Origin of the sequence: Xanthomonas euvesicatoria, assembly GCF_013112235.1 — a bacterium.
Lineage (GTDB): Bacteria > Pseudomonadota > Gammaproteobacteria > Xanthomonadales > Xanthomonadaceae > Xanthomonas > Xanthomonas euvesicatoria.
Map to the genome: position 1 here is coordinate 1,547,272 of NZ_JABFFS010000001.1, position 115,343 is coordinate 1,662,614.

A 115,343-nucleotide genomic window follows, 5' to 3' on the forward strand; every position below is an offset into this window, starting at 1 on the left:
ATGGCTGCCCACCTCGAAGCTACGCGCAGCGGTGCCGGGATCGAGCACGATTTCGCGCACGCCCGGGCAGGCGTCGGCAATGCTGACGACGCGGGCACGATGCCACTGGGTGTCTTTACGCATGGAGGGCTCCGGGCAATGAGGTCTGCCGGCCGGCGCCGGCTGTGACGGCGCCGCAATGCGGCGCTGTGAGCGATGAGATGGCTGGCCGCATGCGAAGTGCTTAGCCCACCATGCGCAGCGACAGATCCTGCGCGCGTTGTTCCTGTGCGATCAGGCGGTCGATCACGCGTCGCGCCCACATCCCGCCGGCATCGACGTTGAGGTTGTAGAAAGTGTGATCCGGATGCGCATCGATGGCGCGTTGCTGCGCTTCCAGCACTGCTTCGTCTTCGCCGAACACGCCTGTCACGCCGTCGCGGGTGAGCGTGGTCAGCGACTGGTCGTGCAGCGCGTAGTTGCGCATGAATGCCCAGAAGTAATGGCAGGTGGTGTCGGTTTCGGGCGTGATGGTGTTGAGCACGTAGCCGTTGACGCCCTGGCTGCGATCGCCTTCCGGCGCGCCGGTGCCGGCGATGGCCACGCCGACATCGATGGCGATGGTGGAGGGTGCCTCGAAACGGATGATCTGCCAACGATCGACCTTGCCGCGATAGTCCAGATGGCGGGCGATCTGGCTGGCCCAGAACGGCGGCGGGTCGATGTTGCGCATCCAGCGCGACACGATGACGCCGCGATCGCCGTGCACCACATCGAATGGCGCTTCGGCCACTTCGTCCTGGCCGATGCTGGAGCCGTGCACGAAGGTCTCGTGGGTCAGGTCCATCAGGTTGTCCAGCACCAGCCGATAGTCGCACTTGGCATGGATGGTGCGGCCATCGCCGGCCCAGGCCGGATCGTGCGACCAGTGCAGATCGGGAATCAGGCGCGTATCGGCCTTGGCCGGGTCGCCCGGCCAGATCCATACGTAGCGGTGTTTTTCGGCCACCGGAAAGCTGCGCACGCAGGCCGAGGGATTGATGGTGTCCTGCGAGGGCATGTGCACGCAGCGCCCCTGCGTGTTGTAGACCAGCCCGTGATAGCCGCAGACCACGTCGTCGCCGCGCAGCTTGCCCATCGACAAGGGCACCAGCCGATGCCAGCAGGCGTCTTCGAGCGCGACGACCGTACCGGCGGTGGTGCGGTAGACCACCACGTCCAGGTTGCAGAGCTTGCGCGGGCTGAGCACGTGCTTGATCTCATGGTCCCAGGCAACGGCGTACCACGCATTGAGGGGAAACAGCGGCTTGGACTGCGACATGACCGTGACTCCTGGGTGTGTAGGCAACCTGGATGCGACGCGGCGTGCGCCGGCCTGCAGCTAGTTGGCGCGCAATGCAACGCTGGCGTCTGCTTGCGCGCGAAGTTATGTATACACCGGAGACAATGTGGGCGCGTTACGGGTCTGCCGAAATTGTGCGAATATCGATTTGAATCACCGATTATCGGATTGACCACCCTGCCGGCTGCGCCTACCGTGAGCCCACGCTCGCTGTGCTGGAAGGGAACGCAATGGCCGAAATCGTCGCTCTCGCGGAAGCGGTGTCGCAGCTGATCGCCGATGGCGATTGCGTGGCGATGGAAGGCTTCACCCACCTGATTCCACATGCCGCCGGGCACGAGGTGATCCGTCAGCACAAGCGCGCGCTGCGGCTGGTGCGCATGACCCCCGACCTGATCTACGACCAGCTGATCGGCGCCGGTTGCGCGGCAGCGCTGCGGTTTTCCTGGGGCGGCAATCCCGGCGTCGGTTCGTTGCACCGGCTGCGCGATGCAGTGGAACACGCCTGGCCGCAGCCGCTGCAGATTCGCGAACACAGCCACGCCGATATGGCCAATGCCTATGTGGCCGGTTCGTCGGGGCTGCCGTTTGCAGTGCTGCGCGGGTATGTCGGTTCGGATCTGCCGCGCGTCAACGACAGCATCAAGTTCCTGCAGTGCCCGTATACCGGCCAAACGCTGGCCACCTCGCCGGCCGTCAACCCCGATGTCACGGTGATCCACGCCCAGCGGGCCGACCGCCGCGGCAACGTGTTGCTCTGGGGCATTCTGGGCGTGCAGAAGGAAGCGGTGCTGGCAGCGCGCAAGGTGATCGTGACGGTGGAAGAGATCGTCGACAGCCTGGACGCGCCGCCCAATGCCTGCATCCTGCCGCGTTGGGTTGTCGATGCGGTCTGCGTTGTCCCTGGTGGTGCGGCGCCCTCGTATGCGCATGGCTACTACGCGCGCGACAATCGGTTCTATCTGGCCTGGGATGCGATCGCGCGCGACCGTGCGACGTTCCAGGCCTGGATCCAGACGCATATTCTCGACACCGACGATTTCGCCGGTTTTCAGCGCGTGTATGCACAGTCCCAGCAGCAGGTGGCCGCATGAGCGCCTACAGCACCAACGAGATGATGACGGTGGCTGCCGCGCGCCGCCTGCCCGATGGCGCAGTGTGTTTTGTCGGCATCGGCTTGCCGTCCACTGCCGCCAACCTGGCTCGGCTTACGCATGCACCGGACGTCACCTTGATTTACGAATCGGGCCCGATCGGTGCGCGCCCGCAGGTGTTGCCACTCTCGATCGGCGACGGCGAACTGGCCGAAACCGCCGACACCGTGGTCTCCACGCCGGAGATCTTCCGCTACTGGCTGCAGGGCGGGCGCGTGGATGTGGGCTTTCTGGGGGCGGCGCAGATCGATCGGTACGCCAACCTCAACACCACCGTGATTGGCTCCTACGCTGCGCCGAAAACGCGCCTGCCCGGCGCCGGTGGCGCGCCGGAAATTGCCGCCAGCGCCAAGCAGGTGTTCATCATCATGCGCCAATCCGAACGCAGCTTCGTGTCGCGGTTGGACTTCATCACCACGGTCGGGCATCTGGACGGTGGCGATGCGCGCGCGCGGGCCGGCCTCCCCGGCGCCGGCCCGACCGTGGTCGTCACCGACCTGTGCGTGATGGAACCCGACCCCGTGACCCGCGAACTCACCGTGACCTCGCTGCATCCCGGCGCCACGCGCGAGCAGGTCAGCGCGGCGACCGGGTGGCCGATCCGGTTCGCCGCCGACCTTGCACAAACCACGCCGCCCAGTACCGCCGAACTGGATGCCTTGCGCGCGCTGCAGGCACGCACCGATGCAGCGCATGGTGTGCAGGCAATGGGAGCCCAGGCATGAGTGAGGTGTACCTGATCGATGGCATCCGCACGCCGATCGGCCGTTACGGTGGCGCCTTGTCCAGCGTGCGCGCCGACGATCTAGGCGCAGTGCCCATCGCCGCATTGCTGGCGCGGCAGTCGCAGCTGGAGCCGGCCGCAATCGACGATGTGTACCTGGGCTGCGCCAACCAGGCCGGCGAAGACAATCGCAATGTCGCGCGTATGAGCCTGTTGCTGGCCGGCCTGCCGTCTTCGGTGCCGGGCAGCACGCTCAATCGCCTGTGCGGCTCGGGCCTGGACGCGATCGGCACGGTAGCGCGCGGCATCCGTGCCGGCGAACTGGATCTTGCCATTGCCGGCGGCGTCGAATCGATGTCGCGCGCGCCGTGGGTGATGGGCAAGGCCGACAGCGCCTTCGCCCGCACCCAGCAGCTGGAAGACACCACCATGGGCTGGCGCTTCATCAATCCGCGCCTGCAGGCGGTCTATGGCACCGAACTGATGGGGGAAACGGCGGAAAACGTGGCGCAGCGGTACGCCATCGCGCGCGAAGACCAGGATGCGTTCGCACTGCGCAGCCAGCAACGCGTGGCGGCGGCGCAGGCAGCCGGTTTCTTCGATGCGGAAATCACCCCGGTGGCCGTGGCAGCGCGCAAGGGCGGCGATGCCTCCACGGTCGAACACGATGAAGCGCCGCGACCCAACACCACCGCCGACATGCTGGCCAAGCTCAAACCGGTGTTCCGCCAGCCCGGCACCGTGACGGCCGGCAATGCCTCCGGTCTCAACGATGGCGCCGCTGCCTTGCTGCTGGCCTCGGCGCAGGCCGTGCAGGCTCACCGGCTGACGCCGCGTGCGCGCGTGCTGGGGTTCGCCTCGGCGGGCGTGGAGCCGGCGTACATGGGCATCGGCCCGGTGCCGGCCACCCAGCGCCTGCTGGCGCGCTTGCACCTGCGCATCGCGCAGTTCGATGCGATCGAACTCAATGAAGCCTTCGCTGCGCAGGCGCTGGCCTGCACGCGTGCATTGGGCCTGGCCGACGATGCCGCACACGTCAATGCCAACGGTGGCGCCATTGCGCTCGGGCATCCGCTCGGCATGAGCGGTGCGCGGCTGGCGCTGACCTTGCTGCGGCAGCTGGAGGCGGGCAACGGGCGACTCGGGCTGGCCAGCATGTGCATCGGAGTGGGGCAGGGCGTGGCATTGGCGATCGAGCGCCTGTGAACCGGCTGTTGCAACCTCCCTCGTCCTTCCCTTGCACCCATGTCGTTCTGGTCGTCTTGTTGCCGACGGAGATTCAAGATGCGCGATCCCACCGCTGACCAACCTGCCATCGCCGACCCGCTGCTCGGCTACCGCCGCAGCCGGCCCGGTACACAGCCGGCGTACCTGCATCCGGCATACGCTTCCACCACATTGCGAGGGCCTACGCGTGATCCGATCGACCTGCCGGTCACGCTGTCGGAAGTCACCGGCCCGCGCCTGGATCGGCTCACGCTGGGCGCGCACGCGGCCGATCTCACTGCAGGGTTCAGTGGCGCGCCGCTGGGCGAGCGCATCATCGTCTCCGGCCGCGTGCTCGACGAAAACGGCAGGCCGGTCCGCAACAGCGTGGTGGAAGTGTGGCAATGCAACGCGGCTGGTCGCTACCAGCACGCTGGCGATCGGCACGATGCACCGCTGGACCCCAACTTCCGCGGCACCGGCCAGGTGCTGACCGATGAGCACGGCCGCTACAGTTTCAAGACCATCAAGCCGGGCGCGTATCCGTGGCGCAATCACTACAACGCCTGGCGGCCTGCGCACATCCATTTTTCGTTGCACGGCGATGGCATCGGGCAGCGGCTGGTCACCCAGATGTATTTCCCCGGCGACCCGCTGCTGGCGCACGACCCCATCTTCAACTGTGTCGACGATGCGCTGGCGCGCGAACGCATGGTGTCCAGTTTCGACTGGGAAAACGCGGTCAGCGAGTACGCGTTGGCCTACCGCTTCGACATCGTCTTGCGCGGTCGCAAGCAAACGGTCTGGGAGTGACACGATGAGCCTGCATGCAACGCCGTCGCAGACCGTCGGGCCGTATTACCGGCTGGGATTGGAGCCGCTGTATCGCCAACAGATCGCACCTGCGCAGGCCGCGGGCACGCATGTGCAGATCAGCGGTTGCATCTTCGATGGCGCCGGCGCGCCAGTGGCCGATGCGGTGCTGGAAGTGTGGCAAGCCGATGCTGCGGGCATCTATGCGCATGTGGCCGACGGTCGCTGCGAGGCCCACGACCCCAGCTTCGACGGCTGGGGCCGCGTGCCCACCGATGCCAACGGGCGTTTTACCTTCAGCACCATCAAGCCGGGCAGGGTGGCGGGCCCGGACGGCAAGCAGCAGGCGGCGCATCTGACGGTGCTGGTCTTCATGCGCGGCCTCTTGCGCGGGGTGTCGACGCGGCTGTATTTCGCCGACGACCCACACCTAGGCAGCGACCCGATCCTGGCGCTGGTGCCGGCCGAGCGGCGCGCCACCTTGCTGGCCCAGCCGCATCCAGGCGGTGCGTACACGTGGGACATCCACATGCAGGGCGACGCGGAAACGGTGTTCTTCCGCTATTGATCCGCATGCCGATGTTGAAACGCCGTATGCGTACAGGGGCAGCGCTGCATCCTGCCGGCACGCGGCCACGTCCACAGGGCCATAGGCGCCGCTGCACGAGCGCCTGCTGCCGAAACATCGCCAGGGTATCTCCGGCGACAAGCAATGCGCCGTGACGCCTCACGCACATGCATCCGGGGCAGCGCGCATCGTGGCAGGCAGGTGCACACGTGCACTCGCGTGCACGCAGCGCAAGCACGCATGGCCTCATCCACCTCATCCCGGCAGTGCCAGGCGCGCCCGATGCATTGCCCTTTGGTCTAGTTGGCACCTTGGTACATCGGTGCGATGCTGCCGGCTCGCCTAGAGATGCAATGCATGAGTGCGACATCTTCGTTGTTGGGATCCTTGTTCGGCGAGCCTGCGTGCGAGGCCTTGTTCGACGATGCCGCGCGCGTGCAGGCGATGCTGCAGTTCGAATCGGCGCTGGCGCGCGCCCAGGCGCAGTGCGGGGTGATTCCCGCGCAGGCCGCGCAGGCCATTGCCGCTGCCTGCGATGTGCAGCACTACGATCTGGCCGCGTTGGCGCAGGCCACGGCGCTGGCCGGCAATCCCGCCATTCCGCTGGTCAAGGCGCTGACCGCGCAGGTGGCCGCGCACGACAACGCCGCCGCGCGCTGGGTGCACTGGGGTGCCACCAGCCAGGACGTCATCGATACCGGCATGGTGCTGCAGCTGCGCGCCGCACTGGATCTGCTGCTGCCGCGTCTGCACGCCCTGTGCGCCGATCTGGCGGTGCTGGCCGAACGCGAGCGCAACACCGGCCTGCCCGGTCGCACCCTGCTGCAGCAGGCCGTGCCGGTCACCTTCGGGCTCAAGGTCGCCGGTTGGCTGGACGCCCTGCAGCGTGCGCAGCGGCGCCTGCACGCCTTGCGGCACGATGCCTTGGTGCTGCAGTTCGGCGGCGCGGCCGGCACCCTGGCCTCGTTGCAGGGCCGTGGCCTGGAAGTGGCGCAGGCGCTGGCGAGCGCCCTGGCGTTGCCGCTGCCCGCGCTGCCCTGGCATACCGCGCGCGACCGCATCGTCGAGGTCGGCTGCGCCTTCGGTCTGCTGGCCGGCACGCTGGGCAAGATCGGCGGCGATGTGGTGTTGCTGATGCAAACGGAGGTGGGCGAAGCGTTCGAGCCGGCCGCCGCCGGCAAAGGTGGCTCCTCGGCGATGCCGCACAAGCGCAATCCGGTCTCCAGCGTGGCAGCCGTGGCTGCGGCCACACGCGTACCGGGCCTGGTCGCCACCTTGTTCAGCGCCATGGCGCAGCCGCACGAGCGCGCAGCCGGGCAATGGCATGCCGAGTGGGACACCTTGCCGCAGATCGTCTGCCTCACCGCCGGTAGCCTGGCGCAGATGCAGCTGTGCCTGTCGGGTCTGGAACTGGATCGCCCACGCATGCAGGCGCATCTGGACAGCCACGGCGGGCTGCTCTACGCCGAGGCGGCCGTGTTCGCGCTTGCGCCACACCTGGGCAAGCCGCAGGCGCACGCCCTGGTGGAACAGGCCGCGCTGCGCGCGCAGGCGCAGCAACGGCATTTGCGCGAGGTGCTTGGCGAGCACGCGCAGGTGAGCGCGGTGCTCACGCACGCGCAACTGCAGGCAGTGTTCGATAGCGCAAGTTGGCGCGGCATGTCCTCGGTGTGGATCGACCGCGTGCTGGCTGGATCTTCTTCCTGTTGACGGTGCCTCGATGGCTTATCTCCAGTTGCCCACGCATCGCCTGCACTACCGCCTGGACGGCACCGAAGGACGCCCCTGGCTGACTTTCTGCAATTCGCTGGGCACCGATCTGCACATGTGGGACGTGCAGCTCGAAGCCTTCGCTCCGCACTACCGCATCCTGCGCTACGACCGCCGCGGCCATGGGTATTCGGAGACGCCGCCCGGCCCGTACAGCGTCGCCGACCTGGGTCAGGACGTGCTGGCACTGTGGGACGCCCTGGAGATCGCGCAAAGCGATTTCTGCGGCCTGTCGATCGGCGGGCTCACCGGCCAGTGGCTGGGCCTGCATGCACCGCAGCGCTTGCGCCGGCTGGTGGTGTGCGCCACCGCGCAGAAGATCGGCAGTGCCGCCGCCTGGGAAACCCGCATCGAACAGGTGCGCAGCGAAGGCCTTCCGACGCTGATCGATGCCACGCTGCAGCGCTGGTTTACCCCCGAATTTGCCATCAGCCATGCGCAGCGCCTGGACATGATCGCTGCTGCCTTCGTATCCACTTCGCCTGCCGGCTACATCGCCTGCTGCCAGGCGGTGGCCGATGCGGACTTCCGCGGCGCATTGGACGGGCTAAGCCTGCCGCTGCTGGCGCTGGCCGGCGACGACGACCCGGTGTGCCCGCCGCCTGACCTGCGCGAGATCGCCTATGCCGCGCCGGATGGGCATTACGCCCAGGTGCCCGGCCGCCACATCTGCAACCTGGAATCGCCGGCCGCGTTCAACCAGGCGGTGCTCGGCTTTCTTCAGGGCCAGTGAGCTTTCCCACCTTGCAAGGACACCCCATGCACGAAGACGAACGTTATCAAGCCGGCATGCGCGAACGCCGACGCGTCCTTGGCGATGCGCACGTCGACCGTGCGCTGGCCGCGCGTAGCGAATTCACCGAAGAATTTCAGGACCTGATCACCCGCTACGCCTGGGGCAGCATCTGGACCCGCGACGGCCTGCCGGCCCACACCCGTTCGCTGATCACCCTGTCGATGATGATCGCGCTAGGCCACGACGAAGAATTCAAGCTGCACGTGCGTGCGGCGCGCAACAACGGCGTCACGCCTGCGCAGATCAAGGAAGTGCTGCTGCAGGCGGCGATCTACTGCGGCGTGCCGGCCGCCAACCACGCGTTCGCGCTGGCCAGGCCGATCCTGGAAGAACAAGCGGCCGACGCCGGCGCAGCCTCGGCGGCGCAACCGCGGTAAGAGTGGTCTCCGGGCGGCGGGCAAACCGACTGCGCTCAGCGTCCGGCGCGCGTGTTCGGTACCCGGTGCGGCGGGGACCACTCGTACACTGCGGTGCCTGGCGCGCCGTCCAAAATCGCCTGCCGACTGCGCGCACACGCGTATTGGCGGCGCTCAGCCCACCGCAACCGGAGACATCGGATGCTGCATCGATTGGTCTGCCTGCTGGTGGTGTCATTGGCAACCGCGGCGCTGCACGCACAACCGCAGCCCGGCCCCGGCACCGTGTTGGCGCAGGTGCGTACCGACGATGGCCAGACGCTGGCGGTGTGGTCGCGCGTGCCCGCGCAGCCACGTGGCACGATCGTGCTGGTGCACGGCCGCACCTGGAGCGCATTGCCCAACTTCGATTTGCAGGTGCCTGGCGAGCCGCGTGACGCGCGCTCTGTCCTTGCAGCGCTCGCGCAAGCCGGGTTTGCCGCGTATGCGGTGGATCTGCGCGGCTACGGTGGCAGCCCACGCGACCGCACGGGCTGGAATACGCCCGCCCGTGCAGTGGCCGATGTCCGCAATGTGCTGGCCTGGGTCGCGCAGACCCATCCCGGCCTGCCGCCCCCGGCATTGCTGGGCTATTCCAACGGCGCGCGGGTGGCGTTGCTGCTCGCGCAGCAGCAACCGCAGGCGATGTCTGCCCTGGTGTTGTTTGGCTTCCCCGATGACGTGGATGCAGCGCCTGCGCCGGCGGTTCCGGCAGATCGGCCCTTGCGCGCACCCACCACGGCCGCTGCGGCCGGTGAGGACTTCATCACCGCCAATGCGGCACCACCGGGCGTGCGTGCGGCTTACGTCGCCCAGGCGCTGGCAGCGGATCCGGTGCGCACCGACTGGCGCGCCATGGAGCAGTTCGCCTTCCATCCCGAGCAAGTCGCGACGGTGCCGGTCTTGCTGTTGCGCGGCGTCGACGACCCGATCGCCACCCAGGCAGACAACGCGCATCTCTACGCACGCCTGCGCAGCGAAGATCGCAGCTGGGTGACCCTGCCGCACGCCGACCACGTGGCCCAGGTCGAAGACAGCCACGCAGCGTGGGTGGATGCGGTAGTGAGCTTTCTGCGCCGGCCGCGCTAGGAGCCGTCAACAAAAGACTGCGCGGCCGTCAGGCGGGCGTGGTCGGTGCCCGGTGCGGCATTGCAACCTCGTGCATTGCGGTTCCTGTGCGTCATCCGCATCCATCTGCCGACTGCTCGCTACGTCTTGTTTGCCGCCTGGGTCGGGACGCGTGCAACAGCAAGTGGCGATCAATTCGAACAGGCCTGGCCTGGCGCTTTGCGATGTGCAGCCTCGCATGCACGTCGGGCACGCCCGCAATGCGTGGACGCGATTGCTTTTGACCTCTGCCAGCCACCACTGCGCCACTAGCGCTTATGCAGCACAGGGGCAGGTCGGATGCCCCGCGAGCGACGCCCGCGCCAACGCAAGGTGCTGCACTAACTCAGCAAGGTTCCCAGCCGCTGCGCCGCCTGCTTCAGCGGTTCCAGCAACTGCGTTTGCATCGTCTGCAGGCTCACCCGCCCGGCCTGGGCGCCAATGTTGAGCGCGGCGATCACCTCGCCGCGCAGGTTGCGCACCGGCACGGCGATCGAGCGCAGGCCGATTTCCAGTTCCTGATCGGTCAGGCACATGCCTTCGCGGCGCGTGCGCGCCAGCACCTCCAGCAGCGCCGAGGCCTGGGTCACCGTGCGGTCGGTCCGCGGACGCAAGGTGGTGCGTTCCAGATACGCCTGCAAGGTGTCGCCGGGCAGGGCGGCCAGCAACACCCGCCCCATCGAGGTGCAGTAGGCCGGCAGCCGCGTCCCCGGGCGCAGCCCGATCGACATGATGCGCACCGTTTCCGAGCGCGCCACGTACAGCAGATCGTCGCCATCCAGCACGCCCAGCGAACACGATTCGTGCAGTTGGTCGCGCAGCCCGTCCAGGACCGGCTGTGCGGCCGCGGTCATCGATGAAGACGCCGCGTACGCGCCGCCGATGCCCAGCACGCGCGGCAGCAACACGTAGCCACGTCCTTGCTCGCCCACATAGCCCAGCTTGGCCAGCGTATGCAGCACGCGCCGGACGGCTGCGCGCGAGATGCCGGTTTCCAGGCTGATCTGCGACATCGTCACTTCGCGCGCATGCTGCGCGAACACGCTCAGCACCACCAGCCCGCGCCCCAGCGAGGTCATGAAGTCCGGATCGCCCTGGGCGGCGGCGATCTGCTGCATCAGCTCATGCGGCAGGCCGCGATCGCTGCCGGCCGCAACCACGGCGGCGGGACGTTTGCGGCGGCTGGAGGCGGGCTCGGGCATAGGAGTGCGGCAGCGGACAGGTCCGTGCATGGTAAGCGCTCGCGCCATGGCATGCCCCGGCTCACACTCTGTGCGTGGGCATGTAAGCGCTTCACCCTGCTTGCCGCATAATCGCCGCTGGTTTGTGACGGATCGGTGCGCTTAGTCCATGAAAACCCCCAACGGCCTGCAGCCGCTGATCGACGACGGCGTCATCGACGAAGTGTTGCGACCACTGAAGAGCGGCAAGGAAGCATCCGTCTACGTCGTGAGCGCAGGCGCCGAGATCCTGTGCGCCAAGGTCTACAAGGACATGGCGCAACGCAGTTTCCAGGCGCGCGTGCAGTACCAGGAAGGCCGCAAGGTGCGTGGCAGCCGTCAGGCCCGCGCGATGGGCAAGGCCACCAAGTTCGGCCGCAAGGAAGCTGAAACCGCCTGGAAGAACACCGAAGCCGACGCGCTCTATCAACTGGTGGATGCCGGGGTGCATGTGCCCAAACCGCGCGGTTACTTCCACGGCGTGCTGCTGATGGATCTGGTCACCGATGACGCCGGTCACAGCGCACCGCGGCTGGGCGAGGTGGACCTGGAACCCGAGCAGGCGCGCGCCTTCCACACCAGCCTGATCGGCGATGTGGTCAAGATGCTGTCGCTGGGCCTGGTGCACGGCGATCTGTCCGAATACAACGTGCTGGTTTCGCCCGATGGCCCGGTGGTGATCGACTTTCCGCAGGTGGTCAGTGCCGCTGGCAACAATGCCGCGCGCGACATGCTGCTGCGCGATGTGCACAACCTGCGCGACTGCCTGGGCCGTTTCGCGCCCGAGCTGCTGGACACCCATTACGGCGAAGAGATGTGGGCGCTGTTCGAAAAGGGCGAACTGCGCCCGGACAGCGTGCTCACCGGGCGGTTCAAATTCGACACCCGCCGCGCCGATGTACGCGCCGTCCGTGCCTCGATCGAAGATGCGCGCCAGGAAAACCTCATTCGCCAGCAAGGCCGCGAAGCGGCTGCCGAAGACAACGACTAGGAAGCGCCAACAGGCCGCAGCAGCAGCGCATTGGTTGCGATGCAGCGCAGCAAATTCAGCGCGCACGCTGCAGTCATTGCGACATCGCCGAGCGGCCAATCTGCGCGTGTGCGGCCATTTTTTCCAGCAATTTTGGGCTTTTTTGCGTACGTGCCCGGACCACCGGCCTTTTTGTCGGTACTGATTAACGATTTGAATAGTGATGGTTCATAACAATCTGGCAAGCTCGACCATCGCTTATCGGAGAGTTCGTCATGTCGTTTGATCCTGATGTCGTGCGTCTGTTCGCCCAGCTTCAAGAGGCGGCGCAGCCGCCCATGGAAACCCTGCCGATCGAAGGCGCGCGCGCGATGATGCGCGCGGTGGGCGCGCAGTTCGGTTTCCCGCGCATCGAGATGGCCGAGGTACGCGATCTGCAGGCCGAGGCCGCCACCGGTGCAGTGCCTTTGCGCTTGTATCGCCCCACGGGGGTCGCGGCCGGCCCGGCCCCGACCTGCCTGTTCGTGCACGGCGGCGGCGGTCTGGTGGGCGATCTGGAATCGCATGACGATGTGTGCCGGCAACTGGCGGCGCGTGCTGGCTGTCAGGTGTTGGCGATCCATTACCGTCTGGCCCCCGAGCATCCGGCGCCGGCCGGCGTGGAAGATGTCATCGCGACGTTGCATTGGTTGGTTGCGCACCCGGACACGGTCGGCGCCGATGTGCAGCGCCTTGCTGTCTGCGGCGACAGTATCGGCGGCGCCATGGCCGCGGTTGCCGCACTGGCCGCGCGCGATGCCGGCATCGCCTTGCGTTGCCAGCTGCTGGTCTATCCGCTGACCGACGCGCGCCAGGACAGCGGCGTGTATCCATCGCGCTCGCTCAATGCCGGCCTGCCACCGTTGACTGCGGCAGCGGTGGAATTCTTCAACCGCCATCTGCTGCCCGACATGGCGGTGGCCAACGACTGGCGTGTCTCGCCGATGCTGGCGCCGGATGTCGCCGGCGTTGCGCCTGCGCTGGTCGTGGTCTGCGACCGCGACATGCTGTACGACGAAGGCCGCGCCTATGCCGAGCGCCTGCGTGCGGCGGGAGTGGAGGTCACCCTGCATAGTTTCCCGGGCATGATCCACGGCTTCATCAACATGGGCAGCGTCTTGCGTGCCGCCGGTGAAACGCTGGACCTGGCGGCGTTGACGCTACGCCAGCGCCTGCTGCCCGCGATCGAACGCAGGGCCGCCTGACAGCCTGCGGCAGCCGTGCCGAGGCACGCGCTGCCGCACCTGTGGCGGTGTCACTGCAGCGTCGGGGCATGTGTCACCGCGTGCGGGCTCGCCTCGCAAAAAGAACACCTGGGTGCAGCCGTGCGCCGGCAGCTGTGTGGGCGCCAAGGGCGCTGTGCACCACGCGAACCGTCACGGTCGTCATCGGTGGCTCGTCGGCAACCCGCAGGTCCTATCGAAACCAGTCAGCATGGCGCCGGGGTCGATTGAACGCAGCGCTTTCAACTTCGCCCTGCATTGGCCCACGCGCACGTGATGCTCAAAAATTGAAGCGGAACGTGGTCATCAGGACGTGGTTTTCCCGATCCACCGTACGCGTGTTGACGAACTGATTCAGGTAACCGACATCGGCGTTGGCAATGGCATTGAATTTCCAGTTGATGCCGACAAACACCCGGTTCTGATCGAGACCGCGTTGTGCGCCCCATCGGGTCTGATCCAGATTGACGAACACTTCGTTGAACGCCACCCACGACAATTGCGGACTGAACCCGCTGGGGCGCACCGCGCGGATCATCTGCCGCACGCGATACCCTTCATCGCTGAAGCCTTCGCGGTGACGCTGTTCCAGGCGCGTGCGGCTGGTAACGGTGATCTCGGCGATCGGATCGAATTGATATTGAAATTGCCCCCACCAGCGATTCTCGCGGTTGGATGGCTGCCCGGCCGGATGGCTGATGATGGTGTCGTAACCCATCCAGACACTGGCCTTGGGATTGAGCCGATAGAACACGGCAGGGCGCAAGATCAGTTGATCGAACTGTTCGCCTTCCTCGCGCCAGCGCGGATGCACATCCATGCTCCAGTACAGGTTTTCGACCGGCAGCTTGCCTTGCGCGTAGACGCTCAGCCAGTAACGCCCGTCTTCTTCGGTCCTGGCATGCGCCGGCCAACTGCATGCCAGGGTCAACAGCAGCAGGGCGCAGGCGCTGCGAAACATCGCCGGCAATAACGTGCGAGATGCGTTCATGTGTCGAAATGTGTCGTCGTTGGCAAATCATAGCAATAACGCTTGAGTCCGCTTCGACCGTTCGGTCGGCTCAGGTCGCCTTTGCTCGCCCGCATGTTCGCTAATCGGCACACGCCATCGTTTCGCGATGACTGGCGCGCTCACGGCTGCCTTCAGAGGGATGGATGGCCCGGCGATCGCTGCCGACGGGCAGCGATCGTCGCGTCGATCACGCCACCTGGCTGCGTCGCGCGCGCTCCAGATGCACCAGCAGCAGCGAGATCGCCGCCGGCGTCATGCCGGGAATCCGTTGTGCCTGGCCGATGTGCTGGGGACGCACGCGTTCGAGTTTCTGTTGCACCTCGATCGACAGACCACGCACGCTGGCGTAATCGAAACCGTCCGGGATCGGCGTGGTTTCGTGACGTTGCTGACGCGCGATATCGTCGCGCTGGCGATCCAGATAACCGGCGTACTTGACGCTGATCTCGACCTGCTCGGCCACCTGCGCATCATCCACGCCCGGGCCCAGGGTCGGCACCCGCATCAAGGTGGCGTAGGTGAGCTCCGGGCGCTTGATCAGATCCAGCACGTTGGTTTCGCGGCTGACCGTCACGCCCAGCGCGTCTGCCACCTCGCGGCCCAGCGCATTGCCCGGTGTCGCCCAAAGCGCCGACAACCGCGTCGTTTCGCGTTGCACGGCCTCCTGCTTGGCCGCAAAGCGCGCCCAGCGCGCGTCGTCCACCAGGCCCATCGCACGCCCGACGCCGGTCAGCCGCGCATCGGCATTGTCCTCGCGAAGCTGCAAGCGGTATTCGGCGCGGCTGGTGAACATGCGATACGGCTCGGTGGTGCCGTGGGTAATGAGATCGTCCACCAGCACGCCCAGGTAGGCCTCGTCGCGGCGCGGCGACCACGCCGGCAGCCCCTGCACGTGGCGCGCTGCGTTGAGTCCGGCCAGCAGACCCTGGGCGGCCGCCTCTTCGTAACCGGTCGTGCCGTTGATCTGCCCGGCGAAGAACAGCCCGCCCACCGTCTTGGTCTCCAGCGAGGCCTTGAGCCCGCGCGGGTCGAAGAAGTCGTATTCGATGGCGTAGCCGGGGCGGGTGATGTGCGCGTTCGCAAAGCCGTGGATCGAGCGCACCAGCGCCAGCTGCACATCGAACGGCAGCGAGGTGGAAATACCGTTGGGATAGATCTCGGCCACCTCCAGCCCTTCGGGTTCGACGAAGATCTGGTGGCTGGTCTTCTCGGCAAAACGCACCACCTTGTCTTCGATCGACGGGCAGTAGCGCGGGCCGATGCCTTCGATCTGCCCCGAATACAGCGGCGAGCGGTGCAGCGCGTTGCGAATGATCTCGTGGGTCTGTTCGGTGGTCTGGGTGATCCAGCAGCTGACCTGGCGCGGATGGTCGCTGACCTGGCCCATGAACGACATCACCGGCAATGGGTCGTCGCCGGGTTGCTCGGCCATCACGCCGTAATCGAGGGTGCGCCCGTCGATCCGCGGCGGGGTGCCGGTCTTGAGCCGGTCGATCGCGAACGGGCGCTCGCGCAGGCGCGCGGCCAGCGTGGTGGCCGGCGGGTCGCCCATGCGCCCGGCCGCGTACTGGGTTTCGCCGACATGGATCTTGCCGGCCAGGAACGTACCGGCGGTCAGCACCACCGAAGGCGCTTGGAAACGCAGCCCGGTCTGGGTGATGACGCCGCGCACGCTGTCGGCTTCGGACGTGCCGTTGTGGATGATCAGGTCGTCCACTGCCGCCTGGAAGACGGTCAGGTTGGGCTGGGCCTCGACGATGCAGCGGATCGCAGTGCGGTACAGGTTGCGATCGGCCTGGCAGCGCGTGGCACGCACTGCCGGCCCCTTGGAGGCGTTGAGCGTGCGCCACTGGATGCCGGCCAGATCCGCGGCGCGTGCCATCGCCCCGCCGAGTGCGTCGATCTCCTTGACCAGGTGGCCCTTGCCGATCCCGCCGATGGCGGGGTTACAGCTCATCGCGCCCACCGTCTCGATGTTGTGGGTGAGCAACAAGGTGCGCGCCCCTGTGCGTGCAGACGCCAGGGCGGCCTCGGTGCCGGCATGACCGCCACCGATCACGATGACGTCGTAGCGATAGAAGGAGTCGGACATGGGCGTGGACCAGGAGCGGGAAAAGGAAAACGGCCGCGAAAGTATCGGCTGAAGGGCGGGCGAGGTCACTCGTTCGCTATAAATTGTGATGAAAATCACAATTTACGTACGTGACCCTCAAGTTGGCATGTTTCGTGCGGATATCTCTACTGCACCCGTCGTGGCATTGCGACATGGGCGCAAAGGCTGGAATTGGAACAGGGGCCAGCCGCGCGTGCGATGGGGTAGCGTAAGGGTCGGTAGTCGGGGGACTGCCGACCCTTATTTTTTTTAAGGTTTCTGCGAAATGGCGCACGCGCCCGTTCCGCTGCAGCCTGCTTGGCAACCGTCGAAACAAAAACAGAAAGCCCCGGCATGCCGGGGCTTTCTGTGTTGTAGGCGCCGATATCCGACAGGGCCGGAACAGGGGGGATCCAGATTTCCCTGTCGGACATCGACATAAGTCGTCAGTGGGGCTGGCCCGGTCAAAAAATGACGTGGCGGGTCACACAGAGCACCTAGCTTGCGGCCAATCGTCAGCTGAACGCAAGCCCCCAATGTCGCCAAGTGTGGGCCAGGTCGCAGTCAGCCTCTTACGGAATCTGTTCGCGTGTGTTGCGCGGCGCGGTTTGCCGCTGGATCTCGCGAATGACGCGCGGCGGCGCGCCGGTTGCCGGCGGGCGATTGGGTTGCTGCGGCCGCGAGCCGCCGGGGCGCTGCCCGTTGTTGAACGAGCCGTTCGGGCGCGGCGGACGGTACTGCGGACGGCGATCGTACTGCCGGTAGTAGTAGCCGCCACCACCGCGATAGACCGGATACACAGGGTAGTCGTACAGGCCGATCGACCCGGCGCCATACCCATATGGCAAACCATACGGATTGCCGTAGAAGTACGGGGAGTAGCCGGGCGGATAGCGATACTGCACGGCAGGCGCACCACGGTAATAGCCGCCCGACCCACCGCCGGTGTAGTCGTAGGTTGCGCAGCCGCCCAGGGCCAAGAGCCCGGCGGCGAAGATCAGACGGAATTTCATGGATGGTGCCCTCCTGCAACCATGATGCCACTGTCGAACCGATGCATTGAATCGGTCCTTAATTGTGCGGCATTGCGATGCTTTGTCATCGATCCAGCATGCGCGGCGGCACTGCGTGCGACCCGTGAAGAGGAGGCGATACGTTAATCTTGCAGGCATGATCGAGACGGTCCCCCTTGCCCATTCCGACGTCCTGCAGGCCGCTGCGCGGATTGCGCCGCACTGCGCGCCGACACCGTTGCTGACATCGCACAGTCTGGACGCGCTCAGCAGTGCGCAGTTGTTCTTCAAGGCCGAGCATTTGCAGCGCAGTGGCGCATTCAAGTTCCGCGGTGCCTGCAATGCCGTGTGGTCGCTGCCGGATGAGCTGGCTGCGCATGGTGTGGTCACGCATTCCTCCGGCAACCACGGCGCGGCGCTGGCGCTTGCCGCACGCACGCGCGGCATCGGCTGCCATGTGGTGGTGCCCGAGGGCGCGGTGGCGGCCAAGCTGGCCAATATCTCCCGGAACGGCGCCACGTTGTGGCGTTGCGCGCCGACCATCGCGGCGCGGGAACAGATGTGCGCCGAGGTGCAGGCCGGCAGCGGCGCCACGCTGGTGCACCCGTATACCGATCGTGCAGTGATCGCCGGGCAGGGCACCGCCACGCTGGAGCTGCTGCACCAAAGCGGCGGGCTGGATGTGCTGGTGGCGCCGGTCGGCGGTGGTGGGCTGGCGGCCGGCGCCGCACTGGCGCTGCAATCCTCGCCGGACTGCGAGCTGGTACTGGCCGAGCCGGCCGGCGCAGCCGACACCGCGCGTTCGCTGGCGGCCGGGCAGCGGCTGGTCGATTTCGTGCCGGACACCATTTGCGATGGCCTGCGCGGCACCTTGGGCGCGCCCAACTTCGCAGTGCTGCAGCGCGCCGGGGCACAGGTGATCACGGTGGACGATGCGGCGGTCGTCCAGGCGATGCGGCTGGTCTGGCAGTTGCTCAAGCAAGTGGTCGAGCCGTCTTCGGCGATCGCCCTGGCCGCGGTCCTGGCCCAGCCGGCACGGTTTGCCGGGCGGCGGGTGGGGCTGATCCTGTCCGGCGGCAATGTCGATCTGGATGCCTTGCCTTGGGCCGCGGCGTGAGCAGGCGCTCACGCGGGCTCGGCCTGTGGGGCTGGGGCTGGCGGTTGTGCATGCTGGCGCTGATCTGGCTGGTGGCCGTGGCAGGCTGGATCGTGTGGATCGGCGACCGCGATCAGGCCGCACCGGCCGATGTGATCATCGTGCTGGGTGCGGCCGCCTACGATGCGCGCCCTTCGCCGGTGTTCGAAGAACGCATCCGGCACGCATTGGACCTGTACGCGCAGGGCTATGCGCCGCGGCTGTTGTTCACCGGTGGCTTCGGCAACGGCGCACGCTTTGCCGAATCGCAGGTGGCTCGACGCTACGCGCTGCGCCACGGCATTCCGCCGGAAGCCATCGTGATCGAAACCACCTCGCGCACCACCCGGCAGAACCTGGAACAGGCGCGCACGCTGATGGAGCGGCACGGCCTGCATCGGGCGATCATCGTCAGCGACCCACTGCACATGGCGCGCGCGCTGCGGCTGAGCCAGGAACTGGGTATCGACGCGCTGGCTTCGTCCACGCCGAGCACGCGGTTTCGCAGCTTCCACACCAGCTGGCGCTTCCTGTTGCAGGAGGTGTACTACTTCCACCGCGATCTGGTGGTGCAAGGGCCGTGACCGCAGGCCTATGATGCGGCTTTCCCAGCGGGCAGGTTCGAGCATGAGCGAGACCCATCGGCAACACGCCATTGGCCTGGTGCAGGCCTACTACGCAGCATTCAACCGTGGCGATTGGGACGGCATGTTGGCGTTTCTGGCCGAGGACGTCGCCCACGACCTCAATCAAGGTCCGCGCGAAATCGGCCGCAACGCATTCGCCGCGTTCCTGCAGCGCATGAACGACAGCTACCGCGAGCAATTGCGCGATGTGGTCGTCATCGCCAACGACGATGGCACCCGGGTCGGTGCCGAGTACGTGGTGCATGGCGTCTATCACACCACCGACGAAGGCCTGCCGGAGGCCAACGGGCAGACCTATGTGCTGGTGGGCGGTGCGTTCTTCGACGTGCGCGGCGACAAGATCACCCGCGTGACCAACTACTACAACCTGCAGGAATGGATTGCGCAGGTATCGCGCTGAGCGCCTCGACCAGCGCTGCGTAACAGCGCACCTGGGTGCGATGAAGCGTTATCGACGACGACGCTCGCGCCCGGGTGCGCTTCTACGCGGGTAGGCGGGAATTACAGCAACACGATCCCGACCACCACCAGGATGAAGATGCTCCACTTGAGCACCTGGTACAGCGGGTTGTTGCGTTCCTTCAGCGCCTTGGCCTTGAGGCGGGCGGCGTAGAAATAGCGGAACACGCGATTGATGCCGCCGGTCTTGTCGCCTTCCTGATTGGGCGAGGCGCCGGCCGAGAGCAGGCTGCGGCCGACGAAGCGGTTCACCGCCGCCGCCCAGCGCCAACGCATCGGGCGTTCGATATCGCAGAACAGGATGATGCGGTCCTGGTCGGTGTCGTTGCGCGCGTAATGGATATAGGTCTCGTCGAACATGGTCCACTCGCCATCGCGCCAGCTGTGGCGCTGGCCGTCGACGTCGATGAAGCAACGGTCGTCGTTCGGTGTGGCCAGGCCCAGGTGCAGGCGCATGGAGCCGGCGAACGGGTCGCGGTGCGGGCGAAGTTCGCTGCCCGGCGGCAGCTCGGCGAACATCGCGGCCTTGACCGTGGGAATGGATTTCAGCAAGGCGGTGGTCTGCGGACACAATTCGGCGGCAGACGGATGCGCGGTGCCGTACCACTTCAGATAGAAGCGCTTCCAGCCACGCCGGAAGAACGAATTGAAGCCGATGTCGGTATAGCCTTCGGCAGCGCGGATCTTCTGCATCTGCTGCAACGCCACCGCTTCGTCGCGGATCAGTGGCCAGCTCGCGCGCAGCGGCGCCAGCTCGGGAAATTCCTTGCCCGGGTCGATGAACGGGGTGGTCGGCACCCGCGAACACAGGTACATCAGTGTGTTGATGGGGGCCATGAAGGTGGAATGGTCCAGCAACTGCCGGCTGAGCCGGTGCCGCACGCGACCGCGATAATGGATGTAGAGCGCCGATGCGATGAACAGCGCGATGAGGAGCCACTTCAACATGAGGGAGGCCGATTGGGGGCGGGGGGCCGCAAACGTGAGAGTGGCTGCCAAGAAACGCACGCAGCACTGCTGCGTCGTGTCGGTAGCCACCATCGAACAAGGTAAGCCGCAACGAAGGAAGTGCGGCCGGTCACTTCAGAATTCTAGCAAGTGTCACCGCCGAGCCTGACCGCTGAGCAGTGGCATGGGCGCAATACGCTGTGTCTCACCGGCAGTGGATGCGCGCGGACCGGCGTTCTGCACCGCCGTTCAGTCGATGCGGCGGCGGATCGGGATGGCGCTGACCGGCACGCTGGCGACCTCATGCCCGTGTTCGCGGATGGGCGCGCCCGGCGCCGGTGCCCAGGCATGGGCGTAGATCACTTCCCAGGAGCTGGGCAGGGTGCCGTCCGGTCGCCGCAGCGGTTCGTAGGCCGCGCTGGCGGCCGCGAAGCGACCGCGTCCGGTCAGGGTGGCGCGGCGGTTGCTGAGTGCATTGGTTGCCCCCATCGCACGCAGCTCACGCATCAGTGCGGGCAGGTCGTTGTAGGTCAGGGTGAACAGGTCGCGGTCCAGCACCGGGTCGCGGAACCCGGACATCAGCAGGGCATCGCCGAATTGGGCGATCGGCGGAAAGCGGCTGACGTGCGGGGCCGGGTCGGTCTGCGCAAAGGCCTCGCGCAATTCGATCAGCGTTTCCGGGCCGAAGGTGGAACACAGCAGCAACCCGCCCGGGCGCAGCGCGCGACGGAAACCGGCGAACACGGCCGGCAGGTCTTCCACCCACTGCAGGCACAGATTGCTGAAGATCACATCCACGCTGCCGTCGGCAACCGGTAGCGCGCGCGCATCGGCACACACCTGCGTGAACGGCTTCCACCAGCCTGCGGCCTTGCGCGCCTGGCGAAGCATCGGCATGGCCTGATCCAGCGCGATCACCTGTGCCTTGGGCCAGCGCTTCTTGATTGCAGCGCTGGCATGGCCGGGGCCGGCGCCGACATCCAGCACCACCTTGGGCACCTGCTCGCCCAGGTAGTCGAGGGATTCGAGCAGGCGGGCTTCCGCTTCGCTTTGAAGCGCGGCGGCGGCGGTATAGGTGCTGGCGGCACGCGCAAAGGCGCGCCGGACGTGGCGGGGATCGAAAGTACTGGTCATGGCAAGGCTATTGTCGCCCCTGGCAGGGGCGGAGGGAATCGATCGGGCGTGCAAGGCGCCGCGCTAGAACGTGCCGGGATAGCTGCCGCCATCGATCAACAGATTCTGTCCGGTGATATAGCCGGCCTGCGCGCTGCACAGAAAGGCGCAGGCCGCGCCGAACTCGTCCGGCTCGCCAAAACGCGCCGCCGGAATGCCCGCACGCTTGCGTTCGGCGACCTCGTCGGCGCTGCTGCCCTGTTGCTGCGCGATGGCGGCGAAGTTGCCGCGCAAGCGGTCGGTGACGAACTGCCCAGGCAGCAGGTTGTTGATGGTGACGTTGTCGGCCACGGTGCTGCGCGCGAGCCCGGCGACGAAACCGGTCAGGCCGGCGCGCGCGCCATTGGACAGGCCGAGGATGTCGATCGGCGCCTTCACCGCGCTGGAGGTGATGTTGACGATGCGGCCGAAGCGGCGTGCGCGCATGCCATCGACGGTGGCGCGGATCAGTTCGATCGGCGCCAGCATGTTGGCGTCCAGCGCGCGCAACCAGTCGGCGCGTTCCCACTGGCGGAAATCGCCCGGCGGCGGGCCGCCCGCGTTGTTGATCAGGATGTCGACCTGCGGACAGGCCGCAAGTGCGGCGCTGCGTCCTTCCGGCGTGGCGATATCGGCAACCACGCTGCGCACCTGGCCAGCGCCGGGCAGTGCGCGCAAGGCGTCGGCGGCGTGCTCCAGTGCCTCACGGCCGCGCGCGGCGATCACCACATTGGCGCCTTCGCCGGCCAATGCACGTGCGCAGCCCAAACCCAGCCCTTTGCTTGCGGCGCAGACCAACGCCCAGCGGCCAGCGATTCCCAGATCCATGCGAGATGTCCCTCGATCAGCGATGTCGCATGATCGACGATCGGCTCATGGCACGGACGCAACGAAGCGTTGCAGCGCCTCGCTCACCTGATCTGCATGACCCAGAAACGGCGCGTGACCACCGCCGGCAATGGTGAGCGCCTGCGCGTGTGGGCTGAGCGCGGCGGCGGCATGCATGCCGGCGGCAGGCACCAGGCGATCGCGTTGCCCGGCGATCCACAGGCTGGGGCGTGCGAGTTGCGGCACGGCGCGGCGCAGATCGGTGCGTTCGAGCAGGGCGAGCCCTTGCTGCAACGCCTCCGGTGCCGGTTCGCCACGCGCGGTGAGCGTCTCGCGCAGGCTGCGCAGTTCGCTGCGTGCATGCGCCGAGCCCAGCGTGTCCAGCGCAAGAAAACGCTCCAGCGTGCCGCGGTAGTCGCGCGACAACTCGATCCCGAATTGCACGAACACCTCGCGCTGGACGGCACTCGGCCAATCGTTGCCACGCACGAAACGCGGCGTGGCGGCAATCATCGCCAACCCACGCACCTGCGGCAGGGTGGCGGCCGCATGCAGCGCAAACAGCCCGCCCAGCGACCAGCCGAGCCAGACCGCCGGCGGTGTGGCGGCCGCAATTTCTGCAACCACATAGGGCAATGCCAGCGGCGTGCTGTCGTCGCGACTGAAGCCGTGCCCGGGCAGGTCGACCAGATGCAATTGATAGTGCGGCGCCAGGCGCTCCACCAGCGGTGCGAACACGCCGCCGTGCAGTGCCCAACCGTGCAGGAGAACCAGCGCAGGCCCGTGGCCGATGACATCGATATGCATGCGCGCATTGTCGCCGATTGTGGCGTGCCGGCACGCATGGTGGGATGCGCGCTGGTCATTGGAGGCACGCAGATCCGATGGTGGGTGCAGCGCCCAGGCGTCAATGCGTGGCGGCTGCACGCAGTGCGACGATCTTTGGAGCCAGCAGTGCCCATTGCGCGCGCGCATGGCCGCACCAGTGCCAGCGCGCCGGCCAGTGTCGGCGCCGTGCGCGCCGCGCCTGGATCGCCGCAGCCAGCCAGTCGGGATCGAAGCCGTCCCAGACGCCGGCCACGCTGCGCAGATTGCCGATCAGCACCGGGTGCACTTCGTACAACAACATCGTGCGCAACTGGTCCAGGGTGAAGGGCGAGGCAGCCAGGACGCGCGCGATGCCGTCGTCGTCGCAACTGTCGCTGTCCAGGTACAGCCGCGACAACGCTTCCCACACGCGACGTTGCGCCACCGTATCCGTGCCAGGTGTCGCCAGTGGCATGTCAGTGGCCGGGTGCGATTGGATGCAGGCGCGCACCGGTTGCACGGCGGGTCCAATTCAGGCGATCCATCCCGCAATGCACGGTCAGCGCGCCGTTGTCGCCTGCCATGCAGCTGCGTCGTGCAATCGCTGCATTGGCTGAGTGGCCAACGCGTGCTCGCATGCAGGCCAGCCACGCACTGCCGCGTGTCTCAGGCAGAGGCACGCAGCGGCTGCCGACTGACCACGTCGCGCGCCTGCACGATGGCCTCGATCAATGCCTGCACCTGCTGCGGCGTATGCAGCGCAGACAAGGTGACGCGCAAGCGCGCCTTGCCTTCGGGCACGGTGGGCGGACGAATGGCGCCAACCATGAAACCTGCGTGTTCGAGCGCAGCCGACATCGCCATCACGGTTGCTTCCTCGCCGCATAGCAGCGGCTGGATCGGCGTGTCGGAGGCCATCAGTTCGAAGCCGTGCTTGCGCGCGCCATCGCGGAACGCACCGATCAATTCGACCAGGCGCGTACGCCGCCAATCGTCGCGACGCGCCAGGCGCACGGCCGCCAGGGTGGCCGCCACTTGCGCCGGCGGCAGTGCAGTGGTGTAGATGTAGGGGCGCGCAGTTTCGGCCAGATGGCGCACCAACGCCTCTTCGCCCACCACCACCGCGCCGTAGCCACCGAGCGCCTTGCCCAGGGTGACCAACTGCAACGGCACTTCGGCCACGCCCAACCCGGCATCGGCCACGCAACCGCGCCCCTGCGGACCGAGCACGCCGACACCGTGCGCGTCGTCCACATAGAACAGCGCGTGCTGCATGCGTGCCACCAGGCTCAAGGCGCGCAGCGGCGCGACATCGCCATCCATGCTGAAAACGCCGTCGGTGGCCAGCATCGCCGCGCCTTCGGGCGCGCCCTTGAGCTGGCGCATCGCGCCTTCCACGTCCAGGTGCGGATAGCGCCGCAGCCGGCAACCGGCCAGCCGCGTGGCATCGAGCAGGCTGGCGTGATTGAGCCGGTCCTGCACGCAGACGTCGTCTTCTTCGCTGAGCAATGCCTGTTGCACGGCCAGATTGGCGATGAAGCCGCTGCCGAACAGCAACGCCGACGGATAGCCCAACCAGTCGGCGATTTCGCGTTCGAGCGTTTCGTGCGCGGTGTGGTGGCCGCAGATCAGATGCGAGGCGGTGGCGCCGGCACCATCGCGGGCAGCGGCATCCTGCAGCGCGGCGACCACTTCGAACTGTTGCGACAGACCCAGGTAGTCGTTGGAACAGAAACCGGTCAGCCAACGGCCATCGATCTCCAGCCGCACGCCATCGCGCCGCCCCACCTGTCGCCGCACCCGCACCCGTTCCTGGGCCACACGCAATTTACGCAGCGACGAAATCCGTTCGTGCAGATCGGGGCGAGCCATGGGGGCGTTCAACGGCAGGGAAGGCCCGCTAGCGTAGCGTGCCGGGCTCGGGGCGCCCAGCCGCCACCGACGACCGGCGCCCGGCGCCGGGTCAGGCGGCGTGCTCGCAGGCCGCGCTGCGGGTGATCTCCGCATGGACGGTGCCGGGATGATCGTGCTCGGCCGCATCCACGGTGATCTGCATCGGGCGCAGGCCCAGGCGCTTGAACAGGGCCTGGTCGCGCTCGGTGTCCGGGTTGCCGGTGGTGAGCAGTTTTTCGCCGTAGAAAATCGAGTTGGCACCGGCCAGGAAGCACAGTGCCTGCAGTTCGTCGCTCATCGCCTCGCGGCCGGCGGACAGGCGCACCATCGATTTCGGCATGGCGATCCGGGCGACGGCGATCATGCGCACGAACTCGAACGGATCCAGCTGCTGGGTGCCATGCAATGGAGTACCGGGGACCTGCACCAGTTGGTTGATCGGCACCGAATCCGGATGCGCCGGCAGCGTGGCCAGCGCCAGCAGCAGGCCGATGCGGTGTTCGCGGGTTTCGCCCATGCCGACGATGCCGCCGCAGCAGGTCTTCAGGCCGACATCGCGCACATGCTCCAGCGTGTTCAGGCGGTCCTGGTACTGGCGGGTGTGGATGATCGAGTCGTAATAATCCGGCGCGGTGTCCAGATTGTGGTTGTAGTAGTCCAGCCCGGCATCCTTGAGCGCACGCGCCTGGCCGGCGTCGAGCATGCCGAGCGTGGCGCAGGTTTCCAGGCCCATGGCCTTGACCTCGCGGATCATCGCCGCGACCTTGGGGATGTCGCGCTCCTTGGGCGAGCGCCAGGCCGCGCCCATGCAGAAGCGCGAGGCGCCGGCGGCCTTGGCCTGGCGCGCCTTGGCCACGACCTCTTCGGTCTCCATGAGCTTCTGCGCGCTCACGCCGGTGTCGTAACGCTGCGCCTGCGGGCAGTACGCACAGTCTTCCGGGCAACCGCCGGTCTTGACCGAGAGCAGGGTGGACACCTGCACTTGCGCCGGGTCGAAGTGCGCGCGATGCACGCTGGCCGCGCGGTGCAGCAGCTCCGGGAACGGCAAATCGAACAGCGCCTGCAGCTCTTTGCGATCCCAGTCATGGCGGACGACAACAGACATCGGAGTTTCCTGACAGTCAGCGGCTTGGAAGCCAGGCAGTCTGGTGAGCATGGAAGAGGCTGTCAACTTCAATCAGGTTCGATCGGTTTACAGATGGCCGCAGCGGGTGCTGCGGCTGTTGCTGCCGAGCCTGTGCCTGGTCTGCGCGGAGGCCGGCACGCCCGATGGCGATCTATGCCCCGCATGCCGCGCCGCCTTGCCCGATCACGGCCATGCCTGCCTGTGCTGCGCCACGCAACTGTTCGTCTCCGACGCGGTGGCGCTATGCGGGCAGTGCCTGCAGCACCCATCACCGCTGCAGCGGGTGCATGCCTGTTTTACCTATCGCTGGCCGGTGGATGGGCTGCTGCGGCGGTTCAAGTTCCATCAGGACCTGGCGGCAGGCCGCCTGCTCAGCGAACTGATGGCCCGGCACTGCGTGGGGCTGCCGCGCCCGCAGGCGTTGGTGCCGGTAAGCCTGCACCGGCAGCGCCTGCGCCAGCGCGGTTACGACCAGGCGCTGGAGCTGGCCCGACCGCTGGGCCGCGCGCTGCAGCTGCCGTGCCTGCCGTTGCTGCGACGCGTTCGCGCAACCGCACCGCAATCCGAACTGGACGCGGTCGAGCGGCAGCGCAATCTGCGCGATGCCTTCGAGGCCCGCGGCGCCTTGCCGGCGCATGTGGCCTTGGTGGACGACGTGATGACGACCGGCGCGACACTCCACGCCGCGGCGAAGGCCTTGCGCAAGGCGGGTGTTCAACGGGTGGATGCGTGGGTCTGCGCGCGGGTGCCGTGATCTGGCCTGCCGGCGTCAGGTGCGCGAGGCTTCGCCCTTACCCTCACCCCAACCCCCGCTCTGCGCCCCGGCCCACGCTTGCGGCGCGGGCGCTCCAAGACACGCGCGCCAGTGGCGCGCAAGCCGTGTCTTTTCGCCCCCGCAGGAGAGGGGCTCGCTGCCTGACAGGACAGCGCGGTGGATGGCGATGCGGCTTCGGTGGGTGGACGGCGGAGGACGAGACGAGGAGTAGAGCCGTCAAAGATGCGCGCATGCTTCGAACCCTCACCCGTCATCCCAACATCTGGTCTGTAATCGACGGATTCCCGATTCCCGATTCCCGATTCCCGATTCCCGAATCCCGAATCCCGAATCCCGAATCCCGAACCTAACGCCCCGCCACCGCCACGGCGATGCCGACGAAGATCGCCAGGCCGACCCAGTTGTTGTGCAGGAAGGCGCGGAAGCAGGGGCCACGCTCGCGGTGGCGGGCGATGCGGAATTCGTAGGCGACCAGCAGCGCCGCAACGGCCAGACCGGCCCAGTACGCCACACCGAGATCGGCGCGCAGGCCGACCAGCACCAGCGTCGCGGCCATCAGCGCATACAAGATGCCTTGTGCGATCAGATCGAATCTGCCGAACAGGATGGCGGTGGATTTGCTGCCCATGCGGATATCGTCGTCGCGGTCGACCATGGCGTACCAGGTGTCGTAGGCGGTGGCCCACAGGATGTTGGCGGCATACAGCAGCCAGCCCAGCAACGGCACGCGGCCTTGCACGGCGGCGAAGGCCATCGGGATGCCCCAGCCGAACGCCATGCCCAGATAGACCTGCGGCAGGTGGGTATGGCGCTTGAGATAGGGGTAGCTGGCGGCCAGGAACACGCCGGGCACGCTCAGCGCCACGGTGAGCCAGTTGAGCGTGAGCACCAGCGCGAAGGCCACCAGCATCAGCACCACGAAGACCCACAGCGCCTCGTGCCCGGAGACCGCGCCGGTGGCCAGCGGACGCGATTTGGTGCGCTCCACGTGCGGATCCAGCCAGCGGTCGGCGTAATCGTTGATCACGCAGCCGGCCGAGCGGGTCAGCCACACCCCGGCAGTGAACACGAACAACGTCCACAGCGGCGGCAGGCCATCGGCAGCCAGCCACAACGCCCACCAGGTGGGCCAGAGCAGCAGCAGGCTCCCGATCGGGCGGTCGCCACGGACCAGCTTCCAGTACTGGCCCAATCGCTGCGGCCACGTCAGCGCGCGCGCTGCGGGCAGTTGTTCGACACCATGCTTGCTCATGCGGCAAAGGGTAGCAGCGCGGCTCGGCCGTGGTCATGTGGGCGCGGGGTGGGCGCTGTGCGGGCGGCAATCCTGGCAATGCCCTGCCATCCATGATGGCCGGCTGTCATGGGGTGCGGCTGGCCGCAGCGATCAAGGTTGCGAGCGGCCAGGGCCGGGCGCTGGTGCGGGTGGGCTGCGGCAGGTGATACGGCCTGCCACGCAGGCTCGGCAGTGACCGCGCTCAGGCGCGTGCCCAAGCTGACGGTCAGGTGGGACGTTGAGCAGGCTGCCTCTGCGACGGCCGCTTGAGATGGCCACACCGCTGCACGTCTGGACCCTGTGCGCTTGAACCTGGGCGTCCGGTGCCGCCCGGCGACTGCCCGGGCCGAGAGGCCGGTGTCATCACATCTGGAGTGACGTAGTGGCTGGCCAGGTCGCGTGTCGCCCAGCCCCATCACGCGCACGCCGGCTGTTCTGGCATAATGCGCGGCCAGGCGCTCGTAGCTCAGCCGGATAGAGTAGTGGCTTCCGAAGCCATTGGTCGGGGGTTCGAATCCCTCCGGGCGCACCAGTTCAGTTCCAGAGCTTGTGCTGGGATTTAAAAAACCCTCGAGAGATCGGGGGTTTTTTGTTGCCTGTACAGCGAACGGTCCACCCGGAGCCATTGGCATCCAGGCTGATCGGGCATAGATGGGCGCACCTGCCCTCAACGCAGAAGATGGATGCCCCATGCAGTCAAGCGGCTTCATGGAACGCTGCAACGGCAGCGACCAACGCGGCGTCCTGGATATGCGTGGCTTCCGCAGTTTGAGCGACGCGAGCAAACAGACCGCTGCCGCTTGGCTGGTTGCACACAGCCGATAACGACTGCATGGACGCGGCGGGCAAACACCCGCCGGGTTCTGCGATCAACATCATCAGCATGCCTGTCCATTCTCAACTGCGGGAGTGGCATCGCCGGGCGCCAGGGTCTAATGGATGTGCCATTCCTGGAGCAGTACACGCGCCCGCCGCTCGATGAAGCGGTTCGCGTTGGCCTGCGCCTGCTCGGACTCCTGCTTGGCCTCCGCTTCCCCGATGACACCCTCATGCGCTTCGTCAAACTGAGCCATCGCCCACGTGATCGCCGCATCCTGCGCCGCTTTTCCTTCCACATCGTGCATGGAGATGTAGGCCTTCAGTGGCGGCCACATTTCCACACGCCCGGTGAGTTCATTCCTGCTGCGCAGCAGCGTCTCCCTGGACAGCCCCAGGTCGGAATTCCTCAGTGCTTCCAGCAGCAGGCCCAGTGCGGTCTGGTGGTCCTGCGTGTGCATGAGCTTGTGCTTGAGCATCTCGGCAAACGCGGTTTTGGCGTCTCCTCGCACGGCGGGCCCGCGCCCACCCACTTGCGTCATGCCATCCAGGTTGAGCGTCTTGATGGTGTGGTCGCTCAAGAATTGGCCGAAGCTGCTGCGGAATTCGGGTGACCGAATGGCCTCGGCTACCACCTGGTCCAGCAGGGGCATGTCGGCCGATGTGATGGATGCGCCGAAGATCCTGGCATTTTGCATCAGGCCTTGCGTCCATTTCTCAAAACGCTCGCCCAGGTCGGCATCGACACTGCGCAACACGCGCGTGAACTCGGGGACGCGGTTCCACGACGACCCGGCCTGTTGCGCCGCCGGCACGGGCGCGCGTCGTCTCCGCTCGGCCAGCCGCTGTGCCGCGCGCTGTGCCTGGCGCTGCGCGCGCTCCGGGTCGCGGATCTGCAGCAATCGGTCTGCCAGATGATCCGGCACCTTGATATCGCATTGAGCGGGCAGTCGTGCCAGCGACTGTGGAAGAGTCTGCAGGCCCGTGTCGCGCAGGTCCAGCAGTTGCAGCTGGGCCAGATCCCCCACGCTGTCCGGCAGCTGCTGCAGCGCAGCGCAACTTCTCAGCGACAGTTCCGTCAAGCCGCGCAGTTGCCCGATGTCCTCAGGCAAGTGCGCCAGCCGGCGGTTGGATGACAGGTCGAGTTTTTCCAGCAGATGCAGCTGCGTGAGGCTGCCTGGCAGCTGCTCCAGCTTGGAATTCGATGCCACCTCCAGTGACCTGAGCCCCTGCATGAGGCCGATGTTTTCAGGCAACTGGCGAAAATGCGACGAGTGCGACACGCGCAACTCGCTCAACCGGCTCAGTTCGACGATGCTGTCCGGCAGGCGCGCATAGTGCCCGCGGCCTAGCGCGAGGCCGCGCAGACCCTGCATGCGCCCAAGGTCTGCGGGTAATTCGTCTAACGGGACCATCGCCAATTGAAGGGTTCTGAGATTGGACAGGCGCGTCAACGAGGGCGGCAGCGTCTTCAGGTCCGGCGCGCCAGTGATCTGCAAATGGCGGAGCTGGCGCAGCTGCCCCAGGCTGTCTGGCAGCGACTGAAGCCCGGTATGGAGCAGCGTCAATTTCTGTAGCGCGTCGAGCCGGCCGATCGCGTCAGGTAGCGTCGTGGCAGGCAGGCAATCGACGACAAGTTCGGTGCTGCGGCGGCTCGCTGCACGGCGGATGGCGTCTGCGGCGTTTTGCAGTACTTCCCGCGACATATCTCTCGACCCGTCGTGCAGGTTGTAGCCCGTTCGAACCCGCTCTGCCATCGGTAGGCTTTGCGCAAGCCAATCATCGATGTCGTGCTCGATGCTGCGCGGTGGCGCAGAAGAGGCACCCGCAAGTGCAGCCGGCTGGCCCGACGGACGCAGAGGTGAACGGAAAGGGCTCCCGTGCACTGGGTTTCCAGGCGTCGACGTGCCGGCCGCTGACGTGCTTTCGCGCCGTCGCGGCCGCGCGAGCAGGGGGCTCAACAAGCCCTCTGCGTTCGAAGGTTGCCGTGAAGGACTGTCTTGCGCGGGCGCTTGATCGGCGTTGTCCGTTCGCGGGCGAGAGCGGAGTAGGCGATTGACATTGAACATGGAGATACACCCTGCTTGGTCGGCTGGCTGCGGCGTTCAAGCGTGCAGGCTACTGCGATGCGACTGCCATCGCCGCATCAACGCGAAGAGGCTGCATCGCCTGGCGAATCGGTTTTTGTAGAAGCGCGCCGGTGCTGCATCCCTGCTCACCGACAGCGGTGATTGTTCGGCATTCGATGTCATCGGCTGTCGGCGCGATGCACACGATGGCAACCGGCGATCGATCTGGTGACGCGCCGCATCGTTTGCGACGCAGTCTCCACGTGTATCGCCGGTCTTCATTGCCAGGATGTCGATGCTCGCGGGAGAGCTTCCGGTATCCCGCCACCTGTTCGCCAAGGCGCATGGCGCAGCGGCGCCGGAACGTGCCTCCAGGCACCTGGAGGCACGTTCATACGAAGGTCGCCGAGCGATACCGCAACGCATCAGCGCGATGCTGCCGCACGTCGTGGCCCATCGACCGGCGTTGCCTCAACGCCTGCCTTCGAGCACCAACGCCGGCGGCAAGACGCCGAAACGAAACCTCGCTGTGGCATGCGCATTATCTGCGACGGATCCGGATATTGCGCAGATTCTGCCGCAGGTCTCCCTCGAAGTTGTCGGCGATGCCTTTGGGGATAATCTGCTTACCCACCGGGACACCGCCGGCGTTTTCCAGCTTCTGGTGGATCTGTCCGTCCTTCTGCTTGTCCAGTTGATATTCTTCGTAGTGCAAGCCCGCCAGGACGGGCGTCTTGAGAATTTCAACCGATTTACTGATGGCGGTGCCGCCCACGTAGCCTTTTGCGAACTCAGCGGCGCTCGGCCGTTCGGCGGCGGTTTTACCGCCACCTTTGGCGACGCCCTTTGCCGTTCCCTTTGCAGTTCCCTTGGCCGCGCCCTCGGCTGCTCCCTTGGCCGCGGCTTCGGCCACTCCCTTGGCCACGCCCTTGGCCCCGATTCTGGCCGTGGGGCCGCCGACCGCTCCAACCACCGCCCCGGCCATATTGATGCCGGCCAGCTTCAAGGCCAGCGACATGTCGCCACCTTGAATCGCGGTGTCGACCACCTGCGCCGCCTGCGCCTCGCTCTCCAATGCAATCGACGCCGCATCGGCAATTTCGCCGATGATGGGGATCCCGTTCAATGCGCTGAGCCCCACGGACATCCAGTCCAGCATCTTGCTGTCCCACTTGAGGAACTCGTGCAGGCCCTGTTGGAACGTGCCGACATCCTTTTTGGGCTTCTTAATCGCCGGCGGATCGTCCTTGCCCACCAGCATGTCCGCGACAGCCTTTTGCTGATCGGGCGAGCTCGCCTCGTGCGTGGCCGGCGTGTCCACGGTCTTGTTGGCTGCACTCATGTGGTCATAGAACTGCCGGAAATCGTCCTGGCTGATCTTGCCCGAATCGACGACATGGCCGCCGCCGAAGAAGTGATGGGGCTTCTTGTAGCCGGTGATGGAGTTGTTCAACAAGCCGAACAGCAGCGGGTCGGCCAACAACTGCGTCGCGGCCTGCTTGACGGCCGGGTCGGCCTTGTCGTCCTTGGAGATCGCGTCGAGCTTGTCGCGCGTGATTTCCTTGCCGTCGCCGTAGAACGCGTCCTGATGACTGTTGATGGTGTCCAGCGTCTTCTGCTCGTCCGCGGTCAGGTGCATCTCGGAGGTGGATTTCTGCAGGAAGTCCGGCGTGCTCATCGAGCCCGAGTCCCCTGCAAATTCCTTCCACTCGTCCGGATGATCGCGAAAATATTGAGCAGCCGCGATCACCTGCGGCGGGCACTTGCCGGTCTTGCTGTCGCCATCGACGATCTTGGCGAATTCGTCCTCGCTCAGGTTGCCGGGCAGATAGTCGGAATAGCGATACAGCTCGCGCAGGGCATCGCTTTTGGTCATGACCGACGCCTTGGTTTTGTCGGGGCTATCGGATGCGATGTAGTTCTGCGTGTAGCTCTTTGCCTGCTTGTCGTTGTATTCGGCAATCTGCGGATGGTAGTACGAGAAGTCTGTGAGGTCCTGCGCCTTGATCTTGCCGCCGCACTTGCCGTCCTTCTGCGAGCCGATGGCAAAGAACAACCGCGGATCCTTCTGCAATCCTTGCAGCGCTTTCTTCAAGTCAGGCTGCGTCGACGGGTCGTTGATCTTGGCGTCCAGCTGATCGAAGGACAGCGAGTCGACCTGGTCCTTGTGCCGATCCAGAACCGAAACAATCTCCAGTTCGGATTGATTGAGCTGGCCCTCGTTCCAGGTGACCGTCGAGCCCTCCGCCGCCGGCGGCGGGTTGGACCCCTTGATGTTCTTGGGGTTGAACTCGTCGTTCTTCCCGCCCAGTTCCTTGACCTGCGGATGTGAATCAGAGAAATCCCAAAGATCCTGCGCGCTGATCTTGCCGCCGCACTTGCCGTCTCCCTGGGAACCGATCGCAAAGAACAAGCGCGGGTCCTGTTTCAGCCCCTGCAATGCAGCCTTCAGGTCGGCGGGCGTGGAAGGGTCGTTGATCTTGTCGTCGAGATTCTTGTACTCGAGCGGCATCTGGTCCTTGTGCGCATTCAGCGTCGAAACGATCTGAAGCTCCGACTTGGTCAGCGTGCCATCGTTCCAAGTCACCGTCGAACCTTCCAGCGCCGGCGGCGCATCCTTCCCCTTGATGTGCTTGGGATCGAAGTCGTAGCCCAGCGATGGCCAGGAGGTGCGCTTTTCGATCGGCTGGGTGGCCTGCCAGTCCGATGCGGACAGCTGGGTATCGGCATCGCCGCTTGCCGTATTGGCCGGCGCATTACCCGACGCGCTGTTTGGCGTGTTGGCCTGGAGGGCCTCCAGCAGCAGGTAGATTCGCTGAAAGATGTTATCCATCGTCGATGGCAAGTCGGAGCCATCCTTGGACGAATCCGACCCGAGCAGCTCCGATGAAGACGACTCGTTGAAAGAGGTGCCCAGCAGTTGGCTGGGGTTGCTCCCGGTAGAAAGCGTGTTGAGCGACATAGAGGCGGCCTCGCGAATGACAGAATTGGCAGAGCACCTTCGTATAAGTTGATTCTTATACGGCCGCACGGATGCGCCCATGCGGTGTAGACGTATGTTGCCAATCTGCGCAAGGTGCACCCTGGCCGACGAACTATTTTGGCGAAAAAAGCGCAAAAATCGGCCCGTCGATGCGTTGCCTGCCGGTGCTGCTTGGCGCCGATAGTTGAGCGGCGATTGTTCCTGCTGTGGGCCGGCGCACTCATGTACATCGATACGATACGTGCTTGGAGATGCAGATCATCGCGGTGTTCCGGCGGCGTGTGCAGCGATCACCAGCGTTCCGTCACGCGGCGGCCGAACCCCTCAGTATTGGAATTGTGAGGGCTGTTCTGACTGCAGCCCTGGATTTGCTGAGAAACCAGGGGATTTCATGGAGCCTGGTTGCATGACATTTCTTTTATTGCCCGGCCGGAGCCATGAATCACGGCCATGAAACGTGTTGGGATCATCTGGGTCGCCAAGTGGGGCTTGCACCGAATCAACGCGCTGGCCAACGCTGGAGCTGACACGGATGAAGTGCGCAGTTAGTTAATATCTCGGTAATTTGCTTGCGTCAGTAGACCGCCTGGACGCGAAATTGCCGGCGGTGCCTGCAGGTGCACTTATCAGTCTTGGTTCCTTCGCCAGGTCAGGGGCGCTTTCCTTCTGATTGTGTCCGTTTTATTAAGGTGTGGCGCAGGTTTTGGTTGGGCACTTTACCGGCACCCCACTTCGTGTATGGCGCAGGTGGTTCGCCCCGCTTCGCTTGGGCGCGCATTTGTGGGCAAGACAATGTGCCGCGCGCTGCTGGCGCGTAGCAACTCATCGAATTTCCTCACGGAGTACTTCAGATGACGTTGGAATCGCACAATCAACAAACAGCGAATACCGCTTTTACCGCTTTTTTTATCGACCTGAGCGCATGCCTTGGGTTACCTGGTGAGCTTGCGCAGCGGCTCGGCGAAGGCGAGACCATTCTGGGCCCTGCCGGCATGCTGTGCCGCGTCCACACGCAGGGGCAGCCAGACGCATTGATGGCCTTCCCGGAAGTGATCTTGCCCCTGGCGGCACGCGAGCTTGGAGGCGAGGAGGTGGTGATGCTGCTGTCGCTGCAGGAGCAACTGCTGACCGAGTATGGCTGGCGGCTCACGCTGTCGGATCTCGGCCTGCTCTGCGTCTGCCCGCTGTTGCTGGTGCGCATGCCTGAAGAGGTGGCCGCTGCACTGGACCGTGGGCAGGTGGTTGCCCGCGTCGTGCTGGATGCGCTGGCGACGCAGGTCGAGACGGCCAAGGAGGTGGCCTCATGAAACTCTCCTGCGATATCGGCACCGCTGCCAGTCGCGGCGCAGCCTCGCATCCTCCCGTCCAACCAACGCAGGCCGAAGACGTTGCTGCCCCGCGGGAAGAACGCGCACCCACTGGCCCGCTTACGGGCCTGGCCTCTTCCAGCGCGGCGCTGCGTGGTCGTCGCGCATCATTGGCCGGTCGCGCCAGTCCTCATGCAGATGAAGAGGGGGCCATGCTCGGCGGCTCGCATCGGTCCGACTCGTCGCAGTCGTCGCAAGCGTCGGACGCAACGTTTTACACCGCGCAGGTCGTGTCCCCTGCCCGGGAAATCGACACACCGGATGTGCCTGCCGCCGCGGCGACCTATGCCGAACGCAGCACGGCGGCGGCCGCCGAGGTGAAAGCGCAGCTGCGTGCCCGCCTGGACGCTCTGCCATTTGCTGCGCCCTCGGAAGAGCAGACGGCCCTGCAGGCCAGCTATCTGGAATGGGCTGACGCGCGCGTGCAGGAACGCATCACTGCCTTTGGGCCGGATGCCGGGTACCAGGCTGTCGGTGACATGAAGACGGCGGGCACGAAAGCGGCATTGCCGATTGCCTACGAATGCCTACGGGCGTTCATTATCGGTGCGATGCGCAATCCGGTCGGTCTTGCCACGGGTGCGGCCTATGCGTCCCGGCGCCCGGCCGACGCGGAGGAGCTGAGTACGGCGATGGTTGCAGGTGTCGCGGCGGGGTCTGCGTCCTATACCAGCGATACGTTGTTGATCCCGGCAATGGACCGGCGCGCGCGCGTTGCCAACCTGCCGAGGTTTCAGGCCATCGACCCCAAAATCCTGGTGCCCGATCCACCACCGGTCATTCTGGAAATCACTGCCGAGGGCAAGCGCTTCACGCGTCCGGGCGAGAACAATGCGCCGACGCTTGCCGACCTCAAGGCGCAGACCTACGACCGCCGCCTGGGCATCACGCAGCGCCAATCGACCCTGGATGACAAGTCACTGGATACCTTGTTGCTCAAGCCAGTGATCAACGCAGGGTTCAACGCCGCGCGCCGGACTGGTGGTGAACCGGGCTTACTGACGCCTGTCGGCCAGTGGGGGTTGAGCGCGCTGGCCATTGGCGGCGCCGGGGTCGTGCAAAAGGCACTGCTGGAAACAGGCAAAGCCGTGGCACGGACCGGCCAAATGCGTGTCCCGGATCTGGTTGGCGGAGAGCAACGGCTGAACCTGTTTGCCTTGGCGTTGCCCGACAAAGCGCGCCGGCCTGCACAATGGTCCGACGCCGTGCATTTCCCGCCTAGCTATTTGCTGGACACCGGAAAGGAAGCGTTGGCGTTGGCGTTGGCAAGGCAGGGCTTCAACAGCGCAAACGCCGTCGCCACCACGGCACGCGACCTGTTGACCCGCCACATGCTGAGCAACGTCATGGCCAGCTTCGGCTCGATGGGGGCCGGGCGCATCATCACAGCGCCGTTGCGTCGGGGGAGCCACATCGGTGTTGCTGGCGAAGCCGTCAATTCCACGGCTGTGGTCGTGCAGCAGGCCGTGCAAACCCTGTTCAACGATACGTTCTGGAATGCGCTCAAGGCCAAAAACGGCGCCAATACCTCCCAGGCGGCGCGCCTGGACAACGAACGTGCCGCGCTTGCAGCCGAGCATCAACGCACCATCGAACGAACCCTCGAGGCCCTGGCCGAGCCTGTGGACCAGGCGATCGCCAGGCTCTCGGGGCCGACACCTGCCGAGGCAGAACGTGCCATGGAGGAGGGGATGCGCGCCGCGCCTGGCCCTGGGCCGCTTGGCCAGACACTGCGTACTGCGCTGCAGACATTGCGTACGGAGATCGGCACGCAGTCCGTTTCGATCGCGACCATCGATGCGGTACGCACTGCACTACGCGAGGGGTGGAGTCAAACCTTTAGCGGCGTCCCCCGCGACGCGGCCACGCAGGCACTGGATGGCCAGCTGCAAACGCTCAAGCGTGCACTGCATGACAGCGAAGCACTTCGCCAGTGGCAGAGCGGGCGAGCATGAGCGCTCAGCTGCCGCGTTGATACTCAGGAGTGTTGTACACCGCCGCCACAGACGTCGCGTTCGTCGCGTCTGTGGCTTGGTGGTGTCTGGCAGCTTAGCCATTACCAGCAATCATGGAACACCACGGCCTCATGCCGCGATCTGCGCAGGTCGCTCACTGCACGAGGCAGGCATTGCATCTGCGACTCGATGGCGCCGTCGCTCCGGAACGCGTCGACCTTGACGCGCACGTCAAACACCGGAAAGAACTCGCCGGCAAAGTGGTCGTGTCCCTCGTCAGCGCCAACAGCACCGGTGCATCAGCTGCCGTCGCGGATGTGCACGGTGTAGACCATGCGTCTGCGCCTGCCTTTGTTCTGTGCAGTGTCGGCCATCGCGGTGAGCCGGCACGACAGACCTGCGATCTCCCGCCAAACCTATATCGGGGAGCAAGCCAGCGCAGATGCAGGCGTGTCAGGCTTCGACATGGCAAGTGGGTTTCACTCAGCGCCACCGGCGCCATCGGGCAGAGGAGTGCCAGGCCGGTGGAGTTGGCCGGCAAGCTAGGTTGCTGTGCCATGGCGAATGGGCGCCGCTGCGGCCGTGATTGAGGCTTCGGCAAGCTGCCAACAAGCCTGTATCAGGCGCGTAACCACAGATAGTTGCCCGTCGCGATTCCTTCGAACATCTCGTCGTGCGCCACGAAGATATTGTTGTTCCAGTAGCGGCCATGCTCGGCGTAGTGGGCAAGCAGATCGCAGATCCACGCCCCATCCACGTCGTCGTCCAGCGGTACCCGCACAATCAGCACGATAACGCCGTCATCGTTCAGTCCAAGCTGTGCCTGGTCCTGCGCATACACCGAGAGATTGGCTTCGAGCAGAAGCCTGAAAACGGTCAATGTCCGCCCGGCAGGTGGTAACCCGTAGGCGATGCGCAGATACAGTGCTTCTTCCTTTACGTCGTCTTCGGGCTGTGGGGTCGGCAGGTGCAGATAGACCTCAAAGCCCTCCACCCAAAGCACACGCCGATTCAGCACCGACTCCACATCCGGCAAGTCCAGTGCCTCGCACATCTGTCGAACGATGGTTTCGAATCGCGCGCTGCTCATCTGTGGTGAGACATGCACAGGACCCCCTACAAGCCCTGCGCATGCCCGAGCCCATTACTGGCCAACGAGCTGCTTAGCGTTGTCGCCCGCCTTGCCGATGAACTTGTTGAGTGCCACGTTGAAGTCCAGATCGTTTTTGAGCATCGTGATCTTGTTGTTCATGGACTTCTGAGCGTCGTCCGAGGCTGACATGTCGCCGAGTAGCGAATCCATCTGGCCGTTTGCACCAGAGAGTGCAGCAGCGCCGGAAATTCCATTGGACAAACCACCGGTGAAGCCATCCATGCATTGGCCAACACGGGACCTCCACGAGCTTACTTCAGGAAAAATTTGCATACCAGTACTCCTTCGTAGTGAGCATGTAATGGTGCGCCTATCGGCGCGTTTTACTTGGTCCGAGCGACCAAGAAATCGATTTACGGCATGCTTGCGATGTGCGCGACGATGTTGCGCGCGGCCGTGATGCCGTCATACAAGACGTTGAAGTCGTTGCGCGCGACCTGGTCGCTCGCTGCAGACCAGTGCACGCGAATCTGTTGCGCAGTGGCATCCAGCGCTGTCTCCACGTTGCGCAGCCGCTCGCCGGACAGATCCATCGCCTTGGCCTGCAGAATCTTGCTCATATCCTGAGTGACCGCATCGGTCATTGCATCGAACATGGTGTGATCTCTCATTGCGCCGCTTGCTGCGGCAGGGATGTCATATGCTTGGTGCCATCCGGCGTTTCGACATAGTGCAGGCCATCGGCGAGCAATGCCGCGTCGTAATTGTCCGGTGGTTTGATGGACGGGTCTTGCTGGCTGATCTCTACGTGCAGCGCGCGGACCTCCGGGCCCAGGTCGCTGCGGACGTCGGCAATCCGGCGGCTTGCGCGTTCTGCGTAGTCGCTGCTGCCGGAAACCGAGAAAACGCCATTGCCCTCGTAACGGACGGTGAGGGCGGGGTCGGCCAGGGTGTCGCGCAGCGTCGCCACGACCTCGTCCACCACCGCCACGTTGACGGCAACGCCTGGGTGATAGCGATGCACCTGTGCACGCAAGCGTGCGGCATCGGCGCTGCTGGGGACCAGGCCTTCGATCAGCACGCGCGTGCCGACCTGTTCTGCGTGCGCTTCGCGGAAGCCCAGCTGCTTCAATAAGGCTTTGGCCTGATTGAGGGTATTTTCCGGATGTTGCCGGGTGGCCGCATCGGACAGAAACGCCGGCTGCAACGAGGGGAGCAACGCTGCGGCGGCAAGCGCTAGCACGGCGCCCACCGCAGTACGCAAGACTTTGCGCCTGGACGCGCGCGGCGCCGGCGGCGGTGCTGGGGAAAGCAGCCGCTCCAGCAACGCCACATCGTCCGGCCACTCGGCAGCAGCATCGCCAACGCATAGCACCAGCGGGCCGAAGCGGACCGGCTGAAACGCAACAAAGAACGTTTCTTGCACCGTGTCGCTGCTATAGCGGATCTGACCATCTTGGTCTACCTCGATAATGAGTGAGCAACCAGGCCAATCGTCTATTCGGATATCGGTTTGGGGATCGCTCCCCAGGGTGTAGCGGCCTTGCGCCAAATCTAATCGTGCGCCTGCGTGGGTTCCTGTCAGTACGCGAAGCTGCATGGTCATGGGCGAACCTCCTGAGCCGCCTGTTGTGGTTGCTCAATCAGCAGTGTGTTCAGACGTGTGATGGCATGTGTACGGTCGATGCGTCTGCGCGGTTTTTCCGCATTCAGCAGGATCAGTGGAAGCAGGAGATGAAAATTGCGTAGCGCGGGCACCGGCTCCAACTCCGATGGCATCAACTCCAGCAATCGGGTCCGCAAGGCCAGCAGGTTTTCCGCCGCAGTGGCCTTGTCGTACGCGCGTAGATGCTCGCGCATCAACCTCCAGATCGTTGCGGTCAAGGGGGCGACGGCAGGATGCGAAACGCCGACGGCGCGCAGCTCGACAAGCGCAGCAGCCAGCGCGTGTCGCTTGGCCACTGGATCGGCGTCGCGCCTGGTCACGTAGCGATCGACAATCGCGTCGATGCACGTGCGGATGCTGTCGCTCAATTGCGCTGGAGCGGCGCTGTGCCACGGACCGGCCTGCGGATCGTCGGTATGCGTGCTGCGGTCACCGCCGTGCTGGTCGCCCTGGCCATGCTCCCGGCTCTGGGCCGGCGTGATCGCCACGCTCACCCGTCCGCGCAGTGCGCACTCGCGTTTGGCTTCGATCTCTTCCTGCTCGTTGGCGTCGAATTCATCCTCCTGGCCGTCCAGCGACCGGATCCCGCGGCGTCGCCTGCGCGGTGGAGCAGGGCGCAGACGCGGTGCTCGTGCCGCAATGTCGGTAGGCGACCCCGCGCTGGTGCCTGCCGCATCGGAATGATGATCGCCATGGTGATGCGAGCCGCCATGCTCGATGGAAACCGAGGGCCGCAAGGTGCCGGGCGAGATGCGACGGATCATGGGAACGCCGCCTGCATCAATGCCTGGCCGAACTGCATGATGGCCGAGGCGCCCCACGGCGCCGTCACGGCAATGGCGGCCACCACCACCACCAGCTTGAGCGCGAACGAGATCGATGCATCCTGCAGCGACATCACCGCCTGGACGAAGGCGATCAGCAGCCCGGCCAACGCAGCGACACCGACCACCGGCAAGGACACCTTGAGGCAGAGCAGCAAGGCTTCGGAGGTGAATCGCACTAGATCGTCATGGTCCATGGCGTCACCGATAGCTCAGAACCAGGCCGTGAATCAGCATCGACCAGCCGTCCATGGCGACAAACAACAGCAGCTTGAACGGGATTGCCACATTGGTCGGGGTGACCTGTGAAAGGCCCATCGCCATCAGCGCGTTGGCCACCACCAGGTCGATGACGATAAACACCAGATACAACAGAAACCCGATGCGGAAGGCTTCGGTCAATTCGCTGAGCGTGAATGCCGGTGCCAAGACCAGCAAGTCGTCCGACTTGAGCGTGGCGGCCTTGTCCTTGGGCCAGATCTGCTGTGCAGAACGCATGAAAAACGCCTTTTCGCGCTCGCGTGTGTGTTTGAGGAGGAATTGCCGAAACGGCTCCCGGCAGGCGTCGAGCAGCACCACCACGCGGCTGTTATCCGACCCGGCACCGTAGTTCTGTGCGGCCTTGAACGCCTCCATGCCCACCGGCGCCATCACAAAGCACGACACCAGCAATGCAACGCCATTGAGGACCATGTTGGGCGGCACCTGCTGTACCCCGATCGCATTGCGCAGCAGGCCGAGCACGACCACGATCTTGGTGTAGGAGGTGACCACCATCGCTGCGAAGGGCAGCAAGCCCAGCATGATGACCACCAGCAGCAGCGAGCCGACGTCAGGCATCTGCATGCGTGCTCTCCGACATGCTGAGGATCTGCACGCCCAGATGTTCGCCCACTGCCAGCAGCCTGCCGGTGCCGATGGTCTGGCCGTAAACGACCAGGCGGATGTCGGCTTGATCGACCGGCACCGACAACTCCAGGATCTGCCCGGGCTGTAAACCCGACAAGGTCGATAGAGACAGCGCAAGTTGATCCACTTCCAGCTGCACCGGCAGTTCCAGCTCTGCCACGTTGCTGGTGGACGGCGCGACTTCAGGCTCAAACGTATCGTGCTGCATGGTGGGGCTGGCCTCCAGAATCATCTGTTGCAGGTTCAAGCGCACTGGCGCGCGCAATACCACGCCTCCGGCGATACCCCAGAGCACATCGCCGCTGGTCACCGCAGCCGAGGCCGTGCAATGCAGCAAGACATCGCCAGGCCGCAGCGACTGCAGCAATGCCGCCGATGCGGTGCGCCCGCCGATGCGCAGGCGCGTGTTGACGCGCAGTGCAGCCAGCCAGGCTGGCTGCTGCGCGGGCGGCGCAAGTCCGCCGACTGCGGCCTGCAACGTGGCCAGCAGCGGCGCGCTCGCCGTCAGCGCAATGGCATCGAGATCGCCCAGTGTCATGCCGATGCCGTGGCAGTCGTCTGGCTCTGCATCGCGCTCGAAGGCGATCACCTCGGCAGCGCCCAGGCCGAGCGGCGCAAATGCGCCCAGGCGATCAGCCAGTAGCATTCCCGCGATCGAAACGCGTAGTGCGTCATCGTCCTCGTTCAATAGCAGCGCCAAGCCGTCGCGCGCGGCAATCCGCAACTCCATCTGGCCGGCATCCAGCTGCAGGCGCAGGCGGGCCGCATCATTGGGCCAGATGCGACGGCAATGCGTGGCAAAGCCGCATTGGCGTGCTGCGCGTGGGTCGCCGAACACTCTGCCAAGCTGGGCGCGCTCGGCCGCAACGCGCGTCAACGCCTGAGAGAGTGCACATGCCGGCGGAGTCTGGCTCTGCTCGGTTAGCAAGATGGAGTTCCTCCAAATGGCTTTCTGTCGCCAGTGCCGCGTTAGACAACCTCGATGCTGATCTGGAGCGTGCTACTCAGCGTGGACGTCAGTGCAGCCTCCAGGCGCTGCTTTCCGCACCAAAGTACCTCGCGCGCATCTGGCGAACTGGTATTGAAGCGAAGCGATAGCTGGTCCGGCGAAAGCCGCAAAAACAACGTCGTCTGTGCGACGACCTCTTGGTCGATAGCCAGCCACGCTTCCCAGCTCCCTGCGCTGCGCACCGGTTGGGCATTGCAGAACTCGGCCACCCGCAGCGCGATGTGGTCGATCGCCATGTGGGCGCGTTGCGTGCGTATCCACTCGGTCGCAATCTGTCGCCCCACTGCGCCATCGTCGTTGCCTTGGGACGGCTCTTGGTGTTTCGTCCCCTCGATACGTAAGGGTGGGTCGGTTTGCACGGGCACGCTGTCATGCGCCTCGGTGAAGCCCTCCTCGGCATCAGGCTCCGGCCGATCCTCGTCGCACTGCGGTGGCAACACCATGCAGGGAAGCGCGAGCTGTGCGCTGCGCAAGCGCTGGCGCAGTTGCAGGAAGCTGGAGCGCAGCGCCGACCGGGCCGGCGTGGCTGGAGCCGCCGGCCGCTGCAGTGCGCCGCTGACCGGCAGGATGCGCACATGGCGGAGGGGCGGCTTGCGCATCACACCACCACTCTACCGATCGGCTGCAGCTGCACCTCCGAACCCAGCTCCTGGAACGAATAGACCTGCAGCCAGGTCAGCCGTGCTTCGATCATGCGGCGCACATACCTGCGCACGTCCATCGACGCGACCACCGCCAGCGGATGCTGCGCATGGTCGCCGACGATGCGTTCCACCTGTTCGACAAGCTGGTTCGCCTGCTCGGGCGGAAGTGCCAGGAAATTGCCGGCCGCGGTCGCGCGAATCGATTGCCTGATCAGTTGTTCGACAGCATGGTCGAGCATCACTGCGGGCAGCTGCCCGGTGCCTGCGGTTGCGGTATGCGCCAGATAACGGCCCAGATCGCAGCGCACATACTCGGTCAACATCAGAAGATCCTTTTCCTTCGGCCCCCAGACCACCAGACTTTCCAGAATGCTCTTGATATTGCGCACCGGAATCCTTTCTTCCAGAAGGCGCCGCAACACATCGGCTATGCGCTGGGCGGGCATCGCCTTGTTGACTTCCGCAACCAGCCCGGGGTAGTCCACGGCCACCTGCTCCAGCATCCACTGCGTCTCCTGGATGCCGACGAACAAGTGCGCTCGTGCATGCAGGGGTGCGATGGCCTGCCGGGCCAGTGCGGCCTGCATGTCGTCGGTGTTCTCCAGTTCGGCGCGTGTCTCGGGGACATCATGAATCAACACTTCGTATTGCATGCCTTGCAGCGACTCGGTCTGCCATATCGCGATCCCGGGAAACGGCAAGCCCAGCAATTCGACCAATTGCCGCCGCTCGCTTTCGATCGCCTGATCCAGCCGCGCGGGGTCGAGCAGAGCGGCCAGCTGCGGCGACAGCCGCATCGATAAGGGTGAGGCGAAATCCGGGGCGTTTTTGCGAATATGTGGCGCCTCGCCTTTGGCACCTTTACGGCTCGCCGAAGGCAACTTGCGCTGATCGGTGCCGCTGATGTCGCGTTGCTTGCGCCAGATCGTATAGCCACCGGCGCCGACGACCGCTGCCAGCAGCAGGAACAGCACGGCGGGAAAGCCGGGGACGAACGCAAAGCAGGCCAGCAGCACGCTCGCTGCCATCAGGGCCCGCGCATTGCTGGTGAGCTGACGGCCGATATCGAGCCCGAGCGAGCTGAGCCTGGTCTCATTCTCGTTGGCCACGCGGGTGATCATGACGCCGGCGGCCACCGATATCAGCAGTGAGGCGATCTGCGACACCATCGCATCGCCCACCGACAGGATCGCAAAGCGGTTGGCGGCATCGCCGGCCGTCATGCCGTGGTAGGTCACGCCGACCACGATACCGGCCAGGATGTTGACCATGGTAATCACCAGGCCGGCGATCGCATCACCCTTGACGAATTTCATGGCGCCATCCATGCCGCCGTGCAGTTGGCTTTCCATGGCCAGCCGCGCGCGTTTGCGGCGTGCCTCATCTGCGGTCAGGTTGCCGCCACGCAGGTCGGCATCGATACTCATCTGCTTGCCGGGCATTGCGTCCAACGTGAAGCGCGCACCGACCTCGGCAACGCGTTCGGAGCCCTTTGCGATCACGATGAACTGCACGGTGGTGATGATCAAGAAAACCACCAGGCCCACCACCAGATTGCCGCCGACCACCAGCTCGCCGAAGCTCTCGATGATATGGCCCGCCTCGGCATGCAGCAGGATCGACTTCGTCGAGGCGATATTCAAGGACAGCCGCAGTAGCGTGGTGAACAGCAGCAGGGAAGGAAACGACGAGAGCGAGATCGAGTCGGGCACATACATCGTGACCATCAACAGCACCACGCTCAGGGTGATGTTGATGCCCAGCAACGTATCGATCATGGGCGTTGGCAGCGGCAGGATCATCAGCCCGATGACCGCCACTACCAGGGCGGCGATGGCTACTTCGCCGCTATAAGCGAAATACCTTGTCGCTCGCACGCGGTCTCCTAGCATGGCAGGGCTCCATCGCCGTCGCCGTGGTCGCGACCGAGTTCATCGACCCAGCGCAACACCACCGCAACCGTTTCGAACAGTGGCTCGGGGATTGCATCGCCCAATTCAACCTGATACAGCGCACGCGCCAGTGGCGGATTGGCAACGATCGGAATGCCCTGGTTATGCGCGAAGGCGCGCAGTTCCAGTGCGCCGTCGTCCACGCCCTTGGCAACGACCTGCGGCAAGCCGAAGTCGTCGGGCTCGTAGGCCAGCGCCACTGCGTAATGGGTCGGGTTGACCACCATCACCTTGGCCTTGGCCACGCGCTCGCGCGGGTCGCCGAAGACCAGCTCCTTGGCGAATTCCTTGCGCTTGTCCTTGATTTCGGGGTCGCCCTCGCTTTCCTTGACTTCGCGCTTCTGCTCGTCCTTGCTCATTCGCTTGTCGCGGATGAACAGCCAGCGCTGCACGCTCCAGTCTGCAGCGCCGACCAGGACGAACAGCAGCACGCCCAGTGCGAAGAGCATGCCCAGGGTGCGCCAGGCAATTTGCGCAACGTCAAGCGGTGTCTCGTAGGCAAGCCCAATGATCATCGGCATGAGGGCGCGGATACCGACCCACAGCACCACGCCAATCAAGATGGCCTTGATGATCAACTTCAGCAAGTTGATGAGGCTTCGCAACGAAAAGAGTTTCTTGACCCCGGTTGCGGGATTGAGGGAATCGAACTTGGGCGCCACCGGCTTGAGCGAGGCATTCAGGCCAGTCTGGAACGCACCGCCCGCCATACCGGCCACCAGGCAGGCAGCCAGGAACGGCAGCATCAACAGCAATCCCTGGATGCCGATATGGCCGAGTGCGCGGTTGATGGCCGCTGCATCGCGTGTATGTTCGGAAAAATCGAAGCCGATCGTCATCAATGCGCGCATGTGATCGGAGAAGTAATCGCCGGCCGATTTCATCACCAATAACGCGCCGAAGAGCACCGCCGCTGCAGTGACGTCCGGGCTGACCGGAACTTCCCCGTCCTTGCGCGCATCCCGCAGTTTCTTCTCGGTCGGCTTCTCGGTTTTTTCTTCCGACATTGCCTTCTCCTTCCGCGATCGCTGCGCCCCCGATTGTGGGCAGCTGTGGTGGAGCGATCCGTTTTCCAGGCGAATGTGTGGATGGCCTGGCGAAGCTGGAATGATTTGTTCGCCAGCGAATTCCGATATTCGCTTCCGAAAGGATCCGGCCGGCGTGGCGAGCGTAGCGTTCCCCACGTGTACGGTCCGCATGCCATTAAAAACGAGGTGCAGTGTGGAGAAGACTCAATGTCCCGGGTCGGTCGTGAGTGGGCTCATCGAACTGATCACGGTCGGACTCACCCATGAAAAGATTCAGGACGCTGCCGCTGTGCTGGCCGCAGTCCGCGTCCTGCGGCCAGAGCTGAAAGCGCTGGACACCTTCGATGCATGGATTTCGATCAAGCGCGGCAATTACGTGGAAGGTGCGCGCCTGTTGCGCGAACTGGAGAGCGACGCCGGCTCCAAGCCGCTGTGCAGGGCCTTGTACGCCTGCTGCCTGTTCGCGATGGGGGACCCGTCGTGGCATGGCGTTGCAGACGGGCTGATCGAAGAAGACGCCGATGCCGATGCGGTGGCCCTGGTCAAGGCGCTGTCCGGGCGAAGCACCCCAACGTCCGCGCCGGCGGAAGTACCGGTCGAATCTTCAGCACCGATGGAAGTTCCGAATTCGCAGTACCTGCGCGCCTGAGTGACGCCAGTCCCGACCCCATAGGAGTATGCGATGACGCTCATTCCTCCTGTCCAAGCGATTGCCGGCACCAGTGCTGCCGCGACCCAAGCGCTGTCGCCGGTGGCAACGCCCAACCAAGCGCTGGTGAATCGCTTTCAAGCGCTGATGCAATCCTCCAGCCCCTTGCCGCCCGCCATGCAGCGCGTAGGCAACCCGAGCATGATGAGCCGGGTGGTCGATGTGCAGAACGATGGCGTGCGCACCATCGCCGAGCATATCGATGCCTTCAGCATGCAGGCACCGACCATGGGGCTGCAGGAAATGGCAGCGCAGCAGATCAAGTTGATGCACGAGCTGACCATGGTCGGCTTCAACCTCAATGTCAGCGTGGGCGTGGCGCAATCGGGAAAGAACGCCGTGCAGACGCTGGTGAAGAACCAGTAGCATGCGCGCGCCGAGATGCCTGGTGGTGCTGCTGGTGGCGCTGCTGCTGTCTGCGTGCAGTCAGCAGCTGTACTCCGGGCTCACCGAAAATGATGCCAACGACATGCTCGAGGTGCTGCTGCATGCGGGCGTGGATGCGTCCAAGGTCACGCCAGACGACGGCAAGACCTGGGCGGTGAACGCACCGCACGATCAGGTGTCCTATTCGCTGGAGGTGCTGCGCGCGCATGGTTTGCCGCATGAGCGGCACGCCAATCTCGGCGAGATGTTCAAGAAGGACGGGCTGATCTCGACACCCACCGAAGAGCGCGTACGTTTCATCTATGGTGTGTCGCAGCAGCTATCGCAGACCTTGTCGAATATCGATGGGGTGATCTCGGCCGATGTGGAAATCGTGCTGCCCAACAACGACCCGCTGTCCACCTCGGTAAAGCCGTCCAGCGCTGCGGTGTTCATCAAGTTCCGCGTCGGTAGCGATCTGACCAGCCTGGTGCCCAACATCAAGACGTTGGTCATGCACAGCGTGGAGGGACTCACCTACGAAAACGTCAGTGTCACGCTGGTGCCGGGCGGAGCGGAGAGCGATGCGCAGTTCACCGCATCGGCACCGCCGAGACCTTCGCCATGGCCGTGGCTGGCCGGGTGTGCGTTGGCGTTGTGCCTGGCGGGCGCGGCGGCGCTGTATTGGTGGCCAAACCCGCAGGCGGGCCGTTGGGGCGGCTGGCAGCGCCTGCGCGAGTTGAAGAAAGGCAAAGCCGGGTGAGCGCCGAATGGACAACACGCGGATCGACAATGCGGCACGCTGTGTTCAGCGCTGGACGGACGCGTTGGCGCAACTGGCAGAATCCTTGGACGCCGCACGGGTGGCGCATTGGCTTGGCCCGGTGGCAGCGTCGGGCTGGGCAGCGGCGCCCGTCCACCGTCGTATGCGGGTAATCCAGGCGTGGTCTGGATGGTCGGAATTGTCGCCGTCTGCACTCGGCCTGCATGCGAACCAACTTGCCCTGCTGATGCCCGAGCGATTGGCCAAGGTCCTGATCGCGCGGGCGTTGTTCTCGCGCGGGTTGGCGGTGCGTCGTTGTATCGAGCGCGAACGTCTGGACTGGCTCGAACAGTGTGTGGGGCCGGCCGTGCTTGAGCATGTGCGCCAGAACGCGTCCGCCGGCCTCCCCGTGCCCCTGTTGCCTCGCGATGCCGATCAGGCGGCGTGGGTCGGCGACGGTTGGCGTCGGATGCAGGCCGATGGCGTCTGGTCCAACCCGGTTGTTGCCAAGCTGCTGGCGCTGTCCTTGCCGTTGGGCGCCGCACAGGTGGCCACCGTCGCAGCAGACGGTGCGAGCGATGCCTTCCTGACCGCGCTTCCCACCCTGATACCGGAGGCGTCATGCGTCTGTGGTTGAGGTCAACGCCCGATGCGATCGGCCTGGATTGCGATGTCATTCCGCGCGAGGCGCTGGCCTCGGTGTTGGCGCTGGACGCTGCCACTGCCGAGGTGCACGCACGCTGCGAACAGGCCCTGAGCCAGGCGCAGACACGTGCACAGACGCTGGTCGACGAGGCCCAGCAGCAGGCCGAGGCGATCCTGCACGATGCGCGCCAGAAGGCCGAGCGCAGCGCACGCCTGGGATATGCAGCCGGCCTGCGACGTCAGCTCGATGAGTGGAACGAATCGGGCCTGCGCCATGCCTTTGCCGCCGAAGCGGCCGCGCAGCGGTCACGCGAGCGTCTGGCCGAGATTGTGGCGCGCACCTGCGAGCACATCATCCTCGGACACGATCCCGCGGCGCTGTATGCGCGTGCGGCGCAGGCCCTGGAAGGTGCCCTGGACGAGGCCAAGGCCCTGCGGGTGAGCGTGTACCCCGACGCGGTGGACGCTGCGCGGCGCGCCTTCGATGCGGCCGCCACCGAGGCGGGCTGGACCCTGCAGGTCGAGCTATGCGGCGATGCCGACCTGGCCGTGGGCGCCTGCGTGTGCGAATGGGATACGGGCGTGTTCGAGACCGATCTGCGCGATCAGCTGAGCAGTCTGCGGCGCGTCATTCGCCGCGTGTTGGCCGCACCCCAGGAGCCGGCGGATGCTGGCTGAGACGCCCCTGCTGGAGACAACGCTCGAACGCGAACTGGCCACGCTCGCGGTCGGTCGTCGTTACGGCAAGGTGGTCGAAGTCGTCGGCACCATGCTCAAGGTGGCCGGCGTGCAGGTCAGCCTGGGCGAGGTGTGCGAGTTGCGCCAACGCGATGGCACCTTGTTGCAGCGGGCCGAAGTGGTGGGCTTCAGTCGCGATCTGGCGTTGCTGGCGCCGTTCGGGGAGCTGATCGGGTTGTCGCGCGAGACGCGCGTGATCGGATTGGGGCGCCCGTTGGCGGTGCCCGTTGGACCGGCCTTGCTGGGCCGCGTGCTCGACGGCCTGGGCGAGCCATCGGACGGGCAAGGAGCCATCGCCTGTGACACCTGGGTGCCGATCCAGGCGCAGGCACCGGACCCGATGCGTCGGCGGCTGATCGAACACCCCATGCCGACCGGCGTGCGGATCGTGGATGGCCTGATGACGCTGGGCGAGGGCCAGCGCATGGGCATCTTCGCTGCAGCAGGCGTCGGCAAGAGCACCTTGATGGGAATGTTCGCGCGCGGTACGCAGTGCGATGTCAATGTGATCGTGCTGATCGGCGAGCGAGGGCGCGAGGTGCGGGAGTTCATCGAGCTGATTCTCGGCGCCGATGGTCTGGCACGCAGCGTCGTGGTCTGCGCAACCTCCGATCGCTCATCGATCGAGCGCGCGAAGGCCGCCTACGTCGGCACCGCCATCGCCGAGTATTTCCGGGATCGGGGCCTGCGCGTGCTGCTGATGATGGACTCGCTGACGCGCTTTGCCCGCGCGCAACGCGAGATCGGTCTGGCCGCCGGCGAGCCGCCCACACGCCGCGGCTTTCCGCCATCGGTGTTCGCCGAGTTGCCGCGCCTGCTCGAACGCGCGGGCATGGGCGAGAGCGGGTCGATCACCGCGTTCTACACCGTGCTGGCCGAGGACGATACCGGCAGCGATCCGATTGCCGAGGAAGTGCGCGGCATCCTCGATGGGCACCTGATTCTCTCTCGCGAGATCGCGGCCAAGAACCAGTACCCGGCAATCGACGTGCTGGCCAGCCTGAGCCGGGTGATGAGCCAGATCGTCCCGTACGACCACTCCCAGGCCGCTGGCCGGTTGCGGCGCCTGCTCGCCAAGTACAACGAGGTGGAAACCCTGGTGCAGGTGGGCGAATACCGTCAGGGAAGCGATGCCGTTGCCGACGAAGCGATCGACAGGATCGATGCGATCCGCGACTTTCTCAGCCAACCGACCGACCAGCTCAGTGCCTACGAAAATACGCTGGAACTGCTGACCAGCGTGACCGACGATGCGTGAGCCTGCCTACACCTGGTCGGTGCTGCACCAGCTCAAGGCACGCCGCTGCGAGCGCATGCAGGAACGCCTGAGTGACTGCAGGCGTGCGTTGGAACACTGCGACCGCGAACTTGCCAGGTGCAGACAGGAAGCAGAGGCCTGCACCACGCGCTTGGCCAACTGCGATGCAGCACTGATGGACAAAACCGGCGTGGGGGGTTCGATCGATATCGATACGATCCTGCAGCACGAACGCTTCCGCACCGTGCTGGTCGAGACCTGTCGTGCTGCCGAGCAGGCGCGGGCAGCGGCGGATCAGTCATTGCATAGTGCCCGCGATGAGCTCGCGTCCGTGCAGCAGGCACTGAGCAAGCTGCAGGCACAGGCGCAGGTATACGCAGACAAGGCCGCCAGTGCGCGCCGCGCCAGACAGGCGCAACGCGACGCAGCGGAGGAAGAAGACGCGATCGAGGCACTGGTCGGGCTGCGTTCGCACCGCGCCGCACATGGGGGCGCCCGATGAACGACGCCACCGAAGCCTTGCTGGCCATTTCCTCGCAGGGCGTGTCGTTGTTGACCCTGCTGGCACTGTGCGGGGTGCGCGTGTTCGTGATGTTCATCGTGCTACCGGCAACGGCGCAGGACAGTCTTCCCGGAATTGCGCGCAATGGCGTCATCTACGTCCTGAGCTCGTTCATCGCCTATGGGCAGCCGGCCGATGCGCTGGCGAAGATCCAGACGGCCGGCCTGGTCGGGGTGGTGTTCAAGGAGGCGTTCGTCGGTCTGCTGATCGGGTTTGCCGCATCGACGGTGTTCTGGATCGCCGAGAGCGTTGGCCTGCTGATCGACGACCTTGCCGGTTACAACAATGTGCAGATGACCAACCCGCTCAGCGGCCAGCAAAGCACGCCGGTGTCCACGGTGCTGCTGCAACTGGCCATCGTTTCGTTCTACGCATTGGGCGGCATGCTGATGTTGCTCGGCGCGTTGTTCGAATCGTTTCGCTGGTGGCCGCTGACCCAGCTTGGGCCGAACATGGGGGCGGTTGCCGAATCGTTAGTGATCCAGCAATCCGACAGCATGATGGCCGCCGTCGTCAAACTGTCCGCACCGGTGATGCTGGTGCTTGTGCTGGTGGATCTTGCGATCGGCCTGGTGGCGCGAGCGGCCGATAAACTCGAACCGTCGAACTTGAGTCAGCCAATCCGTGGGGTGCTGGCGTTGTTGCTGCTCGCCTTGCTGACCAGCGTCTTCATCGCGCAATTCGGCGAAGCACTCGGTTTCCTGCATTTCCAGCAGCAATTGCACGATGCTGCCAACCTGTCTGGCAAGGGAGGCGCGACGCACTGATCTTTATTGAGACATTCCCGGCTTTGCACTTCCTACACTGGTCGCTATCGACTTTTTCACTTGCCTAGCAGAGGGAACGCCATGGCTCCTGCCTGTACCACCGCCCACCGCCGACGTGCTCCATTGGCCGCCGTACTGATGCTCAGCCTGCTGCCGCTGTTGTCGCCACATGCCGACGCCGCCCAGGTCCCGTGGCATTCGCGCACGTTCAAATACGTCGCCGACAACAAGGATCTCAAAGAAGTGCTGCGTGATTTGTCCGCCAGCCAGTCCATCGCCACCTGGATCTCGCCAGAGGTGACCGGCACCCTGAGCGGCAAATTCGAAACCTCCCCGCAGAAATTCCTCGACGATCTGGCGGCCACCTACGGCTTTGTCTGGTACTACGACGGTGCCGTGCTCAGGATCTGGGGTGCGAACGAATCCAAGAGCGCGACCTTGAGCCTGGGGACTGCATCGACGAAGTCACTGCGCGACGCACTTGCACGCATGCGCCTGGACGATCCGCGCTTCCCGGTGCGTTACGACGAGGCCGCGCATGTGGCGGTGGTCTCCGGGCCGCCAGGGTATGTGGATACCGTTTCGGCGATTGCCAAGCAGGTCGAGCAGGGCGCGCGTCAGCGCGATGCCACCGAAGTGCAGGTGTTTCAGTTGCATTATGCGCAAGCGGCCGACCACACGACGCGCATCGGCGGCCAGGATGTGCAGATTCCCGGCATGGCCAGTCTGTTGCGCAGCATGTACGGTGCACGCGGCGCACCGGTCGCGGCGATACCCGGGCCTGGCGCCAACTTTGGGCGGGTACAGCCGATCGGCGGTGGGTCCTCCAACACATTCGGCAATGCCGCACAGGGTCAAGGTGGCGGGGCCAGCGGCATCCTCGGGCTGCCTTCGTCCTGGTTCGGGGGCGCATCGTCGTCCGATCGCGTGCCGGTCAGCCCGCCGTTGCCCGGCAGCGGAGCCGCCGCGGCTGCGGGGTCGCCGGCCAGCGTATGGCCGGAACTTAGCAAGGGGCGGCGCGATGAATCCAATCCGATCGACGCCGGTGGTGGCGCAGAGCTGGCCTCCGATGCGCCGGTGATCGAAGCCGACCCGCGCACCAACGCCATCCTGATCCGCGATCGACCGGAGCGGATGCAGAGCTACGGCACCCTGATCCAACAGCTGGACAACCGGCCCAAGTTGCTGCAGATCGATGCCACCATCATCGAGATCCGCGATGGTGCCATGCAGGATCTCGGTGTCGATTGGCGCTTCCACAGCCAGCACACGGACATACAGACCGGCGACGGCCGTGGCGGTCAGTTGGGTTTCAACGGCGCATTGAGCGGCGCTGCCACCGATGGCGCGACCACGCCGGTGGGCGGCACCTTGACGGCCGTGTTGGGAGATGCGGGGCGCTACCTGATGACGCGCGTGTCGGCGTTGGAGACGACGAACAAGGCAAAGATCGTGTCTTCGCCCCAGGTTGCGACGTTGGACAACGTCGAAGCGGTCATGGACCACAAGCAACAGGCATTCGTCCGGGTGAGCGGATACGCATCGGCCGATCTTTATAACCTCTCCGCCGGGGTGTCGTTGCGGGTATTGCCCAGCGTGGTGCCGGGCTCGCCGAACGGTCAGATGCGTCTGGATGTGCGTATCGAGGATGGCCAGCTCGGATCCAACACCGTGGACGGCATTCCGGTCATTACCTCCAGCGAGATCACGACCCAGGCGTTCGTCAATGAAGGCCAAAGCCTGCTGATTGCAGGATACGCCTACGATGCCGACGAGACCGATCTGAATGCGATACCGGGCCTGTCGAAGATTCCGTTGGTCGGTAATCTGTTCAAGCACCGCCAAAAAAGCGGGACCCGCATGCAACGGCTGTTTCTGCTGACCCCGCATGTGGTGTCGCCCTGATGGTTCGCGAAAAGCCATCGCTAGGCGATGGGGGGGCTGCAATTGTCTGACAATCGTTGCATGCCATCGGCCGGATATTGCCGGATATTGCCGGGATTGTTTGGGCAATCATCAGGCTGGTCAAGTGCTTGGTGCGGATGTGTATCGACTCAGCGCGCCTGAGACCGCCGCCTGGATGATCATCGGGTGGCTGAGGCTTCGCCTGTCCTGATTAGCCCTGACCCTCAGCCATGGAAATTGCTGGCAGCATGCAGGACCGGCTCCGGGCAGGGCTTGCAACGCATCATCGCCGTGGCAAGTCGTGGCAGCATCTCGCGCAGACGGAAGCGGCGGTTGAAGCGATAGGCCGCTTCGGCCAGATACCGTCTTGCATATTTGCCTTGCGCGATGGCGTGGTAGACGCCGCTGATGGCACGTTTGAGGTTGCCAAGCACCACATTGACCCACCTAGCACCGGCGGCCTCTGTGGCTGCGCGTCCGCCGCCGGTGTCCAGTGTGGTGTGTGCATGGCCGGCGTCTTCAAGGCGGCGGAAACAGGCCAACCCGTCAGTGTAGGCCTCGCATTCTGGCCCCAGGCGACGGGCGATCCAGTCCGTGAGCGCGGCATTGTCGAAGCTGCACACCGGCTCGATCACCACAAAGCTCGGCGCCGTGAAGCTGGCATCGGTCTGCACCGCAATCAGGAACGGTTGCTTGTTCTCCGATCCGCGCCCAGCCTTGCCACCGTTGCGCTCCCCTCCCAGGTAGGCATCGTCGATCTGCACGAACCCGGACAGTCGACGCGTGACTTCGCGCTCGGCCATGACCTGCATGATCTTGTGCTTCATCCGCCAGGCGGTCCTGTAGTTGACGCCCAGGTGACGCATCAGCTCCAGCGCAGCCATGTTGGTCTTGGTCGAGGTCAACAGGTGCAGCGCCAGCATCCAGGTGCGCAGTGGCAGCTTGGTGCCCTGGAACATCGTGCCTGAGATCAGGCTGGTCTGGTGCCGGCACGCGCTGCACTGGTAGTAGATGACGCCACCCCGCTTGAAGCGCGAGCGCTCGCGCCCAGCGCAGCGCGGACAACGAAATCCATGTGGCCACCGCCATCTGTACAAAGCGCGGTAACACTTGGTGGCCTCGGTGCCGTAGGACGCAAAGAACTCAGGCATCGACAATCCAGCCTGGAACTGCACAGTGTTGATGCTCATCTCGCCACCTCGTTGACTTTAGGTGACGACACCATCAACCCCGCCTGGCGCAGATCCTGCGACTGCTGGCTGAAGGTCGGGGCTAATCAGGTCGCCTGTTGGGAAGGTGCCGGTCACTCCGTATGCCTTCGTCGTCCCAGCCAGCACTTCAGTGAACGACCGCGAAACCGAGCGATTCTCGCCAGAACCCGACACGGGAAGATCGCTTCAGAGGAAGCTTGTTCGTCTCCGATGTTTAATTACATCGTGGATGTCTAGTAAATTATCAATACCATTGCTTACAATTCTTTGAACTTTAAAATAATGGACAGGATATTTAATTTCGACTATAAAAAATATCGCGAAATGACGGAAGCGGCGGATGATTACCGCAATTCTCCGCCTCATGAAGAACAACGGGAAAACCACGGCGCGGGTTATAACATGCATCCGTTGCTTGAATCTCTCCCACGAAGAAATCCTACGCAAGTGCATGCCGATGGCTCGGTTCATCAGATGCGTGCGGCCGCGCCGACCTCCAGAACCCATAGGGATTACTTAAAAATATTAGAACTAATAAGCGCCTATGGCGATGGCAAAGGTATTCCCGAGCTACAAAGAAGCTTTCCAAGCTTTGCTGCCTTTTTGATGGACAGTGGCTTGTCGCATGTAAATGGCAGGCAGATGCTTCAGGAACTGAATGAAGATCAACGCGACCAAGTCATACATCAAATAATAAGACGAATTGAGTATTGTGCGGATCCTGAATATCGAGAAGTTGCGCTGAGCCGACTGGAGTCGGATTGCAGTGGAAAAATTACGCTAAGTCAACGGACTTTGGATCGCATTGACAAAGCCAAAGCCAAAGCCGAAGCCAAAGCCAAAGCCAAAGCCAAAGCCAAAGCCAAAGCCAAAGTCGGAGTCGAAGCCGGAGCCCAATGCAAGATCAACGAAATTATGGAATATATACCAAGATATGAAGCATTAGAGAAAGTGCCAGTGCGTGTGGGATTCCATGCTTACCTGCGTGGTGATGGCTCATTCGGCCCAGGGCTATCTGGCATCCTTCGATACATGACCCCAGATCAGAAGAAAAGATTGTATCTAGCAAGTGAGAGACGCAAACTGGCCTTGGCCGCTCCAAAAAGCAAGCCTCTAAAAGGCGTATTCCGGACCCTCCATCAAAAACCAAATTTGCTTCTTGAGATTTCGAGCAAATTCAGCAATAGAGCGTACAGCATCAATGATTCAAGCAGCGGATATTTATCACAAGCAGACCTGGAAGAAATGGTCGACGAGGAAACCGGCGAACTGACTCGTCTGGGTGAAGCAGTGATTTCAGGAGCATCCCAAGGCATCCAGACGGCAATTCGAGCCAACTTCAGAATGCGTTATCAACAACCGGATCTGCCTCCATACAGTCCCCCTCAGGCCTTCCATCGGCCAGAAGAAACGTGGAATCCCCATACTCCGGCGGGTTCTTCCTATTCGTCCCTGTTCCCGCCCACCCCTTCTGGCGGTTGGCCGCAGAACGCATCAGGTGAGTGGCATCCCGATACTCCGGCGGATTCTTCCTATTCGTCCCTGTTCCCGCCCACCCCTTCTGGCGGTTGGCCGCAGAACGCATCAGGTGAGTGGCATCCCGATACTCCGGCGGGTTATTCCCATCGTGCATGGCCAGCCCAGCCCGAAGCGTCGAGTTCCACCTTCGATGATCTTGAGTCCTTGGACTATAGGCAGAACTATGGTTATCGCGAATTCGACCTTAACACCCCCCAGGAAATCGAGCAGCCAGGGTGGTGGCAGCAAGCCACGCCCGCCCAAAGCACGGACTCGACCTTCGATGGCCTCTCCTCCATGAGCCATTACGGTAGCGAATTCGACCTCAACATCCCCCAGCAAGAAGAGTACCCTAATAACCATGGCACGCAGACCCCCATGGGATATTCGGCCATGACTCCTGAAAGGATCGATGTGGACAATCTGCCGTCGCCCCAGGACGTCGCAGACCCCGAACTTCCTCCAGTGAGGGCCACTTCGTGGCTGCTGGATGGACATTTGCGCGCCTACACCGATGACCTAGCTCGCCGATTGCGAGGGGAGCCCAACGCCCATTTACTCCACTTTGCCGACTCGCAGGTAGTGACCATGCTGAGCTCCGCAGATCCAGACCAACAGGCCCGCGCACAGCGCCTTCTTGCCGGAGACGACATCCCACCTATCGTGTTCCTGCCGATCAATCAGCCCAACGCTCATTGGTCATTGCTCGTCGTCGACCGGCGTAACAAGGACGCTGTTGCGGCCTACCACTATGATTCCATGGCACAGAAGGACCCACAGCAACGCTACCTTGCTGATATGGCGGCCTATCACCTTGGCCTTGATTATCAACAAACTCATGAAATGCCCATCGCGATACAGTCGGACGGTTATTCCTGCGGCGATCATGTGCTGACCGGGATAGAGGTGTTGGCCCACAGGGTACTCGACGGCACCTTCGACTACGCAGGCGGCAGGGACCTGACTGATATCGAACCAGACCGCGGCCTCATCAGGGATCGTCTTGCCCAAGCGGAGCAAGCTCCAGCAGAAAGCAGCATCAGGCAAGTTCCCGCACGATCCAACGAACAGAAGAAAAAGAAAAGCAAGTGGTGGAAAAAGTCCTAGCAGTTCGACCATCAGCGGTAAAGTAGGGTTGGCAGGATTAGGGAAGGTCTGATCAACTGACCCACCCCCGAAAAACCGTGCCGACGTAAAGTAGAGACTTCGCCCCGCATGGGCCCCGTGGATCACGAGGAATCAGGCGATGAAGAAGTCCCGTTTTACCGAAGAGCAGATCGCATACGCGCTCAAGCAGGTCGAGCTGGGGATGGCGGTTGGCGAGGTGTGTCGCAAGATGGGCATTGCGGAGGCGACGTTCTATGTGTGGCGCAAGAAATACGGTGGGCTTGGACCCTCCGAACTGAAGTGCCTGCGCGTGCTGGAAGAGGAAAACCGCAAGCTCAAGCAGCTGGTTGCCGACCTGAGCCTGGACAAGGCGATGCTCCAGGAGGTGGTCACAAAAAAACTCTAAGGGCGCCCCAGAAGCGCAGCTGGGTTGTCCGCTTGAGAGAGCGCTTCGGCGTGAGCGAACGACGCGCATTGCGGATCGTTGCGATGTCGCGCTCGGCGTTTTCGTACAAGGCCAAGGCGCGCGACTGCAGCGCCATCCGCTTGCGGATGCGCGAGATCACGCAGACGCGCATCCACTATGGCTGCGAACGCGTATTGGTGGTGCTGCGGCGCGAAGGCTGGCGGGACAACCACAAGCGGGTGCATCGCATCTACAAGGAAGAAGGCCTGTCGTTGCGGCATTGTCGCCCGCGACGTAGTCGCAGCAGTCGTCGCCGGCAACCGATCAAGGTGGCCACGGCGCCCAACACGCTGTGGGGCATGGACTTCGTCAGTGACGCGCTGTTCGATGGCCGTCGCTTCCGGCTGCTGCCGGTGCTGGACCACTTCACGCATGAGTGCCTGGAGATCTTCGTGGATCAGTCCTTGGGCGCTGACGATGTCGCCGACGCAGTGGTGCGGCTGGTCGTTCAACGAGGCAAGCCGGAAGCGATCAAAATGGATAACGGCAGTGAGTTTGCCGGCAAGGTCTTGGACCGCTGGGCCTATGAAAACGGCGTAGAGCTGGACTTTTCCCGACGTGGCACGCCGACGGACAACGCGATGGTGGAAAGCTTCAACGGCCGGCTGCGACAGGAGTGCCTGAATGCGCATTGGTTCTTGTCTTTAGCCGATGCACGGAGCAAAATCGAAGCGTGGCGGCGCTTCTATAACGAGGAGCGGCCCCACAGTGCACTGGCATGGAACCCCTGCGGAATTCGCCCGAGAACACGGGTCCCAAGCGAATTCAATGAGGGTGCCTGCAGGCTGAAGCATGAAACGGCAACCTGCAGGCCGTGGTCGGTAGGGGCGACCAACAGTTGTTTACTGCATCGATGCAGTGTCGCCCGAGAGGCTGAGGCTAGTGTTGAGCCATCCATCGGATAAACCACCGAGGCGTCCGCCATTCTTCGCCTGTAAAATGTCTCCGATGATATTCATTAGCATCTGGGTGCGTGGCGACGGAAAATCGGTGGGCTTGTCAGAGTTCGGGCAATCATCAGCATTGTCGTCCTGCAGAAGCATTGAAAAGATGAACTGGGTCAGCAGTTGGTCCAGCTGCTTTTCCGAGATGCCTTGATTGCATTGATTTGAATCGAATTTTTGAAATTGGTCCGGGTTGACTTGTATAAAGGAAGAGTCGACGCCGAGGAGCGACGTATTCAATGAATTGATCATAGCGATTTCTCTCTGGTTTAACTAGGATTTGTCTTTCGCTCAACTGCCGGGGCCAGGAGGCAACGACTGCTGTGTCGCTTTCCGCCCCGCTGAACAGTAGAAGCTGAAAATCATCGGCGCCATAGAGTATGCGAAATTACGCTTGTGCAAGCGAAGAGGTAAATAAAAAAGATTCTTAGGGTCGATAAGAAAATCCACGGGGTGTCGTTGAAAAACTTTTTTCGCTTGCCTATTAAGTGTTTCGTAGGTCCCGAGTAAATCGCGTACAGGTGGCGTTATGTTGCCGCCGTCGAGCGTCGTGGGTCGTTGTGTACCGGCGCTCTACTCACCTGGAGACCTGTATTCAATCGAGATCGAGGTAACGACACATGATCAATTCAACGATCGCATTCAAGTATGTCGATAAAGTATCCAATTGGCAGTGGGAGGCCTCGTCCGGGCTTTCGCCGAAGCGGCGCATGCGCGCGCAATGGTCCGGACGTGATCGTCGGGCAGGGGCTGGTCCGCAGCGCATTTTGTTTGCGGCAGCGCTGGCATGCGCGGCGCCTTTCGCACGCGCGGATTGCTTCGAAGAAGCTGCCGGATATCAGCACGTCAACCCTTGGGTGCTGCGGGCCATTGCCTGGCAGGAATCGCGCGGTCGCGCCGACGCGATCCATCGCAACAACAACGGTACGGTGGATTACGGAAAGATGCAGATCAACTCCATCCACCTACGGCGGCTATCCGGCTATGGAATCTCCAAGGACGCGTTGATGCAGCCCTGCGTCAGCGTGTATGTGGCAGCCTGGAGGTTGCGCGAGATGACCAATAAATATGGAAATACCTGGGCTGCAGTAGGCGCCTACCACTCCGAAACGCCGGGAGAGCGCGATAAATATGCGCATGCCATTCATTCGATTCTGCTAAGGCGCGGTGTGATTGATGAATAGCGGGTGTGCCACTGCAGGAGGACGTAGGCGCAGCCCGATGTGCGCGGGGATTCCCTGGGGTGATGGCGTAGGACCGTACAAAGCGGCGGCGCCCCGCGACGGAACTATCTGCAGAAATAGCGCGGTGACCGTGCTGTCGCGCATACGGTGACTGAAATGGCGATCGCCACAGCAGCATCCGTCATCATGGGTCGACAAGGTGCGTCGCGCGGCTGGAGACCTGTGGTGCAGAGACCCGCTAGCCGCGACCTGAGCTGAGAACTGGCATACGCAGCCTAGCTTTCGATCAATCCCTGCTGTCCGCCGCCGCCGGTTGGTTTGTTAGGACGTGCTGGAGGCTGCGCATGGAGCCACCACACAGCTGTCGCACACGCACTGCCGTTGAACCGGCAGTGCGTGTGCGACCACCAGGTGCTGCACTCGTCGATGGCTGCGCGATAGCCGTCGCCAGGCGCGGCCACGCTCACTCAGTTCGCGTGCGAGCGGCCTCGGCTTCGCGCACTGCCGCTGCAGCCTGCCAGGTGCCGGCGATGACCTTGTACTGCATGCCGGCGGCCATGCCCGCCAATGTATTGGAGAGCAGCGCACTGCGAGCTGGCGACAAACCGAGCCAGGTGCCAATCATGTTGACTGCTGTACCGAATGCGATGTTGGAGTTGATGGCGGCCGTACGCGCGACAGAATGATCCATGACCCGCTCATAATCCTCGCGCTTGGCCTTCCAGGTTGGTTCCGAGATCTGCTGCGTCCCGGCTTCGTCGGCTTCGTGTTGGGTGACATTGAGCCAGCCGGCTGTCTCCAGACCGACATTCAAGGCCGCGTTCACCGCCGCTTGCTGAAAGACGACCCTGGTCGCCTCTCCCATGTTGAAGGGCGACATCAGTCCTGCCCAGCGCTGCCTGGCCGATGCAAAGTCTGGTGCCTCCAGCTCGTTCGACGCCAGGTTGGTCAGGACGTTGGCCATGCCGTAAAACCTGCCTGCACTGGTGACGTGGGGATCGCTGACGCCACCGTTGGTCGGTGACCGCATTCCCACCATGCGGAATGTCGCCTGGATGGCGTCGCGGGCCGCAGCATAAGGGGCGACCTTGAGCTCACTGGCCAGCAGCCTGGCCGCCATCTCCGGTCGGCCAGAAGCCTTGCCCGCAGCGCCGATGGCGATATTGCTCAAGATGCCGGTCAGCGCGAGCCGGGTGACCAGATCCGAGTAATGTTGCTGCTCGCTCCTCTTGTGATGACGTTCGTCTTCGGACAGCGCTTCCCACTGTTCAAGATTCAGGTTGTGAAAACCTCGGGCGGCGGCATCCGGATTGCGGTTTTCGCGGTTGCGCCGCAGCGTATGCAGGGCCAGATGCAGCGTGCCCGACACCGCCTGCATGGCAACGACCGCTTCGGGTGGGAGCTGGCGAAACGCGGCAAACAGCGCTTCGCCGATCAACTCGCGCACGAACGTGGTCGGTCCCACGGAGGTGGTCTGGTGCACGAGATGTCCCAGCGCAGCGCCCAGGTATTGTTTGTCGAAGCTGATCGGTATGACACCGCGCGCCGCAGCTGCGACCGCTGTCGCGGCGGGTCCAAGGAGGGTGGTGACTCCATGTGTTGCACCTGCGCGGACCGACGCCGTCAGTGCGCCCAAGCGCGCAGTGCCTGTCGCAGAGGTGGATGCATGCGCTTGGGAGCCATGTTGTGCAGCGTGTTCCTGGGAAAGTGATGGCAAAGCCGATGGTTCCAAGGAGTCTTCAGCGTCGTAGAACTGCTCGCTGCTGCTCTCTTCCCCACGCAGCGGAGCATGCAGCTGCGGACTTCCATAGGGGGACAGGTCTGCGTCGTTGGCGGTTTCATATCCGCTGTCGCTTCCTGTGCTATTGCGTCGTCCCGAAGGTCTGGGCGGCAGGGCGGAGAGGGGAGAATCGATCCTGGGCGTCGATGTATCGTCGCGTCGTTGTGCCGGTATCTCGATCACAATATCGCCGCTTGTGGCTTGCGGTTGCTGGGAGGTACTGGCTGAAGAGATCTTCGTCACGGCTTGTCCTCGCGTTGGGGGGATATCGGCATGCTCTCGCCCAGGCTTGCGGGGCGATTGATCGATAGCGCCGGACGATGGGTACCTCATCAAGAAGGGCGTGGCGGCGAGGGGCTTGATTGCAGCGTGGGGATCGCGATCGGCAGCCAGACGCGTGGACCGGACAATCATGCGTGACGTGCGGCACGCCGACCCGGCAAGGTGCATATGCTGCGCTCAGCTGCCCGTGCAACCAGAGCGTGACTTCTTCGCTCGCAATCGATGCGCCCAGGCGTCCCTGCTATCCACGGCCACCCTGCGTGGTATGTGTCATCGTCGTCGGCGAGCTTGAAGTTCGCATGAATCCACAGAATCTTGACGCGCGCTTGGCGAAACGATCATTCCACATCCGAACAACCAATTCGTCTGTGCTGGCCAAATATGTTTGCTGCCGCGGCCGTCCTTGCAGGGACGAAGACGTGCGCGTGTGCCAGCGCTGCGACATGTGTTGGTTGATGGGCGTCGGTGCCCGTGCGGATCGATGGCGCAATGACTGGTTAGAGCGTTCGAGCGATCGCCCAGGACGCGTGGTGTGGCTTGGAGAGCAGATGGCAGCATTTCCGAGCACCAAGATCGCGAAGCCAACAAGGTGCAACCGCACCAAGGCTGCAGCCGGCCTTTAAGCCGCATTTTCCCCAACACCACTGCGACCTATCTGTTTCTGCGCATACCCTGATTCGCATGCCAGCCACACGCTGCCGAACCCTGCGGACCGGGGCGAGCCGGGCTGGAGGAGGGAATCGAGTGGCTGCGTCGGCCCGTGCCCAGTCCGCGGTCGAGCGATTGCATTGCTGCGATCATGGAAAATTGCAGCAGCGGTTGGCTATCTTTTCCAGGCCATGCAATTACGGTAACGCGCCTGGGAGTTGCCGGGAACTCGAACGGGCTGACTTACGAATCTGCCGGTAAGTCATGGAGATCGAAAGCCGAACTGCGCAAGGCGAGTTTGATCGGTTTGCTGCCGGACTCAAGACATAATCCCGTGCTGCTGTGGGAAGCAAACCATACGTATACCTTCAGCAGTGCCGTGCAATGGGCGAAAGGATCCAGGCTACGTTGCACCCGATTGGTGCGGCTCAGCCTGTCGCTACGCGGGTTATCTGCGTCGCTAGTCATGTTGCCTGGCTGCTGCTGGCATAAAAGCTAGAAATCAGGTCGACAATCCTAAAAATCGGCGCCGTGTGCTTGGGATTGGGCTCTTTCCGTAAGCACCAAAAGATTCAACGCATTCGGCCCGCCGCAAGATGAGTGCGACGGGCCGAATGCCGTTTAAGGGTCGCAGGTTTTGGAGGGGCGCTTCGCGCATCGCTAGATGACGTGCCGCGATGCCATTGCCTCAAAAGGTTGGCAGCCGCCGAGGCCACGTGCCAACCTCCAGATCAGATCAAAGCATGTCCGGCGGCGGGGCGGTGGCCTTGGAGTGCTGCTTGCCGCGTGCATGTTCGATGGCAGTGCGCAGCTTGCGCGCAGCTCCGGTCACGGCAGAGGCCGTCGTTTCGGCGCTGTTGGTAGCCGCGATCGGCGGCAGGCCGGCGACGTGCGCCTCGATGCTGCAGGTTCGATCCGCCGCGCCGCCGCGCTGGCCGTTCTCATCACGCAAATGCACTTCCACACGGGTGATGTCGCTGGCGAAATGGGCCAGCTGGGCGGTGCAGGTCTTTTCGACATGCGCCACAACGGACGGATCGTGTGGCACGTGCTTGTCGGTCTGGATCTGAATCTGCATAGAGGATCTCCTTCGCGGTCATCCGCTGCGTCTGCCGCAGCGGTGGCTCGATTCTGCGTCAGCGGCGTGTTGTCGCAAAGTGACAACGCGGTAGGCCCATTCATGCGCTAGCAGGGTCCTCTGCCGCCATCGCCGCGGTGCAACGAGATCGTCCGATCGGTTCGCGGACCCAGACCTGCCGCGGCTGAATCACCGGTCCCGGGCAATCGGCTCGATCAGGGGCGGTGCCTTAAGATGCCGGCACCCGCGGTCGCCCGCGCCTGTTCGATGCCTGCCTGTGTCCGAATTCCGATTTACCTGTGGTGCCCGTCAGGGCTTGTTGCGGCGTCTGTTGTTGCTTGCCGCGCTGGGGATGGTCTGTGTTGGCACGGCTGTGGCCCAGGACGAGGACACGGTGCTGGAGACCGCGCAGACCCAACTGGACAGCATGCAAAAGGTGCTGACCCAAGCCGAAGCGGGGATGGAAAAGTCCGACACCGACCAGTTGCGCAAGCTGGCTGACGATGTCACCGGCGCACAGCGCCAGGCCCAGGATCTGGCGCGCTCGCTGGAGCCTCCGTTGAAGGAGCTGTCTGTCCGGCTGGCCGGGCTTGGCGAAGAGCAGAAGACCGACCCACCAGATCTACGCGACCAACGCCGCGCGCTCACGCGAGAGCGCAACGGGCTAGATGCCGAGCTCAAGCGGGCGAACCTGCTGGCACTGGATGCCAAGGATCTCGCCGACCGGCTCGAAGGCGAGCGCGCCCAGCGCTTCAGCGAGAAGCTCTCCGCGCGCGCTGCCTCGCCGCTGTCGCCCGCGTTGTGGAATGAGATCGCGCGGGAATGGCCCGACGACCGAGCGCGCCTGCAGGCGCTGTCCGACAAGGCCGTACAGGCGGTGCGCACCGGCACAGCGACCAATGGCGTCGCCGGTCTGATGATCGGAACGCTGGCGGCATTGATGCTGGCATTTCCGTTGCGCATCTTCCTGCGTCACCTGGGGCGGCGGTATGCGGCCTCGCGCGCGCCCGGTGGCCGCTTGCGGCGCTCCGGCCTTGCACTGTGGTTTTTGTTGGTGGGCACCCTGACGCTGGGCATGGCGGCATGGGCGTTGGCCGAGAGCGTCCGCGCACTCAGCGAGCTGCCGACCGATCTGGAGCAGCTGCTGAGTGCATTTGTGGTGATCAGTTGCGTGGCGGCCTTCGTCGGTTCGCTCAGCGCCAGCCTATTGATGAAGCACCAGCCCACCTGGCGTCTGTTCCCGTTGGACGATGCCACTGTCGATCGTTTGCGTGTGCATTGTCTTGCCACGGCCGCGGTGAGCTGGTTTAGCGGTATGGCGATCAGAATCAACGACGTGGCGCGCAGCAGCAGCGCATTAACCATCGCTACCGATGCAGTTGCCGCGCTGTTGTATGCGGGGTTGATCCTGTCGGCACTGGCTGGCCTGACCCTGTCGTTGCGCGCTCATGCCGCAAACGTGGGCGCGGCCGATGCGGACAGCAGCGCACCACCGCCGGTGGTGTCGCGTGGCGGCGGTTACATCGTGCTGATCCGTCTGCTGGGCCATCTGGCGGTGATCTTCGCGTTAGTGGCGGCCTTGTTCGGCTACATCAATCTGGCACTGTTCGTCGAGCAGCAGATCATCTGGATCACCCTGGTGTGCAGCGTGCTCGCGCTACTGGTGATGTTTGCCGACGACCTGACGACCTGGGTGTTCAAGCCGGAGAGCCGTTTCAGCCGAGCGCTGTCGCATGCACTGAATGTCGGCAGCGGGCGGTTGGTGCAGGTAGGGTTACTGATCTCTGCGGCAGTACGCGTGCTGCTGGTGCTACTAGGCATTGCCGCGCTGGTGACGCCGTACGGCGCCAACCTCGCCGCAGTGACCGGCTGGTTGGAAAACGTTTCGCACGGTATTGCAATTGGCAAGGAACTTGTCATCACGCCCGGCGACGTGGCCAGGGCGCTGTGTGTGTTCCTGCTCGGCATGGGTCTGGTCCATGTGGTGCAGAAGTGGCTGCTCAACACCTATCTGCCCAAGACCGAACTGGATGCGGGAGCGCGGAATTCGATCAGCACGGTGGCGCGCTATCTGGGCTGGTTGATCGTGGTGGTGTGGGGGCTCACGGCGCTGGGTCTGGATTTGAAGCGGTTGGCGCTGGTGTTGAGCGCACTGTCGGTGGGCATTGGTTTTGGTCTGCAGGCGATTACGCAGAACTTCGTGTCCGGGTTGATCTTGCTGGCCGAGCGTCCGGTGAAGATCGGCGATTGGGTGCGTATCGGCGATCAGGAAGGCGACGTGCGCAAGATCAGCGTGCGAGCGACCGAAATCCAGGTGGGCGACCGCTCCACGTTGATCGTGCCCAACTCGGAGTTGATCACCAAGAGCGTGCGCAACATGACGCTGTCCAATCCGATGGGCCGTGTGCAGTTGCAGTTCTCGGTGCCGCTGGAAACCGACGTGGCCAGGGTGCGCGACATGTTGCTGGCCTTGTTCGCCGAGCACGAGAAGGTGCTGGCCGAACCGGCGCCATCGGTGTTCATCGATTCGCTGGCCGGCGGGCACGTCAATTTCAACTCGTTCGCCTACGTGAGCAGTCCGCGCGATTCGTATGGCGTGCGCAGCCAGCTGTTCTTCGCGCTGCTGCAGCGCATGGCGACGGTGGGCATTGCGTTGCAGTCGCCGCAGGAGATCCGCTTCAGTCGTGCAGGGGCCGCCGTGGCACGCGAGGCCGGAGATGGTGCGCCTGCGTCGGATGACTGAGCTGGCGAGGTCGGCGAGGGCTGCGCAGCGGCAAGTCGGTCGGCTTGCGCTGATTGCACAACCATGCCCGACCATCGATGGACGCATGTCGGCACATCAGGAGCGATCCGCCACCGGGATGTCCTTGACCAAGGCCAGGTCGTCCACGCTGACGTCTTCGGTGTAATCAAGCCAGGCACGAATCTCCAGGTCTTCCACCGCATGTTCCAGGCCCACCGGCATGCGGATGCGCCCGGCGGCGTCGGGCACGACCCATTGCTGTGCCAGCACGACCTTACGTTCGGAGGACACCGCTTCCACCCAGAACGCGCGCGTGGGCCGGCGCTTGGCGTAGAGCTCGAGCATGTAGCGGCCGGCATCGGTCTTACGCGCCGCCTGGGTGAGCATGATCGGCTGACGCACGCGCGGACGCGGGCCCTGCTGGGTGGCTTCCAGCGGCGCGTCGACGGCGATGCCGCGGGTAAGGTCCGGGTCGCGATACAGCTTCATGCTCTGGTGGCGGTCCACCACCAGCGCACACCAGTGGCCATCGGCCGAGCCGTCTTCGAACGCCGTGCAGCGGTCCACATAGGCCAGCGTGCCCTTGGAATGCGTGCGGTCGAACTGGCGCGAGGTGTTTTCCAGGTACACGTTTTTCAGGTTGGTGTCCTTGTCGTATTCCAGCAGCACCGGTGGGCGCACCTGTTGCACGCCGACCACCACATCGCCATTGCCATTGATGCGCAGCATGCGCGTACTGCGCCCGGTCCACAGCGTGCGCGCGTAGGCCAGGTAGCGCGGATAGTCCTTGCCGCTGTCGCGGCTGGCGGCCGCGCTGGCACTGGGTGGGGCATCGCGGGCTAGCAACGAGCGGCCAAAGCCCAGCGTGCGCATGCCTGGTTCCAGCAACTGCAGCAGCGTAGCGCCCGAATCGAGCGTGCTACCTGCGCGCGTGAGGACCTGTTGTGGCGCGATGTCCTTGCCCAGGAACAACAGCAGGTTCTCGCGCTTCTGCTTGGCCAGCACGTCGCTCAGGTCGTTGGGCATGGCCAGATGATCGGAGGCGATGACGATGATGGTGTTTTTGCCATACCGGCTGCTGCGGATGCGCGCGACCAGTTCGCCGATCAAACGGTCGCTGCATTTGATTGCATGCAGCAGACCGATATCGCCCAGTGCGCTGTCGTACTGCTGGCCCTTGCACGCCAGTGGCAGGTGGCCGGCCGGATGGTGGGTGTCCATGGTCAGCGTGGTCAGCATGAAGGGTTGGCCGGCACGCGACAGCGTCTGGAAGGTATCCCAGGCGTCGTCCAGCAGGACATCGTCGTGCACGCCCCATGCAGAAAAATGCTTTGGCGCGACACCCTGGTCGTGGAAATGGTGCACGTCATGCACCACGTCGAAGCCATGGCTGGACAGGAAACGGCCCTTGCCGGCAAAGCTGGCATCGGCACCGCCCACGTAATGATTGCGGTAGCCCTGATCCTTGAGGTAATCGCCCAGGCAGCGCGCTTCGGGCAGGAACATGCCCATGCGGTCCATGCTGTTCTCGTCGCCTGGCGCGGTGGTGAGCGGCACGCCGCACATCGAGGCGACCATGCCGGCGATGGTCCAGCCGCTGCCTTCGGGGGAGGCGAGATTGCGTACGTCCACCGCTTCGGTCGCAAGCGCGCGCAAATTGGGCATCAGGCCCGGAAACACCTGCTCGTCGAAGTAGGTGCGCTCCAGGCTTTCGCCGTAGATCCAGACGATGTTCTTGCGCTTGTGCAGCGGTTGCTGCGGCACCTGGTATTCCGGCACCACGGTGGCGTAATCGACCGGGCGCAGCTGGTAGTACAGGCGCTTGCCATCGCGATACAGCGGGCTGGCGGCGATGCCGACTAGCAACATGCCCACAAAGCCTGCGAACACGGCGCCGCCACCACGCGGACGCTGGAAGCGGCGTACCCGCACCAGCAACAGCGGGCTCAGCGAGAGCAACAGCATGCCGACGAAAACCGCGATATAGCCGGAAAAGTCGCTGACGCCGGCGCCGTCCATGTCGGCGCGCAGGTGATACAGCGTGGCTGCATTGATACCGTCGCCGCTGAGCCGGTCGACCAATCCCCAGGCGCTGAGCAGCAGCAGAAAGAGCGACAACAGGCCAGCCTTGAGCCATGCCAGACGCGGAGAAGCGACCAACAGCCACAGCAATAGCAACAACGAAACCAACAACATCCAATGCATGCGCAGCGTCCGTGGGGAATGATGCGAGCGCGTACCGGACGCCTTGCTCGCCATGTCCTGTGCGCCACCTGCAATGTGACACCCGGATGACGGACTATGCCGCGCCGAAGCTGACTGAAATGTTTGTTGGAGACAGATCCGGCATGACCTCCGGCCCAGCATCGCCGGACAGCGGCGACACATCCGTGCGCACCAACCAGTGCGAAGATGCTGAAGCGCAGGTGGCGTCAGATGCCTTGCGCCCACGCGTGATAGTGGTTGTGCTCGCTGCAGCGCTGCTGCACGCAGCGAGCAGGGGTGGGGACACCATGGTGTGCGCAGGACGCCTGCAATCCGCTGCATCGAGCACGATGCAAGACGCACGAACGGAACCGGCGCTTTTCTTGCACCGTTCCCTGTGTGTCGCGCACGCATTCAACGCGGAGATCACAGGCGCTACGCCTGACGCGCAATCGCTCACACCTGCCTGCGCGGTTGAACGGACTATCGACACGATAAGAAACAGTCGTCACTGAACGTGGACAGCGCGCAGCAACCGTCGCTTACACGTCACATGCCGGTTCCGGCCGCGCCCGCCGGGTGCGCGCGGTCTTGTCAGGGGCACTTGTTCGCAGGCTGGTGACTGACGCAAATCCAATGCCTGCCCGCAGGGCACCAAGGCGCCCACCTGCGGCAACCAGCCCTAACGGCTAGCGGTGCCCACGCTCTTCGCGCGCTCGCACGCGGCGGTCGAACAGCAGCGCACTGACCACGATGCCCAGCCCCAGCACGACCCCGAGCAGGAACAGCACCATCGCAATAGCCGGGTAGCCCCATAGCTTCAAGCCGGTTTCGATGCGCATCATCTGCGCCGACGCCATGATCAGCGCAGCCGTGACGATGCCCGCCGCCACGCGGTTGGCGATCTTCTGCAGGCTTTCCATCAGGTGCGATTCTTCCAGCCCGGTGACGCGCATCTGCAGGCGGTTTTCCGCAGCCAGCGACAGAATCTCGGACATGCGGCGCGGTCCTTCGCGCACCAGGTGCTGCAGTTCCATCGCCTCGCTGGCCAGGTTGGCCGCGGACAGGGATTTCTTCAGGCGCGCGCGCATCACGTGCTGCAGATGGCGCTCGACGATGCGGCGGGTATCCAGCGTGGGCGACAACGCGCGGCACACGCCTTCCAGATTCAGCAAGGTCTTGCCGAGCAGGCTCAACTCCGGCGGCGTCCGCAATCCGGTCGAGGTGGCGATGCGCACCAGATCCAGCACCACCCGGCCTTCGGAGGTGGCATCGTGCGCTGCGTAGCGCGCGATCATCTGCCCGGTTTCGCGCTGGTAGCGTTCTTCGTCGTAATCCTCCAGCCGCGTGCTCAGCGCAATGGTCTCTTCGGCCACTTCCTCGCCGCGCCCATCGACCGCGGCAAACAGCAACTTGAGCAGGCGCTCGCGCAGGCGCGGCGGCACATGCGCCACCATGCCCAGGTCGAAGATGGCCAGACGCCCGTCCTGCAGCACCCGCAAATTGCCCGGATGCGGGTCGGCATGGATTTCGCCATGCACGAACATCTGGTCCAGATACCCCTTGACCAGTTCCGCGGCCAGCTCGTCCATCGGCTGTTCGGTGCGGCGAAGACCGGAGATCTTGTCCACGCGCACGCCTTCGGCCAGCTGCATGGTCAGCACCTTGCGGCTGCTCAGGTCCCACACCGGTTGCGGCACCCACAGCAAGGGGAACGGCTTGAGGTGCTTGCCGAAGCGCGCCAGGGTTTCGGCTTCGTCTTCGTAGTTGAGCTCGGCGCGCAGGGTCTTGCCGAATTCGCCCAGCCAGTCGGCAAAGCGCACACGCCGGCCAATGCCGGTGAGACGGTCGGCGGCAGTGGCGAAGCTCTTGAGCACGTCCAGATCCGAACGCACCTGCGCGGCCACTTCGGGCTTCTGCACCTTGATCGCCACCGGCGTGCCGTCGCGCAGCGCAGCGCGGTGCACCTGCGCCAGCGAGGCGCAGCCCAGCGGGACCGGGTCGAAGAACGAGAACGCCTTGTTGACCGAGACCCCGAGCTCTTCCTCGATGATCTGGCGGATGCGCTCCACCGGCACCGAGCTGGTGTTCTCCTGCATGCGCTCCAGCGCGGTGGCAAATTCCGGCGGCACGATGTCCGGCCGGGTCGACAGCATCTGGCCCAGTTTGACGAAGGTGGGCCCGAGCGATTCCAGGTCGGAGACGAACTGGTCCGGGGTGCCTTCTGCGGGCACTTCGTATTCGTTGATGGCCGCCGGGTCCAGGTTCATGCCAGCGAACACGCCCGAGCCGCGATAGCGCAACAACAAGCGCAGGATCTGCGTGCGCCGGCTCATGCCGCCAACCACGGCATGATCTGCCGGGCTTGCGGCCGGGGCGCGGTGCGGGTCGTTGTGACTCAAGGCCATCTCCGGGGGCGTCATGCAGGCGGCGAGTGTGGCCAGCGACGGGTCGTCGCGTAGTGAATCCGCGCGCTCCCGCACACCGCAGGCAAACCTGCCCAAGGCGAGTACGAACGGCCGCAAGCGCAGGCGCTGCGGTGCCTGCATCGCTCTGCCAACAGCGTGCAACGACCGCGCAATGGCCGCTCATCACCCCACGCGGGTGCGGGATCGGCGAGAATTCGCGACCACCCCAGAAGGACCTTGCGCATGGCCGGTGCCAGCCTGTTCACCCTGCTCGACGACATCGCCACACTGCTGGACGACGTTTCCATCCTGACCAAGGTTGCGGCCAAGAAGACCGCAGGCGTGTTGGGCGACGATCTGGCGCTCAATGCGCAGCAGGTCACCGGCGTCACGGCCGACCGCGAATTGCCGGTGGTGTGGGCGGTAGCCAAGGGCTCGCTGGTCAACAAGATGATCCTGGTGCCGGCGGCGTTGGCGATCAGCGCGCTGGAAGCGTGGCTGCGCGGGCGCGGCTACAACGTCCCGTTGGTGATGCCGCTGATGATGATCGGTGGCGCCTACCTGTGCTTCGAGGGCGTGGAAAAGCTGGCGCACAAGTTTCTGCACAACGATGAGCAAGAAGCACAGCGGCATGCCGAACGCACCCGCGCGCTGGCCGACCAGAACGTGGACGTGGTGGCGCTGGAAAAGGACAAGGTGAAGGGCGCGATCCGCACCGATTTCATCCTCTCGGCCGAGATCATCGTGCTCTCGCTGGGCGTGGTCTCGGAGGTGTCCTTCGGGCAGCAGGTGGCGGTGCTGGTGGCCATTGCGCTGGCGATGACCATCGGCGTCTACGGCGTGGTCGCCGCGATCGTGAAGCTGGACGACCTGGGCCTGTACCTGACCAAGAAGGGCGCCGCGCTGGCGGCCCTGGGCCGCGGCATCCTGGTGGCGGCACCGTGGTTGATGAAGTTCCTGTCGGTGGCCGGCACGCTGGCGATGTTCCTGGTCGGCGGCGGCATCCTGGTGCACAACATCCAGGCGCTGCATCACCTGGTGGTGGATCTGGCCAAGTCGGCCGGCGGCATGGGCTGGCTGGTCGAAGCGCTGGGCAACATGCTGGTTGGCGTGGTCGCCGGTGCCGTCGTGCTGGGCGCGGTGATGCTGTTTCAGAAGCTGCGCGGAGCCAAGCCCGCGCATTGATGCATGGCGCGCCGCCAGACCAGCCAGCACGGTACACGCCGCTTAGCGATTGCCCGGGTGCACGGTGCGTTCGCCGACGATCGCCGCTAATCGGCGTTGATCACCCGGTTCTTGCCAGCCGCCTTGGCGTCGTACATGGCGCGGTCGGCGCGGCGGATGACCTCGTCCTGGGTCTCGTCGGTCCCGCGTAGCGCCACGCCGGCGCTGAAGCTTATGAACACGCGCACGTCGTCATGCAGCAGCGAGCGCTGCGACAGTGCGCGTTGCAGGCGGATCACTGCCGCGCTGGCTTCGAAGATGGTCGAGTCCGGCAGCAGCAGCACGAATTCCTCGCCGCCGAAGCGGGCGATGGCATCGGTGGTGCGCAGCACCGCCTTGGCCACCTCCACCGTGTGGCGCAGCGCGGCGTCGCCACCGGCATGGCCGTGGGTCTCGTTGAGGCGGCGGAAGTCGTCCAGGTCCAGCATTGCCACGCATAGGGGCTGGCCACTGCGCTGGGTGCGCACGGCTTCACGCTGGAACAATTCTTCGAAGCCGCGCCGGTTGAGCGCGCCGGTCAGTTGGTCTTCGCGCACCAGGCCGGCGACGTCCCTGAGCTCCTGTTCGAGCAAGGCGATGCGCTGTTCGGAATCTTCCACCTGCCGGCGTGCCGCGAGCAGTTCGTCGCGCGCTGCCAGGGCCTGTGCCTGCACGCCGGCGGTGTCCTGCAGCAGGTCCTGCAGCAGCCGGTTGAGGTCGGGGATGCCGCGCGCCTCGCCGATCGCCTGCGAATAGCCGGCAACGCGGTCGTGGTATTGCCCGGTGCTGGTGGCCATGCCGTCCAGCCGGTCGACGAAGGACACCATCATTTCGCGCATGGCGGTCTTGGACTCGGCGATGCCCTGCTTGAGCAGACCCTGCTTGTAGGTCACCTCGCGCAGGGTGCCGCGTGCCTGTTCAATGGAACTGACATCCAGCGGGCCGGAAATCAGTTGCCGCACCACCGAGATCTGGCCCTGCAACCAGCTGCGATCGTCTAGGAGTTCGCCGACGTTCTCCAGCAATAGGTCGAACAGGCCCAGTAACAGGTTCTGTTGTTCGCTGGCATCTTCGGCGCGCAGGCCGATCTGGTGGCTGAGTTCGCGCAGGCGCTGTTCCAGCGTGATCAGCTCGTGTCCGGGGCGCCAGTGGCGCAGCGCCGATGCCAGCGTTTGCGCCTCTTCGGCCAGCTCCGGGCTGCGTTGCAACAGCGTGGCCAGGGCATTGCCCAGCGCGTGGCGCAGCAGATCGCGCAGCTGCTCGGCTTCCGTGCGGCCTTCGGCCAGCGAATCGCCGATATCGATGGTGCGGATGTATTTGTCGATGAGCTGGCGCAAGGCACGGCCATAGCCGGGCCAATCGCCGGCCGCGTACGCCGCGCTCAGGCGCACGCCCATGTCGCCGAGCTCGCCATGCAGGCTGGCGATGCCTTCAGCGAACGCGAGCAGCAGCGCTTCGGGATGCGCGGCATGTGAGAACAGCCGTATCAGCAATGCAGTGGCAGCGGCCGGATCGTGTGCGCCGGACTTGGCCTTGGCCGGCACCAGCTGGTGCGCGGCCAGGCCATGACCGCTGCGCTCGCCATTGATCACCGTCGGCAGGGCAGCGGCAGGGCGCGCGGTGTCCGTGCCGCCCCAGGGCAACAGGCGGCGCAGCCCGCCACGGGGGCGGCTTGGGTGTTCGGGCTGGTCTGCCATGCGCCAGGGTCTCGAGAGGTCTTGTGCTAACGCTCGATATCGGCGCGTGGAGGGGGTGCTTGAGCAAGCCGGGCCGTAGCGCGCGGCAACGGCATGCAGGCCGGGCGCGAAGCATGGTCGCCAGGCGCGAAGCAAGGCATCGATGAACCGGTTACCCGGATGAAGGCGAACGCGGCCGGAAGTTCCCGCATTCGGTGCATGTCACGGCCGACGCACCGAGACGGGGATGTCATCGCACTGCAATGTGGCGCTTATGCCTTGAGGCGTGCGCAACTGCGCGTAAAGGAATGTGGGCTGTCGCAGAAAAGTCAGCACGTGTTCACGCATATTTTATTTGGTCGGGGTGTAGATTCCTCTGCAAGGGCGACGTGGAGTACGCGCGTTGCCCACGCTCCTCACTCGTAGCAAGTCGTCTGGCTGAATCGGCAGACGGCGGTTTTCGCTTCGCCGTTTTTCCGTCTCCACCCACATTACGACGGATGTTTCGATGGTTGCCATGATGCCGCTTCACGCTACTACCGCACGCTTAGAGCGCAGCACGCTGCTCCCGACTCTGAAGAAGAGCGGGCGCCCGCGCGATGCGCGTGGCCGCTTCATCCGTCACCACGAGCGCTTGCCGGTCTCGTTGGCAGACACGCGCGGTGCCTTGTTTGTGGTGTCGGAAATGGCGGACTTCATCAAGGCCGGCGGGTTGGGCGATGTGGCGGCTGCGTTGCCGCGCGCGCTGCGCCACCGCTACGACGTACGCGTGCTGATCCCTGGCTACCGCGCCGTGCTCGAGCGTGCGGGCAAGGTGGAGATCGTGGGCCGCGTGTTGGCGCATGCCGCGCTGCCGGCCTGCGACATCGGCCGCATCGTGCAATCGGACGGGCTGCCGATCTACATCCTGCTGTCCAAGGAATTGTTCGAACGCGACGGCTCGCCCTATGTGAGCACCAGCGGTTCGGAGTTCGAGGACAACGCGATCCGCTTTGCCACCTTGTCGCATGCCGCCGCGCAGATTGCGGCCGGCCACGCCGGCCTGGGCTGGAAACCGCGCCTGCTGCATCTCAACGACTGGCCCTGCGCGCTGGCGGCCGGCTATGTGCGCTGGTCCGGCGGCACCACGCCGTGCCTGCTGACCATCCATAACCTGGCCTACCAGGGCCTGGTGCCGTATTCGATGGCCGCCGCGCTGGGCATCCCTGCCGAGCGAGTGGCCGAGCTGGAGTTCTACGGGCAGATGTCGTTCCTGCGCGGCGGCATCGTCAATGCCGACCACGTCAACACGGTCAGCGTCAGCTACGCCAAGCAGATCACCGGCCCGGCACAGGGCTGCGGCCTGGACCGGCTGTTGGCCGGTCGCGCTGCCAAGGGCGCGCTCACCGGCATCGTCAACGGCATCGACGCCAGCTGGGATCCGCGCACCGATGAATACCTGGATTCGCACTTCAGCGTGAACCAGTGGCAGGGCCGGCAGGCCAATGCAGCGCAGGTGCGCAAGGCATTCGGGCTGCGCGAGAGCACCGGCCCGCTGTTTGCGGTGGTGTCGCGGCTGGTGCATCAGAAGGGCCTGGACCTGATTTGCGAGGTGGCCCCGCAGATCGTGGCCGCTGGCGGCCAGATCGCGGTGATCGGCGGCGGCGAGCCGGAGATCGAACGGCAGGTGGCCGAGCTGACCAGGCGCTATCCCGGTCAGGTGGGCGCCTTCATCGGCTTCGAGGAAGGCCTGGCGCGGCGCATGTTCGCCGGTGCCGACTTCCTGCTGATGCCCTCGCGCTTCGAGCCCTGCGGCCTGAGCCAGATGTATGCGCAGCGCTTCGGCTGCCTGCCAATCGCGCATGCGACCGGCGGGCTGATCGACACCGTGGACGATGGCGTGACCGGCTTCCTGTTCCAGCACGCCAGCGTCGAAGCGCTGCGCCGCTGCCTGGAGCGCGCCTTCCGCACCTTCCGCCTGCCCAGCCTGCTGTCTGCGATGCGGCGCGCGGCCATGCTGCGTCCCAGCGGTTGGGACGTGGCAGGCAAGAAATACCTCTCGCTCTACGAACACACCGCCGCAACCGCGCCCGCGCTCGCGACGGTGTCATGAGCGAACGGCAGGGCGGGCAGGAGCAGCGCACGGAAGCAGACGGCATGACCACGGAAGGGATCTCGGAAACGTCGCAGACCCTGCAAGCCCTGGCCAACGGCTTGCCGGCCGATGCCTTTGCGGTGCTTGGACCGAAACCGCTGGCCGAGGGCCGCCGTCAGGTGCGCGTGTTGGCACCGGGCGCCGAGGCGATGGGCTTGATCGACCCGCGCGGCAAGCTGCTCGCGCGCATGCAGGCCAGCGCCATCGATGGCGTCTTCGAAGGCATCCTGGCGGCCGATGGGCCGTACCGGCTGCGCATCGTGTGGCCAGACAGGGTGCAGGAGGTCGAAGACCCGTACGCGTTCGCGGCCACGTTGGACGAATCGCTGTTGCTGCAGATCGCTGCCGGCGATGGCCAGGCCGTGCGTCGTGCGCTGGGCGCGCAGCATGTCCACTGTGGCGATGTGCCGGGCGTGCGCTTTGCGGTGTGGGCACCCCATGCCCAACGCGTGGCGGTGGTTGGCGACTTCAACGGCTGGGACGTGCGGCGGTATCCGATGCGGCAGCGCATCGGTGGCTTTTGGGAACTCTTCCTGCCGCGCGTGGAAGCCGGCGCCCGGTACAAATATGCCGTCACCGCAGCCGATGGGCGGGTGCTGCTCAAGGCCGACCCGGTGGCCCGGCAAACCGAATTGCCGCCGGCAACCGCTTCGGTGGTGCCCAGCGCCGCCGCATTCGCCTGGACCGATGCGGCCTGGATGGCCAACCGCGACCCCGGCGCCGTGCCGGCGCCGCTGTCGATCTACGAGGTGCATGCCGCCTCCTGGCGCCGCGACGGACACAACCAACCGCTGGACTGGCCAACGCTGGCCGAGCAGTTGATTCCTTACGCACAGCAGCTCGGCTTCACGCATATCGAATTGCTGCCGATCACCGAACACCCGTTCGGCGGTTCCTGGGGCTATCAGCCGCTGGGCCTGTATGCGCCCACCGCGCGCCATGGCAGCCCGGACGGCTTTGCGCAGTTCGTCGATGCCTGTCACCGCGCCGGGATCGGCGTGATCCTGGATTGGGTCAGCGCGCACTTTCCCGATGACGCGCACGGCCTGGCCCAGTTCGACGGCGCCGCGCTGTACGAGCATGCCGACCCGCGCGAAGGCATGCATCGCGACTGGAATACGCTGATCTACAACTACGGTCGGCCGGAAGTGACCGCTTACCTGCTGGGCAGCGCGCTGGAATGGATCGAGCATTACCACCTCGACGGCCTGCGCGTGGATGCGGTGGCCTCGATGCTGTATCGCGACTACGGCCGCGCCGAAGGCGAGTGGGTGCCCAACGCGCATGGCGGCCGCGAGAATCTGGAGGCGGTCGCGTTCCTGCGCCAGCTCAACCGCGAAATCGCCACCCAGTTCCCCGGCGTGCTCACCATTGCCGAAGAATCGACCGCCTGGCCGGGCGTGACCGCCGCGATCAGCGATGGCGGCCTGGGCTTCACCCACAAATGGAACATGGGCTGGATGCACGACACGCTGGGCTACATGCAGCGCGATCCGGCCGAACGTGCGCAGCACCATAGCCAGCTCACCTTCGGGCTGGTGTACGCCTTCGACGAACGCTTCGTGTTGCCGCTCTCGCACGATGAAGTGGTGCACGGCACCGGTGGCCTGCTCGGGCAGATGCCGGGCGATGACTGGCGCCGCTTCGCCAACCTGCGCGCCTACCTGGCGCTGATGTGGGCGCACCCGGGCGACAAACTGCTGTTCATGGGCGCCGAGTTCGGCCAATGGGCCGACTGGAATCACGACCAGTCGCTGGACTGGCATCTGCTGGACGGCGCGCGCCATCGTGGCATGCAGCAACTGGTGGGCGATCTCAACGCCGCACTGCGCCGCACGCCGGCGCTGTATCGCGGCAGCCATCGCGCCGACGGCTTCGACTGGAGCGTGGCCGACGATGCGCGCAACAGCGTGCTGGCGTTCGTCCGCCACGATCCTGCCGGCGGCGCACCGTTGCTGGCAGTGAGCAACCTGACCCCGCAACCGCATCACGACTATCACGTGGGGGTGCCGCGTGCTGGCCTCTGGCGCGAGATCCTCAACACCGACAGTGCCCATTACGGCGGCAGCAACCTCGGCAACAGCGGTCGCCTGGCGACCGAGCCGGTGGGCATGCATGGGCATGCGCAACGTCTGCGCCTGACCCTACCGCCGCTGGCCACGATCTATCTGCAAGCGGAGAAATAACGATGAACCAGCGCAATGCAATCACACCGGCCTGGGGCGCCTGGCCGGCGGGTGAGGGACAGGTGCGCTTTGCGCTCTGGGCTCCAGCAGCCAAGAGCGTGGACGTGGTCTTCGACGACGGCGCGCGCCGCGCGCTGCAGGCGGGACAGGACGGTTTTTTCAGCGCCGTCATCGACTGCGCTGCCAATGCGCGTTACCGCTACAGCGTCGACGGCGCTGAGCCGGTCCCGGACCCGGCCTCGCGCTGGCAGCCCGAAGGCGTGCACGGCCGCAGCGCGGTACAGCCGACCGACGGCTATGCCTGGCAAAACGCCCAGTGGCAGGGACGGCCGTGGGACGAGGCAGTGATCTACGAAGTGCATGTCGGCACCTGCGGCGGCTATGCCGGTGTGCAGGCGCAACTGCCGCAGCTGGCGGCGATGGGCATCACCGCCATCGAACTGATGCCGTTGAGCGCGTTTCCCGGCACGCACAACTGGGGCTACGACGGCGTGCTGCCGTATGCACCGGTGGAGGCGTATGGCACACCGGACGAACTGAAGGCGCTGATCGATGCCGCGCACGGGCATGGCCTGATGGTGTTGCTGGATGTGGTCTACAACCACTTCGGCCCGGACGGCAATTACCTGCACAGCTATGCCGCGCCATTCTTCAACGAGGACAAGCCCACCCCGTGGGGCGCGGCGATCGATTTCCGCAAGCCGCCGGTGCAGCGGTATTTTCTCGACAACGCGCTGATGTGGCTGCACGAATACGGTTTCGACGGCCTGCGCCTGGATGCGGTGCATGCGATATCGCCCAACGCGTTCCTGGATACCTTGCGCGAGACCGTCGAGGCCAGCCTGCCGGCCGGGCGGCATGTGCATCTGGTGCTGGAAAACGAGGCCAATCAGGCCTCGCAACTGCAGCGTGGCTATACCGCGCAGTGGGACGACGACTTCCATAACGCACTGCATGTGCTGCTCACTGGCGAAGAGGAAGGCTATTACGCCGCGTTCGCCGACAAGCCGACCGAGCACCTGGCGCGCGTGCTGGGCGAAGGGTTCGCCTATCAGGGCGAGCCGGACCCGCGCGGGCATGTGCGGGGCGAACCCAGTGGCGCCTTGCCGCCGCATAAATTCGTGGTGTTTGCGCAGAATCACGACCAGATCGGCAACCGCGCCCGCGGCGAGCGGCTGAGCGTGCTGGTGTCGCCGCAACGCTTGCGCGCGGCGTTGGCGCTGACCGCATTGACGCCGATGATTCCGCTGTTTTTCATGGGCGAACCGTGGGGCGCCAAGCAACCGTTCCTGTTCTTCACCGACTTCGGCCCACCGTTGGACGATGCGGTGCGCGAAGGCCGCCGCAAGGAGTTCGCGCACTTCGCCGCGTTTGCCGATGAGGCCCAGCGCGCCACCATTCCCGATCCGAACAGCCATGCCACGTTCGCGGCATCGCGTGCGCCGATCGCCGATGCCGCGCATGGCGACGGCGCGCAGTGGGCAAGCTGGTTCACGGCGCTGCTGGACGTGCGTCGTCAGTGGCTGGTGCCGGGCCTGGCGCAGGCGCGCGCCGTGCGTCCCAGCGTGCTTGCCGATGGCGCGGTGGCCGCCACCTGGGAGCTGCCGGGCGGGCTGTGGCATATCGCCTTCAATGTCGGCACCCAGCCGGTGCCGTTGCCGCCGCTGCGCGGACGCGTGGCGCATGTCGAAAACGTGGCTGCCGATGCGCGGGAACTACCGGTCGACGGCTTCATCGCCTGGCACGAGGCGCAGGCATGAGTACGCGCGATCCGGGCGGGGATGATCTCAACACCCTGGCCGCCGCGGCCGGGGTGATGGTGGATTGGGTGGATGCCAGCGACCAGCCGCGGCAGGTCTCCGAGCAATCGGTGCATGCGGTGCTCAGCGCGCTGGAACTGCCGGCCGCCACCGCGGCGCAGCGCGCCGACAGCCTGCGCCGCTGCCAGGCGCAGGCCGACGAGCCGGCGCCGCTGCTGACGGTGCAGGTGGGCCAGACGCTGCCGTTGCGCGTGGCGGCACACGCCAGTGGCCGCTGGAGCGACGACAGCGGCGCCAGCGAAGACGCGCGTGCCGATGCGCAAGGGCGCCTGCGCGCGCCGCAGCGTTTCGGTTACTGGACGCTGCAGATCGGCGCGATCACCCAGCAGGTGGCCGTGGCGCCGCCACGTTGCTTCAGCGTGGCCGATGCCTGTGGCCAGCCATCGCCGCGTGCCTGGGGCATGGCGCTGCAGGTGTATTCGGCACGCAGCCTGGATGACGGCGGTATCGGCGATGCCGCCGGCACGGTGGAATGGTTGCGGCACGCGGCCTTGGCCGGCGCCGACGCCCTGGCATTGAGTCCGGTGCACGCCGCGCGCCCGGTGAGCGGCGGCTACAGCCCGTATTCGCCCAGCGATCGGCGCTTTCTCGATCCCTTGCATGCCGCGCCGGTGCGCATCCTGGGCGAACTGGCGCTGGATGCCATCAACGCGGTGCCCGGCCTGCGCGAACGTTTCGATGGCTTGCATAACGCTGCATTGATCGATTGGCAGGCCTCGGCGCACGCCAAGTGGGAATTGCTGCGCCAGTTGTACACGCGCGTTTCGCCCGATCATGCCGATCTGGTCGCCTTCCGCAACGCAGGCGGCGCGGCGCTGGAGGGCTTTGCACGCTTTGCTGCGCAGGATTTCGGCGACAACGATCCGCAGCTGCATGTGTTCACGCAATGGCTGGCGGCGCGCAGCTGGTCCGATGCGCAGCGCGAGGCGCACGAGCGCGGCATGAAGATCGGTTTGATCGCCGATCTGGCGGTGGGCTTCGACCCCAACGGCGCCGAAGCCGCAGCGGCGGCCGACACCGTATTGCGCGGGCTGGTGCTGGGCGCGCCGCCGGATGCCTTCAATGCCGATGGCCAGCATTGGGGCATCGGGGCGTATTCGCCCACGGCGCTGCGGCGCAGCGGCTACGCGCCGTATATCGCGCTGCTGCGTGCGGTGCTGCGCGACCGCGGCGGCATCCGCATCGACCACATCCTGGGCCTGATGCGGCTATGGGTGGTCCCCGATGGTGCCAGTTCCAATGAAGGTGCGTATCTGGCCTACCCGTTGCACGATCTGCTCAACCTGCTGGCGCTGGAATCGTGGCGGCACCGGGCGATCGTCATCGGCGAGGACCTGGGCGTGGTGCCGCCGGGCATCCGCGAAGAACTCTCGCAGCGTGGAGTGATGGGCATCGACGTGTTGATGTTCACCCGCGACGACGATGGCGCATTCGTCTCGCCGGCGCTGTGGCGGCCGGATGCGATCGCCACCACCACCACGCACGACCTGCCCACGCTCACCGGCTGGCGCACCGGCCGCGATATCGAATGGCGGCGCAAGCTGGAATTGATCCAGCCCGCGCAGGCCAGCGACGATGCCGCCGCGCGCAACAAGGACGTGGCACGGCTGGATGCCGCTGTCGAACTTGCCGGCCTGAGCAGTGCGCACGACCCGCTGCTGGGCGCATTGCGCTTCACCGCCACCAGTGTCTCGCCGCTGGCCTTGTTGCCGGTGGAAGACGCGCTGGCCCTGGACGAACAACCCAACCTGCCGGGCACCGTCGAAGTGCATCCCAACTGGCGTCGACGCCTGCCCGATCCCTTGCCGCATGCGCGCCTGCATTCGGCGCTGCACGGCTTTGCCGAGGCGCGTCGCGTCGCGGCCGTTTCGGAACCGCATCCATGATCGATCTTCGCGCTACCGCCCGCCTGCAGCTGCATGCCGGCTTCACCCTGCACGATGCGCTCGCGCAGGTGCCGTACTACGCAGGCCTGGGTATCAGTCACCTGTACCTGTCGCCGATCGGCACGGCCGTGCCGGGCTCCACCCACGGCTACGACAACATCGACCCCACCGTGGTCAATCCCGAACTCGGCGGCGAAGACGCCCTGGTGGCGCTCTCGCAGGCCGCGCGCGAACACGGCATGGGTCTGATCGCCGACATCGTGCCCAACCACATGGCCACGCATGCGCAGAATGCGTGGTGGTGGGATGTGCTGCGCAATGGCCGCAGCGCCAGGCACGCCGACTGGTTCGACATCGACTGGCGCGCGCCCGGGCGCGACGGCAAGCTGTGGCTGGCGGTGCTGGATCGCCCGTATGCGACAGCGTTGGCCGAAGGCCTGATCACGCTGGTGATCGAAGACGACGGCAGCGCGGCGTTGGCGCATTACGACCAGCGTTACCCGATTCGTCCGCAGACGCTGGACATCCCCGAAAAGGGCGCACGTGCGCAGTGGCTGCGCGACTACAACGACGGCGCCAAACGCGGCGACGGCCGCCTGCACAAGTTGATCGAACGCCAGCCGTATCGCCTGAACTGGTGGCGCGTAGGCAACGACATGCTCAACTACCGCCGCTTCTTCGATATCACCTCGCTGGTGGCCTTGCGGGTGGAATTGCCGGCGGTGTTCGACGCGGTGCACGCCTTGCCGCTGCGGCTGGTGGCCGAAGGCCATCTGGACGGCTTGCGCATCGACCACGTGGACGGGCTGACCGACCCCACCGGCTATGTGCGCAAGCTGCGCAGCCGGCTGGATGCGGCCGGCCGCACGCGTGGGCTCAAGCCCGGCACGCTGGGCCTGTACCTGGAAAAGATCCTCGCACCGGGCGAGCACCTGCCGGCCGACTGGCCGTGCGATGGCACCACCGGTTACGACTTCATGGACCAGGTGGGCGGGCTGTTGCACGATGCGGCCGGCTTCCGGCCATTGGTCCGTGCCTGGCAGAAGGTGAGCGGGCGCAGCGGCGATTTCGCGCAGGAAGAACGCACCGCCCGCGACGAAATCCTGCGTGGCCCGCTGCAGAGCGAATTCAATCGCGCCGTGGGGGCGTTGTCGGCGTTGGCGCGGCTGGATCCGCCCACGCGCGAGTTCAGCCCGCAGATGCTGGCGCGCGGCTTGTGCGTGCTGCTGCGCTGGTTCCCGGTGTACCGCACCTATGCCGGCGCCAAGGGCATCACCGGCAGCGAAGCGGAGCGATTGCGCGCTACCTCCGCAAAGGCACGCGAGGGGATGCCGGAATCGATCGTGGCGGCCGTGGATGCGATCGAGCGGTGGTTGCTCGACGATGCCGGCGCAGACCGTGCGCAGATCGCCTTGCGGCGCATCCTGCGCCGTCGCGTGGAGCAGCTGTCCGCACCGCTCAATGCCAAGTCGGTGGAGGACACCGCGTTCTACCGGCACGGCGTGCTGCTGTCGCGCAACGAGGTCGGCAGCCACCCGACCCATTTCGCCAACGAAGCGGCCGAGTTCCACGCGCAGAATCTCGAGCGCGCCAAGCATTACCCGCGCGCGTTGCTGGCCACCGCCACCCACGACCACAAGCGTGGCGAAGACCTGCGCATGCGGCTGGCGGTGTTGTCCGAGCAACCGCGCTGGTGGGTCGAGCAGAGCGCCCAGTTCGATGCGCTGGCCGACGCGCTGGAATCGCCGGCCCTGGCCGGGGGCGACCAGCAGATGCTGTGGCAGACCCTGGTGGCGGCCTGGCCGATCGGCCTGGGCGCCGACCAGACCGAGCCGCTTGCCGGCTACGCCGAGCGCATCGCGCAATGGCTGCTCAAGGCGGTGCGCGAAGCCAAGCTGCACACCAGCTGGACCGACGGCTCGCCGGCCTATGAGCACGCCGTGCAGGCCACCGTGGAGCAGGTGCTGTGCAGCCGCGCCGGGCTGCCGCTGCGGCGCGCGCTGCTGCGCGCAAGCAACTACATCGCCGCCGCCGGCGCGCGCAACAGCCTGGTGCAAACCACCTTGCGCCTGACCGTGCCCGGCGTGCCCGACCTGTACCAGGGGACCGAAGGCTGGGATCTGTCGTTGGTGGATCCGGACAACCGCCGTCCGGTGGATTACGTCCAGCGCCAGCAGTGGCTGCAGCAGGCGCGCGACTTCTCCGGGTTGCTGCGCAGCTGGCGCGATGGCGCGGTCAAGGCGCGCCTGACGGCGCTGTTGCTGCAGTTGCGCCGCGAATTTCCAGCGCTATTTGCGAAGGGCGACTACCAACCCTTGAACGTGGCGGTCGGCGGCGATGCACAGGCGCTGGCATTCCGTCGCCAGTATCGCGGTCAGTCGCTGGTGGTGGCCGTCACGCGGCTGGGCGCCGGCGTCGAAGGCGATGGCGATCTGCCGTTGCTGGTGGCGCCTGCCACCTGGGGTCAGGCGTCGTTGGCATTGGGCGAGGGCACATACCGTAATGTGCTCGATGGCAGCACGCTGCAGTCGCAGCGCGGCCGCGTGGCGCTATCCACGCTGTTTGCACGTGCGCCGGTGGCAGTGTTGTTGTCCCAAGAAAATTGACCCCTGAGAGAAACGTACGCAATGAATGACATGGAACGGCAGGCGCGGCTTGCCCAGTTGGCACGGGAGATTTGGGAGGCGGAGGGCCGCCCGGACGGGCACGCGGACCGCCATTGGGCCATGGCCGAGCGGTTGGTGGAGGCCGAGGAGCGCGCCGCCGAACAGGCCGCCGAATACGCGGCCACCCCGATCGCTGCACGCCAGTAACGGCGCGTCTGGCAGCGTGCATGGGCCGGCCTGCTGCGCGCCGGCCCGTGTGCTGCGGACTGCGCCGCCAGTGCAAAATCGCGCACCGTTTGCGTTCACCGTTCTAAGGAGTCACCGATGGCCACTCGCAAGTTCACCCAGCGCTCGCGCATTCGCGAAGGCCGTCCCAACCCGCTCGGTGCCACCTGGGATGGGTTGGGCGTCAACTTCGCGCTGTATTCGCGCAATGCCACCCGGGTGGAGCTGTGCCTGTTCGACGAACGTGGCCGCGAACAGGAGCGCATTGCGCTCCCCGAATACACCGACGAGGTCTGGCACGGTTATCTGCCCGACGCACGGCCCGGCCAGTTGTATGGCTACCGCGTGCACGGGCCATATGCGCCCGATGCCGGGCACCGCTTCAACCACAACAAATTGCTGCTGGACCCGTACGCCAAGCAGATCGTTGGCGAACTCAAATGGGCACCGCACCTGTTCGGCTACATCATCGGCCATCGCGACAAGGACCTGAGCTTCGACCGCCGCGACAGCGCCGCGTTCATGCCCAAATCCGCCGTGATCGACCCGGCCTTCACCTGGGGCCAGGACCGCCCGCCGCAGACGCCCTGGAACCGCACGGTGATCTACGAAGCGCACGTGCGCGGGCTGAGCATGCTGCATCCGGCGGTGCCGCCGGAAGAGCGCGGCACCTTTTCGGCGCTGAAGACCGACGAATTGATCGACCACATCAGTTCGCTCGGCGTCACCGCCGTGGAATTGCTGCCGGTGCATGCGTTCGTGGACGATCAATATCTGCTGGAAAAAGGCCTGCGCAATTACTGGGGCTACAACACGCTGGGCTTTTTTGCCCCGCAGGCGCGTTACATGTCCACGCGCACGGTGGCCGAGTTCAAGCAGATGGTGGCGCGCCTGCATCACGCCGGCCTGGAAGTGCTGCTGGACGTGGTCTACAACCACACTGCCGAAGGCAACGAGCTCGGGCCCACGCTCTCGTTCAAGGGTATCGACAACGCCAGCTATTACCGCCTGGCCGACGATCGCCGCTTCTACATCAACGACACCGGCACCGGTAACACCTTCGACCTCACCAATGTCGGCGCGCTGCGCATGGTGATGGATTCGCTGCGTTACTGGGTGCAGGAAATGCACGTGGACGGCTTCCGTTTCGATCTGGCCAGCATCCTGGGCCGCGAACGCTATGGCTTCGATCCGTCCGGCAGTTTCCTGGATGCGGTGCGCCAGGATCCGGTGCTCAGCCAGACCAAGCTGATCGCCGAGCCATGGGATATCGGCCCCGGCGGTTATCAGGTGGGCAATTTCCCGCCCGGCTGGGTGGAATGGAACGACAAGTTCCGCGACAACGTGCGCGCGTTCTGGCGCGGCGACAGCGGCCAGCTGGCCGAGTTGGCCACGCGCCTCACCGGCTCTGCGGACCTGTTCAATCACAGCGGCCGCCGCCCCACCGCATCGGTCAATTTCGTCACCGCGCATGACGGCTTCACCCTGCGCGATCTGGTCAGCTACGAAACCAAGCACAACCTCGCCAATGGCGAAGACGGCAGGGACGGCAGCGACCACAACATCTCTTCCAACTATGGCGTGGAAGGCGAGACCAACGACCCGGCGATCAAGCAGCTGCGTCGCCAGCAGATGCGCAACCTGCTCGCCACCTTGCTGTTGTCGCAGGGCACGCCGATGCTGCTGGCCGGCGATGAGTTCGGCCACAGCCAGAACGGCAACAACAACGCGTATTGCCAGGACAACGAGCTGACCTGGATCGACTGGACTGCCGCCACCAAAGCCGCCGCCGCCGACCAGGCCGCATTCGTGCGCCGGTTGATTCGTATTCGTCAGCGCTACCCGCTGTTGCATCGCGCGCGTTTCTTCGACGGCAAGTTCGACGAAGCGCTGGGCCTGAAGGATCTGACCTGGCTGGCGCCCAACGGCACCGAGATGGATGAAGCCGCCTGGCACGACCCGGAAGCGCGCGCGTTGATGCTGCGTCTGGATGGCCGCTCGCCGACCACCGGCCTGCGCGAGATTGCCGCCAACGTGACCTTGCTGATGCTGATCAATGCCGCCTCTACCGCGGTGTCGTTTACGCTGCCGGCCATGCATGACGAACATTGGCGCGTGCTGGTGGACACCGCGCGCCACGGCGGCCGTGTGGTGGCCGGTGGCAGCGAATGGAAGGCCCCGGCGCATTCGCTGACGCTATTGGCGGTGGAGCGCGATCGCATTGTCAGCAGTGCGCGGATCGTCTCCGAAGGCGCGCGCTGATGGCGAGGATGGCCTGATGGATGTCTTGTTGGCAGGGGCGACCGGCCTGGTCGGCAGGCACGTGCTGCAGCAATTGCTGGGCGATACGCGGTGCACCGGCGTGGTGGCGATGACGCGGCGGCCGCTGGCGCAGATCCATCCCAAGTTGCGCAATCAGGTGATCGACTTCGAACGGCTCGAGCACTGGACGGCACCGCGCATGGAAGCGGCCATCTGTGCGTTGGGGAGCACGATGAAACAGGCCGGCTCGCGCGATGCGTTCTATCGTATCGACCACGATTACCCGCTGGCCATCGCGCGCGCCGCCTGCGCACAAGGTACCTCGGTGTTCGTGCTGAACTCGGCGGCCGGCGCCAACGCGCAGTCGCGCATCTTCTACAGCCGCGTCAAGGGCGAACTGGAGCGCGATCTGCGCCAGATCGGTTTCCCCTCGCTCACCTTCGTACGCCCCGGCCTGATCGGCGGCGAACGCGAAGAGCGCCGCACCGGCGAGCACATCGGCAGCGTCGTCCTTGGCGCGCTCGGCCCGCTCCTGCCACGTCGTTTTCGCATCAATCCGGCCGAACGGATTGCCGCGGCGATGGTGTCAGCTGCGCTGGCACCGGCACGGGGTGAGCACAGCATCGAGGCGGCGGAGTTGGCTGGCTAACGGGATCTCGTCGCTTCGGCGTGGGGACATCGGATACAGGCGAAACGCCGCCGTGTCGTCGAGCGTGACTGCGCGCGAGGACGCGTTACCGATGCAGCTGGGTCGCGCGCAGGCACGCTCCTACGAGTCCGCGAGCAGCCGATCGGTATCTCCGTCAGCAGAGATGGTGCTTACACGCCCAGCGACTGCCCGCCATCCACGGCCAACACTTGCCCGGTGATCCAACTCGCCTGTGGCGATGCCAGAAACAACGCGGCATCGGCAACATGCTGCACCTGTCCGAAGCCGCCGAACGGGATGCTGTCGCGGATGCGTGCGTAGAGCTCCGGCTCCTCGCGGCTGCGTTTGTCCCACAGACCACCTGGAAATTCGATTGAGCCAGGCGAGATGGCATTGACGCGGATGCGCTCGCGCGCCAGCTCTGCAGCCAGGGTGGTGGTGTAGTAATCGAGCGCGGCCTTGGCGGTGGAGTAGGCGATCGCGCGCGGGGTGGGGCGTTGCGCATTGATCGAACTGATGTTGAGGATCACCGCAGCCGCGCTGCGGCGCAGATACGGCAACGCGGCGCGGTTGCAGCGCACTGCGGCCATCAGGTCGACATCCAGGCCCGCCTGCCAGCTTGCATCGTCGTTGCCATGGCCAAAGCCGGAAGCATTGTTGATGACCACGTCCAGGCCGTCCAGCGCCTGTGCTGCAGCGTGCACGTAGGCATCGATCTGCGTGGCGTCTGCCAGGTCGCAAGGCAGTGTATGCACCGGGGTGCCATGCGCTGCCAGTGCGTCTGCAGCGTGTGCAAGACCGGCGGCATTGCGTGCGCAGATCGAAACCTGCGCGCCATGACGCACGAAGCCTTCTGCGATCGCCAGGCCAATGCCACGGCTGCCGCCAGCGATCAGCACGCGTTGCGGACGAACTGCGGTGTTTGACATGGCGGCTGCTCGGTTTGGATGGCCGTATTATCCGATAGCCGCGGGCCACGGGGTCGCCACGCGTATCGCAAGTGCGGCACGGACGACGATCGCCCTGCATGTTTGCGCTGCACCGGACCATTGGCCTCAGCCGTTTGCATCGCCGCATTGCGCAGCGCCGCAGAAAACAGATATGCGCAAACGCGCGCGGAACCGCCGCGTACGGTGGCGATCGCTGTCATATCGCTGCCATGGACGATCGGCGTTGCATGCCCCGCCTGCCTCATCACTGCCGGCGATCAGCTCATGCGTTATTGCTTGCTCGGCGCTAACCAAACGTTTACACATCGGCGGCGCGCTGCGGGCACAACGTGCGAGTCATTCAGCGGGATTTGCACATGGAAACCCATATCACCGTGATCGGCGCCGGCTTCTGCGGCACCGCGCTGGTCCGTGCGCTGGCGCAGACGGCCGATGCGCAGGTACGCATCACCCTGGTCGGCGTGGCCGAGACCTTTGGCAGCGGGATCGCCTACGGCGCAGCGCGGCCAGAGCATCTGCTCAACGTGCGTGCCAAGGACCTGGGCATCGACGCACAGGCGCCCGGTGCCTTTGCCGATACGCTGCACCTGGGCGAGAGCGGGCGGCTGGAATTCCTGCCGCGGCTGGCGTACGGCGACTATCTGCGCAGCGAACTGGATGCAGCAGTGAGCAGTGCGCAGGCGTCGGTCATGCGGCTGTCGCAGGAAGCGGTGGCGGTGGAGCGCGTGCGCAAGGGGTTCCGCGTGTTTCTGGCCAATGGCGATGCCTTCCAGAGCGATCGCGTGGTGCTGGCGGTCGGCGCACTGCAACCGCAGGCGCTGGCGGGTATCGGCCCGCGCTTGAGCGTGCATCCGCGTTACATCGGGTGGCCGTGGCAGGGCGACGCATTGGCGCGGCTGTCGCCGGACGACGATGTGCTGATCGTCGGTACCGGGTTGACCATGGTGGACGTGGCGCTGACCTTGCACACACGAGGGCATCGCGGCCGCCTGCTGGCGATTTCGCGGCGCGGACTGGCACCGCAGGCGCATCTGCGCCAGCCCGGCGCGCCATTGGAATTGCCGCCGCATCTGCAGCGTGCGCTCAAGGACGCCGACCTGCGTGGCCTGCTGCGCGGAGTGCGTCAGCTCAGTGCGGTGGTCGACGATTGGCGTCGCGTGGTGGATGCGCTGCGCCCGCATCTGCAGCCGCTGTGGCAGCGCCTGGAACTTCCCCAGCGTGCACGCTTTTTGCGGCACCTGCGCCCGTACTGGGAAGTGGCGCGCCATCGCGTGGCGCCCGGTGCGGCCGAACAGCTGGCGCAACTGCAGGCATCGGGCCAGTTGCAGATTGTCTCTGCGCGCTTGCTGCGGGCGCGCTGGGTGCCAGATGGCGTGGAGGCGGTGATCCGCCCGCGTGGTGCTGCCGACGCGCAGACCGGTCATTACGATGCGGTAATTCGCGCTACCGGGCTGGATACCGACATCGATCGCACCAGCGATCCCTTGATCGCCGGCATGCGCGAAGCCGGTCTGTTGCGGGCCGATCCCTTGGGCCTGGGCGTGGACACCGATGCGCAGTTGCGCGTCCGCGACAGCGCCGGGCAGATCGTGCCGGGACTGTATTGCGTCGGGCCGCTCTTGCGGGGGCGTTACTGGGAAATCACCGCCGTGCCCGAGCTGCGCGTGGCCACGCGTGCATTGGCCGACCGCTTGTTGCTGGGCGCAACGCCGGCATTACAGCCCACGCCCGAGCACGTACCGCGCGAGGTCAATGCGCGGTTGTAGATGTGGCAATTGACGAGATCTTTGACGATCTCGACCTGCGCATCGCGCCGCCCGCGCATGCGCAGTGATGGCCGGCCTCTGGATCTGTGCGCGGCGTCCGCCGGCGAGCGCACTCATGCCGCGCGATGCGTAGTGCCGCGCGCTCATGCAGGCCGAACTGGGTCATGTTGGCGGTCCTGGGCGCATGCAAGCCCAGGCCGTCGCATCCATTTCCCCGCCTGGAGTCCGCCATGCCACGTCTTGTTCCTGCCGCGCTGTTCGCCACGCTGTGCGCGTGTGCGCTGCCTGCCCTGGCCACCGAATCGCTGAACAACCGCGCCGAAGTTCTCGCTGCCCTGGACGCCGGCTACGACGTCAGTGTGAGCACCGACCTTGCACGTTGCACGCCCGAAGAAGGCACGCCGGCCACGCAGACCCGCGGCGGCCGCCACATCGACGCCTATCGCATCACCGCCGACGGTACCGTGGCCTTTTCCGATGCGCATTTTACCGTGGCCAACGACGGCAAGCCGATCCAGCAATTCATGCGCTACCAGCTGCGCCCGGATGACACGCTGCGCTTCACCACCTACATGTACGACTTGCCGGGCCTGCAGCAACGCGGGCCGGTGCTGGCGTATCAATGCAAGATCAATGCAGGCGTGCGCTTCCATGCCGATTGAGCACGGCTGACAAGCCGTTTGCTGACCCTGTCGGCCAGCTCTTGCGGTTGCGTGTAGCCGGCGACATCGGTAGCGGTGGCGTGCCACCTGCGCAGACGCCCATCAACGTCAGCGTGGCGTGTCATTCACTTAGTTGCTGTCGTGTCGTCTTGGTGACGGTTGCTGTCCACGGCGACAGCGATCGCAGCAGGACCCGCACCGCCGGCCTGCCAACCGCCGCCCAGCGCCTTGAAGGTCGCAACCGCGCTGCGCGCCGCGTCGGTACGCGCCTGCACCTGCGCGTCGGAGGCGCGTAGCAGGCTGTCGTCGGCGTTGAGCACTTCGATCAGGCTCACCGTGCCTTTTTCGTAGGCCAGCGCAGAGGCGCCGCGTGCCTTGCCGAGTGCATCCACGCCCTGCGTCAGCACCGCTGCCTGCTGCTCGCGTTTGATCAGTGCGGTGAATGCGTTTTCGACGTCTTCGGTGGCGCGCAATACCGCAAGGCGATAAGCCGCCAATTGTTCGGCTTGCTGGCCTTTGGCCTGTGCGATCTGTGCGTTGATGCGGCCGAAGTCGAACAGCCGCCAGCGCAGGCCGAGTACGCCGGACGACTGCGCGGCGTCGCCGGTAAACAGGTTCGCACCGGAGATGGCGGTGGCGCTGCCAAGCAGGCCGCTCAGCGAAAACTTGGGGTAGTACTCGGCCATCGCCACGCCGATACGCGCATTGGAGGCGGCCAGCCGACGCTCGGCCACGATCAGGTCGGGCCGGCGCCGTAGCAGGTCGCCGGGGGTGCCGCTGTCGGCGATCTGGGGGGCTGGCGGAATGGGTTTGGTCGCCGACAGCTCGGCACGGTGCGTGCCGGGCGGCACGCCAAGCATCACGTCCAGCGCGTTCATTGCCGCAACCAGGCCTGCTTCCAGGCCGGGTACGCCGGCCTGCGCCTGCGCGAGCGCGCCCTGGGCCTGCTGCAACTGCAGTTCGGCGGCAAGGCCTTTGCCGTGCAGCAGCGTCACCATCGAAACCAGCCCTTGCTGGGTGGCGACCTGGCGCTGCGCCACGTCCAGCCGCGCCTGCAAGCCGCGGACGCTGATGTAGATATCGGCGGTCTGCGCGGCCACCGCCAGACGGGTGGCCGCGGCGCCGGCTTCGGTGGCCTGGTAGTCGGCCAAGGCCGCCTGGCGGCCGCGGCGCAGGCCCCCGAACAGATCCAGCTCCCAGCTGGCGCCCAGGTTGGCTTCGTACACGCTGGCATGGCGGTCGAAGTTGGGCGTGCTGTTGAGCACCTGGCCCAGTGGGGTTTCCAGCGATTGGTAGGCACGCGTGGCGCTGCCGCTCACGTTGCCCGCCGGTAGCAGCGCGGCAGTGGCGGCGGTCAGCCCGGCGCGCGCCTGGGCCACGCGTGCGCCGGCCTGGGCCAGGTCCAGGTTTTGCGCCAGCGCCGCATTGATGTAGCGGCTCAGGTCGGGATCGTTGAAGCCGTCCCACCAGGTCGACAGGTCGGCTGGCACTGCGGCCTGGCGCTGCGCGATATCCGCCTGGCCGATGTAGCGGTCCGGCAGCGGCACCTCCGGCCGGGCGTAGTCGGGACCAACCGCGCAACCTGTGACGAGGCTGGCGGCAACGAACACTGCGAGGGTGCGGAGTGACGACATGGGCGGGGCCGGAATGACGAGTGGTAAGTGACTATAATACGAAATAGTCACTTTTGTAAGTCGGCAACGACGGCGCTAAGCTGTCGCGATGAGCAAAGCATCCAACTATCCCGTGTCGGGCCGCGGCCCGGCCGACCATGATGTCCGCGACCAGATCGTGGTGGCCGCCACCGAGCATTTCAGCCGCTACGGCTACGAAAAGACGGCCGTGTCCGACCTGGCAAGGGAGATCGGTTTTTCCAAGGCCTACATCTACAAGTTCTTCGAATCCAAGCAGGCCATCGGCGAGATGATCTGCTCGCATTGCCTGGGGGAGATCGAGGCCGAGGTGCTGGCTGCGGTGTCTGCCGCGGCGTCGCCGCCAGAGAAATTGCGTAGCCTTTTCAAGGCGATTATCGAGGCGAGCCTGCGGCTGTACTCGCGCGAGCGCAAGTTGTACGAGATCGCCACGTCGGCCGCGACCGAGCGCTGGCCGCCCGTCATTGCGTACGAGGGCCACATCCAGGCACTGCTGCAGGACATCCTGGTGCAAGGGCGCCAGAACGGTGACTTCGAGCGCAAGACGCCGCTGGACGAACTGACCCAGGCCACCTATCTGGTGATGCGCCCCTACATCAATCCGGTGCTGCTGCAGCACAGCCTGGATCATGCCGGCGACGTGCCGCTGCTGTTGTCCAGCCTGGTATTGCGAAGCCTGTCGCCGTAAAAAGATGTTTGTGACTATTGACTGATTTAGTCACAAGTCTCAGGATGCGAGCCTTCATCCGATCGCTCCGGGATTGCCATGCGTCGCCGCCGCCTTGTCGCCTTTACCTTCCTCTGTGTCTTGCCGCTGGCGCTGAGCGCCTGCGGCGGCAAGGCGCAGCCCGATCCACGGACCGCCGCGCCGCGGGTGCGGGTTGCCACGGCTGGCGATGCCAGCGCTGCGGTGCGCACCTTCTCCGGCACGGTAGCGGCGCGCGTGCAGAGCGACCTGGGGTTCCGGGTGGCCGGCAAGGTGTCCGAGCGGCTGGTCGATGCCGGGCAGAGCGTCAAGCGCGGGCAACCGCTGATGCGTATCGACCCGGTGGATCTGCAACTGGCTGCGCGTGCGCAGCAGGACACGGTGGCCGCCGCGCGCGCCCGGGCGCAGCAGACCGCCGAAGATGAAGCCCGGTACCGCGACCTGCGCGGTACCGGCGCCATCTCGGCTTCGGCCTACGACCAGATCAAGGCAGCCGCCGATGCGGCCAGGGCGCAGCTGAGCGCCGCCCAGGCCCAGGCTGACGTGGCGCGCAACGCCAACCGCTACACCGACCTGGCGGCCGACGCCGACGGCGTGGTGATGGAAACGCTGGTCGAGCCGGGCCAGGTGGTTGCGGCCGGGCAGCCGGTGGTGCGGCTGGCGCACGCCGGCCCGCGCGAAGCGGTGATCCAGCTGCCGGAAACCCTGCGCCCGCAGGTCGGCTCGGTGGCCCAAGCCACGCTGTTCGGCAACGCCGCCGTCACCGTGCCGGTCACCTTGCGCCAGCTGTCCGAGAGCGCCGACCGGCTCACCCGCACCTTCGAGGCACGCTATGTGCTGGACGGCGCGCTCGCACAGGCACCGCTCGGCACCACGGTCAGCGTGCGCGTCCCCGGCGGCACCGCCTCCGGGAACCAGGCCGGCCTGCAGGTACCGCTGGCCGCGCTGTTCGACGCCGGCAAGGGGCCGGGCGTGTGGGTGATTGCCGGCAACCCGACCAGGGTGAGCTGGCGGCCGGTGACGGTGCTGGGCCTGGACGATGACCACGCCAACGTGGCCGGCAAGCTGGCACGCGGCGAGCGCATCGTGGCGTTGGGGGCGCATCTGTTGCGCGAAGGCGAGCAGGTACGCATTGCCGGCGAAGGCGTGGCCGGTAGCAGCGCGGCCACCGCTGGCAGCACCGCCAAGGCGGCAGGAGCGCAGCCGTGAGCGAGGGCCGGTTCAATCTCTCGGCGCTTGCCGTGCGCGAGCGCTCCATCACGCTGTTTCTGATCTTCCTGATCTCGCTGGCCGGCCTGGTGGCGTTTCTCAAGCTCGGTCGTGCCGAGGACCCGGCATTCACCATCAAGGTGATGACGATCGTGACCGCCTGGCCCGGTGCCACGCCTCAGGAAATGCAGGACCAGGTGGCCGAGAAACTCGAAAAGCGCATGCAGGAATTGCGCTGGTACGACCGTACCGAAACCTACACGCGCCCGGGTCTTGCGTTTACGACGCTGACCTTGATGGACAGTACCCCGCCTGGGGAGGTGCAGGAGCAGTTCTATCAGGCGCGCAAGAAGGCCGGCGATGAAGTGGCCAACTTGCCGGCCGGCGTGATCGGGCCGCTGATCAACGACGAATATGCCGACGTCACCTTTGCGCTGTTCGCGCTCAAGGCAAAGGGCGAGCCGCAGCGCTTGCTGGCACGCGATGCCGAGACCCTGCGCCAGCGCATCCTGCACGTGCCGGGCGTCAAGAAGGTCAACATCATCGGCGAGCAACCCGAGCGCATCTTTGTCGAGTTCTCGCATGAGCGTCTGGCCACGCTGGGGGTCAGTCCGCAGGACGTGTTTGCCGCACTCAACGCGCAAAACGCGTTGAATGCGGCCGGCTCGGTGGAAACGCGCGGGCCACAGGTGTTCATTCGCCTGGATGGTGCGCTCGACAGCCTGCAGAAGATCCGCGACACCCCGTTGGTCGTGCAGGGCCGCACGCTGAAATTGTCCGATATCGCCACCGTCAAACGCGGCTACGAAGATCCGTCCACCTTCATGATCCGCAGCGGCGGCGAACCGGCATTGTTGCTGGGCATCATCATGCGCGATGGCTGGAATGGCCTGGATCTGGGCAAATCGCTCGACGCCGAAGTGGGGGCGATCAATGCCGAACTGCCGCTGGGCATGCGTCTGAGCAAGGTCACCGACCAGGCCGTCAACATCGATGCGTCGGTCGGCGAGTTCATGACCAAGTTCTTCGTCGCGTTGCTGGTGGTGATGCTGGTGTGCTTCGTCAGCATGGGCTGGCGCGTGGGCATCGTGGTGGCGGCAGCCGTGCCGCTGACGCTGGCGGCAGTGTTCGTGGTGATGCTGGCGACTGGCAAGAATTTCGACCGAATCACGCTGGGCTCGCTGATCCTGGCGCTGGGCTTGCTGGTCGACGACGCCATCATCGCCATCGAGATGATGGTGGTGAAAATGGAAGAAGGCTATAGCCGCGTTGCCGCCTCGGCGTATGCCTGGAGCCACACCGCCGCACCGATGTTGTCCGGCACCCTGGTCACCGCGGTGGGCTTCATGCCGAACGGATTTGCTGCTTCCACGGCCGGCGAATACACCAGCAACATGTTCTGGATCGTGGGCATTGCGTTGATCGTGTCGTGGGTGGTGGCGGTGGTGTTCACGCCGTATCTGGGCGTGAAGATGCTTCCCGACCTGAAGAAAGTCGAAGGCGGCCACGCAGCGATCTACAACACGCCGCGCTACAACCGCTTCCGCCAGGCGCTGGGTCGCGTCATTGCCCGCAAGTGGCTGGTCGCAGGGTCCGTGGTGGGGCTGTTCGTGCTGGCGGTCGTGGGCATGGGCATGGTCAAGAAGCAGTTCTTCCCGATCTCCGACCGGCCCGAAGTGCTGGTGGAAGTGCAGCTGCCGTACGGCACCTCGATCAACCAGACCAGCACGGCGGCCGCCAAGGTGGAAGACTGGCTGTCCAAGCAGAAGGAAGCAAAGATCGTGACCGCCTACATCGGTCAGGGCGCGCCGCGCTTTTTCCTGGCGATGGGTCCGGAACTGCCGGACCCATCGTTCGCCAAGATCGTGGTGCGCACCGACGACCAGCACGAGCGCGATGCGTTGAAGCTGCGCTTGCGTGAGGCGATCGCGCAAGGCCTGGCACCGGAAGCGCGCGTGCGCGTGACGCAATTGACCTTCGGCCCGTATTCGAAGTTTCCGGTCGCCTACCGGGTGAGCGGTCCGGACCCGAAGGTGCTGCGCGGTATCGCTGCGCAAGTCATGCAGGTGATGCAGGACAGCCCGATGCTGCGCACCGTCAATACCGACTGGGGCGTGCGCACACCGACCCTGCATTTCAGCCTGGACCAGGATCGCCTGCAGGCGGTGGGGCTGACCTCGGCCGCGGTCGCCCAGCAGTTGCAGTTCCTGCTCAGCGGCGTGCCGACCACGCTGGTGCGCGAGGATATCCGCAGCGTGCAGGTGGTGGCGCGGTCGGCCGGCGATACCCGTCTGGATCCGGCACGCATCGCCGACTTCACCCTGGCCGGCGGCAACGGCCAACGCGTCCCGCTGTCGCAGGTAGGTAAGGTGGATGTGCGGATGGAAGAGCCGGTCATGCGGCGCCGCGATCGCGTGCCGACCATCACGGTGGGCGGCGATGTCGACGACACGCTGCAGCCGCCGGATGTCTCGGCTGCGATCACCAGGCAGCTGCAGCCGATCATCGACAAACTGCCCAGCGGATCTCAGATCAAGGAGGCCGGCTCCATCGAGGAGTCCGGCAAGGCCACCGCCGCGATGCTGCCGCTGTTCCCCATCATGCTGGCGGCCACGTTGCTCATCATCATCCTGCAGGTGCGCTCGATCTCGGCGATGGTGATGGTGTTTCTCACCAGCCCGCTCGGCCTGATCGGCGTGGTGCCGACCTTGATCCTGTTCCAGCAGCCGTTCGGCATCAATGCGCTGGTGGGATTGATTGCGCTGTCGGGCATCCTGATGCGCAACACGCTGATCCTGATCGGACAGATCCATCACAACGAAGCCGAGGGTCTGGATCCGTTCCATGCGTTGGTGGAAGCCACCGTGCAGCGTGCGCGTCCGGTGATTCTGACGGCACTGGCGGCGATCCTGGCATTCATTCCACTCACCCATTCCGTGTTCTGGGGCACCTTGGCCTACACGCTGATCGGCGGCACGTTGGCCGGCACCGTGTTGACCCTGGTGTTCCTGCCGGCGATGTATTCGATCTGGTTCAAGATCCGGCCCGATCCCGGCAAAGGGAATAACGCACCGGACATTGCCCGGCCTGCATGAAGCACTTCTGCGACGGTGGCCACGGTGCCGTCGCAGCGCAATGTCGTGCGCCATCGTCACCACCTTCCGAACGCATGCCCTGCAGGCCGCACGCGTATCGCCGATGTCTTTCTCTTGATTGAAGGAACCGCAATGCAACAGCAGACCGTTGTGCTGATCACGGGCGTGTCGTCCGGCATTGGCCGTGCCGCCGCAGAACACTTCGCCCGAGCCGGCTGCATCGTTTACGGCAGCGTGCGTCACCTGGCCGGTGCCACACCGTTGACGGCCGTGGAGCTGGTGGAAATGGATATCCGCGATGCCGCTTCGGTGCAGCGTGCGGCCGATGGCATCATCGCCCGCGCGGGCCGCATCGATGTGCTGGTCAATAACGCAGGCACCAATCTTGTCGGTGCCATTGAAGAAACCAGCGTCGACGAAGCGGCCGCATTATTCGACATCAACCTACTCGGCATCCTGCGCACCGTGCAGGCCGTGCTGCCGCACATGCGCGCACGCGGCCAGGGCCGCATCGTCAATGTCAGCTCAGTGCTGGGGTTCCTGCCGGCGCCGTACATGGGCGTGTATGCCGCCTCCAAACATGCGGTGGAAGGGCTGTCGGAAACGCTGGATCACGAGCTGCGTCAATTCGGCATTCGCGTGACGCTGGTGGAGCCTGCGTATACGAAAACCAGCCTGGGCAGCAATTCGCCGGTGGTGCAGGCCACCATTGCCGGTTACGACCGCGAGCGTGGCGTGGTGGCGCGGGCAGTCACGCACAGCATCGACACCGCGCCGGAACCGCATGGCGTGGCCGCCACCGTGGTGGAGGCGGCGCTGGGCAGGTGGCGCATGCGCCGCACACCCGCCGGGCAAGCATCGCTGCTGAGCAAGCTGCGCCGGTTCCTGCCCGCCAGCGCGGTGGACGGCAGCCTGCGCAAGCAGCTCGGGCTGCGGTGAGATGCGTCAGGGCGTCGATGCGGCCGTGAACGCAGGGGTGGGCCGTACGGCGCGATTGCGTCAGTCCAGGCGCGCATGCCGCCATTTGGCGGTTCTGCAGCGCCACTTGATGCTGGATTCACCGAGGATGCCGCCTTGGCCTCACAATAGGCGGCCAGTCCCCACCACCGATGTCGCCATGCGCAAGACCTACCAGCTCAACCTCGAAGGCAAGAACCGCGATCGTCTGCTGGAATCCAGCAAGCACGATATCCGCAAGTACATCCGCCGCGAGCGCCGCAAGGAGCTGCCGGCCGGCGCGGACTACTGGGACTTCGAGATGCGCTTCGGTGTGGATGAAGCCAGCGCCGTGGCACTGCCGCCGGCCGAGCTGATCCGCTCGATCAACGCACTCGTCGCCGACGGTGGCGAGCAGTTCTTCGTCGAAATCCTGCGCAAGCCGGGCAAGCGCACGCCGCGCGCGCAGAGCGATCATGCGTTCGGTGATGGCGAACTGGATTTCGAGCAGGACTGAGGTTTGATCGTCGTCCCGTCGGCGGCGCACCGCTGCGGGACGAGCAGTTGCTGGCGGATTGTCGACCGCATCGCATGGACGAGCCAGGCCTCGCGCGTTGCGGATGGCAACTGGCAGGGGTGCAGGAGGCCTGCGGTGCCTTGACGCTGGCGAGCGTCCTTATTGGCGAAGCGACGGGGACGCTGCCACCGGCCAACCCTGCTGGTGCTTGGTAGCGGGCACTTGCCGCTCGGACGCAGCGGTTCGAGCGGGCCGTGGCTGGCCGACGCTGTTGCGCCAGCGCGTTTTGCTGGGCGGTTGCGGCTTAGGCATGCTGAGCGCGTTCGGCTGCCGAGGCGCGCGGTTGCCAGGCCAGCCCGCGCTGCAGTGCGGCGGTGTGGGCGCAGTCATCACGCGCCGGTGCTAGGACTGCTTGCGACGATGCGTTCGCTACTCTCAGCCCGGCTTGCCAGCCTGCGCCTGCGCCGCGGCGCGTAATTTGTCTTTCTTGCTCGGCCGCTTGCCCTTGATGCCGCCGTTGTCATCCGCTGCACGCACCGCTGCGCCGGGCGAATGGTCGGGGGCAGGCGCCTGGACCGGGGTTGGCTCGAACCCTTCGATCACGCTGGTCGGCACGCGCAGGCCCTGGCGTTTTTCGATCAGCCGCCACTGCTGGGCGCTGTCTGCCGTGACGAAGCTGATCGCCACGCCGCTGGCACCGGCGCGTGCGGTGCGGCCGATGCGGTGGGTGTAGTCGACAGTGGAGCGGGGCAGGTCGTAATTGAGCACGGCCGGCAAGGCGTCGATGTCGATGCCGCGCCCGGCCAGGTCGGTGGCCACCAGCACCTGCACGTCCGCCTGTTTGAAGGCGCGCAGCGTGCGTTCGCGGCGGCCCTGGCTCAATTCGCCGTGCAGCGGCAAGGCGGCGATGCCGGTCTTGCTTAGTTTCTCGGCAACCTTGTCGGCGCCGTGGCGGCTGGCGACGAAGACCAGCAGTTGCGGCCATCCGTGTTCCAGCAGCAGGTGACGCAGCAGCTGCGTACGTTGGCCGGCATCCACTGCGATGGCGCGTTGCGTGATCGACGGTGCCTGTTCGGGCATGGCGTCGTGGGTGATGCGCAACGGATCGCGCAGGCGACGCTTGGCCAGCGACGCGATGGCGGCTGGGAAGGTGGCCGAGACCAGCACGCTTTGCCGCTGCGCCGGCAGCAAGGCCAGGATGCGATCGAGCTCGGCGCCAAAGCCCAGGTCGAGCAGGCGATCGGCTTCGTCCAGCACCAGCGTGCTTACCTGCGAGAGGCCCAGCGCATTGTGCGTCACCAGGTCCAGCAGCCGCCCCGGGGTGGCGATGACGATGTCGGCGCCACCGCGCAAGGCCATCAGCTGCGGATTGATGGCTTCACCGCCGGTGGCGGCGACGATCTTCAGCCGTCGCGGCAAGGCGGCGGCCAGCGACAGCAGGGTCTGCGCAACCTGCGCGACCAGCTCACGCGTCGGTACCAGGATCAGCCCGCCCAGCACGCGCGGCGCCTGTTCCGGCGCCTGCAGGCGCTGCTGCAGCAGCGGCAAGGCATATGCCAGGGTCTTGCCCGAGCCGGTCTGCGCGGTGGCGATCAGGTCGCGTGCGGCCAGCATCGGCGGAATCATCGCGACCTGGATCGGCGTGAGCGCATGCACACCGGCCCTGGCGAGCGCGGACTCGAATACGGGCTGTAGCTGTAGCGACAGCAAATCTGCTTTCAGTGACATCGCGCGATTATCCGCGCATTGTCGACGGCGTGCATGCCGAAACGAAGTGCAGGTGCGCTAGCCGCGCGTGGCGCCGCCAAGCGGCAGTGGCAACAACCGGTGTGTCGACCCGAGGTCTGCTGCGTCCAATGCGACTTCGCCTTGGCCGTGGCCCGGTCTCCCGGGGTGGGTCAGGCTATGGGGAGCGTGCGCCTGTGACCCGGGTGTTTCCCACGGAAAGCGCCAGAAGTGGCGAAAAATCTGAAGATCCACGCGCGACTCTCCGGAACGAGGCGACATCGCGCACTCTCAGGACTCAATGTTCAGACCTTCCCTAGCGCAGCGTTGCTCAAGCGGTCCGAATTGATGAAGACCTTCCGGAGATGCACACGGACGATGCAATGCTTCGCCTATGGGGAATACGTTCTAACTGCGCGCGTTGTTTGACTGGCGATGAATGCTAGGTAGAAATTCTTGTTTCTAAAAGTGGTGGTATCACGCTATGGAAGCAAAGATTGCCGACGGCAGGGTCCACTTCATGCGCAGAGGGGACTTCCTGCGCGCAGAGGCAAATGCGCCAGTGCAGAGTTGTGGGCGACGGCAAGGTGCTACTGCCAGCCGGCGCCGAAACGCGTTGTTGCAGAAGCGACAAAGCAGGCACACAACGCGCTTTCCAGTTACAAGGGATGTAGCGAGGCTGCTTTATCCGTTCAAGGTGTGGTCGCCATCGCGACTTGTCAGCGTGGCTGTGGGCAGCCTGCCGGCTTGCCAATGGCATGTATGCGCCGAGTGGCACACTCTTTTGCGGTGGTCGCCATTTGCAAAGAGTGCAATACCACCTTTGCTTAAGTTGATGCACTCATCGGTAAATTTCGCTTCTCGCACCAAATATTCCTGGTGCAAAAAGAAAAGAATCTAAACATGGAGGAATATTGACGTTGCGGCCTCACACTGAGGTGAAAATTGTATTTCTTATTGGCGCTGCAATAAGCATTAATCGTGGAGATTTTTTTACATGACAAGTCCGATTCGTGGCGCATCAAGCAGTAGCTATAACTACTCCCATGAAAGCAATCCAGAAAGCTCGCCACCGCAGCAGGGACAACCTTCGAATCCACCTCCGTCTGCTCAGTTCAGCGGTCTGCAGCACTTGAGTAGTCGCCATCGTCGGCCTGGAGAGCTCTTAAATGTCAGATTCTCGACAGAGGAGCCCACTGTTCACGATTTGCCTCGCGAGGATCGAAAGCCTGGTATTGTGCTGAGTGATGACACTGCACTTAGTTACAGCGCAGGCCAGCTCTACGCTACGTATCCGCGAGGTCTTCCCAGCGATGTCAAGAGGTCTACTAAGAGAGATCCAAAACTATATGCTGCATACAAAGACTTATTAAAAAATAATGGTTATAAAGGTTAGAAATTAAAGATAAACCTGTCTTAGCCGGGCCGACAAATTGTCGGCCCGGTCGCATACGCGTTCCAATATTGCAGCGCGGTCTGAGTTATAAGGCGTTTGGCTAAGGAGCCTCTGAACAAGGCGCCACAGATACACGAAATTGCCCGCCTCATGTTGATGAGTGATCCATGCAACTGATGTTCGGTGACACCGAGAGCCTGGGCAAGCGCAAGCAGACCCGGCACGAGATCTTCCTGGCCGAGATGGAGCAGGTCGTTGCGTGGCAGAAACTGCTCGGGCTGATCGCGCCGCACTATCCGGCGTCGGGGCGGCCAGGGCGGCAGCCCTACGCACTGGCGACGATATTGCGGATCATCTGCTGCAGCAGGGGTATGCGTTGAGCGATCCGGCGAGGGAAGAAGCGCTGCACGAGATTCCGACCTTGCGGCGATTTGCCCAGCTCGGTGGGTTGGACGACATTCTCGACGAGACCACGATTCTCAACTTTCGACGCTTGCTGGAGGTCCATGGTGTTGCTGGAAGCGGTCAACGCGCCTCTGACGCGCAAGGGCCAGAGTCTACGTCCCGGGACGATCGTCGATGCGACGCGGATCGCTGCGCCCGGTTCGACCAAAAGCGCCGATCACGCGCGCGACCCTGAGATGCATCACGCCGAGAGGGCAAGCAGTGGTATCTCGGGATGAAGGCGCACATCGGCGTGAATGAGTGTTCCGGGCCGGTGCAGCATGTGCATCGGACAGCGGCCAATGTTGCCGCTGTCACGGTGACGCACATCGTGCTACATGGCAAAAAAGACAGTGCTCAGTTGGTCAACGCCAGATCGTCCAGCAAGGCGCGCAGGAAGCGCGCCGCTTCACCGCCGGTGGCGGCGCGGTGATCGAAGGTCAGCGACAGCGGCATCACCTTGTGCGTTTCCACTCCGCCCATCACCGGGGTGAGCTGGTAGCGCGCGCGGCCGGCGGCCACGATCGCCACGCAGGGCGGCACCACCACCGGCGTGGCGTAGCGGCCGGCAAACATGCCGAAGTTGGACAGCGAGATGGTGTAGCCGCTCAGTTCGGACGCGGCGATGCTGCGGCTTTCCACCTGCTGGCGCAGCCGGTTGACGCCTTCGCGAATGCCATGCGCATCCAGCATGTCGGCGTTGCGCAACGCCGGCACGAACAAGCCTTCTTCGGTATCCACGGCAATGCCGATGTCGACCTGGTGGTGCAGGGTGCGGCTGAGTGCGTCGCCGTCGAACCAGGCATTGAGTGCGGGCACCGCCTGGCAGGCGCGCACGATGCCGCGCACCAGACGCACGGTGACATCGTTACCGGGCTGCCAGGCGTGCAGATCGGCATCGTCGTTGAGCGTGGTCGGCACCACCTTGGTGTGTGCATCGGCCATCACACGTGCCATGTTGCGGCGCACGCCCTTGAGTTGCTCGGGTTGGCCCTTGGCGCTGATGCCGGGCGACTGGGTGCGCATCGGCTTGCCGCTGGCCGACAGCGTGGAGCGGGCGTTGCCCTCGTCCGCCCTGCGGGCACCTTCTCCCGCAGGCGGAAGAAGGGGTGCTGTTGCGGGTCGATCCCTGCCGTCGGCAGCGATCCCAGCAGCTCTCCCACCGTCATCGATCGGACCACCTCGCCCGCGGGCAGGAGAGGTCGGCGCGCCGTGCGCGCCGGGTGAGGGCTGCGCGGTACCGGCGGCCGCTGCCTGCTTTACGTCTGCCAGCGTGACCGTGCCGTCCGGGCCGGTAGCGCGCACCTGTGCCAGGTCCACACGCAGCTTGCGCGCCAGCGCGCGCACCACCGGCATGGCGCGCACGCCGCCGACGGTAATGGCCTGCTCGCTCTGCACGGCGTTGGAGCTCTGCATCGCGCCGACCACGGTGCCGGCATCGTCGCGATCGCTGCTGCCATCGCCAGCATCGGCATCGGCAATTTCGCCGCCGTTATCGGAGGCCACCACGCGCGTGGTGTGCCCAGTCGCGCTGTCGCCGGTGCTGGGCGTGGGTGCGTGCGTCGGCGCCGGGCCATGCGAATGGCCGGTGTCCTGGCCGTCGGCGCGTTGCGGCTGCGAGGCATCCAGCGCGAACTGCGCCAGCACCGAGCCGGTCACGATCACATCGCCGGCGGCGCCGGCGAGCTTGACCACGGTCCCGGAAAACGGCGAGGGCACCTCGACCACCGCCTTGGCGGTTTCCATCGACACCAACGGGTCGTCCAGGCGCACGGTGTCGCCCTCCTTGACGAACCATTCCACGATGGTGGCGTCGGGCAGGCCTTCGCCCAGGTCGGGCAGGTGGAAATTCTTGTTGTCGCTCATGGCAGGTTCTCTTGCGCGGCCGGCAGCTGCGGCGTGGTGTCGTCGAGGAGTTCAAGGTCGGCGGCCGGCAGCCAGCCCTGCGTGCCGTCGGCACGTTCGGACCACCACCAGCCACCGTGTTCGTGATGCAGCAACACGTCCTCGCCTGTCTGGGCATCGAGTTCGCGTGCGTCGTAATCGCGCAGGGCTTCGGCCCGGCCGTCCCCCAGCGGGCGCAACCAGGCCAGCGGCGCCCAACCGGCGCGTCCGCTATCGGTCGTGACCCAGGCAAACGCCGGCCATTCTTCGTCGCGCACGCCCACGCCAACCTGCTGGCCTGCCTGGAAGCGGACCGGGTTGGCGTAGGCGGCGCGATGGTCGCAAAGCAGACGGGCGCGCATATCAGCCGGCAGCCACCGCGCGACGTGCCGCGGCGACGATGCGCTCCACGCTCGGCAGGAACTTCATTTCCAGCCGGAACAGCGGGATATGCGTGTCGTAACCGGTGACGCGTTCCACCGGCGCCACCAGGTCGTACATCGACTGTTCGGCCAGGCGCGCGGCGATTTCCGCACCGAAACCGGCGCTGCGCGGGGCTTCCTGCACGATCACGCAGCGGCCGGTCTTGGCCACCGATTCGGCGATGGTGTCGAAGTCCAGCGGGCGCAACGTGGCCACGTCGATAACTTCGGCGCTGATGCCTTCGCCAGCGAGTTTGTCGGCCGCCTCCAGTGCCTCTTTCACCTGCGCGCCCCAGGTCACCAGGGTGACATCGGTGCCGTCGCGCAGCACGAAGCACACATCCAGCGGCAGCGCTTGCCCGTCGTTGGCCACCACTTCCTTGTACTGGCGATAGATGCGCTTGGGCTCCATGTAGATGACCGGATCCGGGTCGCGGATGGCGGCCAGCAGCAGGCCATAGGCGCGCTGCGGCGAGGACGGCAGCACCACGCGCAGGCCCGGTACGTTGGTGAAGATGGCTTCGTTGGCTTCGCTGTGATGTTCCGGCGCGCGGATGCCACCGCCCCACGGCACGCGCAGCACCATCGGGCAATGCAGGCGGCCACGGGTGCGGTTGCGCAGGCGGGCGGCGTGGCAGATCAGATGGTCGACCATCGGATACACGAAGCCGTCGAACTGCGCTTCGGCCACCGGCTTCATGCCTTGCGCGGCCAGCCCGACGCTCAGCCCGGCGATGGTGGTTTCGTCCAGCGGCGTGTCCAGCACGCGGTCGCTGCCGAAGCGTTGCTGCAGGCCGGCGGTGGCACGAAACACGCCACCGTTGACGCCGACATCCTCGCCCAGCACCAGTACCGCGGGGTCGTGTTCCAGCTCCCAGGCTAGCGCCTGGGTGATGGCTTCGATCAGGGTGATGGGCGAACTCATGGCGATCTCTCCGCGCGTTGCCGCAGCGTTGTAGGGGGCACTGGCGTGCTGGGAGGTGTCGGCAGGCACATGGGTGAGCTCATCCATGGCGCGACTCCAGCGCCATCACCTCGGCGCGCTGTGCCAGCAACTCGGCCGGCGGGTCGCCGTAGAGGTAATCGAACATCGCTTCGACCGGCTGCACCGGCGTGTTGAGATAGGCGTTGACCTCTTCGTCCACGCGCGCGCTGCATTCGGCCTTCCAGGCGTCTTCCTGGGCGGCGTCCCACAGGCCTTGCGCGGTGAGGTAGCGGCGCAGGCGCAGCAGCGGTTCGCGCGCCCAGCCCTGCTTGACCTCTTCTTCGCCGCGATAGCGCCGCGCGTCGTCGGCGGTGGTGTGGTCGGACAGGCGATAGGTCAAAAACTCGATCACCGTGCCGCCATCGCCGGCCAGTGCGCGCACGCGTGCCTGACGCATGGCTTCGAGCACGGCAACCAGATCGTTGCCGTCCACCTGCAGGCACTGCAGGCCGCCGGCCAGGCCCTTCTGCGCAAGCGTCTGCGCGCCGGTCTGCGCCGAGCGCGGCACCGAGATCGCCCAGCCGTTGTTGATCACGCACAGGATCAGCGGCAGCTTGTAGGCGCCGGCCGAATTGAGTGCGGCATAGAAGTCGGTCTTGGAGCTGCCACCGTCGCCGCAGCAGGCCACCGCAACCTGCGGTTTGCCCTGCAGCTTGAACGACAGCGCCGAGCCGGCGGCGTGCAGGCACTGGGTGGAAATAGGTACGCAGATCGGGAAGTCGATCGCCGCATCGGCATCGCGCGGATAGTCGCTGCCGCGCTCGTCGCCGCCCCAGTACAGCAGCACATCGCGCGGGCGCACGCCGCGTTCGAACATGGTGCCGTATTCGCGGTAGCTGGGCGCGAACACATCGCCGCTGCGCATCGAAGCGCCGATGCCCACATGCGTGGCCTCGTGGCCGATGCAGGCCGCGTAGGTGCCCAGCTTGCCGGTGCGCTGCAAGGCCACCGACTTGGTGTCGAAGGTGCGCACGAACAACATGCGCTTGAACAGGGCGAGCAGTTGTTGCGGGTTGGCGGCGTCGGCCGGAAGGTCGTCGCGGACCCATTGGCCGTCCGCGTCCATGTATTGCAGATAGTCGATCTGGAACTGCGCGGCTACGCTCATTGCGACGACACCTTCATCAAGAAGTTTCAAATGATATGAGTTGCCATGTTAAGGACGGCGAAGCAAAACGCTGTCCTGCACCGCAGCAGACAATCATGCTGGCTTGCACAAAAAAAAGGGCGCGGACCAGGCCGCGCCCTTTGTCGCAGTAGAGAACTGCGACGTGTTGCACTGCGATCAGCGGCGCCCATCACCTCCGCCGATCGGCGTCACGATCAGCGCAGTGTTGTCGGCTGGGTTGGCATCGGGCGAACGCGAGGTGGCCGTGGCCTGCACCCGCACCGCGCCGTCGGCCGGGATGGGCCTGGCAGCGACGGTCAGCTGGAACGTTGCCTGCGCGCCGGGCAGTACCACCGCGGCGGTGCTGCAGACGAAGCGGGCCCGACGCAGCGATTGGGTCTGCTTGTCGCAACGCCAGCCTTGCGGCGGTACCAATTGCGACAACGCCGACACCGTGTTGCCTTCGATCACCAGGCCGGAGCCTTGCGCCGGTGCGGCGCCGACATTGCTCACCAGCACGCGGTAGGTGGCGCTGAAGGCGGTGGTCGGCAGGCTGCTTGGGCCGTCGAAACGTACCGCCAGGTCGCTGCGGGGTTGCGCCTGTACCGTCACGCTGGCCGCATCGGTGTCGTTGCCCGACTGCGGATCGGGGGTTTGCGAGGCCGCCGATGCAGCCAGGGTCAACGTCCGTCCGGCCAATGCCGCACCCGCCTCCACCTGCACCGAGAAGTTCTGCGCGTTACCGGCTGCCAACGCTGCAATGGTGCAGGTGACCACCGTCTGGGTGCCGGTCTGCGGCGGTTGGCACACCCAGCCAGGTGCGGCGGTGACGCGTGGGCTCACTGCGGCATCGAACGCCAAGGCAACCGCAGCGAACGCCGCACTGTCGGGGCCGCGGTTTTCGACGTCCACACTGAAATCGATGCGCTCGCCTTCGGTGACCTGATCGCGCGCAGCAGTGACCGCCACGCCCAGGTCCGCATTGACCTGTTTGGTCATGCGCAACAGCACCACGGTGGGATCGTGATCGGACAGCCGCGTCGGCGTATTGGCATCGTTACGCGCGGTGCCGGGGAAGTCGGCATTGATGCGCGCGTGGCCCACCGACAGCGAGGCGATCTGCGGCGCGCGCATCAGCGCATCGTTGGCCAGGATGTGATCCAGCGACTGCACGTTGCCGTCGAAGGCGTACGAGTAGCTCTGGTCGGGCGTGTTGAACCAGGTCAGGTCGGTGTAATCCGGGTTGACCAGATCGGTGCCATCGCCGCCCACCACGGTCTGCGCATCCGGCGCCGGTTTGCCGGTGACGGTGCCCATCGCATCCACATAGCCGTCGTTGAATTCGAAGGCGTTGAAGTCGCCCATGACCAGCACTTTTTCGTCAGGGTTCAATTGCTGACGCGTCTGCAGCAGGCGCGCCAGATACTCGGCCTGCGCCTGGCGCTTGGCGCGGATGCGCATGCCGGCCGCATCGTCGGTTTCGGCGCCGTTGAGCGAACGCTGATGCACCACGATGGCGGTCAGCGGCAGCACGCGGCCGTCGGCCTGGTGCACGTTGGCGGTGAGCACCAGCGGCGGGCGGTCGTTGAGCAGGCTCACGCCGCCACCCGGCTCGGTCCAGGTGGTGGTCTTGCCTTCCTGAGCGATCGAGAGAACTTCCACGCGCGCCACGCCGCCGGCGATCTGTGCGGTCTTGACCAGGAAACCGACGTCGATGCCGCCCACGTCGTTGCCTTCCTGCAGGTACGCCACGTACTTGGGATCCTGCTGGCCGGCGGCCACCGCATCGGCGTTGACGCGTGCGGCCAGCGTCTGCAACACGCTGAGGTTTTCCACTTCCACCGTGCCCAGGATGTCGGGCGTGTGCAGGTAGTTGCGGATCGCCAGCGAGGCCTTGTTGAGGCGGGCCTGGAAGGCGGCCGGCGTGAGCACCGGTTCGCCGATCGCCGGGTCGTTCTGGTCGTCGAAGAAGCGCTCCATGTTGTAGGTCGCCACGGCCACGTCGTCGGCCTGCGGTACCGGTGCCGGGCGCGGTTGGTCGGCACCGTTGCAGTTCACCTGCGGGGTGCGTTCCGGGTACAGCGTGTAGCGGCGGAAGCTGTAATCCAGCGGGCCGACGACATCGAGCACCTGGCAGCCGGAGGCCAGATCCAGCCGCTCGGCGCCGACGCCGGCACTGCCGACCGCGATCACTTCGGGATTGGTATTCCAGCGCGGCACGCCGGCAGGCGAGCCGGCCGGCAGCGGGTCGGGCAACTGCACGCCCGGCTCGCGGTAGGCGCGCGGCACGCCGGTGACCACGGCATGGAAGACGCCATTGCTGGTCGCCGTGGCGTTGGTCTCGTTGACGCTGCCGCCGGTGGGGGTATTGACGGTGAGGCTGGCGGCGGCCACGCGCATGCCTTCCAGCGCTTCGAGCTGATCGAAGGCACCGTTGGGGTTGGGGAAGTTCGCGCTCAACGCCACCGGCATCGGCAACGGGTTGCCGGTGGAATCGGCCAGCACGGTCAGGCTGCCGCCGATCTCGGTGAGCGGTGGCTGGGTGGGGTCGGCGGTGGGCACGTATTCGATCACCGTGCCCTGCACGCGCACCCGGTTGCCGATGGCGGCCGCCTCCGGCGGTGCGCTGCCGGTGTAGACGTACACGCCTTCGGAGGTGGACGGGTCGGCGTCGGCTTCGCTATCGGGCGCCTGCAGGAAGAACCCGGCGCTGCGGCGTGCCGTCACGATGCCCGAGGTGGCCACCACCTGGCCCTCCAGCGGCGAGCGCGCCCCCTTGCCCTGGATGGCGTGGATCGGCAACAGGCTGAAGTCGTCGTTGAGGATGGTGCCGGTGGCGCTCAGCGTGGCCGGCAGCGCGCCGGTGAGGCCGCTGATCTGCAGCCGGAAGCTTTCATCCGGCTCCGGCGTGGTGTCGCCCAGGACATCGACGGAAATGGTGGCGCTGCGTTCGCCAGCGGCGATGCGCAGGGTGGTGGCGGGCAGGGCGACATAGTCGCTGCCGGCAGTGGCGGTGCCATCGACGGTGGCGGCGGTGAAGCTCACCCCGCCCGCACCGGCCGGCTGGCTCAGGCTCAGGGTGAACACCAAGCTGCGGGTGCCGGCATTGCCTTCGGCCTGGCTGACATCGGCCAGCGTGGCGACCGGCTGGCCGCCGCCGCTGCACAGGCGCGCGGGGCTGGCGGCATTGCGCGGGGCAGGCGCGCCGGTGGCGAAGTCGGCGGCGTTGGTGTCGGTATCGGTGCAACCGTCGTTGCCGCGCAGCACCGCCAGCGTGTTGCTGGGGGCCGGCGTGGGCGCATTGCCTTCGGCGCAGCTGGCGGTGCTGCCGTAGCCGACCAGATCGGCATTGCCGGTGGGGCAGGTGCCGCTCAACGCGGAGGCGCTATTGCTCAGCGCCACCTTGCCGGCGGTGCCGCTCATGGCCAGCGTGCCGGTGGCATCGGGCGTGGGCAGCGCCACGCTGCCGCCGCTGCCGTCGGCCTGCTTGATCAGGTAATAGCCGCCGGCCGGGACAGTGCCCGCCAGCGGGGTGACCTGCCAGCTGCTGCCGGCCGCGGAGGCGTACTGCACCGACCAGCCGTCCAGGCTGACCGGGGCACTGCCGATGTTGTGCAGCTCGATGAAATCGCTGCGGAGGGTGGCGCCGCTATTGCCGCCACCGCCGTAGACCTGGCTGATGACGACCTGGGCATTGGCGTGGCCGGCCACGGCCAGCGCACACAGAAATACGGCTGCACGACGCTGCAACACATGCATGAGATGAGAGTCCCCTGATCCTTGAGACGTGAAACGCTCCCCTGGTCCGGCCACGTCCCTGGCCGGCAGCGCCGTTCGATTCTGCATGAATTTGCAGACCTAGGTTGACGATATGGTGACAGCGGCGCAGTGGCTGAGACCGCACCGGGCGCCTGCCAAGTGGTTCAAAGCTGAAGGAAGCGGGCTCGACGCTGAGGCCCGGGCGTGCCAATCGTGCATACGGATTTTCTACGAGGCACCTGCGCACGTATCTCGCTGGCCCCGATCCCCTCAGGCAATCCCGCCAGGGCTGCAAGCAGCCAGCCAGGGCCGGGGATAGCCGTGGCCCAATACGCTTCGCCATCCGCCATCCGCCATCCGCCATCCGCCATCCGCCAATCCCGAATCCCGAATCCCGAATCCCGAATCCCGGCCGCTGCGTTACCCTGCGTGGCCCGATCTTCAGCGCGATGCCATGCCCGTCGACAAGAACCTGCGTGACCTGGAACCTGGCATCCACACCGACCTGGAGGGGCGGCTGACCTACGGCGGGTATCTGCGGCTGGATCAACTGCTGTCTGCGCAGCAGCCCCTGTCCGAGCCGGCGCATCATGATGAAATGCTGTTCATCATCCAGCACCAGACCTCCGAGCTGTGGCTGAAGCTGCTGGCGCACGAGTTGCGCGCGGCCATCGTGCATCTGCAGCGCGACGAAGTCTGGCAATGCCGCAAGGTGCTGGCGCGCAGCAAGCAGGTCCTGCGGCAACTGACCGAGCAGTGGTCGGTGCTGGAAACGCTCACCCCGAGCGAGTACATGGGGTTTCGCGACGTGCTGGGGCCGTCGTCGGGCTTCCAGTCGCTGCAATACCGCTACATCGAGTTCCTGCTCGGCAACAAGAACCCGCAGATGCTGCAGGTGTTCGCCTACGACCCGCACGGCCAGGCGCGGCTGCGCGAGGCGCTGGAAGCACCCAGCCTGTACGAGGAGTTCCTGCGCTATCTGGCGCGCTTCGGTCACGCGATTCCGCAGCACTACCAGGCCCGCGACTGGACCGCCGCACACGTGGCCGACGACAGCCTGCGGCCGGTCTTCGAGCGCATCTACGAAAACACCGACCGCTACTGGCGCGAGTACGCGCTGTGCGAGGACCTGGTGGATGTGGAAACCCAGTTCCAGCTGTGGCGCTTCCGCCACATGCGCACGGTGATGCGGGTGATCGGCTTCAAGCGCGGCACCGGCGGCTCCAGCGGCGTCGGCTTCCTGCAGCAGGCGCTGGCGCTGACGTTCTTCCCGGAACTGTTCGACGTGCGCACCTCGGTGGGCGTGGACGGCCGCCCCCCGCAAGGCGCCCCGGACGCCGCGCAGGGCTGAGCAAGGCCAGGCATGCGCAAGGGCAAGGCAAGCGCACGCAAGCGCTTGTGCTTTCGGAACAGGGCCGGCGCGATCTCACGCCGGCCCCTGGTGCCCCAGCACGCGGCCAAATTCCGCCAACTCCACCCACGGCCATCAGGCAGCTGACTCCGGCGAATTTGACGCGTACATGACGTCTAAGTGATCCTCGCGCGTCGCCCGGGCTCGCCTCGGTGCACCCAGCCATCACTGAATACGCAAGGGACCTCTATGAGCGTTGACGCGACCGCGCCGACATCCGCCTCCACACCGCCGCAGCCGCCGGCGCCTCCCGAGTTCCCCACGTTGCTCGGCCACCCCCGGCCGTTGTGGCTGCTGTTCATGACCGAATTCTGGGAACGCTTCGCGTTCTACGGCATTCGCTGGGCGCTGGTGTTGTACATCGTGGCGCAGTTCTTCAATGGCGATGCCACCGGCCAGGCGCCGGCGGGGCGGACCTATGGCGCCTACCTGGCGCTGGTGTACGCGGCGGCGATCTTCGGCGGCTACGTGGCCGACCGCGTGCTCGGTTACCAGCGCTCCATCCTGGTCGGGGCGGCCGTCATGGCGACCGGCCTGTTCCTGATCGCCATTCCCGACCACACCATGTTCGAGATCGGCCTGGCCACCGTGGTGGTCGGCAACGGGCTGTTCAAACCGAACATTTCCACCATGGTCGGCAAGCTGTATTCGGTGGCCGATCCGCGCCGCGACAGCGGCTTCACCATCTTCTACATGGGCATCAACCTGGGCGCGATGATCTCGCCGGTGTTGACCCAGTTGCTGGCCGAAAAGGTGTTCGGCACTGAAGTCATGCCGTCCTACAAGATGGTGTTCATGGCTTCCGGCGTGGGCATGCTGATCAGCCTGGTGTGGTTCTGGTTCGGCCGCGTCCAGCTCAAGGGCATCGGCGCCCCGGCGCCCAACGCGCAGGGCATGGGCCGCGTGCTGATGGTGCTGGTGGGCTGCCTGCTGGCGATTCCGGGCGTGTACTTCCTGCTCGCCGTCGGTGCGGACGTGTTGCAGATCGTGCTGACGGTGCTGTTCATCGGCCTGTCGGTGATGCTGCTGGTGGAAGGCATCCGTGAAGGCAAGGTGCAGCGCGACAAGGTGATCGCGATGCTGATCATCTTCGCTTTCAACGTGCTGTTCTGGATGTTCTTCGAACAGGCCGGCAGCTCGTTCACCTTCCTGGCCGACAACATCGTCAACCGCAATTTCGGCAGCTGGACCTTCCCTACCGCCTGGTTCCAGTCGGTGAACTCCATCGCCATCATTGCGCTGGCACCGGTCATCGCGTGGATCTGGGTCAAGTCCGGCCGCTTCAATCCGTCGATTCCGCGCAAGTTCGGCCTGGGCCTGCTGTTCAACGGCCTGGCCTTCCTGCTGCTGATGTTTGCGCTGTCCAGCCTGGTCAACGACGCCGGCAAGATTCCGTTCTGGACCCTGTTCATGGTCTACGTCATCCAGTCGGTCGGCGAGCTGTGCCTGTCGCCGATCGGCCTGTCGATGGTGACCAAGCTGGCCCCGGTACGCCTGGTCGGTTTCGGCATGGGTGGCTGGTTTTTGTCCACCGGCATCGGCAACAACCTGTCGGGCATTTTCGCCGGCCATGTCAGCGGAAACGAAGGCATGAGCGTGTCCTCGGCGCTGGGTGGGTATACGTTCGGGTTCTGGGCGCTGGTGGGCGCCGGCGCGTTGCTGTTCCTGATCGCGCCGCTGATCAATAAATTGATGCATGGTGTGAAGTGAGGAGAACAGCGATGCCGATCAAACCCCTTGTCTGTGGCCTGCTGCTGACCGGTCTGTTGAGCGCCTGCGGGCAGACCAGCAGCCCGCAGGAGGCGCCCAAGCCGTTGGATACCTCGATGCAGAAGCCGCCCAGCGCCGATCCCAGCCAGCCGGTGTCTTCGGGCAACACGCCGACCGCGGCCGACATCGCCGCGGCCGCTGCGCTCAATGCGCAATACGATCCCTCGCGCGATCCGGCGGCCGATCTGGAGACGGCCAAGGTCGAGGCCAAGCGCGGCGGCAAGCGCATCG

Annotated in this window: 90 protein-coding genes, 1 tRNA gene, 1 other RNA gene and 3 pseudogenes (2 of these 95 only partly in view); 52 read left to right on the forward strand and 43 right to left on the reverse strand. The window is 65.2% G+C overall.

Going from position 1 to position 115,343, the window contains the following annotated elements:
* Both HLH45_RS06540 and HLH45_RS06545 read right to left on the reverse strand, forming a co-directional pair.
* Nucleotides 1-123 (reverse strand): annotated as a pseudogene (locus HLH45_RS06540) (PDR/VanB family oxidoreductase); it reaches 860 nt to the left of the window's first position.
* 100 nt (nucleotides 124-223) lie between these two features.
* Nucleotides 224-1,300 (reverse strand): aromatic ring-hydroxylating dioxygenase subunit alpha, encoded by a 1,077-nt coding sequence (locus HLH45_RS06545; RefSeq protein WP_008577962.1) that lies wholly within the window; start codon nucleotides 1,298-1,300, stop codon nucleotides 224-226.
* A 251-nt stretch (nucleotides 1,301-1,551) separates the two neighbouring features.
* Here HLH45_RS06545 and HLH45_RS06550 point away from each other — a divergent pair, with 251 nt between their 5' ends.
* The 10 genes from HLH45_RS06550 (at nucleotide 1,552) to HLH45_RS06595 (ending at nucleotide 9,971) form a co-directional block, all read left to right on the forward strand.
* Nucleotides 1,552-2,415: a CoA transferase subunit A gene (locus HLH45_RS06550; RefSeq protein ID WP_008577961.1), complete on the forward strand. Its 864-nt coding sequence runs from the start codon at nucleotides 1,552-1,554 to the stop codon at nucleotides 2,413-2,415.
* Nucleotides 2,412-3,200, forward strand: coding sequence for a CoA-transferase subunit beta (locus HLH45_RS06555; RefSeq protein WP_008577960.1), 789 nt, complete (start codon nucleotides 2,412-2,414; stop codon nucleotides 3,198-3,200). Before HLH45_RS06550 ends, HLH45_RS06555 begins: the two co-directional genes overlap by 4 nt.
* Nucleotides 3,197-4,405, forward strand: coding sequence for a 3-oxoadipyl-CoA thiolase (gene pcaF / locus HLH45_RS06560; protein WP_008577959.1), 1,209 nt, complete (start codon nucleotides 3,197-3,199; stop codon nucleotides 4,403-4,405). Before HLH45_RS06555 ends, pcaF begins: the two co-directional genes overlap by 4 nt.
* Before the next feature lie 78 nt (nucleotides 4,406-4,483).
* Nucleotides 4,484-5,218 (forward strand): protocatechuate 3,4-dioxygenase subunit beta, encoded by a 735-nt coding sequence (pcaH, locus tag HLH45_RS06565; RefSeq protein WP_008577958.1) that lies wholly within the window; start codon nucleotides 4,484-4,486, stop codon nucleotides 5,216-5,218.
* Nucleotides 5,219-5,222: 4 nt separating this feature from the next.
* Nucleotides 5,223-5,786 (forward strand): protocatechuate 3,4-dioxygenase subunit alpha, encoded by a 564-nt coding sequence (pcaG, locus tag HLH45_RS06570; protein WP_008577957.1) that lies wholly within the window; start codon nucleotides 5,223-5,225, stop codon nucleotides 5,784-5,786.
* A 357-nt stretch (nucleotides 5,787-6,143) separates the two neighbouring features.
* Entirely contained in the window at nucleotides 6,144-7,496 is a 1,353-nt protein-coding gene (locus HLH45_RS06575) for a 3-carboxy-cis,cis-muconate cycloisomerase (protein WP_033479523.1), read from the forward strand.
* A gap of 10 nt (nucleotides 7,497-7,506) precedes the next feature.
* The gene (gene pcaD / locus HLH45_RS06580; protein WP_008578103.1) at nucleotides 7,507-8,289 is read left to right on the forward strand and encodes a 3-oxoadipate enol-lactonase; all 783 of its coding nucleotides are present in this window, start codon (nucleotides 7,507-7,509) and stop codon (nucleotides 8,287-8,289) included.
* Between the two features lie 26 nt (nucleotides 8,290-8,315).
* Nucleotides 8,316-8,729, forward strand: coding sequence for a 4-carboxymuconolactone decarboxylase (gene pcaC / locus HLH45_RS06585; RefSeq protein ID WP_008578104.1), 414 nt, complete (start codon nucleotides 8,316-8,318; stop codon nucleotides 8,727-8,729).
* A gap of 180 nt (nucleotides 8,730-8,909) precedes the next feature.
* Complete coding sequence (locus HLH45_RS06590; RefSeq protein ID WP_008578105.1) at nucleotides 8,910-9,836, forward strand: alpha/beta hydrolase; 927 nt, start codon at nucleotides 8,910-8,912, stop codon at nucleotides 9,834-9,836.
* Between the two features lie 60 nt (nucleotides 9,837-9,896).
* Nucleotides 9,897-9,971, forward strand: a non-coding RNA gene (locus HLH45_RS06595) — sX9 sRNA.
* Nucleotides 9,972-10,195: 224 nt separating this feature from the next.
* Here HLH45_RS06595 and HLH45_RS06600 read toward each other — a convergent pair.
* A complete protein-coding gene (locus HLH45_RS06600) occupies nucleotides 10,196-11,056 on the reverse strand; it encodes an IclR family transcriptional regulator domain-containing protein (RefSeq protein WP_008578106.1) in 861 nt (286 codons plus the stop codon).
* A gap of 148 nt (nucleotides 11,057-11,204) precedes the next feature.
* On the opposite strand from HLH45_RS06600, the gene HLH45_RS06605 reads away from it, so the two are divergent.
* Nucleotides 11,205-12,065 (forward strand): PA4780 family RIO1-like protein kinase, encoded by an 861-nt coding sequence (locus HLH45_RS06605; protein WP_008578107.1) that lies wholly within the window; start codon nucleotides 11,205-11,207, stop codon nucleotides 12,063-12,065.
* A 254-nt stretch (nucleotides 12,066-12,319) separates the two neighbouring features.
* On the forward strand, nucleotides 12,320-13,288 hold the full coding sequence (locus HLH45_RS06610) for an alpha/beta hydrolase (protein WP_008578108.1): 969 nt from the start codon (nucleotides 12,320-12,322) through the stop codon (nucleotides 13,286-13,288).
* Between the two features lie 298 nt (nucleotides 13,289-13,586).
* On the opposite strand, the gene HLH45_RS06615 is transcribed toward HLH45_RS06610, so the two are convergent.
* From HLH45_RS06615 to HLH45_RS06625, 3 genes are all read right to left on the reverse strand, one after another.
* Nucleotides 13,587-14,267 carry a DUF2490 domain-containing protein gene (locus tag HLH45_RS06615; RefSeq protein ID WP_008578109.1) on the reverse strand — a complete coding sequence of 227 codons (681 nt, stop codon included), beginning with the start codon at nucleotides 14,265-14,267 and terminating at the stop codon, nucleotides 13,587-13,589.
* A 238-nt stretch (nucleotides 14,268-14,505) separates the two neighbouring features.
* The gene (gene mnmG / locus HLH45_RS06620) at nucleotides 14,506-16,410 is read right to left on the reverse strand and encodes a tRNA uridine-5-carboxymethylaminomethyl(34) synthesis enzyme MnmG (protein ID WP_008578110.1); all 1,905 of its coding nucleotides are present in this window, start codon (nucleotides 16,408-16,410) and stop codon (nucleotides 14,506-14,508) included.
* A 572-nt stretch (nucleotides 16,411-16,982) separates the two neighbouring features.
* Nucleotides 16,983-17,423 carry a hypothetical protein gene (locus tag HLH45_RS06625; RefSeq protein WP_074053265.1) on the reverse strand — a complete coding sequence of 147 codons (441 nt, stop codon included), beginning with the start codon at nucleotides 17,421-17,423 and terminating at the stop codon, nucleotides 16,983-16,985.
* Between the two features lie 157 nt (nucleotides 17,424-17,580).
* Here HLH45_RS06625 and HLH45_RS06630 point away from each other — a divergent pair, with 157 nt between their 5' ends.
* Genes HLH45_RS06630 through HLH45_RS06640 form a run of 3 tightly spaced genes read left to right on the forward strand, consistent with a single transcriptional unit; the run spans nucleotide 17,581 to nucleotide 19,605 of the window.
* The gene (locus HLH45_RS06630; RefSeq protein ID WP_008578111.1) at nucleotides 17,581-18,540 is read left to right on the forward strand and encodes a pyridoxal-phosphate dependent enzyme; all 960 of its coding nucleotides are present in this window, start codon (nucleotides 17,581-17,583) and stop codon (nucleotides 18,538-18,540) included.
* Entirely contained in the window at nucleotides 18,525-19,142 is a 618-nt protein-coding gene (locus tag HLH45_RS06635; protein ID WP_005912742.1) for a YdcF family protein, read from the forward strand. Before HLH45_RS06630 ends, HLH45_RS06635 begins: the two co-directional genes overlap by 16 nt.
* Nucleotides 19,143-19,185: 43 nt before the next feature.
* Nucleotides 19,186-19,605, forward strand: a complete 420-nt coding sequence (locus HLH45_RS06640) for a nuclear transport factor 2 family protein (protein ID WP_008578113.1) — start codon at nucleotides 19,186-19,188, stop codon at nucleotides 19,603-19,605.
* A 101-nt stretch (nucleotides 19,606-19,706) separates the two neighbouring features.
* Here HLH45_RS06640 and lpxO read toward each other — a convergent pair whose 3' ends face one another.
* The 7 genes from lpxO to bioB all read right to left on the reverse strand — a co-directional run bounded on the left by lpxO (nucleotide 19,707) and on the right by bioB (nucleotide 26,397).
* A complete protein-coding gene (gene lpxO, locus HLH45_RS06645) occupies nucleotides 19,707-20,612 on the reverse strand; it encodes a lipid A hydroxylase LpxO (RefSeq protein ID WP_008578114.1) in 906 nt (301 codons plus the stop codon).
* 249 nt (nucleotides 20,613-20,861) lie between these two features.
* Complete coding sequence (gene bioC / locus HLH45_RS06650) at nucleotides 20,862-21,746, reverse strand: malonyl-ACP O-methyltransferase BioC (RefSeq protein WP_008578116.1); 885 nt, start codon at nucleotides 21,744-21,746, stop codon at nucleotides 20,862-20,864.
* 63 nt (nucleotides 21,747-21,809) lie between these two features.
* Entirely contained in the window at nucleotides 21,810-22,592 is a 783-nt protein-coding gene (locus HLH45_RS06655; RefSeq protein WP_005912735.1) for an SDR family oxidoreductase, read from the reverse strand.
* 45 nt (nucleotides 22,593-22,637) lie between these two features.
* Nucleotides 22,638-23,399, reverse strand: a complete 762-nt coding sequence (bioH, locus tag HLH45_RS06660) for a pimeloyl-ACP methyl ester esterase BioH (RefSeq protein ID WP_014089124.1) — start codon at nucleotides 23,397-23,399, stop codon at nucleotides 22,638-22,640.
* A 100-nt stretch (nucleotides 23,400-23,499) separates the two neighbouring features.
* Nucleotides 23,500-23,874: a DUF7079 family protein gene (locus HLH45_RS06665; RefSeq protein WP_008578119.1), complete on the reverse strand. Its 375-nt coding sequence runs from the start codon at nucleotides 23,872-23,874 to the stop codon at nucleotides 23,500-23,502.
* A 191-nt stretch (nucleotides 23,875-24,065) separates the two neighbouring features.
* Entirely contained in the window at nucleotides 24,066-25,439 is a 1,374-nt protein-coding gene (bioF, locus tag HLH45_RS06670; RefSeq protein WP_031420792.1) for an 8-amino-7-oxononanoate synthase, read from the reverse strand.
* The gene (bioB, locus tag HLH45_RS06675) at nucleotides 25,363-26,397 is read right to left on the reverse strand and encodes a biotin synthase BioB (RefSeq protein WP_008578121.1); all 1,035 of its coding nucleotides are present in this window, start codon (nucleotides 26,395-26,397) and stop codon (nucleotides 25,363-25,365) included. The genes bioF and bioB overlap by 77 nt, the downstream gene beginning before the upstream one ends.
* Before the next feature lie 49 nt (nucleotides 26,398-26,446).
* Between bioB and HLH45_RS06680 the strand changes: the two genes are divergently transcribed.
* Nucleotides 26,447-27,172, forward strand: coding sequence for a ComF family protein (locus HLH45_RS06680; protein ID WP_171309835.1), 726 nt, complete (start codon nucleotides 26,447-26,449; stop codon nucleotides 27,170-27,172).
* Nucleotides 27,173-27,539: 367 nt separating this feature from the next.
* On the opposite strand, the gene ubiA is transcribed toward HLH45_RS06680, so the two are convergent.
* Nucleotides 27,540-28,445 (reverse strand): 4-hydroxybenzoate octaprenyltransferase, encoded by a 906-nt coding sequence (gene ubiA, locus HLH45_RS06685; protein WP_008575414.1) that lies wholly within the window; start codon nucleotides 28,443-28,445, stop codon nucleotides 27,540-27,542.
* 476 nt (nucleotides 28,446-28,921) lie between these two features.
* On the opposite strand from ubiA, the gene HLH45_RS06690 reads away from it, so the two are divergent.
* A tRNA-Arg gene (locus tag HLH45_RS06690) sits at nucleotides 28,922-28,998 on the forward strand.
* A gap of 164 nt (nucleotides 28,999-29,162) precedes the next feature.
* Here HLH45_RS06690 and HLH45_RS06695 read toward each other — a convergent pair.
* The 3 genes from HLH45_RS06695 to HLH45_RS06705 all read right to left on the reverse strand — a co-directional run bounded on the left by HLH45_RS06695 (nucleotide 29,163) and on the right by HLH45_RS06705 (nucleotide 34,313).
* Nucleotides 29,163-29,351 carry a hypothetical protein gene (locus HLH45_RS06695; protein ID WP_011346088.1) on the reverse strand — a complete coding sequence of 63 codons (189 nt, stop codon included), beginning with the start codon at nucleotides 29,349-29,351 and terminating at the stop codon, nucleotides 29,163-29,165.
* 47 nt (nucleotides 29,352-29,398) lie between these two features.
* Nucleotides 29,399-30,850, reverse strand: a complete 1,452-nt coding sequence (gene xopAE, locus HLH45_RS06700; protein ID WP_033478982.1) for a type III secretion system effector XopAE — start codon at nucleotides 30,848-30,850, stop codon at nucleotides 29,399-29,401.
* A gap of 1,042 nt (nucleotides 30,851-31,892) precedes the next feature.
* Complete coding sequence (locus HLH45_RS06705; protein ID WP_008575419.1) at nucleotides 31,893-34,313, reverse strand: HrpF/NolX family T3SS translocon protein; 2,421 nt, start codon at nucleotides 34,311-34,313, stop codon at nucleotides 31,893-31,895.
* Nucleotides 34,314-35,185: 872 nt separating this feature from the next.
* Between HLH45_RS06705 and hap3 the strand changes: the two genes are divergently transcribed.
* Nucleotides 35,186-35,641: an Hpa3 family type III secretion system protein gene (gene hap3, locus HLH45_RS06710; protein ID WP_008575421.1), complete on the forward strand. Its 456-nt coding sequence runs from the start codon at nucleotides 35,186-35,188 to the stop codon at nucleotides 35,639-35,641.
* Nucleotides 35,638-37,656, forward strand: a complete 2,019-nt coding sequence (gene xopF1 / locus HLH45_RS06715; protein ID WP_008575422.1) for a type III secretion system effector XopF1 — start codon at nucleotides 35,638-35,640, stop codon at nucleotides 37,654-37,656. The genes hap3 and xopF1 overlap by 4 nt, the downstream gene beginning before the upstream one ends.
* 619 nt (nucleotides 37,657-38,275) lie before the next feature.
* On the opposite strand, the gene HLH45_RS06720 is transcribed toward xopF1, so the two are convergent.
* From HLH45_RS06720 to sctU, 11 genes are all read right to left on the reverse strand, one after another.
* Nucleotides 38,276-38,746 (reverse strand): CesT family type III secretion system chaperone, encoded by a 471-nt coding sequence (locus HLH45_RS06720; protein WP_008575425.1) that lies wholly within the window; start codon nucleotides 38,744-38,746, stop codon nucleotides 38,276-38,278.
* 54 nt (nucleotides 38,747-38,800) lie between these two features.
* Nucleotides 38,801-39,082: an HrpE family protein gene (hrpE, locus tag HLH45_RS06725; RefSeq protein ID WP_008575426.1), complete on the reverse strand. Its 282-nt coding sequence runs from the start codon at nucleotides 39,080-39,082 to the stop codon at nucleotides 38,801-38,803.
* A gap of 80 nt (nucleotides 39,083-39,162) precedes the next feature.
* On the reverse strand, nucleotides 39,163-39,405 hold the full coding sequence (gene hrpD6 / locus HLH45_RS06730) for an Hrp regulator HrpD6 (RefSeq protein WP_033478968.1): 243 nt from the start codon (nucleotides 39,403-39,405) through the stop codon (nucleotides 39,163-39,165).
* Between the two features lie 11 nt (nucleotides 39,406-39,416).
* Nucleotides 39,417-40,355, reverse strand: a complete 939-nt coding sequence (gene hrpD5, locus HLH45_RS06735; protein WP_033478969.1) for an HrpD5 family protein — start codon at nucleotides 40,353-40,355, stop codon at nucleotides 39,417-39,419.
* Nucleotides 40,352-41,179, reverse strand: a complete 828-nt coding sequence (locus HLH45_RS06740) for a hypothetical protein (RefSeq protein ID WP_008575433.1) — start codon at nucleotides 41,177-41,179, stop codon at nucleotides 40,352-40,354. Before HLH45_RS06740 ends, hrpD5 begins: the two co-directional genes overlap by 4 nt.
* Nucleotides 41,176-41,436: a type III secretion system export apparatus subunit SctS gene (sctS, locus tag HLH45_RS06745; protein ID WP_008575435.1), complete on the reverse strand. Its 261-nt coding sequence runs from the start codon at nucleotides 41,434-41,436 to the stop codon at nucleotides 41,176-41,178. Before sctS ends, HLH45_RS06740 begins: the two co-directional genes overlap by 4 nt.
* A gap of 4 nt (nucleotides 41,437-41,440) precedes the next feature.
* Entirely contained in the window at nucleotides 41,441-42,085 is a 645-nt protein-coding gene (gene sctR, locus HLH45_RS06750; protein WP_003485742.1) for a type III secretion system export apparatus subunit SctR, read from the reverse strand.
* The gene (gene sctQ, locus HLH45_RS06755) at nucleotides 42,072-43,025 is read right to left on the reverse strand and encodes a type III secretion system cytoplasmic ring protein SctQ (RefSeq protein WP_033478971.1); all 954 of its coding nucleotides are present in this window, start codon (nucleotides 43,023-43,025) and stop codon (nucleotides 42,072-42,074) included. Before sctQ ends, sctR begins: the two co-directional genes overlap by 14 nt.
* Nucleotides 43,026-43,117: 92 nt before the next feature.
* Nucleotides 43,118-43,756 carry a type III secretion system protein SctP gene (gene sctP / locus HLH45_RS06760; RefSeq protein WP_008575445.1) on the reverse strand — a complete coding sequence of 213 codons (639 nt, stop codon included), beginning with the start codon at nucleotides 43,754-43,756 and terminating at the stop codon, nucleotides 43,118-43,120.
* Complete coding sequence (locus tag HLH45_RS06765; RefSeq protein WP_046932208.1) at nucleotides 43,756-45,693, reverse strand: FHIPEP family type III secretion protein; 1,938 nt, start codon at nucleotides 45,691-45,693, stop codon at nucleotides 43,756-43,758. The genes sctP and HLH45_RS06765 overlap by 1 nt, the downstream gene beginning before the upstream one ends.
* Nucleotides 45,687-46,760 carry a type III secretion system export apparatus subunit SctU gene (gene sctU, locus HLH45_RS06770; RefSeq protein ID WP_008575448.1) on the reverse strand — a complete coding sequence of 358 codons (1,074 nt, stop codon included), beginning with the start codon at nucleotides 46,758-46,760 and terminating at the stop codon, nucleotides 45,687-45,689. The genes HLH45_RS06765 and sctU overlap by 7 nt, the downstream gene beginning before the upstream one ends.
* 214 nt (nucleotides 46,761-46,974) lie before the next feature.
* On the opposite strand from sctU, the gene HLH45_RS06775 reads away from it, so the two are divergent.
* From HLH45_RS06775 to sctC, 9 genes are all read left to right on the forward strand, one after another.
* Nucleotides 46,975-47,430: an HrpB1 family type III secretion system apparatus protein gene (locus HLH45_RS06775; RefSeq protein ID WP_011346104.1), complete on the forward strand. Its 456-nt coding sequence runs from the start codon at nucleotides 46,975-46,977 to the stop codon at nucleotides 47,428-47,430.
* A 33-nt stretch (nucleotides 47,431-47,463) separates the two neighbouring features.
* Entirely contained in the window at nucleotides 47,464-47,856 is a 393-nt protein-coding gene (locus HLH45_RS06780; protein WP_008575450.1) for a type III secretion protein HrpB2, read from the forward strand.
* Between the two features lies 1 nt (nucleotide 47,857).
* Nucleotides 47,858-48,619: a type III secretion system inner membrane ring lipoprotein SctJ gene (gene sctJ, locus HLH45_RS06785; RefSeq protein ID WP_008575454.1), complete on the forward strand. Its 762-nt coding sequence runs from the start codon at nucleotides 47,858-47,860 to the stop codon at nucleotides 48,617-48,619.
* Between the two features lie 7 nt (nucleotides 48,620-48,626).
* Complete coding sequence (locus HLH45_RS06790) at nucleotides 48,627-49,256, forward strand: type III secretion protein HrpB4 (RefSeq protein ID WP_008575455.1); 630 nt, start codon at nucleotides 48,627-48,629, stop codon at nucleotides 49,254-49,256.
* On the forward strand, nucleotides 49,241-49,942 hold the full coding sequence (gene sctL, locus HLH45_RS06795; RefSeq protein WP_008575457.1) for a type III secretion system stator protein SctL: 702 nt from the start codon (nucleotides 49,241-49,243) through the stop codon (nucleotides 49,940-49,942). Before HLH45_RS06790 ends, sctL begins: the two co-directional genes overlap by 16 nt.
* The gene (sctN, locus tag HLH45_RS06800; RefSeq protein WP_008575459.1) at nucleotides 49,932-51,260 is read left to right on the forward strand and encodes a type III secretion system ATPase SctN; all 1,329 of its coding nucleotides are present in this window, start codon (nucleotides 49,932-49,934) and stop codon (nucleotides 51,258-51,260) included. Before sctL ends, sctN begins: the two co-directional genes overlap by 11 nt.
* The gene (locus HLH45_RS06805) at nucleotides 51,253-51,762 is read left to right on the forward strand and encodes a type III secretion protein HrpB7 (protein WP_008575461.1); all 510 of its coding nucleotides are present in this window, start codon (nucleotides 51,253-51,255) and stop codon (nucleotides 51,760-51,762) included. The genes sctN and HLH45_RS06805 overlap by 8 nt, the downstream gene beginning before the upstream one ends.
* Complete coding sequence (gene sctT, locus HLH45_RS06810) at nucleotides 51,759-52,589, forward strand: type III secretion system export apparatus subunit SctT (RefSeq protein WP_008575462.1); 831 nt, start codon at nucleotides 51,759-51,761, stop codon at nucleotides 52,587-52,589. Before HLH45_RS06805 ends, sctT begins: the two co-directional genes overlap by 4 nt.
* An 81-nt stretch (nucleotides 52,590-52,670) precedes the next feature.
* Nucleotides 52,671-54,494, forward strand: coding sequence for a type III secretion system outer membrane ring subunit SctC (sctC, locus tag HLH45_RS06815; protein ID WP_008575464.1), 1,824 nt, complete (start codon nucleotides 52,671-52,673; stop codon nucleotides 54,492-54,494).
* A gap of 224 nt (nucleotides 54,495-54,718) precedes the next feature.
* Here sctC and HLH45_RS06820 read toward each other — a convergent pair whose 3' ends face one another.
* Nucleotides 54,719-55,684 carry an IS1595 family transposase gene (locus HLH45_RS06820; RefSeq protein WP_008575466.1) on the reverse strand — a complete coding sequence of 322 codons (966 nt, stop codon included), beginning with the start codon at nucleotides 55,682-55,684 and terminating at the stop codon, nucleotides 54,719-54,721.
* Between the two features lie 423 nt (nucleotides 55,685-56,107).
* Between HLH45_RS06820 and HLH45_RS06825 the strand changes: the two genes are divergently transcribed.
* Both HLH45_RS06825 and HLH45_RS06830 read left to right on the forward strand, forming a co-directional pair.
* Nucleotides 56,108-58,330, forward strand: coding sequence for a Ulp1 family isopeptidase (locus HLH45_RS06825; protein ID WP_171309878.1), 2,223 nt, complete (start codon nucleotides 56,108-56,110; stop codon nucleotides 58,328-58,330).
* A gap of 139 nt (nucleotides 58,331-58,469) precedes the next feature.
* Nucleotides 58,470-59,585 (forward strand): annotated as a pseudogene (locus HLH45_RS06830) (IS3 family transposase).
* 53 nt (nucleotides 59,586-59,638) lie between these two features.
* Here HLH45_RS06830 and xopA read toward each other — a convergent pair.
* Complete coding sequence (gene xopA / locus HLH45_RS06835) at nucleotides 59,639-59,992, reverse strand: XopA/Hpa1 family type III secretion system protein (RefSeq protein WP_008575475.1); 354 nt, start codon at nucleotides 59,990-59,992, stop codon at nucleotides 59,639-59,641.
* 368 nt (nucleotides 59,993-60,360) lie between these two features.
* Here xopA and HLH45_RS06840 point away from each other — a divergent pair, with 368 nt between their 5' ends.
* Nucleotides 60,361-60,924, forward strand: a complete 564-nt coding sequence (locus HLH45_RS06840; RefSeq protein WP_008575476.1) for a lytic transglycosylase domain-containing protein — start codon at nucleotides 60,361-60,363, stop codon at nucleotides 60,922-60,924.
* 463 nt (nucleotides 60,925-61,387) lie between these two features.
* Here the strand turns inward: HLH45_RS06840 and HLH45_RS21745 are convergent, their stop codons facing one another.
* Nucleotides 61,388-62,947: a hypothetical protein gene (locus HLH45_RS21745; RefSeq protein WP_033478973.1), complete on the reverse strand. Its 1,560-nt coding sequence runs from the start codon at nucleotides 62,945-62,947 to the stop codon at nucleotides 61,388-61,390.
* 1,423 nt (nucleotides 62,948-64,370) lie between these two features.
* Entirely contained in the window at nucleotides 64,371-64,712 is a 342-nt protein-coding gene (locus tag HLH45_RS06850; RefSeq protein ID WP_007974834.1) for an HPF/RaiA family ribosome-associated protein, read from the reverse strand.
* Nucleotides 64,713-65,064: 352 nt separating this feature from the next.
* On the opposite strand from HLH45_RS06850, the gene HLH45_RS06855 reads away from it, so the two are divergent.
* Entirely contained in the window at nucleotides 65,065-67,455 is a 2,391-nt protein-coding gene (locus tag HLH45_RS06855) for a DUF3772 domain-containing protein (RefSeq protein ID WP_228735371.1), read from the forward strand.
* Nucleotides 67,456-67,551: 96 nt separating this feature from the next.
* On the opposite strand, the gene HLH45_RS06860 is transcribed toward HLH45_RS06855, so the two are convergent.
* Nucleotides 67,552-69,660, reverse strand: a complete 2,109-nt coding sequence (locus HLH45_RS06860) for a phosphoglycerol transferase I (protein ID WP_033478987.1) — start codon at nucleotides 69,658-69,660, stop codon at nucleotides 67,552-67,554.
* Between the two features lie 689 nt (nucleotides 69,661-70,349).
* The gene (locus tag HLH45_RS06865; protein ID WP_033478989.1) at nucleotides 70,350-72,068 is read right to left on the reverse strand and encodes an ABC1 kinase family protein; all 1,719 of its coding nucleotides are present in this window, start codon (nucleotides 72,066-72,068) and stop codon (nucleotides 70,350-70,352) included.
* 243 nt (nucleotides 72,069-72,311) lie between these two features.
* On the opposite strand from HLH45_RS06865, the gene HLH45_RS06870 reads away from it, so the two are divergent.
* Entirely contained in the window at nucleotides 72,312-73,253 is a 942-nt protein-coding gene (locus HLH45_RS06870; protein ID WP_008575486.1) for a DUF808 domain-containing protein, read from the forward strand.
* 86 nt (nucleotides 73,254-73,339) lie between these two features.
* On the opposite strand, the gene HLH45_RS06875 is transcribed toward HLH45_RS06870, so the two are convergent.
* The gene (locus tag HLH45_RS06875) at nucleotides 73,340-74,968 is read right to left on the reverse strand and encodes a GGDEF domain-containing protein (RefSeq protein ID WP_008575488.1); all 1,629 of its coding nucleotides are present in this window, start codon (nucleotides 74,966-74,968) and stop codon (nucleotides 73,340-73,342) included.
* A gap of 487 nt (nucleotides 74,969-75,455) precedes the next feature.
* On the opposite strand from HLH45_RS06875, the gene glgA reads away from it, so the two are divergent.
* The 8 genes from glgA to HLH45_RS06915 all read left to right on the forward strand — a co-directional run bounded on the left by glgA (nucleotide 75,456) and on the right by HLH45_RS06915 (nucleotide 88,715).
* On the forward strand, nucleotides 75,456-77,039 hold the full coding sequence (glgA, locus tag HLH45_RS06880; protein ID WP_008575489.1) for a glycogen synthase GlgA: 1,584 nt from the start codon (nucleotides 75,456-75,458) through the stop codon (nucleotides 77,037-77,039).
* Nucleotides 77,036-79,267: a 1,4-alpha-glucan branching enzyme gene (locus tag HLH45_RS06885; RefSeq protein WP_008575491.1), complete on the forward strand. Its 2,232-nt coding sequence runs from the start codon at nucleotides 77,036-77,038 to the stop codon at nucleotides 79,265-79,267. The genes glgA and HLH45_RS06885 overlap by 4 nt, the downstream gene beginning before the upstream one ends.
* Nucleotides 79,268-79,269: 2 nt before the next feature.
* On the forward strand, nucleotides 79,270-81,027 hold the full coding sequence (treZ, locus tag HLH45_RS06890; protein ID WP_008575494.1) for a malto-oligosyltrehalose trehalohydrolase: 1,758 nt from the start codon (nucleotides 79,270-79,272) through the stop codon (nucleotides 81,025-81,027).
* Nucleotides 81,024-82,973, forward strand: coding sequence for a 4-alpha-glucanotransferase (locus HLH45_RS06895; protein ID WP_008575495.1), 1,950 nt, complete (start codon nucleotides 81,024-81,026; stop codon nucleotides 82,971-82,973). Before treZ ends, HLH45_RS06895 begins: the two co-directional genes overlap by 4 nt.
* Nucleotides 82,970-85,579 carry a malto-oligosyltrehalose synthase gene (gene treY / locus HLH45_RS06900; RefSeq protein WP_008575497.1) on the forward strand — a complete coding sequence of 870 codons (2,610 nt, stop codon included), beginning with the start codon at nucleotides 82,970-82,972 and terminating at the stop codon, nucleotides 85,577-85,579. The genes HLH45_RS06895 and treY overlap by 4 nt, the downstream gene beginning before the upstream one ends.
* Nucleotides 85,580-85,600: 21 nt before the next feature.
* Entirely contained in the window at nucleotides 85,601-85,786 is a 186-nt protein-coding gene (locus HLH45_RS06905; protein ID WP_008575499.1) for a DUF2934 domain-containing protein, read from the forward strand.
* A 117-nt stretch (nucleotides 85,787-85,903) separates the two neighbouring features.
* Entirely contained in the window at nucleotides 85,904-88,066 is a 2,163-nt protein-coding gene (glgX, locus tag HLH45_RS06910; protein ID WP_008575501.1) for a glycogen debranching protein GlgX, read from the forward strand.
* A gap of 16 nt (nucleotides 88,067-88,082) precedes the next feature.
* Nucleotides 88,083-88,715 carry an NAD(P)H-binding protein gene (locus HLH45_RS06915; RefSeq protein ID WP_029818445.1) on the forward strand — a complete coding sequence of 211 codons (633 nt, stop codon included), beginning with the start codon at nucleotides 88,083-88,085 and terminating at the stop codon, nucleotides 88,713-88,715.
* Nucleotides 88,716-88,885: 170 nt separating this feature from the next.
* Here the strand turns inward: HLH45_RS06915 and HLH45_RS06920 are convergent, their stop codons facing one another.
* On the reverse strand, nucleotides 88,886-89,644 hold the full coding sequence (locus HLH45_RS06920; protein WP_008575504.1) for an SDR family NAD(P)-dependent oxidoreductase: 759 nt from the start codon (nucleotides 89,642-89,644) through the stop codon (nucleotides 88,886-88,888).
* A 377-nt stretch (nucleotides 89,645-90,021) separates the two neighbouring features.
* On the opposite strand from HLH45_RS06920, the gene HLH45_RS06925 reads away from it, so the two are divergent.
* Together HLH45_RS06925 and HLH45_RS06930 are read left to right on the forward strand one after the other, a co-directional pair.
* Nucleotides 90,022-91,431, forward strand: coding sequence for an FAD/NAD(P)-binding protein (locus HLH45_RS06925; RefSeq protein WP_008575506.1), 1,410 nt, complete (start codon nucleotides 90,022-90,024; stop codon nucleotides 91,429-91,431).
* Nucleotides 91,432-91,661: 230 nt separating this feature from the next.
* Complete coding sequence (locus tag HLH45_RS06930) at nucleotides 91,662-92,093, forward strand: VirK family protein (protein ID WP_003486419.1); 432 nt, start codon at nucleotides 91,662-91,664, stop codon at nucleotides 92,091-92,093.
* Nucleotides 92,094-92,218: 125 nt separating this feature from the next.
* On the opposite strand, the gene HLH45_RS06935 is transcribed toward HLH45_RS06930, so the two are convergent.
* Nucleotides 92,219-93,727 (reverse strand): efflux transporter outer membrane subunit, encoded by a 1,509-nt coding sequence (locus HLH45_RS06935; RefSeq protein ID WP_033478974.1) that lies wholly within the window; start codon nucleotides 93,725-93,727, stop codon nucleotides 92,219-92,221.
* An 88-nt stretch (nucleotides 93,728-93,815) separates the two neighbouring features.
* On the opposite strand from HLH45_RS06935, the gene HLH45_RS06940 reads away from it, so the two are divergent.
* From HLH45_RS06940 to HLH45_RS06960, 5 genes are all read left to right on the forward strand, one after another.
* Nucleotides 93,816-94,433, forward strand: coding sequence for a TetR/AcrR family transcriptional regulator (locus HLH45_RS06940; protein ID WP_008575513.1), 618 nt, complete (start codon nucleotides 93,816-93,818; stop codon nucleotides 94,431-94,433).
* A gap of 78 nt (nucleotides 94,434-94,511) precedes the next feature.
* The gene (locus HLH45_RS06945; protein WP_031420821.1) at nucleotides 94,512-95,660 is read left to right on the forward strand and encodes an efflux RND transporter periplasmic adaptor subunit; all 1,149 of its coding nucleotides are present in this window, start codon (nucleotides 94,512-94,514) and stop codon (nucleotides 95,658-95,660) included.
* Nucleotides 95,657-98,755, forward strand: a complete 3,099-nt coding sequence (locus HLH45_RS06950; RefSeq protein WP_046935081.1) for an efflux RND transporter permease subunit — start codon at nucleotides 95,657-95,659, stop codon at nucleotides 98,753-98,755. Before HLH45_RS06945 ends, HLH45_RS06950 begins: the two co-directional genes overlap by 4 nt.
* A 15-nt stretch (nucleotides 98,756-98,770) precedes the next feature.
* Complete coding sequence (locus HLH45_RS06955) at nucleotides 98,771-99,694, forward strand: oxidoreductase (protein WP_008575517.1); 924 nt, start codon at nucleotides 98,771-98,773, stop codon at nucleotides 99,692-99,694.
* Between the two features lie 178 nt (nucleotides 99,695-99,872).
* Nucleotides 99,873-100,208, forward strand: a complete 336-nt coding sequence (locus HLH45_RS06960; protein WP_008575519.1) for a DUF6172 family protein — start codon at nucleotides 99,873-99,875, stop codon at nucleotides 100,206-100,208.
* Nucleotides 100,209-100,643: 435 nt separating this feature from the next.
* On the opposite strand, the gene HLH45_RS06965 is transcribed toward HLH45_RS06960, so the two are convergent.
* On the reverse strand, nucleotides 100,644-101,936 hold the full coding sequence (locus HLH45_RS06965) for a DEAD/DEAH box helicase (RefSeq protein WP_008575520.1): 1,293 nt from the start codon (nucleotides 101,934-101,936) through the stop codon (nucleotides 100,644-100,646).
* A gap of 1,560 nt (nucleotides 101,937-103,496) precedes the next feature.
* Here HLH45_RS06965 and HLH45_RS06970 point away from each other — a divergent pair.
* A pseudogene (locus tag HLH45_RS06970) lies at nucleotides 103,497-104,128 on the forward strand (IS5 family transposase); the annotation flags it as partial.
* Between the two features lie 2 nt (nucleotides 104,129-104,130).
* On the opposite strand, the gene HLH45_RS06975 reads toward HLH45_RS06970, so the two are convergent.
* The 5 genes from HLH45_RS06975 to HLH45_RS06995 all read right to left on the reverse strand — a co-directional run bounded on the left by HLH45_RS06975 (nucleotide 104,131) and on the right by HLH45_RS06995 (nucleotide 111,931).
* Complete coding sequence (locus HLH45_RS06975) at nucleotides 104,131-105,639, reverse strand: dihydrolipoamide acetyltransferase family protein (RefSeq protein WP_008575524.1); 1,509 nt, start codon at nucleotides 105,637-105,639, stop codon at nucleotides 104,131-104,133.
* Entirely contained in the window at nucleotides 105,636-106,019 is a 384-nt protein-coding gene (locus tag HLH45_RS06980; RefSeq protein ID WP_008575527.1) for an SH3 domain-containing protein, read from the reverse strand. Before HLH45_RS06980 ends, HLH45_RS06975 begins: the two co-directional genes overlap by 4 nt.
* A gap of 1 nt (nucleotide 106,020) precedes the next feature.
* Nucleotides 106,021-107,091 carry an alpha-ketoacid dehydrogenase subunit beta gene (locus HLH45_RS06985; RefSeq protein WP_008575529.1) on the reverse strand — a complete coding sequence of 357 codons (1,071 nt, stop codon included), beginning with the start codon at nucleotides 107,089-107,091 and terminating at the stop codon, nucleotides 106,021-106,023.
* The gene (gene pdhA / locus HLH45_RS06990) at nucleotides 107,084-108,172 is read right to left on the reverse strand and encodes a pyruvate dehydrogenase (acetyl-transferring) E1 component subunit alpha (RefSeq protein WP_008575531.1); all 1,089 of its coding nucleotides are present in this window, start codon (nucleotides 108,170-108,172) and stop codon (nucleotides 107,084-107,086) included. The genes HLH45_RS06985 and pdhA overlap by 8 nt, the downstream gene beginning before the upstream one ends.
* 177 nt (nucleotides 108,173-108,349) lie before the next feature.
* Nucleotides 108,350-111,931, reverse strand: a complete 3,582-nt coding sequence (locus HLH45_RS06995) for a lamin tail domain-containing protein (RefSeq protein ID WP_008575533.1) — start codon at nucleotides 111,929-111,931, stop codon at nucleotides 108,350-108,352.
* Nucleotides 111,932-112,385: 454 nt separating this feature from the next.
* Between HLH45_RS06995 and HLH45_RS07000 the strand changes: the two genes are divergently transcribed.
* The 3 genes from HLH45_RS07000 to HLH45_RS07010 all read left to right on the forward strand — a co-directional run.
* Nucleotides 112,386-113,282, forward strand: a complete 897-nt coding sequence (locus HLH45_RS07000) for a tryptophan 2,3-dioxygenase (RefSeq protein WP_008575535.1) — start codon at nucleotides 112,386-112,388, stop codon at nucleotides 113,280-113,282.
* 249 nt (nucleotides 113,283-113,531) lie between these two features.
* Nucleotides 113,532-115,052, forward strand: coding sequence for a peptide MFS transporter (locus HLH45_RS07005; protein ID WP_011346143.1), 1,521 nt, complete (start codon nucleotides 113,532-113,534; stop codon nucleotides 115,050-115,052).
* A gap of 11 nt (nucleotides 115,053-115,063) precedes the next feature.
* A protein-coding gene (locus HLH45_RS07010; protein WP_008575538.1) for a thioredoxin family protein crosses the window boundary here: on the forward strand, nucleotides 115,064-115,343 show its 5' portion. Its footprint extends 311 nt past the window's final position; 280 of the gene's 591 nt are visible here — the first part of the coding sequence; it begins with the start codon at nucleotides 115,064-115,066; the stop codon falls past the right edge of the window.

What these genes read in the sequence shown, in the direction of transcription:
- sctU (WP_008575448.1), bottom strand. Translation starts at nt 46,760, where the DNA reads ATGTCGGAAGAAAAAACCGAGAAGCCGACCGAGAAGAAACTGCGGGAT.
- HLH45_RS06865 (WP_033478989.1), bottom strand. Translation starts at nt 72,068, where the DNA reads ATGGCCTTGAGTCACAACGACCCGCACCGCGCCCCGGCCGCAAGCCCG.
- HLH45_RS06920 (WP_008575504.1), bottom strand. Translation starts at nt 89,644, where the DNA reads ATGTCAAACACCGCAGTTCGTCCGCAACGCGTGCTGATCGCTGGCGGC.
- HLH45_RS06975 (WP_008575524.1), bottom strand. Translation starts at nt 105,639, where the DNA reads ATGAGCGACAACAAGAATTTCCACCTGCCCGACCTGGGCGAAGGCCTG.
- HLH45_RS06640 (WP_008578113.1), top strand. Translation starts at nt 19,186, where the DNA reads ATGAGCGAGACCCATCGGCAACACGCCATTGGCCTGGTGCAGGCCTAC.
- HLH45_RS06790 (WP_008575455.1), top strand. Translation starts at nt 48,627, where the DNA reads ATGGACAACACGCGGATCGACAATGCGGCACGCTGTGTTCAGCGCTGG.
- HLH45_RS06665 (WP_008578119.1), bottom strand. Translation starts at nt 23,874, where the DNA reads ATGCCACTGGCGACACCTGGCACGGATACGGTGGCGCAACGTCGCGTG.
- HLH45_RS06720 (WP_008575425.1), bottom strand. Translation starts at nt 38,746, where the DNA reads ATGAGCAGCGCGCGATTCGAAACCATCGTTCGACAGATGTGCGAGGCA.
- sctL (WP_008575457.1), top strand. Translation starts at nt 49,241, where the DNA reads ATGCGTCTGTGGTTGAGGTCAACGCCCGATGCGATCGGCCTGGATTGC.
- HLH45_RS06550 (WP_008577961.1), top strand. Translation starts at nt 1,552, where the DNA reads ATGGCCGAAATCGTCGCTCTCGCGGAAGCGGTGTCGCAGCTGATCGCC.
- HLH45_RS06655 (WP_005912735.1), bottom strand. Translation starts at nt 22,592, where the DNA reads ATGGATCTGGGAATCGCTGGCCGCTGGGCGTTGGTCTGCGCCGCAAGC.
- hrpE (WP_008575426.1), bottom strand. Translation starts at nt 39,082, where the DNA reads ATGCAAATTTTTCCTGAAGTAAGCTCGTGGAGGTCCCGTGTTGGCCAA.
- lpxO (WP_008578114.1), bottom strand. Translation starts at nt 20,612, where the DNA reads ATGTTGAAGTGGCTCCTCATCGCGCTGTTCATCGCATCGGCGCTCTAC.
- HLH45_RS06590 (WP_008578105.1), top strand. Translation starts at nt 8,910, where the DNA reads ATGCTGCATCGATTGGTCTGCCTGCTGGTGGTGTCATTGGCAACCGCG.
- HLH45_RS06625 (WP_074053265.1), bottom strand. Translation starts at nt 17,423, where the DNA reads ATGAAATTCCGTCTGATCTTCGCCGCCGGGCTCTTGGCCCTGGGCGGC.
- hap3 (WP_008575421.1), top strand. Translation starts at nt 35,186, where the DNA reads ATGACGTTGGAATCGCACAATCAACAAACAGCGAATACCGCTTTTACC.
- hrpD6 (WP_033478968.1), bottom strand. Translation starts at nt 39,405, where the DNA reads ATGTTCGATGCAATGACCGATGCGGTCACTCAGGATATGAGCAAGATT.
- sctN (WP_008575459.1), top strand. Translation starts at nt 49,932, where the DNA reads ATGCTGGCTGAGACGCCCCTGCTGGAGACAACGCTCGAACGCGAACTG.
- HLH45_RS06985 (WP_008575529.1), bottom strand. Translation starts at nt 107,091, where the DNA reads ATGGATGAGCTCACCCATGTGCCTGCCGACACCTCCCAGCACGCCAGT.
- xopA (WP_008575475.1), bottom strand. Translation starts at nt 59,992, where the DNA reads ATGATCAATTCATTGAATACGTCGCTCCTCGGCGTCGACTCTTCCTTT.
- HLH45_RS06765 (WP_046932208.1), bottom strand. Translation starts at nt 45,693, where the DNA reads ATGCTAGGAGACCGCGTGCGAGCGACAAGGTATTTCGCTTATAGCGGC.
- sctC (WP_008575464.1), top strand. Translation starts at nt 52,671, where the DNA reads ATGGCTCCTGCCTGTACCACCGCCCACCGCCGACGTGCTCCATTGGCC.
- HLH45_RS06545 (WP_008577962.1), bottom strand. Translation starts at nt 1,300, where the DNA reads ATGTCGCAGTCCAAGCCGCTGTTTCCCCTCAATGCGTGGTACGCCGTT.
- mnmG (WP_008578110.1), bottom strand. Translation starts at nt 16,410, where the DNA reads ATGTCCGACTCCTTCTATCGCTACGACGTCATCGTGATCGGTGGCGGT.
- HLH45_RS06820 (WP_008575466.1), bottom strand. Translation starts at nt 55,684, where the DNA reads ATGAGCATCAACACTGTGCAGTTCCAGGCTGGATTGTCGATGCCTGAG.
- bioC (WP_008578116.1), bottom strand. Translation starts at nt 21,746, where the DNA reads ATGACCAGTACTTTCGATCCCCGCCACGTCCGGCGCGCCTTTGCGCGT.
- HLH45_RS06705 (WP_008575419.1), bottom strand. Translation starts at nt 34,313, where the DNA reads ATGTCGCTCAACACGCTTTCTACCGGGAGCAACCCCAGCCAACTGCTG.
- HLH45_RS06930 (WP_003486419.1), top strand. Translation starts at nt 91,662, where the DNA reads ATGCCACGTCTTGTTCCTGCCGCGCTGTTCGCCACGCTGTGCGCGTGT.
- sctJ (WP_008575454.1), top strand. Translation starts at nt 47,858, where the DNA reads ATGCGCGCGCCGAGATGCCTGGTGGTGCTGCTGGTGGCGCTGCTGCTG.
- pcaC (WP_008578104.1), top strand. Translation starts at nt 8,316, where the DNA reads ATGCACGAAGACGAACGTTATCAAGCCGGCATGCGCGAACGCCGACGC.
- pdhA (WP_008575531.1), bottom strand. Translation starts at nt 108,172, where the DNA reads ATGAGCGTAGCCGCGCAGTTCCAGATCGACTATCTGCAATACATGGAC.
- HLH45_RS06840 (WP_008575476.1), top strand. Translation starts at nt 60,361, where the DNA reads ATGATCAATTCAACGATCGCATTCAAGTATGTCGATAAAGTATCCAAT.
- sctS (WP_008575435.1), bottom strand. Translation starts at nt 41,436, where the DNA reads ATGGACCATGACGATCTAGTGCGATTCACCTCCGAAGCCTTGCTGCTC.
- HLH45_RS06630 (WP_008578111.1), top strand. Translation starts at nt 17,581, where the DNA reads ATGATCGAGACGGTCCCCCTTGCCCATTCCGACGTCCTGCAGGCCGCT.
- HLH45_RS06605 (WP_008578107.1), top strand. Translation starts at nt 11,205, where the DNA reads ATGAAAACCCCCAACGGCCTGCAGCCGCTGATCGACGACGGCGTCATC.
- bioF (WP_031420792.1), bottom strand. Translation starts at nt 25,439, where the DNA reads ATGCGGCCGAGCACGATCATCCCGGCACCGTCCATGCGGAGATCACCC.
- pcaF (WP_008577959.1), top strand. Translation starts at nt 3,197, where the DNA reads ATGAGTGAGGTGTACCTGATCGATGGCATCCGCACGCCGATCGGCCGT.
- HLH45_RS06980 (WP_008575527.1), bottom strand. Translation starts at nt 106,019, where the DNA reads ATGCGCGCCCGTCTGCTTTGCGACCATCGCGCCGCCTACGCCAACCCG.
- HLH45_RS06805 (WP_008575461.1), top strand. Translation starts at nt 51,253, where the DNA reads ATGCGTGAGCCTGCCTACACCTGGTCGGTGCTGCACCAGCTCAAGGCA.
- HLH45_RS06960 (WP_008575519.1), top strand. Translation starts at nt 99,873, where the DNA reads ATGCGCAAGACCTACCAGCTCAACCTCGAAGGCAAGAACCGCGATCGT.
- HLH45_RS06575 (WP_033479523.1), top strand. Translation starts at nt 6,144, where the DNA reads ATGAGTGCGACATCTTCGTTGTTGGGATCCTTGTTCGGCGAGCCTGCG.
- sctT (WP_008575462.1), top strand. Translation starts at nt 51,759, where the DNA reads ATGAACGACGCCACCGAAGCCTTGCTGGCCATTTCCTCGCAGGGCGTG.
- glgX (WP_008575501.1), top strand. Translation starts at nt 85,904, where the DNA reads ATGGCCACTCGCAAGTTCACCCAGCGCTCGCGCATTCGCGAAGGCCGT.
- HLH45_RS06615 (WP_008578109.1), bottom strand. Translation starts at nt 14,267, where the DNA reads ATGTTTCGCAGCGCCTGCGCCCTGCTGCTGTTGACCCTGGCATGCAGT.
- HLH45_RS06555 (WP_008577960.1), top strand. Translation starts at nt 2,412, where the DNA reads ATGAGCGCCTACAGCACCAACGAGATGATGACGGTGGCTGCCGCGCGC.
- HLH45_RS06780 (WP_008575450.1), top strand. Translation starts at nt 47,464, where the DNA reads ATGACGCTCATTCCTCCTGTCCAAGCGATTGCCGGCACCAGTGCTGCC.
- bioH (WP_014089124.1), bottom strand. Translation starts at nt 23,399, where the DNA reads ATGCATATCGATGTCATCGGCCACGGGCCTGCGCTGGTTCTCCTGCAC.
- HLH45_RS06895 (WP_008575495.1), top strand. Translation starts at nt 81,024, where the DNA reads ATGAGTACGCGCGATCCGGGCGGGGATGATCTCAACACCCTGGCCGCC.
- HLH45_RS06610 (WP_008578108.1), top strand. Translation starts at nt 12,320, where the DNA reads ATGTCGTTTGATCCTGATGTCGTGCGTCTGTTCGCCCAGCTTCAAGAG.
- HLH45_RS06965 (WP_008575520.1), bottom strand. Translation starts at nt 101,936, where the DNA reads ATGTCACTGAAAGCAGATTTGCTGTCGCTACAGCTACAGCCCGTATTC.
- HLH45_RS06855 (WP_228735371.1), top strand. Translation starts at nt 65,065, where the DNA reads ATGGTCTGTGTTGGCACGGCTGTGGCCCAGGACGAGGACACGGTGCTG.
- HLH45_RS06940 (WP_008575513.1), top strand. Translation starts at nt 93,816, where the DNA reads ATGAGCAAAGCATCCAACTATCCCGTGTCGGGCCGCGGCCCGGCCGAC.
- pcaH (WP_008577958.1), top strand. Translation starts at nt 4,484, where the DNA reads ATGCGCGATCCCACCGCTGACCAACCTGCCATCGCCGACCCGCTGCTC.
- sctR (WP_003485742.1), bottom strand. Translation starts at nt 42,085, where the DNA reads ATGCAGATGCCTGACGTCGGCTCGCTGCTGCTGGTGGTCATCATGCTG.
- HLH45_RS06995 (WP_008575533.1), bottom strand. Translation starts at nt 111,931, where the DNA reads ATGCATGTGTTGCAGCGTCGTGCAGCCGTATTTCTGTGTGCGCTGGCC.
- HLH45_RS07000 (WP_008575535.1), top strand. Translation starts at nt 112,386, where the DNA reads ATGCCCGTCGACAAGAACCTGCGTGACCTGGAACCTGGCATCCACACC.
- HLH45_RS06885 (WP_008575491.1), top strand. Translation starts at nt 77,036, where the DNA reads ATGAGCGAACGGCAGGGCGGGCAGGAGCAGCGCACGGAAGCAGACGGC.
- treY (WP_008575497.1), top strand. Translation starts at nt 82,970, where the DNA reads ATGATCGATCTTCGCGCTACCGCCCGCCTGCAGCTGCATGCCGGCTTC.
- bioB (WP_008578121.1), bottom strand. Translation starts at nt 26,397, where the DNA reads ATGTCTGTTGTCGTCCGCCATGACTGGGATCGCAAAGAGCTGCAGGCG.
- xopF1 (WP_008575422.1), top strand. Translation starts at nt 35,638, where the DNA reads ATGAAACTCTCCTGCGATATCGGCACCGCTGCCAGTCGCGGCGCAGCC.
- ubiA (WP_008575414.1), bottom strand. Translation starts at nt 28,445, where the DNA reads ATGAGCAAGCATGGTGTCGAACAACTGCCCGCAGCGCGCGCGCTGACG.
- HLH45_RS06825 (WP_171309878.1), top strand. Translation starts at nt 56,108, where the DNA reads ATGCATCCGTTGCTTGAATCTCTCCCACGAAGAAATCCTACGCAAGTG.
- treZ (WP_008575494.1), top strand. Translation starts at nt 79,270, where the DNA reads ATGAACCAGCGCAATGCAATCACACCGGCCTGGGGCGCCTGGCCGGCG.
- sctP (WP_008575445.1), bottom strand. Translation starts at nt 43,756, where the DNA reads ATGCGCAAGCCGCCCCTCCGCCATGTGCGCATCCTGCCGGTCAGCGGC.
- HLH45_RS06915 (WP_029818445.1), top strand. Translation starts at nt 88,083, where the DNA reads ATGGATGTCTTGTTGGCAGGGGCGACCGGCCTGGTCGGCAGGCACGTG.
- HLH45_RS06935 (WP_033478974.1), bottom strand. Translation starts at nt 93,727, where the DNA reads ATGTCGTCACTCCGCACCCTCGCAGTGTTCGTTGCCGCCAGCCTCGTC.
- HLH45_RS06850 (WP_007974834.1), bottom strand. Translation starts at nt 64,712, where the DNA reads ATGCAGATTCAGATCCAGACCGACAAGCACGTGCCACACGATCCGTCC.
- HLH45_RS06905 (WP_008575499.1), top strand. Translation starts at nt 85,601, where the DNA reads ATGAATGACATGGAACGGCAGGCGCGGCTTGCCCAGTTGGCACGGGAG.
- HLH45_RS06875 (WP_008575488.1), bottom strand. Translation starts at nt 74,968, where the DNA reads ATGGCAGACCAGCCCGAACACCCAAGCCGCCCCCGTGGCGGGCTGCGC.
- HLH45_RS06945 (WP_031420821.1), top strand. Translation starts at nt 94,512, where the DNA reads ATGCGTCGCCGCCGCCTTGTCGCCTTTACCTTCCTCTGTGTCTTGCCG.
- pcaD (WP_008578103.1), top strand. Translation starts at nt 7,507, where the DNA reads ATGGCTTATCTCCAGTTGCCCACGCATCGCCTGCACTACCGCCTGGAC.
- HLH45_RS06870 (WP_008575486.1), top strand. Translation starts at nt 72,312, where the DNA reads ATGGCCGGTGCCAGCCTGTTCACCCTGCTCGACGACATCGCCACACTG.
- glgA (WP_008575489.1), top strand. Translation starts at nt 75,456, where the DNA reads ATGGTTGCCATGATGCCGCTTCACGCTACTACCGCACGCTTAGAGCGC.
- HLH45_RS06600 (WP_008578106.1), bottom strand. Translation starts at nt 11,056, where the DNA reads ATGCCCGAGCCCGCCTCCAGCCGCCGCAAACGTCCCGCCGCCGTGGTT.
- HLH45_RS06680 (WP_171309835.1), top strand. Translation starts at nt 26,447, where the DNA reads ATGGAAGAGGCTGTCAACTTCAATCAGGTTCGATCGGTTTACAGATGG.
- HLH45_RS06695 (WP_011346088.1), bottom strand. Translation starts at nt 29,351, where the DNA reads ATGCTGATGATGTTGATCGCAGAACCCGGCGGGTGTTTGCCCGCCGCG.
- HLH45_RS07005 (WP_011346143.1), top strand. Translation starts at nt 113,532, where the DNA reads ATGAGCGTTGACGCGACCGCGCCGACATCCGCCTCCACACCGCCGCAG.
- pcaG (WP_008577957.1), top strand. Translation starts at nt 5,223, where the DNA reads ATGAGCCTGCATGCAACGCCGTCGCAGACCGTCGGGCCGTATTACCGG.
- hrpD5 (WP_033478969.1), bottom strand. Translation starts at nt 40,355, where the DNA reads ATGACCATGCAGCTTCGCGTACTGACAGGAACCCACGCAGGCGCACGA.
- HLH45_RS06860 (WP_033478987.1), bottom strand. Translation starts at nt 69,660, where the DNA reads ATGCATTGGATGTTGTTGGTTTCGTTGTTGCTATTGCTGTGGCTGTTG.
- HLH45_RS06925 (WP_008575506.1), top strand. Translation starts at nt 90,022, where the DNA reads ATGGAAACCCATATCACCGTGATCGGCGCCGGCTTCTGCGGCACCGCG.
- HLH45_RS06740 (WP_008575433.1), bottom strand. Translation starts at nt 41,179, where the DNA reads ATGATCCGTCGCATCTCGCCCGGCACCTTGCGGCCCTCGGTTTCCATC.